Origin of the sequence: Halomicrobium sp. IBSBa (genome assembly GCF_017612575.1) — an archaeon.
In the GTDB taxonomy this organism is placed as follows: domain Archaea; phylum Halobacteriota; class Halobacteria; order Halobacteriales; family Haloarculaceae; genus Halomicrobium.
The window spans coordinates 887438-1002780 of record NZ_JADPQC010000001.1; the positions used below are offsets into that span (position 1 = coordinate 887438).

General features: G+C 65.7%; 100 protein-coding genes, 1 tRNA gene and 7 pseudogenes (2 of these 108 running past the window's edge). 53 read left to right on the forward strand and 55 right to left on the reverse strand.

From position 1 onward, the window contains the following. Positions 1 to 678, forward strand: partial view of an IS6 family transposase gene (locus IL252_RS04575; RefSeq protein WP_208627008.1) — the 3' portion only. 3 nt of this gene lie to the left of the window's left edge; the window shows 678 of its 681 coding nt (coding positions 4-681); its start codon lies off the left edge, out of view; the stop codon is at positions 676 to 678. 155 nt (positions 679 to 833) lie between these two features. Here the strand turns inward: IL252_RS04575 and IL252_RS04580 are convergent, their stop codons facing one another. Further along, complete coding sequence (locus tag IL252_RS04580) at positions 834 to 2663, reverse strand: hypothetical protein (protein ID WP_208627010.1); 1830 nt, start codon at positions 2661 to 2663, stop codon at positions 834 to 836. Positions 2664 to 2965: 302 nt separating this feature from the next. Between IL252_RS04580 and IL252_RS04585 the strand changes: the two are divergent. Then, positions 2966 to 3746 (forward strand): annotated as a pseudogene (locus IL252_RS04585) (IS5 family transposase). Positions 3747 to 3847: 101 nt separating this feature from the next. On the opposite strand, the gene IL252_RS04590 reads toward IL252_RS04585, so the two are convergent. The 6 genes from IL252_RS04590 to IL252_RS04615 all read right to left on the reverse strand — a co-directional run bounded on the left by IL252_RS04590 (position 3848) and on the right by IL252_RS04615 (position 11288). Beyond that, complete coding sequence (locus tag IL252_RS04590; RefSeq protein WP_208627012.1) at positions 3848 to 4975, reverse strand: glycosyltransferase; 1128 nt, start codon at positions 4973 to 4975, stop codon at positions 3848 to 3850. Positions 4976 to 5015: 40 nt separating this feature from the next. After that, the gene (locus IL252_RS04595; protein WP_208627014.1) at positions 5016 to 6044 is read right to left on the reverse strand and encodes a DUF1616 domain-containing protein; all 1029 of its coding nucleotides are present in this window, start codon (positions 6042 to 6044) and stop codon (positions 5016 to 5018) included. Positions 6045 to 6105: 61 nt separating this feature from the next. Beyond that, the gene (locus IL252_RS04600) at positions 6106 to 7116 is read right to left on the reverse strand and encodes an SIS domain-containing protein (RefSeq protein ID WP_208627016.1); all 1011 of its coding nucleotides are present in this window, start codon (positions 7114 to 7116) and stop codon (positions 6106 to 6108) included. Then, entirely contained in the window at positions 7109 to 7948 is an 840-nt protein-coding gene (gene kdsA / locus IL252_RS04605) for a 3-deoxy-8-phosphooctulonate synthase (RefSeq protein ID WP_208627018.1), read from the reverse strand. Before kdsA ends, IL252_RS04600 begins: the two co-directional genes overlap by 8 nt. Beyond that, complete coding sequence (kdsB, locus tag IL252_RS04610; protein ID WP_208627020.1) at positions 7945 to 9114, reverse strand: 3-deoxy-manno-octulosonate cytidylyltransferase; 1170 nt, start codon at positions 9112 to 9114, stop codon at positions 7945 to 7947. Before kdsB ends, kdsA begins: the two co-directional genes overlap by 4 nt. A gap of 926 nt (positions 9115 to 10040) precedes the next feature. After that, complete coding sequence (locus tag IL252_RS04615; RefSeq protein ID WP_208627022.1) at positions 10041 to 11288, reverse strand: hypothetical protein; 1248 nt, start codon at positions 11286 to 11288, stop codon at positions 10041 to 10043. A gap of 148 nt (positions 11289 to 11436) precedes the next feature. Here IL252_RS04615 and IL252_RS04620 point away from each other — a divergent pair. From IL252_RS04620 to IL252_RS04635, 4 genes and pseudogenes are all read left to right on the forward strand, one after another. After that, positions 11437 to 11949, forward strand: a pseudogene (locus IL252_RS04620) (IS6 family transposase); the annotation flags it as partial. Between the two features lie 51 nt (positions 11950 to 12000). Beyond that, positions 12001 to 13167 (forward strand): ISH3 family transposase, encoded by a 1167-nt coding sequence (locus IL252_RS04625; RefSeq protein WP_208627024.1) that lies wholly within the window; start codon positions 12001 to 12003, stop codon positions 13165 to 13167. 330 nt (positions 13168 to 13497) lie between these two features. Then, positions 13498 to 13665, forward strand: a pseudogene (locus IL252_RS04630) (integrase core domain-containing protein); the annotation flags it as partial. Positions 13666 to 13747: 82 nt separating this feature from the next. Continuing rightward, complete coding sequence (locus IL252_RS04635; RefSeq protein WP_208627025.1) at positions 13748 to 14833, forward strand: DegT/DnrJ/EryC1/StrS aminotransferase family protein; 1086 nt, start codon at positions 13748 to 13750, stop codon at positions 14831 to 14833. A gap of 1053 nt (positions 14834 to 15886) precedes the next feature. On the opposite strand, the pseudogene IL252_RS04640 reads toward IL252_RS04635, so the two are convergent. Beyond that, positions 15887 to 16108, reverse strand: a pseudogene (locus tag IL252_RS04640) (RNA-guided endonuclease TnpB family protein); the annotation flags it as partial. 44 nt (positions 16109 to 16152) lie between these two features. On the opposite strand from IL252_RS04640, the pseudogene tnpA reads away from it, so the two are divergent. Together tnpA and IL252_RS17815 are read left to right on the forward strand one after the other, a co-directional pair. Continuing rightward, positions 16153 to 16559, forward strand: a pseudogene (tnpA, locus tag IL252_RS04645) (IS200/IS605 family transposase). Between the two features lie 358 nt (positions 16560 to 16917). Further along, a pseudogene (locus tag IL252_RS17815) lies at positions 16918 to 17292 on the forward strand (HNH endonuclease); the annotation flags it as partial. 347 nt (positions 17293 to 17639) lie between these two features. Here IL252_RS17815 and IL252_RS04655 read toward each other — a convergent pair. From IL252_RS04655 to IL252_RS04670, 4 genes and pseudogenes are all read right to left on the reverse strand, one after another. Next, positions 17640 to 17828 (reverse strand): annotated as a pseudogene (locus tag IL252_RS04655) (IS5/IS1182 family transposase); the annotation flags it as partial. Positions 17829 to 18100: 272 nt separating this feature from the next. Next, positions 18101 to 18985 carry a hypothetical protein gene (locus tag IL252_RS04660; RefSeq protein WP_208627027.1) on the reverse strand — a complete coding sequence of 295 codons (885 nt, stop codon included), beginning with the start codon at positions 18983 to 18985 and terminating at the stop codon, positions 18101 to 18103. 181 nt (positions 18986 to 19166) lie between these two features. After that, positions 19167 to 21203 (reverse strand): hypothetical protein, encoded by a 2037-nt coding sequence (locus IL252_RS04665; protein ID WP_208627029.1) that lies wholly within the window; start codon positions 21201 to 21203, stop codon positions 19167 to 19169. Positions 21204 to 21320: 117 nt separating this feature from the next. Continuing rightward, a complete protein-coding gene (locus IL252_RS04670; RefSeq protein WP_170092431.1) occupies positions 21321 to 21458 on the reverse strand; it encodes a hypothetical protein in 138 nt (45 codons plus the stop codon). Positions 21459 to 21548: 90 nt separating this feature from the next. Here IL252_RS04670 and IL252_RS04675 point away from each other — a divergent pair, with 90 nt between their 5' ends. The 3 genes from IL252_RS04675 to IL252_RS04685 are packed head-to-tail and all read left to right on the forward strand — an operon-like array spanning position 21549 to position 24419. Beyond that, a complete protein-coding gene (locus IL252_RS04675) occupies positions 21549 to 23051 on the forward strand; it encodes a DUF58 domain-containing protein (protein ID WP_208627031.1) in 1503 nt (500 codons plus the stop codon). Beyond that, positions 23048 to 23545: a hypothetical protein gene (locus tag IL252_RS04680; protein WP_170092433.1), complete on the forward strand. Its 498-nt coding sequence runs from the start codon at positions 23048 to 23050 to the stop codon at positions 23543 to 23545. Before IL252_RS04675 ends, IL252_RS04680 begins: the two co-directional genes overlap by 4 nt. Next, the gene (locus IL252_RS04685; protein WP_208627033.1) at positions 23535 to 24419 is read left to right on the forward strand and encodes a hypothetical protein; all 885 of its coding nucleotides are present in this window, start codon (positions 23535 to 23537) and stop codon (positions 24417 to 24419) included. Before IL252_RS04680 ends, IL252_RS04685 begins: the two co-directional genes overlap by 11 nt. 8 nt (positions 24420 to 24427) lie before the next feature. Here IL252_RS04685 and IL252_RS04690 read toward each other — a convergent pair whose 3' ends face one another. Genes IL252_RS04690 through IL252_RS04700 form a run of 3 tightly spaced genes read right to left on the reverse strand, consistent with a single transcriptional unit; the run spans position 24428 to position 26826 of the window. Next, on the reverse strand, positions 24428 to 25450 hold the full coding sequence (locus IL252_RS04690; RefSeq protein ID WP_244256791.1) for a MoxR family ATPase: 1023 nt from the start codon (positions 25448 to 25450) through the stop codon (positions 24428 to 24430). Continuing rightward, positions 25443 to 26549: a DUF4350 domain-containing protein gene (locus tag IL252_RS04695; RefSeq protein ID WP_208627037.1), complete on the reverse strand. Its 1107-nt coding sequence runs from the start codon at positions 26547 to 26549 to the stop codon at positions 25443 to 25445. Before IL252_RS04695 ends, IL252_RS04690 begins: the two co-directional genes overlap by 8 nt. 1 nt (position 26550) lies before the next feature. Further along, complete coding sequence (locus IL252_RS04700) at positions 26551 to 26826, reverse strand: hypothetical protein (protein WP_170092437.1); 276 nt, start codon at positions 26824 to 26826, stop codon at positions 26551 to 26553. Positions 26827 to 26919: 93 nt separating this feature from the next. Here IL252_RS04700 and IL252_RS04705 point away from each other — a divergent pair, with 93 nt between their 5' ends. From IL252_RS04705 to IL252_RS04720, 4 genes are all read left to right on the forward strand, one after another. Then, positions 26920 to 27525, forward strand: a complete 606-nt coding sequence (locus tag IL252_RS04705) for a metal-dependent hydrolase (protein ID WP_208627039.1) — start codon at positions 26920 to 26922, stop codon at positions 27523 to 27525. 553 nt (positions 27526 to 28078) lie between these two features. Continuing rightward, entirely contained in the window at positions 28079 to 29299 is a 1221-nt protein-coding gene (locus tag IL252_RS04710) for an aminotransferase class V-fold PLP-dependent enzyme (protein ID WP_208627042.1), read from the forward strand. A 62-nt stretch (positions 29300 to 29361) separates the two neighbouring features. Then, a complete protein-coding gene (gene dgoD / locus IL252_RS04715) occupies positions 29362 to 30510 on the forward strand; it encodes a galactonate dehydratase (RefSeq protein WP_153554267.1) in 1149 nt (382 codons plus the stop codon). A 38-nt stretch (positions 30511 to 30548) separates the two neighbouring features. Beyond that, positions 30549 to 31298, forward strand: a complete 750-nt coding sequence (locus IL252_RS04720; RefSeq protein ID WP_208627044.1) for an IclR family transcriptional regulator — start codon at positions 30549 to 30551, stop codon at positions 31296 to 31298. A gap of 752 nt (positions 31299 to 32050) precedes the next feature. On the opposite strand, the gene IL252_RS04725 is transcribed toward IL252_RS04720, so the two are convergent. Continuing rightward, positions 32051 to 33115, reverse strand: a complete 1065-nt coding sequence (locus IL252_RS04725) for an aldose 1-epimerase (protein WP_208627046.1) — start codon at positions 33113 to 33115, stop codon at positions 32051 to 32053. Between the two features lie 661 nt (positions 33116 to 33776). Here IL252_RS04725 and IL252_RS04730 point away from each other — a divergent pair. Beyond that, complete coding sequence (locus IL252_RS04730; RefSeq protein ID WP_208627048.1) at positions 33777 to 36413, forward strand: methyl-accepting chemotaxis protein; 2637 nt, start codon at positions 33777 to 33779, stop codon at positions 36411 to 36413. A gap of 148 nt (positions 36414 to 36561) precedes the next feature. Here IL252_RS04730 and IL252_RS04735 read toward each other — a convergent pair whose 3' ends face one another. Genes IL252_RS04735 through IL252_RS04745 form a run of 3 tightly spaced genes read right to left on the reverse strand, consistent with a single transcriptional unit; the run spans position 36562 to position 39155 of the window. Further along, positions 36562 to 37284: a class I SAM-dependent methyltransferase gene (locus tag IL252_RS04735; RefSeq protein WP_208627050.1), complete on the reverse strand. Its 723-nt coding sequence runs from the start codon at positions 37282 to 37284 to the stop codon at positions 36562 to 36564. Next, a complete protein-coding gene (locus IL252_RS04740; protein WP_208627052.1) occupies positions 37285 to 38169 on the reverse strand; it encodes an aldo/keto reductase in 885 nt (294 codons plus the stop codon). Positions 38170 to 38210: 41 nt separating this feature from the next. After that, on the reverse strand, positions 38211 to 39155 hold the full coding sequence (locus IL252_RS04745) for an ABC transporter permease (protein ID WP_208627054.1): 945 nt from the start codon (positions 39153 to 39155) through the stop codon (positions 38211 to 38213). A 195-nt stretch (positions 39156 to 39350) separates the two neighbouring features. On the opposite strand from IL252_RS04745, the gene IL252_RS04750 reads away from it, so the two are divergent. From IL252_RS04750 to IL252_RS04760, 3 genes are read left to right on the forward strand one after another with little or no spacing between them, the layout of a single operon-like run. Further along, positions 39351 to 40535, forward strand: coding sequence for an ABC transporter permease (locus IL252_RS04750; RefSeq protein WP_208627056.1), 1185 nt, complete (start codon positions 39351 to 39353; stop codon positions 40533 to 40535). Position 40536: 1 nt separating this feature from the next. Then, positions 40537 to 41595, forward strand: coding sequence for an ABC transporter ATP-binding protein (locus IL252_RS04755; protein WP_208627058.1), 1059 nt, complete (start codon positions 40537 to 40539; stop codon positions 41593 to 41595). Continuing rightward, a complete protein-coding gene (locus IL252_RS04760; RefSeq protein WP_208627060.1) occupies positions 41588 to 42853 on the forward strand; it encodes an oligopeptide/dipeptide ABC transporter ATP-binding protein in 1266 nt (421 codons plus the stop codon). Before IL252_RS04755 ends, IL252_RS04760 begins: the two co-directional genes overlap by 8 nt. A gap of 9 nt (positions 42854 to 42862) precedes the next feature. Here the strand turns inward: IL252_RS04760 and IL252_RS04765 are convergent, their stop codons facing one another. Genes IL252_RS04765 through IL252_RS04780 form a run of 4 tightly spaced genes read right to left on the reverse strand, consistent with a single transcriptional unit; the run spans position 42863 to position 47034 of the window. Continuing rightward, positions 42863 to 43669 carry a hypothetical protein gene (locus tag IL252_RS04765; RefSeq protein WP_170092448.1) on the reverse strand — a complete coding sequence of 269 codons (807 nt, stop codon included), beginning with the start codon at positions 43667 to 43669 and terminating at the stop codon, positions 42863 to 42865. Between the two features lie 49 nt (positions 43670 to 43718). Then, positions 43719 to 44228: a hypothetical protein gene (locus IL252_RS04770; protein ID WP_208627062.1), complete on the reverse strand. Its 510-nt coding sequence runs from the start codon at positions 44226 to 44228 to the stop codon at positions 43719 to 43721. Further along, positions 44225 to 46150 (reverse strand): DUF58 domain-containing protein, encoded by a 1926-nt coding sequence (locus tag IL252_RS04775; RefSeq protein ID WP_208627064.1) that lies wholly within the window; start codon positions 46148 to 46150, stop codon positions 44225 to 44227. The genes IL252_RS04770 and IL252_RS04775 overlap by 4 nt, the downstream gene beginning before the upstream one ends. Next, positions 46147 to 47034 (reverse strand): DUF4129 domain-containing protein, encoded by an 888-nt coding sequence (locus IL252_RS04780; RefSeq protein ID WP_208627066.1) that lies wholly within the window; start codon positions 47032 to 47034, stop codon positions 46147 to 46149. Before IL252_RS04780 ends, IL252_RS04775 begins: the two co-directional genes overlap by 4 nt. A gap of 282 nt (positions 47035 to 47316) precedes the next feature. Between IL252_RS04780 and IL252_RS04785 the strand changes: the two genes are divergently transcribed. Then, on the forward strand, positions 47317 to 48735 hold the full coding sequence (locus IL252_RS04785) for a sodium-dependent transporter (protein WP_208627068.1): 1419 nt from the start codon (positions 47317 to 47319) through the stop codon (positions 48733 to 48735). A gap of 12 nt (positions 48736 to 48747) precedes the next feature. Here IL252_RS04785 and IL252_RS04790 read toward each other — a convergent pair whose 3' ends face one another. From IL252_RS04790 to IL252_RS04815, 6 genes are all read right to left on the reverse strand, one after another. Beyond that, the gene (locus tag IL252_RS04790; RefSeq protein WP_208627070.1) at positions 48748 to 49536 is read right to left on the reverse strand and encodes an inositol monophosphatase family protein; all 789 of its coding nucleotides are present in this window, start codon (positions 49534 to 49536) and stop codon (positions 48748 to 48750) included. Further along, positions 49533 to 51047, reverse strand: a complete 1515-nt coding sequence (locus tag IL252_RS04795; protein WP_208627071.1) for an ABC transporter ATP-binding protein — start codon at positions 51045 to 51047, stop codon at positions 49533 to 49535. Before IL252_RS04795 ends, IL252_RS04790 begins: the two co-directional genes overlap by 4 nt. Then, complete coding sequence (locus tag IL252_RS04800; RefSeq protein WP_208627073.1) at positions 51044 to 52030, reverse strand: ABC transporter ATP-binding protein; 987 nt, start codon at positions 52028 to 52030, stop codon at positions 51044 to 51046. Before IL252_RS04800 ends, IL252_RS04795 begins: the two co-directional genes overlap by 4 nt. Next, positions 52027 to 53511 carry an ABC transporter permease gene (locus tag IL252_RS04805; protein ID WP_208627075.1) on the reverse strand — a complete coding sequence of 495 codons (1485 nt, stop codon included), beginning with the start codon at positions 53509 to 53511 and terminating at the stop codon, positions 52027 to 52029. The genes IL252_RS04800 and IL252_RS04805 overlap by 4 nt, the downstream gene beginning before the upstream one ends. Before the next feature lies 1 nt (position 53512). Next, positions 53513 to 54532 (reverse strand): ABC transporter permease, encoded by a 1020-nt coding sequence (locus IL252_RS04810; RefSeq protein WP_012807646.1) that lies wholly within the window; start codon positions 54530 to 54532, stop codon positions 53513 to 53515. Between the two features lie 78 nt (positions 54533 to 54610). Further along, positions 54611 to 56533, reverse strand: a complete 1923-nt coding sequence (locus IL252_RS04815; protein ID WP_208627077.1) for an ABC transporter substrate-binding protein — start codon at positions 56531 to 56533, stop codon at positions 54611 to 54613. Between the two features lie 151 nt (positions 56534 to 56684). Here IL252_RS04815 and IL252_RS04820 point away from each other — a divergent pair, with 151 nt between their 5' ends. Both IL252_RS04820 and IL252_RS04825 read left to right on the forward strand, forming a co-directional pair. Then, positions 56685 to 57149: a hypothetical protein gene (locus IL252_RS04820; protein WP_208627079.1), complete on the forward strand. Its 465-nt coding sequence runs from the start codon at positions 56685 to 56687 to the stop codon at positions 57147 to 57149. Next, positions 57146 to 58084: a metallophosphoesterase gene (locus tag IL252_RS04825; protein WP_208627080.1), complete on the forward strand. Its 939-nt coding sequence runs from the start codon at positions 57146 to 57148 to the stop codon at positions 58082 to 58084. Before IL252_RS04820 ends, IL252_RS04825 begins: the two co-directional genes overlap by 4 nt. Positions 58085 to 58173: 89 nt before the next feature. Here IL252_RS04825 and rdfA read toward each other — a convergent pair whose 3' ends face one another. After that, positions 58174 to 58779 carry a rod-determining factor RdfA gene (gene rdfA / locus IL252_RS04830; RefSeq protein ID WP_208627081.1) on the reverse strand — a complete coding sequence of 202 codons (606 nt, stop codon included), beginning with the start codon at positions 58777 to 58779 and terminating at the stop codon, positions 58174 to 58176. A gap of 135 nt (positions 58780 to 58914) precedes the next feature. Between rdfA and dgoD (IL252_RS04835) the strand changes: the two genes are divergently transcribed. The 12 genes from dgoD (IL252_RS04835) to IL252_RS04890 all read left to right on the forward strand — a co-directional run bounded on the left by dgoD (IL252_RS04835) (position 58915) and on the right by IL252_RS04890 (position 73036). After that, complete coding sequence (gene dgoD / locus IL252_RS04835) at positions 58915 to 60048, forward strand: galactonate dehydratase (protein WP_208627082.1); 1134 nt, start codon at positions 58915 to 58917, stop codon at positions 60046 to 60048. A gap of 61 nt (positions 60049 to 60109) precedes the next feature. After that, complete coding sequence (locus IL252_RS04840) at positions 60110 to 60805, forward strand: IclR family transcriptional regulator (RefSeq protein WP_208627083.1); 696 nt, start codon at positions 60110 to 60112, stop codon at positions 60803 to 60805. A 706-nt stretch (positions 60806 to 61511) separates the two neighbouring features. Next, complete coding sequence (gene dgoD / locus IL252_RS04845; RefSeq protein WP_208627084.1) at positions 61512 to 62666, forward strand: galactonate dehydratase; 1155 nt, start codon at positions 61512 to 61514, stop codon at positions 62664 to 62666. A gap of 49 nt (positions 62667 to 62715) precedes the next feature. Beyond that, on the forward strand, positions 62716 to 63522 hold the full coding sequence (locus IL252_RS04850) for an SDR family NAD(P)-dependent oxidoreductase (RefSeq protein ID WP_208627085.1): 807 nt from the start codon (positions 62716 to 62718) through the stop codon (positions 63520 to 63522). A gap of 308 nt (positions 63523 to 63830) precedes the next feature. After that, entirely contained in the window at positions 63831 to 64799 is a 969-nt protein-coding gene (locus IL252_RS04855; protein ID WP_208627086.1) for a bifunctional oligoribonuclease/PAP phosphatase NrnA, read from the forward strand. Between the two features lie 159 nt (positions 64800 to 64958). After that, complete coding sequence (locus IL252_RS04860) at positions 64959 to 66614, forward strand: long-chain fatty acid--CoA ligase (protein ID WP_208627087.1); 1656 nt, start codon at positions 64959 to 64961, stop codon at positions 66612 to 66614. 84 nt (positions 66615 to 66698) lie between these two features. After that, positions 66699 to 68912, forward strand: coding sequence for a type II/IV secretion system ATPase subunit (locus IL252_RS04865; protein ID WP_208627088.1), 2214 nt, complete (start codon positions 66699 to 66701; stop codon positions 68910 to 68912). Further along, positions 68902 to 70794, forward strand: coding sequence for a type II secretion system F family protein (locus tag IL252_RS04870; protein WP_208627089.1), 1893 nt, complete (start codon positions 68902 to 68904; stop codon positions 70792 to 70794). The genes IL252_RS04865 and IL252_RS04870 overlap by 11 nt, the downstream gene beginning before the upstream one ends. Beyond that, positions 70791 to 71498: a type IV pilin gene (locus tag IL252_RS04875; protein ID WP_208627090.1), complete on the forward strand. Its 708-nt coding sequence runs from the start codon at positions 70791 to 70793 to the stop codon at positions 71496 to 71498. The genes IL252_RS04870 and IL252_RS04875 overlap by 4 nt, the downstream gene beginning before the upstream one ends. Next, the gene (locus IL252_RS04880) at positions 71495 to 71944 is read left to right on the forward strand and encodes a hypothetical protein (RefSeq protein ID WP_153554318.1); all 450 of its coding nucleotides are present in this window, start codon (positions 71495 to 71497) and stop codon (positions 71942 to 71944) included. The genes IL252_RS04875 and IL252_RS04880 overlap by 4 nt, the downstream gene beginning before the upstream one ends. Continuing rightward, positions 71941 to 72639 (forward strand): hypothetical protein, encoded by a 699-nt coding sequence (locus IL252_RS04885; RefSeq protein WP_208627091.1) that lies wholly within the window; start codon positions 71941 to 71943, stop codon positions 72637 to 72639. The genes IL252_RS04880 and IL252_RS04885 overlap by 4 nt, the downstream gene beginning before the upstream one ends. Beyond that, on the forward strand, positions 72632 to 73036 hold the full coding sequence (locus IL252_RS04890) for a hypothetical protein (protein ID WP_208627092.1): 405 nt from the start codon (positions 72632 to 72634) through the stop codon (positions 73034 to 73036). The genes IL252_RS04885 and IL252_RS04890 overlap by 8 nt, the downstream gene beginning before the upstream one ends. Positions 73037 to 73087: 51 nt before the next feature. On the opposite strand, the gene IL252_RS04895 is transcribed toward IL252_RS04890, so the two are convergent. Continuing rightward, positions 73088 to 73594, reverse strand: a complete 507-nt coding sequence (locus IL252_RS04895) for a DUF3592 domain-containing protein (RefSeq protein WP_208627093.1) — start codon at positions 73592 to 73594, stop codon at positions 73088 to 73090. A gap of 159 nt (positions 73595 to 73753) precedes the next feature. Between IL252_RS04895 and IL252_RS04900 the strand changes: the two genes are divergently transcribed. The 3 genes from IL252_RS04900 (at position 73754) to IL252_RS04910 (ending at position 75715) form a co-directional block, all read left to right on the forward strand. Continuing rightward, complete coding sequence (locus IL252_RS04900; protein WP_208627094.1) at positions 73754 to 74302, forward strand: hypothetical protein; 549 nt, start codon at positions 73754 to 73756, stop codon at positions 74300 to 74302. Between the two features lie 145 nt (positions 74303 to 74447). Then, positions 74448 to 75257: a winged helix-turn-helix domain-containing protein gene (locus IL252_RS04905; protein WP_208627095.1), complete on the forward strand. Its 810-nt coding sequence runs from the start codon at positions 74448 to 74450 to the stop codon at positions 75255 to 75257. A 224-nt stretch (positions 75258 to 75481) separates the two neighbouring features. Beyond that, entirely contained in the window at positions 75482 to 75715 is a 234-nt protein-coding gene (locus tag IL252_RS04910; RefSeq protein WP_012807666.1) for an HTH domain-containing protein, read from the forward strand. Here the strand turns inward: IL252_RS04910 and IL252_RS04915 are convergent. The 11 genes from IL252_RS04915 to IL252_RS04965 all read right to left on the reverse strand — a co-directional run bounded on the left by IL252_RS04915 (position 75712) and on the right by IL252_RS04965 (position 86377). Beyond that, the gene (locus IL252_RS04915) at positions 75712 to 76260 is read right to left on the reverse strand and encodes a hypothetical protein (protein ID WP_208627096.1); all 549 of its coding nucleotides are present in this window, start codon (positions 76258 to 76260) and stop codon (positions 75712 to 75714) included. The genes IL252_RS04910 and IL252_RS04915 overlap by 4 nt on opposite strands. Beyond that, a complete protein-coding gene (locus IL252_RS04920) occupies positions 76257 to 77024 on the reverse strand; it encodes a P-loop NTPase (protein WP_012807668.1) in 768 nt (255 codons plus the stop codon). Before IL252_RS04920 ends, IL252_RS04915 begins: the two co-directional genes overlap by 4 nt. A gap of 61 nt (positions 77025 to 77085) precedes the next feature. Further along, the gene (locus IL252_RS04925; protein ID WP_208627097.1) at positions 77086 to 79488 is read right to left on the reverse strand and encodes an integrin alpha; all 2403 of its coding nucleotides are present in this window, start codon (positions 79486 to 79488) and stop codon (positions 77086 to 77088) included. Between the two features lie 272 nt (positions 79489 to 79760). Further along, complete coding sequence (locus tag IL252_RS04930) at positions 79761 to 80414, reverse strand: cob(I)yrinic acid a,c-diamide adenosyltransferase (RefSeq protein ID WP_208627098.1); 654 nt, start codon at positions 80412 to 80414, stop codon at positions 79761 to 79763. Then, on the reverse strand, positions 80407 to 81132 hold the full coding sequence (locus tag IL252_RS04935; RefSeq protein WP_208627099.1) for an adenosylcobinamide amidohydrolase: 726 nt from the start codon (positions 81130 to 81132) through the stop codon (positions 80407 to 80409). The genes IL252_RS04930 and IL252_RS04935 overlap by 8 nt, the downstream gene beginning before the upstream one ends. Continuing rightward, entirely contained in the window at positions 81125 to 82174 is a 1050-nt protein-coding gene (locus IL252_RS04940; protein WP_208627100.1) for a threonine-phosphate decarboxylase, read from the reverse strand. Before IL252_RS04940 ends, IL252_RS04935 begins: the two co-directional genes overlap by 8 nt. A 47-nt stretch (positions 82175 to 82221) precedes the next feature. Beyond that, positions 82222 to 82767, reverse strand: coding sequence for an NTP transferase domain-containing protein (locus IL252_RS04945; protein WP_208627376.1), 546 nt, complete (start codon positions 82765 to 82767; stop codon positions 82222 to 82224). Further along, a complete protein-coding gene (cobS, locus tag IL252_RS04950; protein WP_208627101.1) occupies positions 82767 to 83522 on the reverse strand; it encodes an adenosylcobinamide-GDP ribazoletransferase in 756 nt (251 codons plus the stop codon). The genes IL252_RS04945 and cobS overlap by 1 nt, the downstream gene beginning before the upstream one ends. Continuing rightward, the gene (cbiB, locus tag IL252_RS04955) at positions 83519 to 84460 is read right to left on the reverse strand and encodes an adenosylcobinamide-phosphate synthase CbiB (protein WP_208627102.1); all 942 of its coding nucleotides are present in this window, start codon (positions 84458 to 84460) and stop codon (positions 83519 to 83521) included. The genes cobS and cbiB overlap by 4 nt, the downstream gene beginning before the upstream one ends. After that, entirely contained in the window at positions 84457 to 85101 is a 645-nt protein-coding gene (locus IL252_RS04960) for an HAD family hydrolase (protein ID WP_208627103.1), read from the reverse strand. The genes cbiB and IL252_RS04960 overlap by 4 nt, the downstream gene beginning before the upstream one ends. Before the next feature lie 292 nt (positions 85102 to 85393). After that, positions 85394 to 86377 carry an aldo/keto reductase gene (locus IL252_RS04965; RefSeq protein ID WP_208627104.1) on the reverse strand — a complete coding sequence of 328 codons (984 nt, stop codon included), beginning with the start codon at positions 86375 to 86377 and terminating at the stop codon, positions 85394 to 85396. Between the two features lie 851 nt (positions 86378 to 87228). Between IL252_RS04965 and IL252_RS04970 the strand changes: the two genes are divergently transcribed. Together IL252_RS04970 and IL252_RS04975 are read left to right on the forward strand one after the other, a co-directional pair. Continuing rightward, positions 87229 to 89082, forward strand: coding sequence for a prolyl oligopeptidase family serine peptidase (locus IL252_RS04970; RefSeq protein WP_208627105.1), 1854 nt, complete (start codon positions 87229 to 87231; stop codon positions 89080 to 89082). A gap of 71 nt (positions 89083 to 89153) precedes the next feature. After that, positions 89154 to 90197: a glycosyltransferase family 2 protein gene (locus IL252_RS04975; RefSeq protein ID WP_244256801.1), complete on the forward strand. Its 1044-nt coding sequence runs from the start codon at positions 89154 to 89156 to the stop codon at positions 90195 to 90197. A 104-nt stretch (positions 90198 to 90301) separates the two neighbouring features. Here the strand turns inward: IL252_RS04975 and IL252_RS04980 are convergent, their stop codons facing one another. The 3 genes from IL252_RS04980 to IL252_RS04990 form a co-directional block, all read right to left on the reverse strand. Next, positions 90302 to 91633: a hypothetical protein gene (locus IL252_RS04980; RefSeq protein ID WP_208627107.1), complete on the reverse strand. Its 1332-nt coding sequence runs from the start codon at positions 91631 to 91633 to the stop codon at positions 90302 to 90304. 186 nt (positions 91634 to 91819) lie between these two features. Continuing rightward, on the reverse strand, positions 91820 to 92665 hold the full coding sequence (locus IL252_RS04985) for a hypothetical protein (protein WP_208627108.1): 846 nt from the start codon (positions 92663 to 92665) through the stop codon (positions 91820 to 91822). 155 nt (positions 92666 to 92820) lie between these two features. Then, a tRNA-Tyr gene (locus tag IL252_RS04990) sits at positions 92821 to 92894 on the reverse strand. A gap of 211 nt (positions 92895 to 93105) precedes the next feature. Between IL252_RS04990 and IL252_RS04995 the strand changes: the two genes are divergently transcribed. The 6 genes from IL252_RS04995 (at position 93106) to IL252_RS05020 (ending at position 99207) form a co-directional block, all read left to right on the forward strand. Next, positions 93106 to 93693 carry a zinc ribbon domain-containing protein gene (locus IL252_RS04995; RefSeq protein ID WP_208627109.1) on the forward strand — a complete coding sequence of 196 codons (588 nt, stop codon included), beginning with the start codon at positions 93106 to 93108 and terminating at the stop codon, positions 93691 to 93693. Positions 93694 to 93920: 227 nt separating this feature from the next. Then, on the forward strand, positions 93921 to 94109 hold the full coding sequence (locus tag IL252_RS05000; protein ID WP_012807698.1) for a ribbon-helix-helix domain-containing protein: 189 nt from the start codon (positions 93921 to 93923) through the stop codon (positions 94107 to 94109). Positions 94110 to 94111: 2 nt separating this feature from the next. Beyond that, positions 94112 to 95305, forward strand: coding sequence for a cell division protein FtsZ (ftsZ, locus tag IL252_RS05005; protein ID WP_153554343.1), 1194 nt, complete (start codon positions 94112 to 94114; stop codon positions 95303 to 95305). A 221-nt stretch (positions 95306 to 95526) separates the two neighbouring features. Continuing rightward, entirely contained in the window at positions 95527 to 97614 is a 2088-nt protein-coding gene (locus tag IL252_RS05010; protein ID WP_244256803.1) for a hypothetical protein, read from the forward strand. A gap of 380 nt (positions 97615 to 97994) precedes the next feature. Beyond that, complete coding sequence (locus IL252_RS05015) at positions 97995 to 98585, forward strand: hypothetical protein (protein ID WP_208627111.1); 591 nt, start codon at positions 97995 to 97997, stop codon at positions 98583 to 98585. 43 nt (positions 98586 to 98628) lie between these two features. Further along, positions 98629 to 99207 (forward strand): HalX domain-containing protein, encoded by a 579-nt coding sequence (locus IL252_RS05020; protein ID WP_208627112.1) that lies wholly within the window; start codon positions 98629 to 98631, stop codon positions 99205 to 99207. Positions 99208 to 99289: 82 nt separating this feature from the next. Here IL252_RS05020 and IL252_RS05025 read toward each other — a convergent pair whose 3' ends face one another. The 5 genes from IL252_RS05025 to IL252_RS05045 all read right to left on the reverse strand — a co-directional run bounded on the left by IL252_RS05025 (position 99290) and on the right by IL252_RS05045 (position 105166). Further along, positions 99290 to 100558, reverse strand: coding sequence for a VCBS repeat-containing protein (locus IL252_RS05025; protein ID WP_208627113.1), 1269 nt, complete (start codon positions 100556 to 100558; stop codon positions 99290 to 99292). A gap of 60 nt (positions 100559 to 100618) precedes the next feature. Continuing rightward, entirely contained in the window at positions 100619 to 101617 is a 999-nt protein-coding gene (locus IL252_RS05030) for a TIGR00269 family protein (RefSeq protein WP_208627114.1), read from the reverse strand. Positions 101618 to 101658: 41 nt separating this feature from the next. Next, positions 101659 to 102360 (reverse strand): alpha/beta fold hydrolase, encoded by a 702-nt coding sequence (locus IL252_RS05035; RefSeq protein WP_208627115.1) that lies wholly within the window; start codon positions 102358 to 102360, stop codon positions 101659 to 101661. 66 nt (positions 102361 to 102426) lie between these two features. Beyond that, entirely contained in the window at positions 102427 to 103485 is a 1059-nt protein-coding gene (locus tag IL252_RS05040; protein WP_208627116.1) for a DUF2332 domain-containing protein, read from the reverse strand. A 61-nt stretch (positions 103486 to 103546) separates the two neighbouring features. Then, positions 103547 to 105166, reverse strand: coding sequence for a sensor histidine kinase (locus IL252_RS05045; RefSeq protein WP_208627117.1), 1620 nt, complete (start codon positions 105164 to 105166; stop codon positions 103547 to 103549). Between the two features lie 82 nt (positions 105167 to 105248). Here IL252_RS05045 and IL252_RS05050 point away from each other — a divergent pair, with 82 nt between their 5' ends. The 3 genes from IL252_RS05050 (at position 105249) to IL252_RS05060 (ending at position 106946) form a co-directional block, all read left to right on the forward strand. Further along, on the forward strand, positions 105249 to 105902 hold the full coding sequence (locus IL252_RS05050; protein ID WP_170092500.1) for a hypothetical protein: 654 nt from the start codon (positions 105249 to 105251) through the stop codon (positions 105900 to 105902). A 110-nt stretch (positions 105903 to 106012) separates the two neighbouring features. Further along, positions 106013 to 106429, forward strand: a complete 417-nt coding sequence (locus IL252_RS05055) for a CopD family protein (protein ID WP_208627118.1) — start codon at positions 106013 to 106015, stop codon at positions 106427 to 106429. Beyond that, complete coding sequence (locus IL252_RS05060; RefSeq protein WP_208627119.1) at positions 106422 to 106946, forward strand: hypothetical protein; 525 nt, start codon at positions 106422 to 106424, stop codon at positions 106944 to 106946. Before IL252_RS05055 ends, IL252_RS05060 begins: the two co-directional genes overlap by 8 nt. On the opposite strand, the gene IL252_RS05065 is transcribed toward IL252_RS05060, so the two are convergent. Together IL252_RS05065 and IL252_RS05070 are read right to left on the reverse strand one after the other, a co-directional pair. Then, the gene (locus tag IL252_RS05065) at positions 106921 to 107712 is read right to left on the reverse strand and encodes a class I SAM-dependent methyltransferase (protein ID WP_369334719.1); all 792 of its coding nucleotides are present in this window, start codon (positions 107710 to 107712) and stop codon (positions 106921 to 106923) included. The two genes, IL252_RS05060 and IL252_RS05065, sit on opposite strands and share 26 nt — an antisense overlap. A gap of 37 nt (positions 107713 to 107749) precedes the next feature. Then, positions 107750 to 108493 (reverse strand): TrmB family transcriptional regulator sugar-binding domain-containing protein, encoded by a 744-nt coding sequence (locus tag IL252_RS05070; protein WP_208627120.1) that lies wholly within the window; start codon positions 108491 to 108493, stop codon positions 107750 to 107752. 92 nt (positions 108494 to 108585) lie between these two features. Between IL252_RS05070 and IL252_RS05075 the strand changes: the two genes are divergently transcribed. Continuing rightward, the gene (locus IL252_RS05075) at positions 108586 to 110121 is read left to right on the forward strand and encodes an ATP-binding protein (RefSeq protein ID WP_208627121.1); all 1536 of its coding nucleotides are present in this window, start codon (positions 108586 to 108588) and stop codon (positions 110119 to 110121) included. Between the two features lie 39 nt (positions 110122 to 110160). Here the strand turns inward: IL252_RS05075 and IL252_RS05080 are convergent, their stop codons facing one another. Further along, positions 110161 to 110991 (reverse strand): deoxyribonuclease IV, encoded by an 831-nt coding sequence (locus tag IL252_RS05080; RefSeq protein WP_208627122.1) that lies wholly within the window; start codon positions 110989 to 110991, stop codon positions 110161 to 110163. An 80-nt stretch (positions 110992 to 111071) separates the two neighbouring features. Here IL252_RS05080 and IL252_RS05085 point away from each other — a divergent pair, with 80 nt between their 5' ends. Next, complete coding sequence (locus IL252_RS05085; protein WP_208627123.1) at positions 111072 to 111362, forward strand: hypothetical protein; 291 nt, start codon at positions 111072 to 111074, stop codon at positions 111360 to 111362. 12 nt (positions 111363 to 111374) lie between these two features. Here IL252_RS05085 and IL252_RS05090 read toward each other — a convergent pair whose 3' ends face one another. Continuing rightward, on the reverse strand, positions 111375 to 112205 hold the full coding sequence (locus IL252_RS05090) for a biotin/lipoate A/B protein ligase family protein (RefSeq protein ID WP_208627124.1): 831 nt from the start codon (positions 112203 to 112205) through the stop codon (positions 111375 to 111377). Between the two features lie 116 nt (positions 112206 to 112321). Here IL252_RS05090 and IL252_RS05095 point away from each other — a divergent pair, with 116 nt between their 5' ends. From IL252_RS05095 to IL252_RS05105, 3 genes are all read left to right on the forward strand, one after another. Then, positions 112322 to 113953, forward strand: a complete 1632-nt coding sequence (locus IL252_RS05095; RefSeq protein WP_208627125.1) for an NADH-quinone oxidoreductase subunit D — start codon at positions 112322 to 112324, stop codon at positions 113951 to 113953. Positions 113954 to 114075: 122 nt separating this feature from the next. Then, positions 114076 to 114606, forward strand: coding sequence for a peptide-methionine (S)-S-oxide reductase MsrA (gene msrA, locus IL252_RS05100; RefSeq protein WP_208627126.1), 531 nt, complete (start codon positions 114076 to 114078; stop codon positions 114604 to 114606). Beyond that, entirely contained in the window at positions 114603 to 115025 is a 423-nt protein-coding gene (locus tag IL252_RS05105; protein ID WP_012807721.1) for a thioesterase family protein, read from the forward strand. The genes msrA and IL252_RS05105 overlap by 4 nt, the downstream gene beginning before the upstream one ends. On the opposite strand, the gene IL252_RS05110 is transcribed toward IL252_RS05105, so the two are convergent. Continuing rightward, positions 115022 to 115343, reverse strand: the 3' portion of a protein-coding gene (locus IL252_RS05110) for a hypothetical protein (protein WP_208627127.1). Its footprint extends 32 nt past the window's final position; only the last 322 of its 354 coding nucleotides appear in the window; its start codon lies beyond the right edge, outside the window; the stop codon is at positions 115022 to 115024. The genes IL252_RS05105 and IL252_RS05110 overlap by 4 nt on opposite strands.

Genomic DNA, 115343 nt, shown 5'->3' on the forward strand with positions numbered 1-115343 from the left:
GAACTCGCAGACCTGCTCAGAGAAACGTTAGAAACGGACGATCAAGACGTTTGGGAGAACGAGCGCACCCCGACACCCGTCCGGCGGTTTGGGGTGCGTCTCCACGCTGCGGGGCTGTCGATCAGGGAGACGGTGGCGATCTTAGAGTTGTTGGGCGTCAATCGTTCTCATGGCACGGTCTGGAATTGGGTGCATACGCTGGCTGAAGCACAGAGCGACCCGCCGACGGCAGCGCCGTCGCGGGTGGCGGTCGACGAGAAACAGATCGAAGTCGATGGTGAGAAACAGTGGCTCTACGCCGCAATCGACACCGACTCAAAACTACTGCTCGAAATCGACGTATTCAGCCGCCGTGGAACTGATCCTGCGGCGGCGTTCCTGCATCGACTCACTGAGAAACACGATCTCGCCGAGACAGAGTTTCTCGTCGATGCTGGTGGTTATTTGACTGCCCTCGCGCGTCACGAATTGAGCGGTCGGCTCGACTATCGAACCCGGAACCACATCGAAAAATGGTTCCAGACCGTCACCATGCGAATCGACCGCTTTCACACGTACTGGCGGGGCAGTCAATCGAGCGCCAGACAGTGGTTACGACGCTTCAGACACCATTACAACCACGAACGACCCAACCAAGCGCTCAACGGCCGAACGCCAGCTGAGGAGATCCAGAACTAGACAGTGCCCTTGATGGGGAAATGCCTATCAAGTAGATGTAAGAATAGGCAGTGCTGCTAATAGTATATTACAGGTTGAACTTCCTCTCTTACCCGTATCGCTCGTGAGGTACAGATTTGAGAGAATACCTCGGTTATAACCAATTCAGGCCAAGTTTAGATGCGGTACACCGTCACGTCGCCGTTAGTGTAGACGACAGTAAATTCTTGATTGAGATAGGAAAAATCGTTTGCGGAGAGCCAGTAGCCATTACCACGTTTGACGAACGTTTCCCTGTCACCGTTCGTGACCGAGAGATAGATGGGTCTATCATAGTAACTTTGCAAGTCATGATCGTTGAAATGTTGTGGGACACCCGAAAAATCAGGCCGAGATTGAATAATGCCGTCACGCATTCGGTGGTCGATACCGAAGACTGCGTCTTCGTATCGGTGGACTGTAGCGCGCGTACCGGTGAGTTGTTGACCGTCGGTGTGGATGTATACTGTCTCATATCCCTGAAAGGAATCTTGTGTTGTGTGTCCCGAGTCAGAGAAGATGTACGGCGACGGATGAAATGTAAAAACTGCCAATGGAACGAGAATGGCGAACATAACGACGATAGCAATCCGGCGTCGGGACTTGCCTTGTTGAATGAATATATCGAGTACGAGAGCACCCAATATTGTCGTGGGAACCATGATGAAACCTTGGAACCGAGTCCACGCCTCACCAATCAAGAGAAAGACGGCGAAGTACCCGGAAACCGCGAAAAAGCCGATAATGAGAGAATTCGTATACTTATCAAAGAACTCGACCGAGGGGACAGATGTAATGAGCGGCTTGACCCACGGTACACGCGCCAACAGCCAAGCGAGAATTAGAAGGCCACCAAAAAACGCAAACACAAAGTCGTTACCAAATAGCTTTAGACCAAACTCAATCATATCAGCGAGTGACGGGTAGGCACCACTTTGGGTTTGGCTAGAAAGCTTCTCAGCGCCGATCGAGTGGCCCGAAAAAACGAGACTTTGAAGTCGATAGATGGTTCCCAAAAGTCGGCCCTGGAATGCCGTTTTGCCGAAAGTCCAGAGTTGGAAAACGAGTAAGAGAGTAATGGATACAATTAGAAGACGGCTCTCACGGTGTCTGAGAAAAGCGTAACTGGCAGTAACGCCCAAAAGAACCATCAAAGACGTGAATTGGCGAGGATGGAGAAAGATGGAAAAAACACCCACCGAGCAAAACAAGACGACATCTACTACATCAATTCGCCGAAAGGACCGGAATACGACGTAAATAACCAGTGGCGAGAACAGAATTAGCGAACTGGATGCGTGAGGGATGAGATGGACGCCTCTGTGGTTAAGTGGTAAAAACAATCCAGCAGACGATACTGCAATAGGGAGCGCAGAAGACGAGTGCAAGAACAGACGGAGCAGCACAACCATGGTGGAGAGATAGAGCGTCCCAAACACGACCATCGAAGCAAGCATTGCTCTTTCCAGCTGGAGTGAAGTGGCCTTCACTATAACAATAGCAAATGAATGGAGACCAGGGTATGTAAACCCTGGATTGAAAATATCGAGGTCGTTACGCATAAGCGATCGAGCATAGCCCAGATGCGAAAGTCCGTCACCGGCTCCCATATAAAAATACGAGCGAACAAGCGGCATACCGATGAGAAATATGATAAAGAGGGCGAACAGGTAGCAGGCAACATAACTGATGTTCCGCTCGCCGGAATAAAACATCAGCCACAGCAAGACGACGAGGAGTCCGACAACTGCACCCAGAACAGACGATGGAAGCGACCACAGGACAGCGATCTCGTAGCTCGTCACTGGATTCTGGTGTAGCACGCGAGCCAGTACAACGAGAAAGAGAAAGCCAGCAGTCAGAATGAGCTTCTGTGCCTCGGTATGATCAAAAGAGAAATCGAGTAAACGACTAAGGACAAGTTTCTGTGCACGAGACTGTGGCATGGCGTTGAGATGTACCGTCATCTTGAGAACGGAGGCGACTGAAAAAAGAATTTCGTTCCCCAGAGATCCCTTTTCGAAGTTCTGGCTTCAGTTAGTAGACACTATTCGGACTAACATTGGCTATGCCGACAGAATCACCGTATAGGGTGTCATAGAACGGTTGGCATGGTTTTCTGCTACCGGTCAAGAGGACTGCTGTTGCTTCTTCTGAATAGTGGCAATAATCACTATCTCTCAGACACCGATTTGCTGCTGTGTTGAATAGCGATTTAATCGCTGACATTACGGATTAGAAGGGCGAAGCCGAGGAAATCGAGCTTGGTATGGAGATCGATCTCCTCGACTTCATTGAGCAGTGTCGGCACCTGGCTAAACAAGCGTTGGGGAAGCACGCGGGCGAGCCCGCCAGCGGCGGGTTCGCCCGCTGGATCCACGTCGTCTTGCACTGTTATCGGCTCGAAGACGGCCACAGCTACCGTGAAACGCCGAACCGGTTGGAGTACATGGCGGAGATCCGTGATGCCCTCAACCTTGATCGGGACGATCTGCCAGATTACACGACGATCTACAAATCATTCGACCGGCTGGAAATGTGGGTCTGGCCACGCCGCACTCGACAGTACGTTCTTCGATCGCCGCGCTGCCTCATCGTACTACCGCCAGCGGTCGGGAAGTAACGTGCAAACGCTGAAAGTGACGACACTAACCGATAGAGAGTCGCTTGCCGTCCTTGACGTACATATTTCGGCCCGGTGGAAACACGATACGAAAACCGGGCCGCAGGTCGTCCGCCGGAACGCGGACAACCTGCTGTCCGTCGCAGCTGACAAGGCCTTCCACAACTGGATCACGAAATACGAGTTCTACACACTCGGTGTCGAACCACTCATCTTACAGCGTGGATCCAGACCACTGACGCAAGGACACAACGCACTCATCCGGTCAAAAGGCTACTCTCAGCGCTGGATGGCCGAGACTTCGTATTCGACAACAAAGCGCTCGCTCGGCGATGCCGTGCGAGCGCTCGGGTGGTATCGACAGTTCCGTGAGATTGTCCTGATGTTCGCTGTCTCCAACATAGAACCGCTCTGTGAACCACTCTAACCGTGACTCAGTATCTATTCAACACGGCACGATTTTCCGGAAGCTACTGAGGTGTGTGAATCGTTTTATGACACCCTGTCACCGTATGCTAAATATTGAAGCTAGAAATGTCGTGTGATGAGGTGCTCGTACTCGTCAAGGACGGATCCGAGCGTGAAGCGGTCGACGCAAGTCGATACGTTGTCGGGGCCGACCGGCGAGTTGCGTGTCTGCAGAATTGCGTGCGCCAACCCAGCTACATCGCCCGGATCAACGAGTCGACCGTACCGTCCACCGTTGAGGATTTCTGCTGGACCGTGGGGACAGTCGGTTGCGACGACGGGACACTCGCAAGCGAGTGCTTCGACGAGGACACTCGGAAGTCCTTCACTCACCGACGACAGAACGAACATTGAAGACTGTACCATGTACTTGTAGGGATTGGCTACAGTCCCAGGAATCCAGACATCGTCAGTCACACCGAGATTGGCGGCAGTTCTTTCGAGCGCATCACGTTCTGACCCCTCACCCAAGATGACGAGTCGGGTGTTCGGAGCGTCGGCATGGACTCGTGCAAACGCCTCAATGAGTGTCTGGTAGTCTTTCGCGGGTTCAAGCCGACCGACACTGAGGACGACATCTATCGAAGAATCTGTGAACCAGTTGTGGTCAACTGACTCTGTGGCCCTGTCGTTGATGTCGTCGGTGAGAATGGGGTTATAAATTTGGTTGAGGCGGTCTGCAGGAAGGCGGATCGTTTCAACCAGTTCGCGGGACACACCCTGTGAGACAGGTACAACACAGTCGGCACGACGGTAGAGGCCGGTCGCGAGAAGTTGGGTCGCCCGTTCCCGCCAGTAGCGTCCGGTTCCGAACGCACCACCTGGCGTGAGGCCGTTCTCCCTGACAACCGAGTTCGTCTGTGAGTTACTCTGGAGACACGCCAGGATGTTCACGAGATTTAGATGTGAGTTTTCAGAGAGACAGACAGCGGGCCTGCGCTGGTCGAAGTAGTCTGCCAGCGGACCGACCTTGGAGAATACGCCAGGGAGCCACGAGTCGTTGTCCGAGAGTTGAACGATCCCGACATCCTCAGCGACATCTTCCAGCAACGGCCCCTCGGTATCGAGGGCGACGATCTCGACCTCGTAGCCACGACTTGAGAGGCCTGCAGAGAGGTTGAGACACATCCGCTCGATACCGCCCATCTGGAACGAGCCGAGTAGAAAGGAAATCCGTCGACTGGCCATCTGGTCGATTCGAGAGGACTGGCAGATAAAAAGACAGCGACTATCGAACGCTTGCAGGCGACTCGCCCTGGACTGTGAACACGATTTTTACCGACCGGTACGCGTTCTCGACGGTGGGATCTGCCGGCGGGTCGCCCACGTAGAGGAGATAGACCAGACGATACTGACCCTCACCCGGCAACTGGGAGACAGTATGTGTCCGGGTCCATGTCTCGCCGGCACCGACCGTCGCACGGAACTCGTCGAGTGTCCGGTCGGAGAGGACAGTGGTCTCGTTGTCCCCAAGGTGTATCTCCTGGAAGCGGACTAGCACCGTGTACTGGCGGTGCTCACGCTCGTCGTTGCCGACTGCGAGGGTCAGTTCCTCTGTCGACCCATTCGAGAGGCCGTTCACTGTCTCTTCCGAGACAAAATCGCTGTTCGGGCCCCCAGCGAGCAAATAAAGTTCCGTCGACTGCTCGCCGTTGTTCGGGACCGCAAGTACGTATCCCACAGAGAGCGTCGCAGCCACTACCGAGACAGCCAGCACTACGTTCAACACAGTTTCACGCGAGACGGGGCGTTCTATGACCGAGTCGTGCCAGTCCTCGAACTGGCGGTGGAGGTCCGTCCCGAACCGTTCGGCGGGCGGCATCTGACGACGTCGATACACCGCAAGGACAGCTCCGAGAAGCGAGACGAGACTCAACACGGTCACGACCGGCGCGGGACTGAACCCGACTGTCGTGCTGAGAAACAGGCCGACAAGCGACGCGATAGTGACACTCATCCCGCCCGAGAGGACGAGCCGTTCGAGCGTGTCGATACCACGCGAGAACGGGAAGATTTCTGCTGCCGTCACGTCGTCCCCGCTGGGCGACGTGCCCGCCGCTGGAAACATGGCCGCGACAAAGGTGTAGCCCGGGACAAACAACACGAACAGGAGGCCGGCGAGAATCTGGGGTGTCGTGCCCGAAAGTACTGGAACGAGCACGGTGAGATTCGCCAGCACGACGAGGGCGAATGTGACTGCAATATCCGCTGGCACCGTCCGTATTGGTTCGGGAAGGAGCCGCCAGAACAGGGCCAAACGGTCGTCCATAGCAATCCTATCGGAAGCGAGAATAAAAAGAGCGCGAAACCAAGGCCGCTTACGACTCTTCGGAAGACGACAGTCCGGTCTGCATGATATCGTGAATATGAACAATCCCCTCGAAGTGCCCCTCGTCGTCAGTAGCCAACAACTGAGTGATGCTGTGTTCCTCGATTATTTCAAGGGCCTCGATTGCCGAGGTATTCGGCGAGACCGTTATCGGGTCTGTGACCATAACCTCCTCAGCCACGACATCGTGCATGTCGACACCATCTTCCAACAGACGGCGGATGTCGCCATCCGTGAGGACTCCTAACACGACCCCTTCGTCGTTTTGGACAACTGCAATACCCTTGCCACCGTCGCTGGTCTTGAGCGCCACCTCCGCGAGCGTATCCGACGGGTGCGTCGCCGGAATATCACTGTACAGCAAATCCTCGACATCAAGCAGGAGGCGCTTACCGATGGTACCGCCAGGGTGAAAGTGGCCGAACTTTTGTTTGTCGAAATTGCGGAGCGCCATCAGAGCGTTTGCGAGACAGTCGCCAACGACCATCGTGACTGTCGCACTCGCCATCGGGACCAGTTCGACGACGGCTCCCTCTTCGTCAATGTGGGTGTTGATGTGATACTCGGCGTTCTGGCCAAGTGTCGATTCGGGATCCGATGTGATGGCGACAGTGGTCATGTGGAGGGAGGTCAGATACTGCAATAGATCACACATCTCGTCGGTATTGCCGCTGTTAGAGATGAGAAATACGATATCATTATCAGAGATAGAACCCAAGTCACCATGGAGTGCCTCGACCGGATGGAGGAAATGCGAAGGGACACCGATGCTGTTGAACGTGGCGACGATCTTCTTAGCCACGTCACCCGATTTGCCGACGCCGGTGAACACCGCACGCCCGTCGAGTTCATCGACGATTCGTGCCACTCGCCGGATCTGGTCGGTGGTGTCGCTGTCTGCCAGCGACGCAAGCGCCTCGGACTGGACAGAGAGTGTCTGTGCAATCACCTCGTCAGGATCGGTCTGCTGATCGTCGCTTGAGTCAGTCTGTTCACTCATAGCTGAGTTCGGCGTCCTCATGTTTGAGGAGGCTATCGATGTTCGTCCACCGTTCGAGATGCGACTCGAACTCTTCAAGTGGCAACTGGGTCGCAGCATCGCATTTGGCTGCCTGCGGGTTATTGTGAACTTCCGCGAAGATACCTGCGACTCCGGCCGCGAGCGCGCTCCGGGCGAGGGTCGGCGCGAACCGCCTGTCACCACCACTCTCGTCGCCTTTCGATCCCGGCCGCTGGACCGAGTGTGTTGCGTCGAACACGACAGGCTTACCCAGTTTCTTCATGATGTCAAGGTTCCGCATGTCGACGACGAGGTTGTTGTAGCCGAAGAGTGCGCCCCGCTCACAGAGCAAGACTCGTTCGTTGCCGGCAGATTCGACCTTGCTGATGACATTTTCCATCCCTTCAGGCGAGACGAACTGCCCTTTCTTGACGTGGACCGGTAAACCCGTCTCGCCGGCGGCAACCAGCATATCAGTCTGACGGGAGAGAAATGCCGGCACCTGCAACATATCGACAACCTCGGCGACCCGTTCGGCTTGGTCTGGCGTGTGGAAATCGGTGATGACCGGCAGATTGTACTCGTCTTTAACTCGCTGGAGGATCTCTAGGCCACGTTCGAGTCCTGGGCCACGATAGGACTCGATTGAACTCCGATTTGCCTTGTCGAAGGAACTCTTGAACACTAGGTCAACGTTCTGGCGCTGGGCAATCTCTTTCAGTTCCGCCGCCATCGTGAGTACGTGGTCTTCCGACTCTATGACACACGGCCCCGCAATCAGGAAAAATTCCGAGTCGTTACCGACCTCATACTCACCAATTTCGAAGCTCATTGTTCTAGAATCCTCTCAACCCTCTCGATATCTGCCTCAACGTTTACCTCTTTTGGATCATAATCTACTTGAATTGTCTGGATATCATAACCGTGTTCAAGTAGACGAAGCTGCTCGAGGTCTTCTTGGGCTTCAAGCGTTGAATCCATGTCAACATACTCAAGTAACAGATCAGTCTTAAAAGCGTACAAGCCGATATGCTTGTGCGTCTTGCCGACATTACCCTTCGAGGGAATTAGTGACCGTGAGAAGTAAAGCGCCTTTCCATCGGTTTGACGGACGACTTTGACGGTGTTCTCATCGTTGAGCAGCGACTCATCCTTGATGGTTGAGATGGGCGTGGCGACACCAACGGTCGAATTCAGCAGAGCCTCAATAGTCGCGTCAATGATCGCCGGGTCAATAAGCGGCTCGTCACCCTGGATGTTCACCGTGACATCCAGTCCGTGTTCACCTGCGACTGCGGCGACCCTATCGGTCCCCGTCGAATGGTCTGAGTCAGTCATGACGGCGGTGCCACCGATATCCTCAACAGCCTCTAAGATGCGTTTGTCGTCAGTAGCGACCACTATGCCGTCTAGGAGCTCTGCTTGCGAAGCCCGTTCATAGACATGCTGGATCATCGGTTTCCCTGCGAGGTCTACTAGTGGTTTCCCGGGTAATCGTGTCGAACCATAGCGGGCCGGAATTACCCCGAGTACCGACTGCTTCCGATACCGTAAATAATCAAGAATATCTCGAACAGCCCTGTCGCCGCCATTTCGGCCACTAATGTAATCACAGACATCTCGCACCTCAGGAGCGGCGTCGGCTGGACAGCAACTTATTCCGACCGCTTTCAACAGTTCTAAGTCAGAAATATCGTCTCCGATATAAGCAATATTATCAAGAGAAACCTCCTTCTGGTTGGCAACATTTTCTACTTTTGATAGCTTGTCCGAGACGCTCTGGTAGACTTCCTCAATACCGAGTTCCGCTGCGCGGTACTCAACAATCTGTGACTCTCTTCCCGTAATAATGACGAAGTCACCTCCATCGTCAAGCCACGAGGTAATTCCCTGCCCATCCTTGACATCAAAGGTTTTGAACAGTTCGCCATCGGGCCCAATCTGGATGGAACCCTCTGTTAGGACGCCATCAACGTCGGAGATGACGAGTTCGACCATACGGTAAAGAGACATATCACACTATTAAAACCATCGTACCGTCTCCGCAATATCCCACTCACCAACCGTGACGACCCGCCGGGAGACGTACTGTGGAGGGGGGGGGGGACAAGATTCTCAAGGTACCCACTCTAACGACGCACTTGATTCGTCGCGTCTCTCATCCTGACAAGTATCCGGGTAGCATCCACAACCGAGCCCACAACTTCAGTATACGGGGATAGAGTGTCGCATAAATGGGATAATTCTGGCCCATTGAATTGGATGGCAGATGAGAAACGTTCTATGACGCCTTCCTCGTTTCGGACGGCGTCGATTCATCGAGACAGAGAATGAATTTCGTCTGTCTTGCCAGATAGAGCGGTTGAACGGAGAGAGTCACCTATCTATCGCAACGGGTAACTCCCTCATGCCGAACGGTCGTTTTCGGTTGGCGACAGGTCGCGAAATGAGATTTGGGTCAAGGTTAGGGCTATTCGTAGTATCGGGCGCTGCCTTCCTCATGATTTGATCGGTGCATAGGAGTGGACTTAGCATGTGGAGGTCTGAGAGGTGCGTTTGGATGCTTTTCAACATCGCAAGTGGGCCAACAGCCATGGGAATCGGTCATCCATTGATGATTCGCGAATCGTCGGATCGTCGAATTCGAGAACTTCGAGGACAGCTCAATCGACGCCAAGTTCATGGACCGTTGCGAGTGCCAAGTTTTTCCCCTCATCCAGTCGTCGATTCCACCCATATGGTTGACAGTAATAAAATTATCGAACAGTTCTTTCCATTATTATTAAACCACAGAGCGTGTCATAGACTTCTATGACACACTGAAACCACAGTCAAAAACAGACGAGGTCCACGAAGTGCTCAGAGGGTCGCTTGCACAACCGGCAAACGCGGACTGAATGAGCTAAACATCGGCGAGCGCACAGTTACGCCGCCTCTCTCCCCACGCGTTCCAGATAGCCAAGGACCTGTTTGAGTGTCATAGTATCGAAATCGTTGAACCCGCCGTCAACGAAGATGTTTTTACGGAAGACGGTGACGTATTCGTCGACTGCGTCGGGGTCGATATCCGCTGCGAGCGCATCCGTGAGTGCGGGCGTGACATCCGAGGTAGACGGAGCGTTGAAGACCGACGGATGGTTGTTGTACAGGGTATCACCGAGCGTGACGACTGGCTTCTCTGCCGCCATCGCCTGAAAGCCGACACTGCTGTTGAGGGTCGTGACGACAGCGGCGTTCTCGATCACCTCGTCAATGGGATAGTCCTTGAGCCAAGTTATCTCTGGATTGGCAACCCGGAGTGACTGATGGTCGGTCTTTCCGATGTCAGACGGGTGTTCCTTAACGACAATCGATAAATCTTCGTCGACCGTATCCCTGGCCTCGACAACGAGAGAGAGAAACTCAGCCATCGAATCGACGTACGGGGCGTTGTACATGACCTGTGTGTCATCTTCGACCTGAAAAGGAACGAATAGGTACCGCCCGTCTGGAAGTGTGTCGTCGCCGGGTTTGACTTGCTTGCGCTGGACGGCAGTGAGTACGTCTGCGACAGCATTTTTCGTGTGCTGGAGCGCCGTGTCGTCAACCGGAGAGTAGAGCATACATCGGAGTTGTTCGAGCGGTGACATCTTCTCCGTCGCGTCAACGACCGTTTCGATATCCGCCGTGTCTCCCCAGCGTGGGCCCATCGAGCAGATCTCGTCGAACGAGCAGTCAGCCAAACTGCTGTTGCAGTTAACGCCTTTGTTGTCAACCTGGAGGGTGTTGGGCAGATAGCCGTTCTCCATGAAGACCGCAGGGATGTCGCGTTCCTGAGCAGCGATGACGCCAACATCCACCTCGTTCCAGAACACTACCAGATCAATGTCGTAGGATTCTAGAGCAGTCAGAAAGTTGGCGTAGTCCTGTTCAAGTGCATGCTGCTCAACACCGACATGATTGAGTAGGAACTGCCGGACATAGCTGTCGTCAACCTCGGGAACTGGCTCTCGAACATCCGTCTTGAAGCGAACGACTGTCTCCTGGTCGCCGTGAATTTTCAGGTACTCAATGAGGTAACGGCGCGGGTCGAAGTAGTAGACATTGTGGCCGTTCCGTTCAAGGTTAGCCCCGACAGTGTACCAGAATGCGCTCAGTTCTGGCGTCCGGATATCCGTAATCGCGACGTTCATAATTGAGAGAGGATAGTGGTAGACGGATATAGTATTTGAAACTGTCAGCAACGCCAAGTACGGCTGACCAACGTCCTGAACCTCGAATACAAACGGCACTGTCTAGTTGAGGGATTGAGGAACGAGCAGGCCGTAGCGAGAACTGTCCATGGAACTCGCAGACCTGCTCAGAGAAACGTTAGAAACGGACGATCAAGACGTTTGGGAGAACGAGCGCACCCCGACACCCGTCCGGCGATTTGGGGTACGTCTCCATACGTCGGGGCTGTCGATCAGGGAGACGGTTGCTATCTTAGAATTGCTGGGTGTCGATCGTTCTCACGGAGCGGTCTAGAACTGGGTGCATACGCTGTCTGAAGCCCAGAGCGACCCGCCGACGGCGACGCCGTCGCGGGTCGCGGTCGACGAGAAACAGATCGAGGTTGACGGTGAGAAAAAGTGGCTCTACGCCGCGATCGACACCGACTCAAAATTATTGCTCGAAATCGACGTGTTCAGCCGCCGCGGGACCGACCCCGCGGCGGCATTTCTGCACCGACTCACCGAGAAACACGATCTCGCCGAGACAGAGTTTCTCGTCGATGCTGGTGGCTATTTGACTGCCCTCGCGCGTCACGAATTGAGCGGTCGGCTCGACTATCGAACCCGGAACCACATCGAAAACTCAGTACCTCACAAAGCTAGTTAGTTGAGAGGTCTGCTTGCTGAAGGTGTGTCTAATACCAAGCAAGCAGACAATGAAATCCATGAGGACCAGCTTCTTAACTTCCTCGTCAACACGCTTGACGAGGAAGTTTCACTCGGTCTCGACGCTAATGCTGCAATCGATGCTAAGGATATCTACGAGGTCCTCGTCGGCGCTACCGCCGACGGGACCTCAGTCTCCACGCTGTGCAACTCCAGCGAAGACTCGCCATCAGCAAACGCGATTCTCTACCATCTCCGGACGAAGTTCGAGCCGGAACGGCTCGAACGAGTCGCTAACATGCTTCTTCGACGAAATATCGTCGAATTGCTCCCCGAGCAGGTGGAGGTCTGCGCAGACCTCCACCTGCGGCCCTACTACGGTGACGAAGACGATACAGACGGGCTCTACCACTCAGAAGCGAAGCGTGGAACTACCGCGTTCCACGCCTATGCGACACTCTACGCGCGTGTGAAAAATAAGCGATACACGCTGGCGGTGCGCCGTCTCGTCGACGGCGACACCGCCAGCAGTGTACTTGCTGAGTTTCTTGGAGTCCTCGACGGCCTTGACACTGAGGTCAAGGCCGTCTACCTTGATCGCGGATTCTACGACAGCAAGTGTCTCACGCTGCTTCAGGCGCACAACTACGCCTACGTGGTCCCGATCATCCGGTGGGGTGAGGCGATTCAGCAGGTACTCTCGGAAGGGTGGAGTCGCATCATCCAACACGACCTGACAGGGAAACTCGACGGTCCAACTGTGACCGTCGAGTTTCCCGTCTACATCGACTGTACGTACCTGAACGGGAAGTACGACGAACACGGCGCGGCGCGTCACGGCTACGCCGCTGACGCGCCGTTCATCGAGACTCCACGCGACGCTCGATACCACTACTCGAAACGCTTCGGTATCGAGTCGAGCTATCGCTTGTCCGAGCAAGCGATGGCGACGACAACGACGCGAGACGCAACGGTGAGACTGCTGTACGTCGTGGTAAGTCTCCTCTTGCAGAATGCGTGGCGGTATCTGCACTACGAATACGTGGCGACGCCCCGCCGAGGCGGGCGTCGCCTCTGGTGGTGGCCGTACAAGGAGTTCGTGAATATGGTTCGGCGGGCCGCGTGGACGGCCCTCGCGGTACGTCGGGCCGTCCCCGCGAATCGGCCACCAGACGACCGGTTCCACCGGTAATCGCCGACCGAGGACGCCACCTCGTGAGTAGCAACGCTGCCGCGTCGGCGGCTGATCGCCGCCGACAGCGGCAGCTCCGGCTTCAATCAGCCTTCTTCGACCACTATCGACGACTCATCCAAACAGAACAAGTGACTCAGGTCCGGTTAACTGGCGAGAGCCTGTCATACAATAGTTTCCAACCAGAAGATTTCGAACAGCTCCGTCTGAAATAGATTGTGAAATGCAGTGTCTCGCTCACTTAAGCGTGAGATGAATGATTAGAATCACGACGTAGAGGGTGTGAGACGTATTCTATGACACGCTGGGCGATGCTTTGTGAGGTACTGAAAATGGTTCCAGACTGTCACCATGCGAATCGACCGCTTTCACACGTACTGGCGGGGCAGTCAATCGAGCGCCAGACAGTGGTTACGACGCTTCAGACACAATTACAACCACGAACGGCCCAACCAAGCACTCGACGGCCGAACGCCAGCTCAGGAGGTCCAGAACTAGACAGTGCCATACAAACATATATCATCACATCGACGGAATGACCTGACAGATGCAGTCGTCGACAGAATCTTTCCCGATTAGCGTGCGCGACATCCTCTCGCCAGCAGCGTCGCCCCCCTCTTACCAGGACCTGTTGCTCGACGGGACCGACTTCTCGTTTGTCCTCCCGGTCCAGAGTTGCCGAGCAGCACTTGTGTACGCGCTCGAGCACGCAGGTGTCGACGGTGATGAGGTGTTGCTCCCGGGCTATACGTGTTATGCCGTCCAGAGTGCCGTTGAGGCCGTCGGGACACCTGTTTACGTCGACGTGACCGAGGACTTCGCTATCGACATCGACAAAGCGAAGCAAAAGGTGACCAACGAGACGGCGGCAATCGTACCGGTTCATCCATATGGATTACCCTGTGATATGGAGAGCGTGGCCTCGTTGGCGGAGGAACACGACCTCACCGTCGTCGAGGATGCTGCACAGGCACTCGGGACCCACCTCACGACAAACGCGGTTGGGACCCACAGCGACTACTGCGTGTTCAGCCTCAGATTTTATAAGGATGTGACAGTATTTAAGGGCGGCCTGGTGCTGAGTGAGGACCTGCCGGCACCTAATAGTCTCAACCGACCGACTGCCCGGCGGACGAAACTGCTCGGCATCTGGATGGTTGACCGCGTGCTGAACGCACTGCCAGGCCGCGTCTACGAACCGGTCCGTCGGCACGTCCTCGATCCCGTCTCCAGAGACTCCTCCGCTGGTGTGCCGGACCCGGCGCCGACGACCCTCTCAAAGTGGGATAGAAGACTCCTCGGCCAGCAGTTGGCTGCACTCCCAGACCGGATCGAGACCCGAAGACAACACGCCCGTCGCTACGACAAACTGTTGCCAGACGACCTGAAACAACCGAACGCCACAGAGACACACAGCTACTTCCGATATCCGGTGTTGGTTGAGGAGACACGACGCGAAGACCTCTGTCGGGCGCTCAGAAAGCGAGGCGTCGGCTGTTCACCGATGTACGCCTACACCATTGCACCAGATGATACCTGTCCGAGAGCACACGAACTCTCACATCGGGTCCTGAACCTGCCGGTACATGCAGGAATCTCGGACACAAGAGTTCGGAGAATATCGAAACTCGTTAGAAACTACCACAAAGATGGCAATCTTCTCTAGTCAATACTTCGTGATACACATACATATAGGGTGTCATAGAACGGTTGGCATGGTTTTCTGCTACCGGTCAAGAGGACTGCTGTTGCTTCTTCTGAATAGCGGCAATAATCACTATCTCTCAGACACCGATTTTCCGGAAGCTACTGAGGTGTGTGAATCGTTTTATGACACCCTGTCCGCCAGCTATATCCAACAAATCACGATTGAAGCGGCACTAGGGTGTTCCTCTCTCATGGAGACCTACACTAAACCGCAAGACAGTAGTTGCACATACTACCTGAGACCGATTGGATATAATAACAATAATAGGAAAGCGAAAGCAGTGGGATAAGTCGATAGTCAAAATCATATACACTCAGATAGAAAGTCCGTTCCGGTTGAACCAATGGGGCCGTCCAGTGACAGGTGAGATCCGAACGGACTCCAACAGACGAGGGGCGCGCCGTGATCGGCGGCAGCCTCCCGATAGACCCACCGATATCAGAGTACTAATAGTTTGCCTGGGTCGGTAATGCTTCGATTGGAAGCCCCTCCTAAGCGACCCCGGCCCGGAGTGGATTTCATCCCCGGTAACGCCAAAAATCTCCAAAGGGTTCTCTCCAATAGGATACCGAGTCTGCTATTCGGTTCGTCTCGTTCGTGAATCCAACCAGCAGTGAACCGGTCGGTATGGGCGCATCTGATTCCTTCATTAGTTGGGCCCAGTCAAGATACGCACGCTTGGCTCCCCCACCAGAACCCATGTCGAGTGGACGCCGGCAGGTTTCTTCCCCAAAGATGGGATATCTTTTCGCCCGTGGTCGGCCGGACATCACTCCCCTTGATCGGCCCCTCTCATGACAGTTCTGGAGAGTGACTTCCCCTCCGTGGTGGTTCATCTGTGTTATCTTTCTCACATGATGGTTGCAGTTTCTTATTGTTATATCCAATCGGTACTGAGTAGTATGTCCCAGCCACGTGGGGGGATTTAGAGTGGAATAGTCTCTGCTCGAGACACACTAGGTGTGGCCTCAGCACGCACTACGTATGATAGTGTGTCTCGTGAGAATCTCACGTTTGGAGGGCTTTACCGACGATCGCGCACTTGTTGTTCCGCAAGAAGTCGTCGCGATCAACCTCCTTCTGGATCTCAGTGCGTGCGTATCTCTGTTGTTTGAGGCGGATGGTGTCGTTGAAAATCTCGCGTGATACGAGGCGGGCGTCGTAAAGCCACGACCGTTCACCAGACGCTACGTCAAGGCGCGTCTGAATCGTCTTCGTGGCTTCTTCACCCATACTTTGACAATCGTTTTAGACTGTCACAAATATAGAAATTAGGGATGAAAAAGTATCGCAGACAGACACATTCGGTAGTTCCTGCAAGTATCACTTCGTATGGTATCCGAAGTACCGCCACCCTGTTCTCGATATGGTGGAGAACGATGTGCGTGAGTTGTTTGATGAGACTGCTGACCACTTCGGGCACGAGATGCTGGGGGTGGAGATTGCAGACGACCACGTACACCCGTTCGTGCAAACAGATCCGAACTACAGTCCGGCGGACATCGCTCGACAGTTCAAGTCGTACTCTGGAAAGTACTTACTGGAGCGGTATCCTGAGATTCGGGAGTCGTATTTCTGGGGTGGTGGGTTCTGGAACGTCGAGTACTATGTGGGAACGCCGGGTTCGGTATCGGAAGTGGTGATTGAGCGGTATATCGAAGAGACGGAACACGCACCGGAGTGACGCGCTTCATCCCTGCCCACAGTGGGGCGGGAACTCGCGCTGCTTTTCGTATGAACCGGCGCTTGAGATCCGTTTGTATCCCTCGAGTGGAGTGGGAGGGACTCGGGAGAAGCGGCACGCTCCCAGAGCTCTCTCTCGTAGTGATGACTCCAAACATGACCCAAACCACGCACGTAGCCGATGGACTGACAGCCCCAAAGAAGGCGTCTCGCCCGTCGACTGCGTGGGTGCCACGAGTAGACGAACAGTGGCCAGCAATAACGCGACCAGTACAAACAGAACAGACCGCGGTAGACAGTCACCTGCCCAACAGACCGCAGCACAACCGACCAGCACCATCTCATGAGGTGACGATCAGATGACCGATGAGCTCCGACAGGCAGTGTACGATGAGTGGGGCGAGAACTGTGTGATCTGTGGCCGCTCGCCGGCGGGATGGCTCAACACGACCCAGGGGCGTCGCCGGCAAGATAAGCTGTCATTGCACCACGTCAACGGCGACGATACTGACGACCGTGTGGCGAACGTGATTCCTGTCTGCCAGAGCTGTCACGTCCACATCCACCGCGTCGACGAGCCTCCCTACCGGAAGTGGCACCGCCAGCTCCCACTCGAACACCGCCACGCCTGGAACGCTCACTACAAAGAGTACTACGAAGGCCCGCGGCTCACCCGTGCAGAAGCAGAACGGCAGTTCGGCGATGAAGACGGAATCCCAGAGAGCGTCAAGTATCTCCGGCACGAACCCGATCCGACAGCAGCCTCGGCCAAAGACGCCAGCAAGACGGAGAAAACCGGAACAGAACCTGAACCCGACGAGGCCAAAGAGGGAGAGCAAACCGAAACAGCACCCGAAGAATCAGAGCAAAGGAACCACCGCAAGCCCTTCGAGAAGGCGACGGTTGCGTATTCCCCCACCGGGTCACCTCGTCGTCGAATTCGATTCGCCCGCCGGCAAAACGGGTCTGACTGGTGGCGGATCGTCGACGAGTGGACTGGCTGTACCTGGCGGCCGATCGGCCGCGAACCGGTTTCGGATGTCGTTCTCTCGATCGATCGCGATGATGATCCACAACGGAAGTGAAGGAAGCTACACAGCATCTCTGGTGGTTCGTGCTCTCGTGTTCGCCCGGTCTCCACCGGGACGAACACGTCGAACTCGTCGAGAAACTCGAAGGTAAGATGCTCACACAACGCTACCGCCTCGGTCTCCGCGACATTGAAAAACGACTCTACAGAAGCCCCATCCTGCAGGGTCACTGAGTCCATACAACCTCAGCATTCACCCTGCTCTTTGGTGTGGTAACTGTTCTATGACACCCTCAAGGCTTGGGTTGCGACCGTGGAATATCCAGACGTGCAGTCATCGGTGGAGAGTGCCATCCAGACGGCGCGTATTCCCGCCCCAAAGCGCGAGGTTTTGCACCTGCTCATCCTATAACACGTTGGTTCGAGACCCTCCAAAGACAGTGTATGAAATGCGGTGACACCGCTGTAGCCCCTCCTTACTGCGCTCCTTGAAGAAGGAAGGGCTTCGCGCGTCATTGAGCGAACGAGTACTCCTCACCGGCGACCGTCAGCCCCCGGTAGTACGCGTCGAGCACCGAGGGGCCGTCGTAGGGGTCGCCACGGCCGACGCCGACCATGAGGACCTCCGCGTCGCCGTAGGCCGACAGCGGCGTCTCGCCGATGTCCACGAACAGCTGGGACGCGGCGGACAGTTCCTGCCAGGCCGGCTCGGCGTCCTCGTCGAGTTCGATGCCCACGTCGCGGGTGTGCCACTGGCCGGTCCCGCGGTCGGCTTCGACTTCGCGCATCAGCGCCGTCAGCCGACCAGCGACGGCGTCGTCGACGAGCCCCGTGTCGGCCGCAGTGGGTTCGCGCACGACGAGCCAGACTTCGTCGGGGCCGACACCGGCCCGTTCGGCTTCGGTCCCGACGGCGGAGACGTTCTCGTCGGTGACCAGCCACTCGTAGGCGAGGCCGGTGCCACCGCCGTACGTGGCGAGGTCCTCGACCGTGAGGTCTCGATCGGAGACGCCGACCATCGAGAAGCCGTAGTCGTAGGTCACGCCGTCGTCGCCGCTGTGCTCGCCGTCTGATTCGTCGTCGGACCCGCTCCCTCGCCCGCCGCCACGCTCCCGGCCCGTGTCGGGGAGCGAGGTGATGTGGAGCACGTCGTCCGAGGATTGCCCTTTCCCCTGTCCGGGTTCAGTAGGGTCTCGAGCACTGGTGACGCTGACCGTCTCGCTCAGGCCGAGGAGCTGCTGCTCCTCGGTGAACTCGGCCGCAAGGTGGACGCCGTTCGTACTGGCCTGTCTGTCCTGGAGTTCCTGTACCTCTGCCGCCGACAGCGACGTCAGCGCTGTGCCTCCGACGAGGGTCGCACCGACACCTCTGAGAAGCGATCGCCGATCGAATTGCATGGGAATTCGCGAGAACGTACGAGTCCACCGTTCATTGTTAGCCGCGCGGAAGCGACACCACAGATCGATAAGCACGACTTTGCGACGAGACAGCGTGGGTCCAGAGACAGAATCACGTGGGAGACAAAGCAGAGCTTACCAGGGCGCAGTTCGCTGTCGTCGACGCGATCACACAACAGCGCTAGTCGTCCGCTGGCTCGGCGGAGTCACGTTCGAACAGGGAGCGAGCGGCGTCGATCGTCGCCGCGGCGTCGTCACGGTCGATTCCCTCGGCCGAGAACGCGGCGCGTTCGTACGTCTCGACGATCCGTTCGAGTGCGGTCCGCTCGGCGTCGTCGAGCGCCTCGCTCCGTTGGAGGAGTTCCCAGTGCGTGTCCGTCGAGGACGCCTCCAGATAACCGTCTCGCACGCCAGCGTACGCGGCGCGGACGGCCGCACCTGCGGCACCGCCGTCGAGGAACCGGTCTGCCCGGTCGAGTGCCGCCGCGAGCGCGTCGTCGGCAGTGGGGGTCGCTGTCCGTGTGGGCGTCGAGCGGTCGACGGCCTCGTCCGGAGCCTCCTCGCGAGTCCGACGACGACGGACGAACAGTCCACCTCCAGCGAGGATCACGACACCGGCCGCGATCGTGAACCAGCGTCCGTCACCGAACAACCAGTTCACGACACCGCCGTCCGACGCGTTCACATCGGTCGAGATCGTCACCGTCGCACGGCTCGATTCGAGGTTGGTTCCGCCCCCGTCGAAGCGAGCGCCCACGTCGACGGTCGCGGCGGACCCGTCGGTGGGGAGCGTCGCGGCGAAGCGACCGTCCTCGTCGGTCCGGACCGTCGTCACGAGACTGCCGTCGCGAGTGACACTCACCGTCTGTGAACCGACCGGGTCGCCCGCTTCGGTCGTGAGCTGGCCAGTCAGCGAGACGTTCTCGTCGGCCCGCGTCGCGTCGACCGAGAGGGTCGTCGGCGTCGACACCACGTCGACGGTGGCGTTCGAGCCAGCGGTGGTGATCGCTCGCTTCGACAGCGCCGTCGACACCCGTAGCGATCGTTGGCCCGGAGACACGCGTGCGGACAGGTTCGATCGGAACCGGACGCGGCCGCGTTCGTCGGTCGTCGCCCGCCCGAGCGAGACGCCACCGAGCGTCGCGGTCAGTGGAACGCCCTCGACGGGCTCGCCCTCGACTTCGAGCACGGCAGTCCCGCCGGCCGGTCGTCCGTAGCTCGTCTCCTCGGTCGCGTTCCGGACCGTCAGCGTCGCGGGCTCCTGCTCGACCTCGACGGGGAGCGTCGCGCTAGATCCGAGGTAGATCGAGGCGTTGTCTGGCACGTACTGGACCGTGACTGCCGACGCATTGTGGGGAAGCGTCCGCGGACGGTAGGCGAGCTCGAAGCGACCGTCGCCGTCGGTCGTGATCTGGTGAGGGCGATCCGCAATCTCGATCACCAGGCGCTCGTTGGCGACGGCGGTTCCGTTGGCCGTCGCGAGACGACCGGTCAGCCGGAGCGGGTCGTCGTAGGCGATCGTGCGGGTCGCGTCGAGCACCGTCAGGTTCGTCTCGACGAACGTCTGGCGTTGTACCGTCGTCGCGGTCTCGGTGGTGTTGGTGGTGACGTTCCGGACGGCCGTCTGTTCGGTGGTCGTGTCGATCCCGCTCTGGTTCCCGAGTCGGGCGTAGCCCTGCGTGACGCTGGTGCCGGTGTCGTTGACCCGGTCGGCCAGCCGTGCCATCTCGCGGGCCGCCGCTCGTGCTTCGGACGTGTTGCCCTCCCGACGGGCCGACTGGTAGCGCTCCTGGGCGCGCTCGAAACGCTGGAGTTGCGTCGTGAGATTGCGCTGGTTCTGGCCGACCTCGCGGTACGTCTCGCCGGCGTCCCCGTCGCCGCCACCGCCGGTGTCACCGGCGACGTCGACGTACTGTTCGAGTCGAGAGTCGTAGTCGTCGCCGAGAACGGCCCGCGCACGTTCGTACTCGCCTTCGCTGAGGGCGACGGTACTCGACTCCAGCTGGTTACCGAGTCGGTTTCCGAGCCAGCGGCGAAGCTGTTGGACGTCACCAGAATCCGACACCGAGTCGGGGTCCTCGTGCTGGACGGTGGCGTTGGTCGTCTCGTCGGGCGTCGCCGTCGACTGGGCGACGGCGGCGTCGCTGGCGACGCCGGTGAGGGCGATGCCGGCCAGACAGAGACACACGACACAGGCGACGGTCCAGCGGTCCGACACTGTCTTGGCGAGAGTACCGACCGGGTGCGTAAAAACCGTGCGCCTTTCGGGGCGTCGGCGGCGCTGACATGACGACGGGACAGTCTCGGGCCGGATGGCGTCGCGACGACCGTCCACTCAGTCTTCGAACCGTTCCTCGTACGCACAGGACGGACAACTCACGATCGTCGGTGCGTCGGCACCGCCGGGCATCGCGGTCTTGTGGTCCAAGAGGGCGTCACACCGGGGACACGTGCTGGGGATCGTTTCGGACATTGAGCGACGATTCTCGGGCACACCCGATATAATTTCTGGACCTGAGTGGTTATAATCTGTATGTGTGTGTCCGTGATTGGAGTCCGGAGAATGCGAAACGAACGCCCGACGCCAGCGGTCTGGGTTCACGAAACCAGTAGCTTCAATGGGACGCGAGCGAAGCAACGAGCCATGCAGGTGACGCGTCGGTACTGGACGGTCGCCGCCCTCGGGACGGCGCTTGCCGTCTGGGGCGTCGTCGTCGCTGGCCCGCTCGCACTACTCGGGAGCGGTGCCGTCGGGGCCTGGCTGCTCGCCCGACAGTACCGGTTCGTCCGCTCGGCGACGCGGGTCCCGGCGGCGCTGAGCGTCGATCTCTCGACGCGGGATCGAGTGACGGCCGAAGAGACCGCCGAGCTGACCGTGGCCGTGAGGCTCGACACGGCGGTGTCGGTCCCGATCACCGTCACCGTCGACCCACCGGTCGGTGCGACCGGCGATCCGGCGACGGTCTCGCTCGCGCCCGGCGAACGCGAGGGGGTCGCGTCCACCGCCGTGACCTGGCCGGTGGCGGGCTCGTTCACCGTCGACGACGTGTCGCTGTCGATCACCGACACGGACGGCCTCTTCGCCCAGCTGGTCGAACTGGACGCCGGACAGGAAGTCGCAGTCAGCCCGCGGGCACCCGACGACCTCCACGTCGGCGAAGGCGGGAACCCGATCGCGACGGGCTTTGGCGAGCAGGCGTCGAGCCAGCTGGGCACCGGCATCGAGCCCGCAGAGATCCGGGAGTACGTGCCGGGCGACGCCGTCCGACAGATCGACTGGAAGGCGACGGCGCGGCTCGACCAGCCACACGTCATGGAGTTCGAGGGCGGCGCAGACCGGCAGACGATCCTGGTGTTCGACCACCGTGCCACGATGGCCGACGGACGAGCCGGGACGACGAAGCTCGACTACGCACGACAGCTCGCGGTCGCGATCGTCGACCGAGCACGCACGGACGACGACGGGATCGGCTACTACGCCGTCGGCGACGACGGCGTGACGACGGCGATCAGCCCGCTGGTCAGAACCGACGCCTGGGCCACGGTCCGATCGAAGCTGCTCGCGGCCGCGACGACCGAGGGTCGATCCGGCGGCGTCGGACCCAGAGGCTCACCGAACACACGGGTCGCCAGCCGGGTCGCGAGCGACGATTCGGCGTTCGGACGGACGCTCGCACCGTTTCTGTCGGAGGGTGAGGCGTACCAGCAGCGCTTCGACGCACAGCCGCTGGCGGGCGCGATCAGGACGGCCGAGTTCCCCAGTGACACCGTCGTTCGGACGGTCATCGTGACCGACGACAGCCGCCCGGACGAACTGCGAGCGGCGGTCCGGCGTGCCAGCCGGAACGGCAGCACCGTCGCGGTGTTCATGACGCCGACGGCGCTGTTCGAGTCGGGCGAACTCACCGATCTCGCCGGGGCCTACAGCGACTACGTCGCCTTCGAGGAGTTCCGGCGCGAACTCGCCGGCATGGAGGGCGTCGACGCCTACGAGGTCGGCCCCGGTGACCGACTCTCGGCGGTGCTGTCGGCGGGTCGAACGCAGCGACGGAGGGAGTCGGCGTGAGCGTCGAGGACGGTCCCGAGGGTCTGGGCGGTGCTCTCGCCGCGGATTCGCGAACGGCCCCGGCCGTCGTGGGGGCGGGCGCGTTGCTGAGCGTCCTCACGGGCTGGCTCGTCGCCGGACTCGGCGGCGCACTGGCTGGCGTGGTCGTCGTGGCCGCCTGGCTCGCCGTCTCTCCGATCGTCGTCCTCGCGGTGGGGCACGTGCTGCTGGCCGCGGTCCTGCCCGAGAACCCGCCGCTCGCGACGCTCGCGCTCGCCCAGGCCCCCATGGTCGTCGTGTTCGCCGGCAGCGTCCTCGACGCCGACAGGCCGAGACGAACGCTCTGGCAGGGCGTCGTCGCGCTGACGGCGCTGTCGCTGGTCGTCGCGGGTAGTATCGCAACGTTCGGGACGCGCTGGCAGGTGGCCGCGATCCTCGTCGCCGTGGTCGCCGTCGCCGGCTACGGACTGCACCGCTACACTGTCGCGACACTGGAGGTCACCGATGAGTACTGATCGACACGCGACCGAACACCAGCAGACGACGGAGGAATCGACACCCGACGACGAGCTGTCGCCGGAGTTGGCGGCACAACTGGAGACGCTGCGGGCGGAGAACGAACGGCTCCGGTCGTCGTACGCCCGTGCCCGTCAGAGCCAGTACCGACAGACCGCGATCGGCTTTGCCGCCGTCGGCCTCGTCGCGACGATCGGGGCCCTCGTCTTTCCCTCGACACGGACGATACTGCTCGCACTGGGCGGGACCGGCGTCTTCGCCGCCGTGTTGACGTGGTTCGTCACGCCCGAGCGGTTCGTCTCGGCCTCGGTCGGGGACGCCGTCTACGAGGCCCTGGCCCGCAACCACGAGCGCCTCTGTCGAGAACTCGGGCTCACGGACAGGCGGATCTACGTCCCGACCACCGATCCGGCGACCGGCGTCCGCCTGTTCGTCCCACAGCAGACGCCTTTCGAGATTCCAGATGCAGACGACCTGTCGGCGCTGTTCGTCACCACGGACGAAGCGACGACCCGTGGCGTGGCGCTCCGTCCGACCGGTGAGACGCTGTTCGGCGAGTTCGAGTCGGCGCTGAGCGGGTCGTTGGCGGACACGCCGGGCGAGGTCGCGACGCAGGTTCGCGAGGCGGTCGTCGAGCAGTTCGAGATCGCCGACGCCGTCGAGCTGGACCTCGACCGAGCGGACGGCCGGCTCACGGTGTCGACGACGGCCAGCGTCTACGGCGACCTCGGTCGGTTCGATCACCCGATCGTCTCGATCACGGCCGTCGCGCTCGCACGCGGACTCGACCGGCCGGTCCGAGCCGAGCTCGCCGGCGAGGAGAACGTGGCGACGCTGCGCTGGGAGCCCGCCGAGACGGAAAGCGACGAGTGACGCGCCGGCTACTCGACGCTCCCGCCGTCGGTGGCGCTCTCTTCGGCGTCGGCCATCTCCGTGGCGGCGGCCAGCTCTGCCTCCGAGTCGCCGCCGGGGGGCGTCACGTCGGCCAGTGTCCCCTCGATCACCGACGCCGGAGACACGTCACTCAGTTCCGCGTCGGCAGTCAGGACGAGTCGGTGGATCAGGACCGCACGGGCCAGGGTCTTCACGTCGTCAGGGACGACGTACTCGCGGCCGTGGATCGCCGCGCGGGCCTTCGCGACCTTCAGCAGTCCGAGCGACGCGCGCAGCGACCCGCCGTGTTCGACATCGGGGTGGTCCCGAGTCGCCGCGACCAGGTCCAGTACGTACTCGCGGACGCTGTCGGCGACGTGGACCTCACTGACCGCGTCGCGTGCGGCGGTCAGTGCCTCGGTGTCGACGACCTGTTCGACGCTCTCGGCGTCCAGTTGCGGCGCGTCGTTGAAGCGGTCGAGGACGCGTCGCTCCTCGTCGCGATCGGGGATGTCGACGGTGAGCTTCAACAGGAAGCGGTCGCGCTGTGCCTCGGGCAGCTCGAAGGTCCCTTCCATCTCGATGGGGTTCTGCGTGGCGATGACCACGAACGGATCCGGGAGCGCGAGCGTCTCGCCCTCGATCGTGACGTGGCCTTCCTCCATGGCCTCCAGCAACGCCGACTGGGTCTTGGGCGTCGCGCGGTTGATCTCGTCGGCGACGACGACGTTGGCGAAGATCGGCCCCTTCTGGAGCTGGAACTCGCCGGTCTGGCTGCGGTAGACGCTGGTCCCGGTGATGTCGGCCGGCAGCAGGTCCGGCGTCATCTGCACGCGCGTGTACGCGAGCCCGCTCGCGCGGGCGAACGACTGTGCGAGCGTCGTCTTCGCGACACCGGGGACGCCTTCGAGGAGGACGTGGCCCCGGCTCAGCAGCGCGACCGTGAGGTGTTCGACGAGTTCGTCGTGTCCCACGAGCACCGTCCCGACTTCGTCGCGGACGGTCTCGTACAGGGCGGCTGGCTCAGTCATTGCCATCACGTTCCGTCCGTCGCGTCATAATGGCTTGCGTTACGCGCTCGACTCGCTCGTCGTCCCACTCGGGGTGGCGAGCCGTCACGCCGCGAACGACCGCCTCGCGGTCGCGTGGTCGGTGGACCGTGTCGCTCGCTCCGAGACGGCGTCTCAGCGCCGCCACCCCGTCCAACAGGGCTGCGTGACCGGCCAGGACTCCGAGCAGCGCCGTTCCGACGACGGCCTGCAAGAGCGGCGACTCTCGAAGCGTGAGCAACAGCGCCTGCAGCGGCGGGAGACGCCCGGCGTGGGACACGTCGAGGACGACGGTGTCGTGGCCGGCGACGACGGTACGGGCGAACGCGCGATTGTCGCCGTGTTCGAGCATCGCGTTGATGAACACGCTCGGGTCACTGACGGCGATCACCCGCCCGTCGCCGACGCGTTCGGTCGTGGCGACCGGGTACCGAGCGACCGTCTCGTCGTCGTCGAGTGTCTCGTTGCCGTTCCGATCGAGGTAGGCGTACGGGGAGCTGGCCGCGAGGACCGTCGCGTTCGTCGCGCGAACGGCTCGCATCGTCCCGTTGGGGTCGTCGGCGCGAGTGGCTCCGGCCGCACGGATCGCGGTCCCGTGGTTCAGGACGACCGTCTCGACGCTGTCGTTGTCCAGCCCGACCGCCGTAGCGACCGGCAGCGCCGGCCCGTTCTCGTAGCGGCGTTCGTCGCGCAGGGGTGCGCCGTCGAACCGGGTCCGTGCGCCGACACCGCGGAGCAGCTGGTTCCCGTTCGGTCCCACGTCTTCGGCGATCAGCAGCGTCCCGCCCGCCTCGACGAACTGCCGAATCGATCGACGCTCGCGGTCGGTGTAGCGCTGTTCGGGCGAGAGGAGCACGGCCAGCGTCTCGTTGGCGTCGGCGGTGTCGTAGACGCTGGCGTTTCGGGCGATCGACAGCGTCTCGGCCTCGTCACCGGCAATCGACCGGAAGTCGCTGGTACCGTCCCAGGCCGGGTTGTACGAACCGAAGGCACCGCCCGAGGTGCTTCCGGCGACGAGCAGCCCCAGAGCGACGGCGACGGCGAAGCCAGCGAGTACCGCACGCGGGTAGTCTGGAGCCACGTCAGATCACCCCCGGCGGGAGGATAGCGAGGATGCGTCTGACGACGACGTAACCGAAGGCCAACAGGCCGAGCAGGACGAGCCACTTGAGCCGGGCCCGCCAGCGTGGCGTCACACTGAACGGAGCCGTCAGTTCGATCACGACCAGAAAGCCGATCAGCGAGACGACGAAGAACAGCTCCAGAGAGAGCGAGCCAAGCAGCGCCAGCGCGAGGACCGTCGCGCTCATCCACGCGACCTGTCCGACGACGAATCGCTGGCGTCGCGGCGTTGTCATTGGCCGAGTCGAACGGTCGGCGACGGTATAAGCTGTCGGGATACGGGCCGAAGGGACAGGGTATTGTCGCTGGCAGACGACCGTCGGAGTAGTATGTGGCCGTGGGGACACCTCGCCGTTGGCTATCTCTGTTACTCGCTGCTAGCCCGAGCGACCGATCGACGCGTGTCCGCGTTCGCGGTCGTCGCCGTCGCGGTCGGCACGCAGTTCCCGGACCTGATCGACAAGCCACTCGCCTGGACAGTCGCCGTGTTGCCCAACGGCCGCTCGCTGGCGCACTCGCTGCTCACAGCAGCAGTCGTCGGCGTCGTCCTCGTCGCCATCGCACGCGCTGTCGATGCACGCGACGAGTCCCGACAGCTCGGGGCCGACGGTGGCACCACCCCGATGCGTCCGACGGCGGTTCACCTCGCTGGCGCGTTCGTGCTGGGCTACGGCACGCATCTCTTGAGCGACGGACTGCGCCCGCTCCTCGACGGCGAGTTCGCCGCACTGGCCTACCTCGGGTGGCCGCTACTCCCGGCGATCCAGTACGGCGGTCCGAAGAGTTTCGTCGGCCACTTCGCGTCGATAGAGCTAACGCCGTTTCTCGCACTGCAGTTCCTGCTGGTCGGCGTGTTGCTCCTCGTCTGGAACGCCGACGGCAGACCGGGCCTCTCCGTGGCAAAGCGAACACTGTCCCGACAGCGAGATGGGTAGCGAACGCCCGTCTGGCCGTCATCGAACAGCGTCGTTCCCAATCACGACTGCTGTGCTCTCACCAGACGAATCCAAAACAGCAGCCAACCAGGCAGTGTGACCAGCGCCTCTTCCCAAACTGGGCCAACAAGACCAACTCCTACATACAAAATGGCGAAAACGTGACCACACTCTCCATAGTGGATGTGTTATTCGCCACATATCAGCAATATTTTTGTTACACAGATATATTCGGCCTGAAAGAGAATAAAAGAGCGATGTCTGCCCAAAGAGAGTGGTCGTTCAGAGATTGCAAACAGTACCGCAGGTCCATCGACCGTAGTCGCTGTGTGAGTATCCCAGCGGTGAGTCGAACGATGAACTCCCGAGAAGGGGACAGTATCACGAGACCAGTTCGTGTCTGTCCCCGATCCAGTTATCGCTTTGAAATTCGAAATCGAGATCTCTGGTAGGCGTCTCTCGCTGAATGTTTCTCATCCTGAAATGCCCGTCCCAGTTGGAAGACATCGGAAACCGTCACCTATTCAACGTCCCGTGTTGTTACCCGACTACTATGGGTCTGTCACCAGACGGGAGAGTCGAACAGACGGATATCTATCGCGAACTCGGGGTCCGGGAGGTCGTCAACGCCGCCGGGACGAAGACACGGATCGGGGGCAGCCTGATTCGGGAAGAAGCACTCGAAGCGATGAACAGCGCCGCCGAGGGGTTCGTCGAACTCGGCGACCTGCAGGCACGAGCCAGCGAACTGATCCGCGATGTCACCGGGGCCGAAGCGGGATACGTCACCTCGGGTGCCGACGCGGGCCTGCTGCTCGGCGCAGCGGCCGCCATCGCCGGCTCGGACGTACAGGCGATGGATCGCCTCCCAGACACCGACGGGCTGGCCGACGAGATCGTCATGCCCCGCACCCACCGGACGGGCTACGATCACGCGCTGCGGGCCGCGGGCGCGACGATCGTCGACGTGGGGACCAACGACTTCCACCTCGGGACTGGCGCGACCAACGTCGAGCCGTGGGAGATCGAGCGCGCCATCGGGGAGGACACCGCCGCCGTCGGCTACGTCCAGAAGAGCTACACTCAGCCCGACCTCGAGACGGTCGTCGAGATCGCCCACGACCACGACGTGCCGGTGATCGTCGACGCCGCCGCGGAGGTCCCGCCGATCGACAACCTCGAACGGTTCGTCGAGACCGGCGCGGACCTCGTCGTGTTCAGCGGCGGGAAGGCCATCCGCGGTCCGCAGACGACCGGGATCGTCGCGGGTCGCAAGGACCTCATCCAGTCGATCGCGCTCCAGCACCTCGACATGCACGTCGCTCGCGAGGCGTGGGAGCCGCCCCGCGAGCTGATCGATCCCGACAGCGTCGACGGCGTCCCGCGTCAGGGGATCGGTCGTCCGATGAAAGTCGGGAAAGAGGAGCTGGCCGGACTGATCCGCGCGCTGGAAGTGTTCGTCGACCTCGACTACCAGGCGCTCAGCGACGAGTGGCAGCGCCAGGCCGAACGCGCTGCCGACGGGCTCGCCGACGAAGAACACCTGACGGCGACCGTCACCGGCGGCGAAGGCGAGAACGTCTCGCCGGTCGTCGAGGTCACCCTCGACGAGACGCTGTCGGCGGTCGAACTCGTCCGGGCGCTCCGAGACGAGGACCCGCGCGTCTACGTCGGCGCGGACGGGATGGGCGACAACGAGATCGCGATCAACCCGATGTGTCTCGACGACGAGGAACTCGACTACGTCGTCGAACGGATCCGCGCCAACCTGTAGGCGGCCGTCCGCCACGCTCGCGATCACCCGCACTTATTGTCGAGCCACACGAGCGGTCCCACATGGAAATCACGGACTACGAGCTGTACGGGGTGCCGCCGCGGTGGCTGTTCCTGCGTCTGGAAACGGACGAGGGGGTCACCGGCTGGGGCGAGCCCGTCGTCGAGGGCCGAGCCGAGACCGTCAGGGCAGCCGTCGAGGAGATCATGGACTCGTACCTGCTGGGGAAAGACCCACGCCGCATCGAGGACCACTGGCAGGCGATGTATCGGGGGAGCTTCTACCGGGGCGGTCCGATCCTGATGAGCGCCATCGCCGGAATCGATCAGGCGCTGTGGGACATCAAGGGCAAGCAGTACGGGCTGCCGGTCCACGAACTGCTGGGCGGGCGCAGCCGAGACAAGATCAGAGTGTACCAGTGGGTCGGCGGCAACCGACCCGAGGAGCTGGCCGACGAGGCCGACCAGCTGGTCGACGCCGGCTACACGGCGCTGAAGATGGACGCGACCCACCAGATGCGCCACATCGAGTCACGGGAGACGATCGAGGAGATCGTCGATCGCGTCGAACACGTCCGCGAGGCAGTCGGCGATCACATCGACATCGGCGTCGACTTCCGCGGGCGCGTCTCGAAGTCGATGGCGAAGACGCTGACCCACCGTCTCAGCGATCTCGGCCTGATGTTCATCGAGGAGCCGGTGTTGCCCGAGAACGTCGAGCACCTGCCGGCGATCGCCGCACAGACCCGCGCCCCGATCGCCGCGGGCGAACGGCTCTACTCCCGGTGGGACTTCAAACGGCTGTTCGAGACGGGAGCCATCGACGTGATCCAGCCGGACGTGTCCCACGCAGGCGGGATCTCCGAGATGGTCAAGATCGCAAACACCGCCGAGACCCACGACGTGGCCGTCGCACCAAACTGCCCGCTGGGCCCGATCGCGCTGGCGGCCTCGCTGCAGGTCGACACCTACGTCCCGAACTTCTTCGTGCAGGACCACGGCTTCGACATCCACCTCCCCGCGTCCGATCGGACCCACCAGTACGTCACGGACGATCCGTTCGTGTTCGACGACGGCTACGTCGAGGTGTTGGACGATCCTGGACTGGGGGTCAACATCGATCGATCGCTCGTCGAGGAGCGTGCCGAGGCCAACGTCGACTGGCACAATCCAATATGGCGACACGAAGACGGGAGTATCGCCGACTGGTAACGTGAACACTTATCACGCTTAGGCATCAATGCCTCCGTATGGCTACGGGGGACACCGGAGGGACACTGACCGCGCTAGGCAAGACGTTCAGGATTGTCGAATACATGACCGAGACGGACGGGAGCGTCCGCATCACCGAGCTGGCGACGGAACTGGACATCTCGAAGAGTACGGTCTACAAACACTTGAACACGCTCAGGTCGGAAGGCTACGTCGACAAAGACGACGTGGCGTACCGACTGAGCCCGCGCTTTATCGACGTGGGTGAGCACGTCAAAGACTCGTTCGAGCCCTACGCCCAGGCGAAGCCGGCGATCGACAGTCTCGCCGAGACCACCGACGAGACGGCGGGACTGGTCCTCGAACACGACCGCCAGGCCGTCGATATCTACTCGACGGTCGGCTCTCACCCGGAGGCGTGTTCGATGACGACGACGCGTCATCTCCACTGCAGCGCCCCTGGGAAGGCGATCCTCTCGACGCTGTCGGACGAGAGCGTCGACGAGATCCTCGAAGAACCGCTCGTGTCGCTGACGCCCGACACGATCACCGACACCGACCGCCTCCGGAGCGAACTCCGACGGATCGGAGAGCGAGGGATCGCCTTCGCGCGGGGCGAACAGCGTGCCGACGTCAACAGCGTCGCGGTGCCCATCGAATTCGCGGACTACCAGGGTGCCGTCTACGTCGCCGGCACCGCGAGCCGACTGTCGAGCAAACGACTCGAAGAGGACGTACCGGGGATGGTACTGAGTACGGTGCGAGAGATCGAAGCCAAAATCGCCTGATACTGCCGGCTATCACTGTTTCAAGATATTCGCGACCACGGGGTCGCAACATTCTTTACAGACGGACAGCCGGAAGTACGAGCCGGAGCGTCGTCGTCACGCACCGTCGATGCGTCCCGACGCGCCCACCGAGACAGCACGACACGCTTGTTTCACAATGGGGAACAGGCAGCTATCTGCCGTGAGAGGGTCGATCGACAGCCTGTCCCAGCGAGTGCGAGGGCAACCGTCGGTAGCCGTTCCGGACGAGGACTCACACGAACGGCACTGGACCGTCCACGTGCGCGTCGTCGTGACCAGTTCGTCGTCCCCGCTCACGGGGCGACACTCAGGACAGGTGTCCCGGCAGTACGATCGGCCGACCTCTGCCGGTCTGTTTCACATTGTGGAACGTCGGCGACGGCTCTGCCGTGGACTAGCGGGGTGGGGGGAGGCGTCGACCGAAGCCAACACCGAGGGGCCACTCCGAGAGCAGGCGCTGACAGCCCGCTCGTACTGTCTGTCCGTCTGTATCGTGTCTCGTCGCCCTGGACGACGCGTCTCCGAAACGGCGACAGCCGGCAGTAGTGGCCGTCGGGCACGGCGAACAGGCAGTGTGTGGCGACCGATCGAGTTTGCAGTGTAGTAACGACAGTACTATCGTTACTACGAGAGCTGGCGGCTAGACTGTCATGCACTATAATGAAACACCTGGCGATACATAACCCTTACCGTGGGTATTGTTGACAGTGTCGAGCGACGGCGGCGTCGCGCTACTCGACGACGCCGTTCTCGACGCCCGTGACTCGTTCGCGGCCGCCGTACGTACTCGCCGTGAGTTCGACAGAGACGGTCTCGCCCGGTTCGAGCGTCTTCATCGTCCCGTTCTTGCGCTGTGCCTCCGGGTACGAGTGGCCGGGGTAGGCCGTCGTCGGTTCGAGCCCCGCGGTGTAGTTGCGGCCCCAGAACGGGGACTCGTCCATGCCGCCGAAGGCCTGCCAGTACCACAGCGACTCGAAGTGCTCGGCCGGGTACGACAGCGCGAAGCCAACGTCGAGTTCCCTGTTGGTGACGGCGTACCACCCCTCGTCGACGCCCAGCAGGTACGCCTGGTCGTGGATCTCGCTGTCGGTCGGCGGGAACGCGGTGAGGTCCACGTCCTCCCCGTCGACGGCCTCGGCGGTCGGCCACTCGAAGTGCTGGTCGCCCGCCAGGCGGTTGGTCTCGTGGCCCTCCGGGTAGTCGTCGATGTAGCTCTCGCCCGCGGGCACGTCGAGACGCGCGTCGGGGCCGATCAGCGGCCGACCGAGCGCGACGTGGTGCTGCCAGGCGTATTCGAGTTCGTACTCGCCTTCGTTGGTCACCGACTCGGCCACCTCCAAGCTCGACTCGTCGGCCGGCAGCGTCAGCTCTCGGGTCACCGCGAAGGGGTACCGCCGGAGACGCGTCGAGAGTTCGAGGGTGACGGCGTCGGCGTCGTCCCGCGTCACCGTCGCGTCCCACGGAATGAGCGCACTCTCGCCGTGGTGGTCGTAGTGGTTGCCCGGAATCGACATCGGACCACCAGCGACCGGCAGGTTCAGCTGCCAGCCGCCGGGGTAGTGCTCGTTCCACGTCATCTCCGTCGAGGGAATGACGCGGTCGCCGGGCGGGTCCCACTGGTAGTCGGCGTGGTACAGCACGTCCACGTCGGTACGCTTGTCGCGGAACTCCAGGATGTCGCCACCCTTGCCGGGGAGCACGAGCACGCGGAGGTGCTCGTTCTCCAGAATCGCGGCGTCCATTCCGCGATACGTGAAGTCCGTCGAGACGGACGGCCGGTCGTCGAAGTATCCCATACTCATCGCTGTCGCTCGGGGGGTATAAAAATATCCCCGCATCGGGGATCCGGTCCCCGGAACTATTATTAGCTGTATTGTCTTTCGACTATTCCATAAGAAAAATGATGTATCTATCTGTCGGTCGAGGCGGTCCGACGATGGCGAACGCTGGGCCGTCACCGCCGCCGTGCAGACACGACTCCGAGCGGCATATACGAGCCGTTTAGCCCTGTAGTGTCCCACCAGCAGCCTTCGCCGAGACGCGGAGCGTCTGCAGTGACGACGCCAGAACACACGCTAACCCCGACAAGACGAATTTATCGCCGTTTTTCACGCTGGACAGTCGCCAGACAGAGACGGAGTGCTACGTCGGGGATCGAATGGTCAGGATCTGTTCTGAGTGGCGTCTTGCCCCCAATAGTCTTCTTTCGAGGTAGTATACATTTTTGATATATCGAGATCGTGTGTCACGCAGCGAAGCCAGAGAGTGCGGGCCGTCCGGTCGTGGCATCGCTCGCAGCTCCAGAGAGTGAACTCGTGGGACGGCGACCGCCGGGAGCCGGCGCACTGACCACGTTATTTGTCCACACAAATTCCTGTATATAGCAGACAGTAGCGCAAATTTCTGTTGAGAACTGGCGGGTAATACTTACGCGTGGTTTGGTCGTCGCCCCAGACGATGACACCGCCACGTGGGCGCGACTGGAAGCGGCGATTCGTCCCCGCGCGATTGCGCGAGAGCTACATGGCCAAGTTCGGCGTCGCGCTGGTGATCCTCCTGCTCGTGACCGCTTCGGTCGGCATCTACACGCAGGAGGCCGTCGCCCGTGAACTGGAAGCCGACGTCGACAGCGAGCTACAGACAGTCGGCGAACTGACGGCCAACGACCTCGAAAACTGGGTCGAGCAGCGACGCCTCGTCGCCCGCGAGGTGTCGAAGAACCACTGGCTGGCCACCGGAGCGATCGCCTCGACGCTCAACTCCGAGTACAACGACCTCCCGGACGACGTGGTCGCGCTCCACTACGTCGACACGGCGAACCTGGACGTCGCGGCCACGACGATGAACACGCTCTCACAGCAGAATCTCCGGGAGCGTGGCGACCCCTGGGCACAGGACGACGTGACGTTCGACCAGATCGACACCGTCCTCGTCTCGGAGCCGTACACGCTCGACAGCGGTCGAACGGTGATGGCGTTCGTCAGCCCGGTGCCGTCTCAGCGCAACAAGGCGGTCGTCCTGGTCGCCGACGTGTCGCGGGTGGCCGGTGAGTTCCGGAGCCCGGTCGAAGGCAGCGTGACGCGCGTCGTCGACGGCGACGGACGCGTCGCGTTCGCGAACGATACCGGTGCGATCGGCAGCGAGTACGCCGGGGCCTCGTCAGTACAGTCGACGGCCATCGAACGCGGGCAGGCGGGCGAGAGCGGCGTGCTCGACGGCTCGACCGCCGGGACGGCCGTCGATGGCGACGCGCTCGTCGCCTACGCGCCGGTCGAGGGAACCGACTGGACGGTCGTCGTCCACGCCCCACGGGACAACGCGTACGCGCTCGTCGGAACGGTGACACGGCCGTTGCTGGTACTGATCGGAGCGGTCGTCCTCGGGCTCGGGGCCGTCGGCCTGACGCTCGGTCGCAACACCGTCCGGTCGCTGGACCAGCTTACCGACTACGCCGGTGCGGTGGCCGCGGGCGATCTCGACGCGACGGCCCCGGACAACGACCGGGACGACGAACTCGGCGAGGTCGTCGCCTCCGTCGGTGACATCCACGCGTACCTGTCGACGGTCGCCGGGCAGGCCGACGCGATCGCCGACCAGCGGTTCGACGCGCCGGTGCTCGACGACGAGGTGCCGGGCGAGCTGGGGATCGCACTCGACCAGATGGCGACCGATCTGGAGACGATGATCGAGGACCTCGACGCGGCCCGGAGAGACGCCGAGGCCGCGAGACACGAGGCCGAGCAGCTCAGCGACCACCTGGAGACTCAGGCCAGTGAGTTCGCGACGACGATGGGCCGGGTCAGGGACGGCGACCTGACCCAGCGACTCGACCCGGCCGGCCAGAGCGCTGCGATGACCGAAATCGCCGAGTCGTGCAACGCGATGCTCGCGGAGATGGAGACGACCATCGAAGAGATCCAGCGCTTCGCGGACAGCGTCGCCGATGCCGGCCACCAGGTCGCTGCCTGTGCCGACGACGTGGCAGAGGCCAACCGCGAGGTCGACGAGGCCATCGAGCGAATCGACGAAGGAGCCACGACCCAGTACGACCGACTACAGACAGTCAGCGACGAGATGAGTGACCTCTCGGGAGCGATCGAAGAAGTCGCCGCCTCGGCCGACGAGGCCGCGACCGTCACCAGCGAGGCCGCCACGGAGGGCGAGCGCGGCGCGGAACTCGCCGCCGCGTCGGTCGACACGCTCGATCAGATCGAGTCGACCACGACCGAGACGGCCGAGGCGATCGCGGCCCTCGAACAGGAGGTCGAGGCGATCGGCGAGGTGGTCACCCTGATCGACGGCATCGCCGAGCAGACGAACGTGCTGGCCCTGAACGCCTCGATCGAGGCCGCGCGGGCCGGCGAGTCCGGCGACGGCTTCGCGGTCGTCGCAGACGAGGTCAAGCAGCTCGCGACAGAGACCCGAGAAGCGACGCGCGAGATCGAAGACCGGATCGAGCGCGTCCGGACGACGGCAAACGACACCGTCACCGACGTGCGCGGAATGCAACACCGCGTCGCCGACGGGATCGAAACGATCGAGGAGAGCCTCGATTCCCTGGAGCGACTGGGAGAAGCAGTCCAGCGGGCCAACGAGAGCGTCCAGTCGATCGACGACACCACCGACAGCCAGGCGGCGGCCAGCCAGGAGGTCGTGGCGATGGTCGAAGCCGTCACGGAGATCAGCGAGCGCACTGACGGCGACACCGACCGCGCCGCGGAGTCGGCCGCCGCCCAGACCGACGCGGTCGCTGCCATCGCCGACAGCGCGGGGACGCTCACCGACGACGCGGCCGTCCTCACCGATCGACTCGCTCGGTTCGACACCGCCACCGAGGGCTCGGAGCCGTCCCGAAGGGAGGACGAACCCGACGGAGTGGAACAGACGGCGCTGGAGCGCGCCGACGAGACCGAACGAGCAGTCTCGGAGCGCCCCGACGACGCGCGGCCGGCCAGGCCTGAGACGACGCCCCCGCGAGACAGCGGCCTCGTCACGGTCGAGACGGACGTACTCACCGTCGACGGCGGAGAGCCGGCGGCGGACGACGACCAGTCGGCCGGGGAAGACGAACAGTCGGCGGCAGACGGCGACTAGTCGGTGGCGGACGACGATCGAGAGACGGCAGCGGCGGTCTCGGCGACTGCAGACTGCGAGCCTCGACAGACGGAGTAAAGAGCGGGCTCAGCGCGACGCTCTCGGTCTGCGCGGACGCGGGTATCGGCGCTGAGCTAGCGCGGACGAGTCACGCCGGCAGCCGAAATGCGAGGCTGTACATCCGACCGACAGATTCGGAGCCGATCTCCGTCGCGAGTCGGTCGGCACGCGCTGCCAGTCGGTCGCCGAGATCCCCCGGACAGGCCGCCGCGTGGTCGCGGGCCACGTCGGCGTGGGCCGACAGATGCGCCCCAGTCCAGGGCACCGGATCGAGCAGCGTCCGTTCGCGGTCGAACGACCAGCCCCCACCGACGAAGCAGCGTCTGAGCGCGTCGGGCGGGTAGAACGTCAGCGCCGGCCCACCAGTCGCAAGCTCCGAAGCGGCGTTCTCGACGGCGAACAGTTCGCGAACGGCAGCCGTCTCGGGCAGCGGAGCGTAGTCGTCGATCACGAGGTGACAGCCGGGCGCTGCGACGCGGCGGAAGGTCGCCGCGACCGCCGACAGCGCAGCGGGATCGAGGACGTTACAGAGCCCGTGGGCCGTGATCAGGTCGATCGAATCGTCGGACAGCGCGAGCGTGCGAAGATCCGCGTCGAGGACGGCCAGCCGGTCGGATCGCGTGTCGTCGGCCACTCGTTCGCGAGTCGTCCGGGCGTGTTCTCGGTCGTTCGTGACGGCGTAGACCCGCTCGGCCCCGGCATCGAGGAGTCCGGCGGTCGTGTTGCCGACGCCGGCACCGGCCTCCAGACAGCGTCGGCCCTCGACCGGGCGATCCGCGAGGGCGGCGGTGACCGTGCTGGGGACGGCCATTCAGTGGTGGAGTTGTTCGGGGACCGGGCTGTCGTCGTGGCGCACCTGCTCGATCAGCGAGCGCTGGGCGGCCTCGTCCATCGCCTCGTAGTCGGCGGCGGCTTCGAGGATCATCGTCACGAGCTTGGGGTCGCCCGCGCTGACGACGCTGGTGAGCCCCTGAGAGGCCGCGAAGTCGAATCGCCGCCGGATCTCGTCGGGGGCCGTGACCGGTCGGTACCAGTTCGCGAACGGGCGATCTGCTTCGGGGAGCTCGTCGGTGTCGGGCCAGGAGCCGGCGGCGAAGGCCTTGATGCCGAGCGTCCCGATGTCGGCCGCGTGGGCCCGATCGAGCACCGCCTCGTAGTCGTGGTCGCCGTCGTCCTTCGCGGCGACGACCGGGTTCAGCGGGAACATCAGCGAGTCGAGGTCGTCGATGCGATCGATCGCGTCGAGGACGAGCGCCGGTTCGCTGTGACTGGTCAGCCCGACGTGGTCGATCAGCCCTTCCGCTCGGGCCTCGCGGAAGGCCTGCAGTGCGCCGTCGTCGCCGGTGATCGCGTCGAGTTCCGTCTCGTACTCCAGCCCGTGGACCTGATAGAGGTCGATGGTGTCGACGCCGAGGCGGTCGAGCGACCGTTCGAGCATCTCCCAGGCCCCCTCGTAGTCGCGTTCCTGGGTCTTGCACCCGAGGAAGATCTCCTCGCGGTGCTGGCGGAGCTTCGGTCCGAGCTTCAGTTCCGCGTCGCCGTAGGTCGGTGCCACGTCGAAGTGGTTGACGCCGTAGTCCAGGACGTGTTCGACCAGCTGATCCGCGCCCTCCTGTTCGAGCCAGTTGAGCGCGATCGTACCGAAAGTCACGACAGTGCTGTCCTGACCGGTGTCGCCGAGCGGGCGTGTCTCCATACCCGAACGTGGGGCTGGGAGATGCATAAGCGTTGCAGCGCTCAGCGCCCCGAGTCGTCGATCCGGGGATCGAGCACGCCGTAGGAGAGGTCCTGCACGACGTTGCCGACGACGCCGACCGCGATGATGACCAGCGTTCCGCCCAGCAACACCGGGAGGTCGCGCTGGTCGACGGACCGGAAGAGCAGGGAGCCAAAGCCGTCGATCCCGAAGAGCACCTCGACGACGAACACCGCCAGCACGAGCAGCGCCAGCGCCTCGGTGAACACGAGCGAGAAGATCGGCACCGCCGCGTTCCGGAGGACGTGGGTCGCGACGCGGCGCGAGCCGGCCCCCTTGGCCCGCAGGAGGCGGACGAAGTCGGCCGAGGCGTGCTCGGCGGCGTGAGCGCGGGCGTAGCTGACGACCCCGCCGAGCAGCGTCGTCGCCGTGAGGACGATGGGCAACAGGTGCTCGAAGACCAGCGGGGGCCGCGAGATCACGCCGGCACGCGCGAGCGAGACCAGCAGTCCCCCGAGCCAGAAGTTCGGGACCGCGAAGGCGAGGTAGATCGTCCCGAGCCCGACGCTCCCGAGACGGCTCTCGGGCCGGAGCGCGAGGAAGAGCCCGAATGCGACGCCGACGGCAACCGCGAGTGCGAAAGCGGGGAGCACGTACATCGCCGTCCGTCCCGCCGCCGCGAGGACGGTCCCGAAGACGGGATCGCCCGTGACGAACGAGCGCCCCCAGTCGAGGGTCACCATGTTGCCCAGCCAGTCGAGATACTGGACGGCGAGCGGGCGATCCAGCCCGCGGGTCCCGAGGTACTGGTCGCGGACGGCCGCGATGGCGTCCTCCTCCTCGCCGGCCCACCTGAGCGCGCCGACCTGTCGCTGCAACACCCAGTCTTCGGTGAGCGTAAAGAGCCCGAACACCGCCGTCAGGACCGCCCAGGCGGCCACGCCACCGAGAGCGACGCGCCAGGCGACGACGCGGAGGAACTTCATGGCGAGTGCAGGTGTGTCCGCGAGTCGGTTCGGCGCTGGGAGCGAGATCGATGGGGCGTCCAGAAGACGTTCGTGGAGGGCATCGAGGCATCGTTTTGGCGTCGGGTGTGAAAAAACCTCCCACGGTGACCGATGTGCCTTCGAAGGAACGGATAGATTTATCAGAGTGGCTGGTACGTGTTGACACAACCCTCCATGGCAGCGCCCTCCGAGCGTCCCCGGTTCGAGCGCGTCGACTGGTCAGCGGTCGACGCCACGCGACGTACCGTCACCCCAGAGCGAACGATCCTCGCCGTCGGGCTCCTGATCGTCGCGGCCCTCTGGCTGTACGACCGATACGTGGCCCACGTCTATCTCGTCGCCGAGTGGGCCGTGACGCCGGTCGACTGGGCCGTGATGGCAGGCCTGGTCGTCCTGACCGCCTACGGCGTCGTCCCTGCGGTGCGGAACCGCGAGGCGACCCTGCGCGTCGCCAGCGCGATACGGGACCGGCCGGTACTGGTCGCGGCGCTTTGCTTTCTCGGCGGCCTCTTCGTCGTCGGCACCGTCCTGCCGCTCGTACTGGGCCGCCCCGAACTCAACTTCGGATACGTCTACCAGCCGCCGCTGGGCTTTGCAGCCGACGCCGGCTGGAGCCCGAGCTGTGCCGGCGAGATCCGACAGGGAACGGGGATCCAGCGGTACTGCGAGGGATCGCTCCAGGCACCGCTGGGGACGAACGGTCGCGGCCAGCTCGTCGAATCCCTGCTGGTGTCGGGCGCACGCGTCGCCATCTACGTCGTCGTGTTCACCCTGGCGTTCGTCGTCCCGCTGGCGACCGCGGTCGGGGTCACGGCGGGTTTCCGCGGCGGTCGCCTCGACGACGTGTTGCGGACCTACGTCGACGTACAGCTTTGCATCCCCGCGATCTTCCTCTACTTCGTCGGCTACATGTACGTCGGCGCGTCGCTGGCGCTGTTGCTGGCGACCTTCGGACTGCTGAGCTGGGGGCCGGTCGCGCGGCTGGTCCGCAGCGAAGTGCTCCAGCGCCGCGAGGACGGCTACGTCGTCGTCGCGCGCAGCCTCGGCGCGTCCGACTGGTACGTCGCCCGACGGCACGTCCTTCCGAACGTCACGAACACGCTCGTGCCCGCGGTCGTCCACCTCGTCGCGATACTGATCGTCGCAGAGGCCGGGGTCGCCTTCCTCGGCTTCTCGGACGTGGAGCTGTACTCCTGGGGCTCGACCATCGCCGAGGGGCTGAGTCCGGACCGCGGGACGGCCCACCAGGTGTGGTGGGTCTCGACGGCCCCCGCAGTCGCGCTGGCCGCGACCGTCGTCTCGCTGAAGCTCGTCGGCGACGGGCTCCGCGACGTGCTGGATCCGCGAGGTGAGCACTGAGATGTCGGGCGATCACTCCGATCCTCCGGCGGACCCGCTGCTGGCAGTCGAGGACCTCCGAACGCTCATCCGGGCAGACCGGGGGACCGTCCGAGCCGTCGACGGCGTGAGCTTCGCCGTCGATCGGGGCGAGGCGGTCTGTCTCGTCGGCGAGTCCGGCAGCGGCAAGAGCGTCACCTGCGAGTCCCTGACCGGCATCGTCCCACAGCCCCCCGCGGAGATCGTCGGCGGCTCGGTTACCTTCGACGGAATCGACCTCCGGGCGGCCGACACGGATCGCTCTGCGATTCGGGGCGCGCAGATCGGTCACGTCTTCCAGAACCCCCAGCACGCCCTCGATCCCGTCTACTCGGTCGGCGACCAGCTCGTCGAGGCGATCACGATCCACCGGGAGGTCGACGAGGCGACGGCCCGAGAGCGGGCGATCGACCTGCTGGGGCGTGTCGGCATCCCCCGAGCGGCCCAGCGCGTCGACGACTACCCCCACGAGTTCTCCGGCGGGATGGCCCAGCGGGTCGCCGTCGCGATCGCGCTGGCCGCGGAGCCGGACCTGCTGATCGCCGACGAGCCGACGACGGCGGTCGACGTGACCGTCCAGGCCCGCCTGATCGACCTGCTGCGGGGGCTGCTCGACGACGGGATGGCGCTGTTGTTGATCACCCACGACCTCCGGGTCGTCGCCGCGCTGGCGGACCGCGTGCTCGTGATGTTCGGCGGCACCATCGTCGAGCGCGGCCCCGTCGAGGCGGTGTTCGACCGGCCGGCCCATCCCTACACGCAGGCGCTGTTCGACAGCTACGACGGGACGACGCGACTCGCCGAACGGCCCTCCCGCGACGAGTTGCCCGCCGACGGCTGTCGCTTCCGCGCGGAGTGTCCCCACGCCGTCGAGTCGTGTGCCGGCGGGGAACAGCCCGGATTCCACACCGTGGACGACGGCGCGAGCATCGACGGCCACGCCGCCTCGTGTGTCTACTACGGCGACGGCTACGACGGCGAGGTGATCCAGTCTGCGGGCCGTGCCGTCCAGCAGAGCGCGACGGGGGACGACGATGACTGAGCGACCCGACGCCGAGGGCGAGCCGCTGCTCGCGGTCGAGGGCCTGGAACGCCACTACCCGATCACCGAGGGGTGGCTCCGCCGCGAGGTCGGACGCGTCAGGGCCGTCGACGGCGTGAGCTTCGAGATCCGCGAGGGCGAGGCGTTCGGCCTGGTCGGCGAGTCCGGCAGCGGGAAGACGACGCTCGCCCACACCCTGCTGGGGTTCGAAGAGCGGACCGGCGGCACCGTCCGCTTCGACGGCGACCCGGTGAGCGAACTCTCCGATGCGGAGCGGCGGTCGTTCCGCCGCCGCGTCCAGCTGGTCGTCCAGGACCCAAACGAGGCGTTCAACCCACGCATCCGGGTCGGGGAGGCGGTCGCGGAGCCGCTCGCGCTCAACGGGATGGACGACGCCGACCGGCGACGGGCGATCGTCGAGGACCTGCTGGAGCGGGTCGGCCTCGACGCCGCGGACACCGACCGCTACCCCCACGAGTTCTCCGACGGGGAGAAACAGCGCCTGGCGATCGCCCGCGCGCTGGTCGTGGACCCGGACCTGGTCGTGGCCGACGAGCCCACGAGCGCGCTGGACGCGCGAGTCAAGTCGGACATCCTCGCGCTGCTCGAAGAGGTCCGCCGCGAGTTCGACGTGTCGCTGCTGTTCGTCAGCCACGACATCGACGTCGTCCGGCGGTTCTGCGACCGCGTCGCGGTGATGTACCTCGGTGAGATCGTCGAGCGAGGCCCCACCCACCGAGTGCTCGACGCCCCCGCTCACCCCTACACGGAGGTCCTGCTGGACTCTGTTCCCAGCCTCGATCCGTCGGACCGCTCGCTCGTTCGCCCGCTCACGGACACGATCCCCGATCCCGCCGACCCGCCGAGTGGCTGTCGATTCCACACGCGCTGTCCCGCCATCGTCGGCCCGGAAGAACTCTCGGCGGCGACGTGGGAGCGGCTGGCGAGCTTCCGCTTTACCGTCCAGACGGGCGAGCTTCCGGCGTCGATCGACCTCGCCGACCCGCCCGACCCGGCGACGATTCGGTCGGTCTTCGACCTGCCGGGGGCGATCGACGACGAGGCGATCGCCGAGGGAGTCGACGACGCCGTAGCCGCGCTCGCGGACGGCGACCTCGACCGGGCGTCCGAGCGACTGGCGGCCGTCCTCCCGAGCGTCTGCGAGCAGCAGGTCCCAGCGACAGTCACCGTCGACGGGCGGCCGGTCAAGTGCCACCGTCACGACCCGGCGATCGACGCCGAGCCGCGCCCGGAGTAGACCGGCAACTCACTTTCGTCGCCCAATTGCGTCCCCGAGTGTCGCCAGGAGATCGTCGGGGTCGGCCAGGTCGTCGATCGCACAGCGGATCGGGAACGGCCACGGCAGCGAGCGCCGAATCGAGAGCGCGTCCGTACCGTGTTCGACTGACGACAACTGTCCGGCCGGGACGAACTGGTACACGACCGTGCCGCTGGCTCGGATCAGCAGGCCCTCGTCGAACAGCTGGTAGGTTCGGCTTCGGCCGTAGAAGATCGACTGGCCGATCAACATGCCGCCGATGCCAGGCCGAACACCTACGAACGGCGTATGAACGAACACCATCGAAGCGATGGCGATGATCCCCCCGACGAGGGTCGCGATCCTGACGCGCCGGCAGTACCGCTCGTCCGGCCGTGAACGCCACTCGGCGATCGGCGAGTCGGTCCCGGTCAGCAGAGCGGCGTACCGATTCGTTGTCGCCACGTAGATGACCGCACTCGCTACAAGCACTGCAATCAGACCCAGCAAGAGTCCGTCGTCTGGTGACCCGCCGAGATCGAGCGGTGGAAAGAAGAACGGCGCAAGCACGAGGACGGCAAGCGGCACGACGAGCACGCCGAGGTGGACACGAGCCCGGACGAGCGTAGCCGGGAGCGAAGGAACACGCAGCGCCAACACCGCGGCTGCGATGCCACAGAGGAGTGCAATCGAGAGCGGGATCAGAGCGACTACTGCGGTGCGGAAAAACGCGACAGCGGGCACACCGACGAGCACCGCCGTCGCAGTGCCGACGGCGACGGCGAACGATCGCCTGGAGGGGCGGAGAAACGACATACTTTCACACACGCCAGAGCGAGTCAAATCCCTTGTGGAACGAGAACACTCACCCGCCCCCTCGCGCCGCCAGCGCACCGGCCAGACACAGCGCCGCGACGAGCAGGAAGACGGGGGCCGTCAGGGGTTGGGTCCCGAGACCGAGCTGGTAGATCGACCAGCCGACGGCCGCGGCGAGACCACCGACGAGGGCCGTCCCGGCGGCGTGGACGAGTTCGAGCCGGACCGTCGTGGCCGACCGACCGAGCTGTGCCCCCAGGTCGATCGCCGTCCCGGCGCTGTCCCAGGCCACCACCGTCGCGACGGCACCGACGAGCAGCGCCGTCACCGGTGCGCCCTGGACGCCGGCTGCGAGGACGCCGACGAACAGCGCCGCGGCCCCGGTCGAGACGGCGGCGTGTCGTGCGAGGGCGACGCCCGCGAGGAAGAGCGCGACGCCGACGGTGCCGACGGCGAGCGCGATCCAGGAGGTGGCTCCAGCGGCCGCGAGCGCGACGAGGGCGGCAAGCACCGCGAGCGCGCTGCTGGTCCGGGTCGGCGAGCGATCGATCCCGGTCATTCCGACCACCCCGTCCGGGCCAGCGCCACCGGCAGCGACTGCTCCCACGGCCAGTCGACGACGGGGATCCCGGCGGCCCGGAGGTCGGCGATCCGGAAGCGCCGCGCCACCGTCGCGAGCTGGCCGGCCCCGGAGGCCGTCGTCGTCGGGTCCGGGCTGACGACGGTCACGAGGTGGCCCCCGGCGTCGAGCTGGCGGGCGACGGTGGCGACGGCGGGCGAGCACAGCGGCGAGAGGAGGACGACCTGTGCGTCGCCGGGCAGTTGGCTCCGCAGGGAGGCCAGCCAGCCGAACGGCAAGACGCTCTCGGGCGTCTCGCCGGGGGCGAGCGCGGGGTGGGTCGCGAGCAGCTCCCGGGCCCGGACGCGGTGGGCGTCGCCCGCACCCGGCCCGAGCCAGCAGTCGCGAGCCCCGAGCGCGGCGATGCCGACGCGGTTGCCGTCGTCGAGCAACGTCGTGAACAGCCGGCTCACGGCGTCGACGGATCGCTGGACGGCGGTCTGGCCCCGCTGTGAGGGACCGACCGCGGCGGCCTCGTCGCGGTCGATCACCAGCACCACCGTCGCGGCTCGCTCCTCGCGGAACTCCAGGGTCGCGAGGTCGCCGGTCCTGGCGTGGCGGTTCCAGTCGATCCGCGACAGCGGGTCCCCCGAGCGGTACGCGCGCGTGGCGAAGAACTCGACGCCCTCGCCGCCGGTGGCGGTCTCGACGCGCCCGGTGTGGCGAGTGGGCTGGCGGCGCAGCGGGACCGGTTCGTCGATCGGCCGGAGCGGCGGGACGCAGGTGATTTCGGTCGCCGTCTCGGACTCGACGGCCTGCTCGCGCTCGACGCTGCCCGGCAACGTTCGGACGAGGACCTGTGCGGGGCCGAATTCGTGGCGGCCCCGCTGTGTGGCCACCTCGTAGGTGATCGTCGCACTGGCCCCCGGCCACAGCGCCGTCCCGAGCCGCGGGGACCCCTCGACCACGGAGAGGGCGGGCGGAACGCCGTCGACGAGTCGCAGATCCCACACCGGCCCCTCGCCCTCGTTGGTGACGGTCAGCGTGACGGTGACGGCCTCGTCGGGCTCCGGGTCGGCGGGCTCGACGGTGCGCTCGATCGAGATCGTCGGCGCGGAGAGCGTCCGCTTGCGAGCGGCGGCCGCGTAGGCGATCCCGACGACGGCGACGAGGACGACGCCCGCTCGTTCGGCCAGTACGCCGACGCCGAGGGCTGCCAGCGCGGCCGCGCTGATCCCGCGCCAGTGTCCCGTCGAGCGTGTCGTCGGCGTCGGATCCGCGACGGCGCTGGCCCGGTCGAGGCCCGCGTCCCGGCCGTCCAGCGAGCCGACGATCCGGTCCAGTCCCGGGCGGGTGGAGCCGTCGCGGTCGTCGGTGTCGACGCCGGCCGTCTCGGCGATCGCACGGGCGGTGCGCTCGATCCCCTGCCAGTACGGTGACGTACCGCCCAGGCGCGTGCGGAGTCGGTCGGTGAGCGGAGGGCGCGAGCGTTCGTCTGCGAGGAACCCCGCGGCGACGGGATCGTCGGTCCAGGTGCCCCGCTCGATCGCCTCGCGGGCCGTCGCTTCGCTGTCGCCCCGGTAGCGCGTCAGTACCTCGGTGGCCACGCGCCGGAGTTGCTTCCGGCGGCGGTCGGCCGTCCCGTAGCGCGTGGGGTCGAACGCCGCCAGCACGGCGTCTAGCTCCTCGCCCGGCGAGGGAACTGCGGGCACTGCCTCCGGCATCGCGGTCTCGGCGCGCCGTCTGGGGGCGTGGCGTCGCCCCTGCACGACGCGAAGCGCCGCGGCGACCGCCAGCAGACCGATCACGACGACGGCGTAGCGCTGGATGCCGAGCCCGAACGCACCCGGCGCGACGAGCGCCCCGACGCCGACCGCGAAGGCCACGAGCCCGACGGCCGCGAGGAGACGACCGCGGCTCACGGCTCGCCCTCCGCGTACCGGGACTCGATCCGGCGCAGCAGTTCGATCGCCCGCCGCTCGTCGTCCCCGTCGATCTCGTAGTCGTCGTACCGCGCCCGCTCGAAGAGGTCGGTCAGGGCCGCCACGTCGTCGGCGCTCAGCCCCGACTCGACGGCGGTGCGCTCGAACTCGCGGGCCGTCGTCGTCTCCGGGTCGGCCACGTCGAGGCGGGCCGTCATCTCGCGGAAGGCCCGGTAGACCTCGTTGTCCACCGCGGCCGTCTCCTCGATGCGGTCCGCCGCTCGACCGGCGGCCCGCCCGACCGCGACGGCCGTGCTCGTCTCGTCGTCGTCCGGGTCGGTCCGGTCGTCGGTCGAACCGTCGGCCGGTCGTCGGTTCGCGGCGACGGCGATCCCGACCACCGCGACGGCGATCACCACCACGAGTGCGATCGACAGCACCGACGGCTCCGTCGCCGTGCCGCCACCGCCGCCCGCACCCACGCTGACGTTGTCGGTGCCGGGGACGCTGCCGCTGGACGGCTTCGGGATGGGGTCGAAGGGGACGCCCTGTAGCAGGGCAGCCAGTACCAGCGAGAGAACGAGGACCGGGACGGCGACCCGGAAGAGCGCGGGCCAGTGCCGATACAGCCCCCAGAGAGCGACCAGCGCGAACAGGACGGCGAGGAGCGCGACCAGTTCCGCGAGCAGGGGCACGTCGAGCAACTGTGGGAGGGGCCCGGTCGAGCGTGCGGGAATACCGCCACCCTCGCCGACCCCTGCCCCGCCCGCCCCGTCACCGCGGGGCGCTCGCTGGCGGGCCGTGGGGAGGGTCCGAGCGGTCAGTGCGACTGCGACGACCGCAAGCAGCCCCAGGGCGGCGTCTCGGAGTCGGTCGCGTAACACAGTGGGTGAAAGTACGCAGAGTGGTATAAAACATCACGGCGACCAGCGCACGGGCGGCCACGGCGTCGCCGTCGGGGATGTCGTACTGCCGGCTGTCACTTCGTGAAGAGCTTCGCCACCACGGGGTGGCGAAATCGGTCACAGATGTACAGCCGGCAGTATCAGGACCGAGCATCTGTTCGCTCGCTCTGGACATCCCAGGTACGTCGGCGACGGCCTCTCGGCCGGGCACGCGCCGAACCAACACCGCTTTACTTCCCCGATAGACAGATCTGTACACGAATGGCTACACGTGACTCGTGGGTATCGAACGTCGGATTCGTGCTCGCCTCCGTCGGCAGTGCGGCCGGGCTGGGGAACCTCTGGCGGTTCCCGTGGCTGACGGCCGGCAACGGCGGGAGCGCCTTTCTCCTCGTCTACCTGCTGATCGTCGTCGGCGTCGGCGTCCCGGGACTGCTCGCCGAGTTCGTCCTCGGTCGACTGGGCCGACAGACGCCCGTCGGGGCGCTGCGCTCGCTGACCGACTCGCGCTGGGGGTCCGTGCTCGGGGGGTTCAACGTCCTCACGACGCTCGTGATCCTCTCCTTTTACTCGGTCGTCGGCGGGTGGATCCTCCGCTATCTGCTGGTGTCGCCGACGGGAGCGTACTTCGACCAGCCCCAGCAGTACTTCGGCGCGGTCAACTACGGCCTCGAAGCGGTCGCGTTTCACCTGCTGTTCCTGGGGATCGTCGCCGGCATCGTCTTCTTCGGCGTGAGCCGGGGCATCGAACGCGTCTCGAAGGTGATGCTCCCCGGCGTCGTCCTGTTGCTCGTCGGCCTCGCCGCGTGGACGGCGACACAGCCCGGCACCGCCGACGGCTACGCCTTCTACCTCGGGTTCGACGCCGACTACCTGGCGGCGAACTTCCTGCGCGTGCTCGGGCCGGCGGCGGGACAGGCGCTGTTTACCCTCTCGCTCGGTGCCGGGGTGATGCTGACCTACGCCTCGTATCTGGACGAGGACGCGTCGCTGCCGCGTGACACGCTCGTCATCGCGATCTCGAACACGCTCATCGGCGTCCTCGCGGGCCTGGTCGTCATCCCGCTACTGTTCTCGCAGGGGATCGACCCCGGACAGGGAGGGCCGGGTGCGCTGTTCGTCGCGCTCGCGCGAGCGTTCGCGTCGCTGCCCGGTGGCGCACTCGTCGCGACTGCCTTCTTCGCGGCCGTGCTGATGGCCGCCGTGACGAGCGCGATCAGCCTCCTGGAGACGCCGGTGGCGACGCTCGTCGACACCGTCGGCGTCCCCCGACGCCGGGCAACGGCGCTGATCTCGGCGCTGCTCGCGGCCACCGGCAGCGGGCTGGCACTTGCCAGTTCGATCTTCGAGTTCGTCTCGGGAACGGTCGCGGACCTGCTGTTGACGGTCGGTCTGTTCGCCTTTCTGGCGATCGTCGCCTGGCTCCTGGGCGACGAGGCGCTGGCGGAGTTTCGCGCCGGAGCCGGTCGGTTCGACTCGCTGGCGGTGCCGTGGCTGCTGACGGTCAGCTGGGTGTTGCCGGTCGTCGTCCTCTTCTCGCTGACGAACACGCTCGCGACGCTCGCGGGCGTGTCGATCGGGTTCGGCGGCCGAGCGGTCGTCGCCGTCATCGGTACCGTCGGCTGTCGACTGGCGTTCGGACTGGGAAACACCGATAGAACGAGTACCGTCGAGGGGTAGGCCCCGAAGGCGCTACCTCGCGTCGATCGATCGGGCGGCGTCGAGGACCGCGTCGTGGAGCGGGCCGTTGGACGCGACGAGCCCGCGTGCGTCGTGCGTCCAGCGCTCGCCGTCGAGATCAGTGACCCGACCGCCGGCCTCGCGGACGAGGTGGACGCCGGCGATCGTGTCCCAGGGGTTGGTCTCGACGTTCGTGATCACGCCGTCGAGTTCGCCGGCCGCGAGCCGGCCGAGGGCGGCCTGTGCCGAGCCCGGCCGCTTCAGGTCACCGAACCGCTCGACGATGGCCCGCGTCGCGCGGGCGTACTCGTCGCGGCGATCCATCGGCCACCAGATCGTCGGACAGACGATGGCTCGCTCGGGGTCGGTCCGGTCGCTCGTCGTGACCCGTGTCCCGTTCAGTGCGACGCCGCCGTCGACGGTCCGGTAGGTGTCGTCCATCGCCGGGAGGACGTTGGCCGCGGCGACTGGTTCGCCGTCCGCGACGAGACAGACGCTCGTCGTGAAACAGCGCCCGCCGCGGACGTAGTTGTGGGTCCCGTCGATCGGATCGACGACCCACGCGCGGCCGGTCTCGGGGACGGACTTCGCTGCCGCCGCCTCTTCGCCGACGAGTGTCGCGTCGGGGTCCGCGTCGTCGACGACCGCCGCGACGGCCGCCTGTGCCTCGCGGTCGGCGCGGGTCACCACGTCGGTCTTGCCCGACTTCGTCTCGACGGCGAGGTCGCGGCGAAAGAGGTCGTGTGCGCGCTCGGCACCCGCCCGTGCGGCCCGGAGCGCGAGAGCGTCCGGATCGCTCACGACTCTTCCTCCTGGCGGGCACGGATCGTCTCGGCGACGCCGTCGTACTCAGCCTCCTGACGGAGACACTGGCTCGTCCGATCCTCGCCGCCGTCGTAGGGTTCGGGGTGTTCGCTGTCACACCGCGACCCGAAGGCTTCTCGGAGCCGTTCGGCCGCCGCGTCGTCGTCGCCGCCGGCAGCCAGCTCTACCGCCGCGTCGACGGTCGACTGGGCCGCCGGCGGGAGATCGTGGTCCGCCAGCAGGTCGGAGACGGTCTCCCGGAGGTCCTGACCGGCCACGTCGAGTCCGATCAGCCGCTTGATCGTCTCGGCCGCGGAAGCCTCGGCCCGGGCTCGCGTCCGGAAGACGACGCGGAGCTCGTCCAGCGCGCGCCAGGTCCGCTCGGGCAGGTCGTAGTCGTCGGGCCGGATCTTCGCCGGACACCGCGTCGCGAACGGACAGCCAGCGGGCGGGTCCCGCGGGTTCGGTGGCGAACCGCGCAGCGTGATTCGCTCGCCCGACCAGGGGGAGCCACTCCCCGGGATGGCAGACAGCAGCGAGACGGTGTAGGGATGGTGAGGATCGGAGTAGACCGACTCCGTGGGCCCCAGTTCGACGACGTTGCCGAGGTACATCACCGCGACGCGGTCGGCGATGTGGCGCACGACCGAGAGGTCGTGGGCGATAAAGAGGTAGGTCAGCCCCATCTCGTCTTGCAGGTCTTCGAGGAGGTTGATGATCCGGGCCTGGACGGACACGTCCAGTGCCGAGACCGGTTCGTCGAGGACGACGAACTCGGGTTCGAGCGCGAGCGCGCGAGCGATGCCGATGCGCTGGCGCTGGCCCCCGGAGAACTGGTGGGGGTACCGGTAGAAGTGCTGCTCCGAGAGCCCGACCCGGTCGAGGAGGTCGAAGGCCCGATCCCGCCTGATCTCCGCGCGGGACTTCTCGACGGTGACGTCGACCGTCGGTGCGTCGCCGCTCCGGTCGACAGCGGCGCTGACCGCGTCGGCCGACAGCGGCAGTTCGTCCCGAACCGTCACGTCGCCGTCGAGGCCGATCGTGAGATCGACCGTCTCGTCGGGCTCTGCCGGTCTGACGCCGCTGCCCCGAACCGTCGCGTCGCCGTCGACGGCGGCGGTCAGGACCGGCCAGTCGTGTGCCTTCAGGGGTTCCTGGACGATCTCGCCGATCGTCATTCGGTCGTTGAGGCTCTCCTCGGGGTCCTGAAACACCATGCCGACGCGGCGCTGCCAGTCGCGGGCCTGCGCTGCGTCGAACTCGGTCACGTCCAGTCCGTCGGCTTCGACGACGCCCTCGGTCGCGTCCGCGAGCCCGATGATCGTCCGTCCGAGCGTCGTCTTGCCGCTGCCGGACTCGCCGACGAGTCCGACCGTCTCGCCTTCGCGAATGTCGAGGTCGACGCCGTCGACGGCTCTGACGGGCGGTTTCGCGCCGACGATGCTGTCGTCGTGGTAGTAAGTCTTCAGCGACTGGACGGAGACGACGGGGTCTTCGCGGGCCGTCACTGTGGCTCACCCCCGTCGCTGCGGGCCGGCTCGTGGAGGAGACACGCTGCCGACCGTTCCCCGTCGAGCGAGACGTGCTCGGGGGCCACAGAGCGACAGTCCTCGAAGGCCTTGGGACACCGCGGCGCGAACCGGCAGTCGGTCGCCGGTCCCGTCGGCGTCGGGACCTCTCCCTCGATGGTGGGGAGGCGCTCGTCCGGGTCCGTCCGCCCCGGAATGCTCTCCAGGAGCGCCCGCGTGTAGGGGTGGGCGGGCTGGTCGAACAGCGCCTCGGTGGGCGCACGCTCGACGACCTCGCCCGCGTAGATGACGTTGACCCAGTCGGTCGCGTCCTCGATGACGCCCATGTCGTGGGTGATAAAGAGGATCGCGAGGTCCTGCTCTGCCTGCAGCTCCGCGAGCAGGTCCAGAATCTGAGCCTGGATCGTCACGTCCAGTGCCGTCGTCGGCTCGTCGCAGACGAGCAGGTCCGGATCACAGGCCAGCGCCATCGCGATGACGGCCCGCTGGGCCATCCCGCCAGAGAGCTGGTGGGGGTACTCGTCAACGCGTCGCGGTGCGTCCGGAATCCCCACGTCCTCCAGCAACTCGATCGCGCGCTCCGTAGCCGCCCGGCCGCGAAGGCCCTGGTGGATGCGCAGGGCCTCCTCGATCTGGTTGCCGATCGTGTAGACGGGGTTCAGCGAGTTGGTCGGGTCCTGGAACACGATCGCGATGTCGCCGCGGTGGTCCGCCCAGTTGTTCTCCGTGAGATCCTCGCCGCGGTACAGGATCTCGCCGCCCTCGATCCGGCCGGGTTCGTCGACGAGCCCGAGGATCGACCGGGCAGTGACGGACTTGCCCGACCCCGACTCGCCGACGAGGCCGACCGTCTGGCCCTCGTGGATGTCGAAGTTCACGCCGTCGACGGCGTGGATCTGCTCGCGCTCGGTGTGGAACACGACTTCGAGGTCCCGCACCGACAGCAGTGGCTCGTCGCTCACGCGCCACCACCTCTGCCGGCGGCGGCCCCGTCGTCGGCGTCCGATCCGGCAGCGTCCGAACGGGGGTCGATAGCGTCACGGATCCCGTCGCCCAGCGCGTTGAAGCCGGTGACCACCAGCGTGATGAGCAGGCCCGGAATCAGCGAGATGTGCCACGAGCCGGTATCGACGTACTCCTGGCCGAGGTTGACCGCGCGACCCCACTCTGGAGTCGGCGGAGAGACGCCCAGTCCGAGGAAGGAGAGCCCGGCAATGGCGATGATCGCCCCGCCCAGCGTCATCGACCCGTAGATCAGCAGGTAGCCAGTGATGTAGGGCAACATGTGCTGGCGCATGATCGTGCGGGGGCGCTGTCCGAAGCTCTTTGCCGCGTCGATCCACTGTCGTTCCGAGACCTGTAGTGCGGGTCCGCGCAGCGAGCGCCACATGTACGTCCAGCCCGTGAAAGCGAAGATCAGGGCCAGTAAGAAGGCACCGCTGTACAGCCCCGCGACCCAGGTGTCTTTGAGCACCGTCGTGAGCATGATCAACAACAGCAACTGTGGCATCGCCATCACCCCGTCGGAGACGAGCACCATTCCGAGGTCGACACGGCCCTTGTAGTACGCGCCGATCAGTGCCAGCGACGTGGCGACGCCGACGCTGAGCCCGACCGACAGCAGGCCGATCACCAGCGAGATGCGCGACCCGACGGCGATGAAGGTAAAGAGGTCCCGCCCGGTCGGGAGCGTCCCGAACGGGTGGAACCGTCCGAAGTCGTCGTACTCCATCGGTCCGACGCGTTCCTCGCCGTCGCCCCGAGACTGGGACGCGAGGTTGGCCTCGCCGACGAGGATCGTCTCGACGGAGTCGGTCTCGGCGTCCCAGTAGGTGAGTTCGTTGTCGTAGGAGTTGCGCATGTTCTTGTCGACGGTCGTCGGTCCGAGAGCGGGAGCGAACACCGCCATGACGACGAACATGAACACGACCGCCAGGCCGAACAGCCCCCAGCCGTGGTTGCGGAACCGATCGATCACGTCGTCTCGCGGCGTCCAGTCGGCCGCCCGGTACTCCCGGCGGTAGAGCCGATAGCCAAGCACCGCCCAGCCCGCGACCGCGAGCGCGTAGAGGTAGACCAGGGCGACGCGAATCCCCCAGGCGACCTCGGGCCGGAGTCCGAGGAACGTCCCGACCCACCGCTGGCCGTTCCAGTACCCCTCGTTGGGGACGGTCTCGCGGGACAGCAGCGTCGGGAACTGGCGAGCCGCAGCCTCGATCCCCTCGACGAAGCCGGTGCCGGGGAGGGACGCAGCCGCTAGCGCGTCACTCAGGATCGCCACGAGGAACGTCGCGAGCGCGCCGACTTCGAGCGCGAGCAGTCCAGCGCCAAGACCGACCCAGACGAGCGTCGGCGACTCGGTCGGCAGGATCGTCGAGGCCGTCTCAGGCGTGGCCTCTGCCGTGTCGTCGGCGTCCGAAGACGGCCCGTGTGCGCCGGCCATCTCAGGCACCCTCCAGTCCGACCCGCGGATCGATCACCGTGTACAGTACGTCCTGCAGGAGATTGACGCCGACGATCAACAGGATGAACACGTACATCAGCGTCCCGACCAGCGGGAGGTCACCCTGTGTCGCCGCGTTGAAGAAGAGGAGCCCGATCCCGTTGATGCTGAAGACGGTCTCGACGAGGACGCTGCCGCCGATCAGCAGGAACGCCTCGCTGGTGATGATCGGGACCAGCGGAATCAGCGCGTTCCGGAAGATGTGCTTCCAGACCAGCGCCCGTTCCGAGACGCCCTTTGCTCTCGCGAGATCGACGTAGTCCTCGTTTCGCACCTCGAGCACGGCCGTGCGGCCGATCCGCATCTCGTTGCCCATCGAGGCCGAGCCGAGGACGATCGCCGCCGGGAGCACCTTCTTCGTCGCCGCGAGGAAGCCCTCGACGGTGTGGAGCCGCGAGAGGTCGGGGCTGCCGGTCAGGGCGTCGAGTTCGATCCACAGCGACTGCCAGTCGAAGCCGAAGATCGCCTGTGAACTGCCGAGCACGGCCAGCAGCATGATCCCGAGCCAGAAGTTCGGCATGGCGCGCCAGACGATCCCGCCCATCGAGGCGACGTAGTCAGACGCCGTGTTCGATCGCATCCCCGCGTAGAAGCCCAGTGGAACGCCGATACACACCGCGATCAGGACCGACCAGAACCCCAGCCACAGCGTTCGGGGCAGGAAATCGAGAATCAGGGCGTTCACGTCCGAGCCCTGGTACAACAGCCACGTCTGCCCCAGATCGAACGTCAGCAGACTCCCCATCCAGTCGAAGTAGTGCTGGAGCGGGGGCTGGTCGAGCCCGAGCTGGGTCCGTGCGGCCTCGTAGGCCGCCGGGTTCTGTGTCTGGCCCTCACTGAGCAGTCGCGTCGCGGGATCGATCGGTCCCAGATAGATGATCGCCCACGTCATCGTCGTCCCGAGCCAGACGACCGGGACCGACAGTGCCACCCGTTTGGCGATGTATCGGAGTCGGCTCACCGTCGCTCACCCCGGCTGCGGTGCCCCACCGCCCGAACGAAACCATATCCTCGAAGATACATATGTGAGAGCAGTCGGTTACTCGCCTTTCGTGACCTGATCGAACGTCTGGTTGCCCATGACGCCGTGCATCTCGACGTCGACGTAGTCCTGCCAGAACCGCTGTGCGACGGGGTTGACCGTCGGGAGTTCCTGGACAGAGGCCCAGTTCATCTCCTCGACGATCTGGAAGGCCTCGTTGCGGGACTGCTGGGTCGAGTCGTCGGGCTGGTACTTGTTCTCCCAGGCGTCCATCGCGGTCTGGCGGTACTCCTCGGTGTAGAAGCCGCCCTCGGCACCCCAGCGGGTGAACTGCGAACCGGGGTTGTTCCCCCAGAGGAATCGCAGGAAGTTCTGTGGGCCGGGGTACTCCATCCCGTCGCCGAGGCCGAACACTTCCATGTCGCCGTTGATCGCGCGGCTGATGATCGTCCCGAACTGGGACTCCTCGATGCTCATGTCGATGTAGGCCGACCGGAGCTTCGACTGGAGACGGGTGAACACGGAGCCGTAGGCGCTGTCGCCCGCGATCGTCGTCGCGGTGATCTCGTAGCGGTCGTTCTCGCCGTAGCCCGCCTCCTCCATCACCGACCGGGCCTCGTCCAGTAGCGTCTCGCCGTAGCCGTACGGGTAGCCGTCGGCCCCGAACTCGGTGACCGACTGATAGCCGTTCTCGGCGTGGCGGTCGTACGTCTCGGCGCTGCCGACGCCGTCCTCGAACGTCGGATACGCCGCCGGTGGCGTCATGTGGTAGGCCGGCTGACCCGTGCCCTTGTAGACGTTCTTTGCGATCTCGTCTTGGTTCATCGCGTACGCGAACGCGCGTCGGACCGGGAGCGGGACCTCCAGACAGTTGAACACGATGTACTCGGTCCGGAGCGCCGGGATCTCGCCGTAGTTGACCGTCGTGCCGTCGTCGAAGGTGTAGGTCCCGACCGACTGGCTCCCGCTGGTCTCCTCGATGGAGACGCTGTTGGGGTTGAACGCGGCGGTCGAGATGTCCTCTTGCATGAGGTCGGCGTTGCCGTTCTGGAAGCGGCTAAAGCGCGTGTTGGCGCTCTCGACGACGGTGATCGTGACGCCGTCGAGTTCCGGACCCTCGCCGTAGTAGTCGTCGAAGGCCGTCAGCTGGAGCGCGTCGCCCTTGTTCCACTCGTCGACTTCGAACGGACCGAGGCCGGCGTAGGCGGGACCGTCCCCCGCCGTACTGAAGAACTCGTTGTACTCGTACTCGCCGTCGTACCCTTCGACGTCGCCGACCGAGCCGGCGGGGAGGATCGCGAACGTGCCTCCGGCGATCTGTGAGAGGGTGTACTGGAACGGCGAGGCGAGCGTGAACTCGAAGGTGTAGTCGTCGACGGCTTCGACCGCGAGCGAACCGGGGACGTAGTCGGTCAGGCTCTCCTCGTCCGCGGGCTCGGACCGGGACGCGTCCTTCTCGTGGTCGATCGTCATCGTCTCGCCGATGATGTCGTCGCGGTTCCGAGAGTTCTCGGAGCCGGCCAGGCGACGGAACGAGTAGACCACGTCTTCGGCGGTGAGTTCGGTCCCGTCGTGGAAGGAGACGCCCTGTTTGAGCTGGAAGGTGTAGGTCAGCCCGTCGTCGGACATCGAGTAGTCCTCGATGACCGCCCCTTCCGGCGGGTACTCTCCGTTCGGGAAGTCCATCAGGGAGCTGCCGTACTGGTTGAATCCGACGCCCGACCCCTTGGCGTTGATCGGGTCGAGTGTCTGGACTGGCCCCGGAGACATCATCTGGAGCGTGTTGCTCACCGACGACGTGCTGTCGTCGGAAGCGTCGGAGGACTCGGTGGACTCGTCGCCGCCGTCGTCCGTGCTGTCGGTCGGTTCGTCCGTCGCGGTGGACTCTTCGGACGGGCCACTGGAACAACCCGCGAGCGCTGTGGCTGCACCGGCACCAGCAACCGTCAGAAAGCCTCGCCGCGTCGTATCCTCAGGCATCACGTCCATCTGTTTAACCCGTAGGTAACTGTGTTGCTATTATCAACCTATATTTCCTTATAGATTTCCATTGATAGCCAGATTCTATATAGAGTTACCAAAGTAACCAGTAGTGGAAACGTACTTGTACAGTCACGGGAAACGAGAACCGATGTCGGAGAACGCCAACGAGTGGGGTCGAACCCTCGAGACCGCCACAGAGATGGCCGAGGAGCTCCGGTCCGAGGGGTGGTCCGTCGAGACCGTCCGCGCGGCCCACGTCGCACCGGAGCCGCCGTCACACGGTGAGACCGATCGGTTCGGGTTCGTCTACCTGGCACAGGGCGAGGTCGCCGACGACGTGCGCGCGGCCGTCGCCGAGGGCGAGTTCGACGGCTACGAACTGTTCACACACCGGGACGGCTCGGACCTGTACGCGGTCACGCGACTGACCGACCGGGACCGCGATCTGGCGGTGTTGCTGGTCGGCGCGATCGACCTCACGACGGCCGGTGAGCTGGCCACCGTGGCGCGGGACCACGGCGAGATGTACTCCCACGTCCAGCTGGTCGACGGCACCCACCTGGCGACGTTCCGCCACGACGACGCCGACCCCTTCTTCCCGGAGGACGTATGACCACGTTCGACGACGCCGGGCCGGTCGTGGCCCGACTGGACGAGCCACGCGGGGACCACACGCGCTTCGCTGTGCTGGCCGACCCGCACGTCTCGACGCGCGAGGAGGGTACGTCGAAGCTGTTCGAACACACGCTCGATCACCTGGAAGCGGCCGTCGCGGACATCGGCCGCCGCGACGTCGACGCCGTCCTCTCGCCGGGCGACCTGACGAAAGACGGCGAGCCCTGGAACTACGACGCCGTGGATCGGGCACTGTCCGAACTGGACGTGCCCTTCTATGCCGTCCCCGGCAACCACGACGTACCGAAGACCAGAGACGAACACGACCCCCTCTCCGTCGACGGATTCGCCGACCGCTACGGCCCCGGCGAACTCCCCTACCACGTCGAGGTGGGCAGCCTGGACGTGATCGGGCTCAACACTGCCGGCACGGCAGATCGCCTGTACGAGAGCCACGAGGGACGGGTCACCGAGGCGACGCTGGACTGGCTCGGCGAGACCCTGGCCGAGGCGGAGACGCCGGTGGTCCTCCTCCACCACAACCTCCCGTCGGTGAGCGACCAGATCGACGCCCACCGGGAGATCGAGTCCGAGATGGTCGAGATCCCGGCGATGGTCGACGCGGACCCGCTGGCCGAGACACTCGCCGACGGCGGCGCACAGCTCTTGCTCAGCGGCCACTACCACCTGCCCGCGACCGGCGAGTACCGCGGGCTCCGAGAGATCGCCGCGCCGACGACCTGCTCGTTCCCGCAGTCGTATCTCCTCTGTGAGACGACGCCGGCCGGGACGACGATCCGCCTCGTCCCGATCACCGACGTGGTCGGACTGGAAACCGCACACGCCCGCCGGACCGACGACTCCGCGACCGCGAAGGGCCTGACCGCGATTGCCGCCGCTCGGCTGGCCTCGTTCCCGCTGGTCACGGAGTGACTGTCGGCTCATACTGCCGACTGTAACTTCGTGAAGGTCTTCGCCACCCCGGGGTGGCGAAATCATTCACAGATTTACAGCCGGTCGTATCAGGTCTCCGGCTCGTCCTGGCAGTCACAGCCGCCGTTCGCGAGCAGTTCGTCGGCGCTGTACTGGGTCCCACAGTCCTGGCAGAACACCTGTACGTCGACGAAGACGCTGAAGTTCCCGATCGTGATGCGGTCGGTGTTGTGGAGGCTTTCGAGGTTGTTGCGGACGACGGCCTGAGTCCGGCTGACCAGTCGCCTGATCGACTCCGCGGTCTTCTCGATCTGTGAGCTGTCGGAGCGCTCCTCGCTGGGCTTGGAGACGCCCCGTTCGTCGGTGAGGTAGGTGTAGACGCTCTGGTGAGAGACGAACGACGTGCGGAGCGATTCGAGGTCGATACCCCGCTGTTCGAGGCGCGTCTCTACCTCCGCTCGCGTCCCGGTCCCAACGTCGTCGTCGGTGAGGAGTTCGTAGGTGTTCTCGATCTCGCCGTCGACGTAGGCTTCGTCGGCCCGGTCGTGGGCAGCCGCCAGCAGCCGCTGATTGAACCAGTCTGCCAGCTCCCGGAGGCTGTACTGTTCGTCACCGGTCCCCAGCCAGTACTCTTCGAGTTGCTGGCCGACGCCGTCGAGTTCCCACTCGTCGATCAGCCTGGCGACTTTGCTCACCGCGTCTCCCCCCGAACTGTGACAGCGTGCATACGCGCATCTACCGAGAGAGTGCCACATGAACGTTCGCTTCCGCGAGGTCGACGCGTCCCGCCCGTCGACAACCCTTAACACGGCCGGCCGTCGATGAGGGACATGACCCAGATCGTCGACTACGAACTGTTCGAGGTGCCGCCGCGCTGGCTGTTCCTGAAGCTCGAAACGGACGACGGGACGGCGGGCTGGGGCGAACCCATCCTCGAAGGACGCGCCGCGACCGTCCGGACGGCCGTCGAGGAGCTACTGGAGGGGTACCTGCTGGGCGAGGACCCGTCACGGATCGAAGACCACTGGCAGACGATGTATCGCGGCGGCTTCTATCGGGGCGGTCCCGTGCTCATGTCGGCGATCGCCGGGATCGACCAGGCGCTGTGGGACATCGAGGGCAAGCGAACGGATCAGTCGGTCGCCGACCTGCTGGGCGGTCCCACGCGCGAGCACGTCCCGGTCTACAAGAAGCTCGTCCCGGAGCGCGTCGACAGGATTCCAGAGCTGGCGACCGACGCCGTCGATGCGGGCTACGAGACGCTCAAGCTGCTGACGACCTACCAGACCGCACCGCTGGAGTCGGGTGCCGACATCGACGCGATCTGTGAGCACATGTCGCTCGCTCGCGACGCGGTCGGACGGGCGGTCGACATCGGGATCGACCTCCACGGCCACATCTCGGCGAGCATGGCCCCGCGGGTGTGTGCCCGGCTCGCGGCGGACGACCCCGCGTTCGTCGAGGAGCCCGTCCGACCCGAGCACCTGCGGACGCTGGATCAGTCGGCCACGCACGACATTCCGGTGGCGTTCGGCGAACGGCTCTACTCGCGCTGGGAGTTCCGCCCGCACCTCGAAGCGGGGCGGGTCGACATCGTCCAGCCCGACGTCAGTCACGCGGGCGGGATCACCGAGATCGCGAAGATCGCGTCGATGGCCGAGACCTACGGGGCGCAGGTGATGCCGAGTTGCTCGGTCGGGCCGATCGCCTCCGCGGCCAGCACGCAGCTCAGCCACCACCTCCCGAACGCCGTCACGCAGCCCGACCTGGGCGAGCACTACGTCGACGCCTACGTCGACAACGCCGACGAACTGCGCAGCGAGAACGGGCGAGTCACCCTCCCAGATCGGCCCGGCCTCGGCGTCGACGTGAACGAGGCGGGCGTCCGGGACCACGCCGGCACGGGAAGCGACTGGCGACCGCCAGTCCGGCGGTACGAGGACGGGAGTTTCGTCGAGTGGTGAGCGCTCGCCCGCGGCAGACACTGACAGTGGACTTATCCTCGCGCCAGCCCAGCGAGACCGTATGACAGATGGCGACCGCATCGCGGCGACGAAGACGGCCTTCGAACTGCTGGACGTGGTCTACGAGTCCGGCGGCGCTTCGGCCGCGGAGCTGATAGACGCGACCGGGCTCTCTCGGGGCGGCGTCTACAAACACCTGCGCACGCTCGTGGAGGTCGGCGCGCTGGCGAATCGCGACGGCGTCTACGAGCTGGGGCCGACGGTCGCCGAGTACGGAGTGGCGGCGAGCGCTTCCCACGCGGTCCTCGACCAGACCGACGCGGTCGATCGGCTGGCCCGCAGCATCGACGCCCCGGCGAACCTCTGGGTGAGCGACGGCGAGGAGTGTCACTGTCGATACACGGCGAACGCGGACCGCGCTGCGTCTCCCAGAGCCGTGGGCGACAGCGAAAGACTCGTCGAGAGCCCGCCCGGGAAAGTGATGCTCGCTCGACTCCCGACGCGGCGGCGCACGGAGCTGGTCGGCACCCACAACGAGACGCTACTCTCACAGCTGGAGACGGCCAGAGAGCGTCAGTTCCTGGAGGAACGACTCCTGTCGGCTCCCGACTGGGTCTCGATCGCGGCCCCGGTGCTCGCGCCGGGAGACGACGCTCCGGCGGCGATCGAGACCGTCTTCCCGTCCGAGCGGGCCGACCGGATCGACGTGACGACGCTCGGTGAGTCGCTCGTGGAGACGGCAACGGAGATGCAGTAGGTTGTCCCGACGGAGTCTCTCGGTATTCTCGCTATTCTGTCAGTAGCGTCGAACGCAACTATATATGAGATATCTCGGCCGCACGAGGCAGTGGCACGGAGTGTGTCGGCGGCTGTCGTCGACCCGCCCGGCATCGAGGCACCGATTCGCTCGATCTAACTCCAGTTTACTGCTACGGTTCCCCTGCATCGATCGAGTGAGGGAGCCGACGAACGATAGCAGCGGCGGCGTCGGCTCGACGACGGTCGTCCCCGATAAAACGGTCTGTAGCGGCGTCTCGTGGACAGTTGCACGGCTCTCGGTCGGTGACCTCGACAGAGACCAGACGCAACGTCGAAAGTCGATGCTCTGCCCTGAATTGACAGAAGTACTCTGAAGCGAACATAGAACGCTTACTGATCTGTATTTCTTCATAGTTTTTCGTTCTCGAATGGCAGTGTCACAGCGGTCGACGTTCGAACCGCCGACGACCGTCCATCTGCGGTCGAGACGGACGATCACGGCGGGCAGCGTCGTACACAGATGGTGTACTGTAGCCACGCGCTATTACAGCATTATGGCTGTAAAGCAGAGCAGAGAGTCCACAGTGAGTGTACGTCCGATGGCGACGCCGGTCCGAGAGTCGCCACCGCGAACACGCGCCTCCCGGATCGGCCAGCCCCCGAAACGACTAAACGAGCCGAAACCACACGTCAGAGCGAACACGATGAGCGAGATTACCGACTACGAGCTGTTCGAAGTGCCGCCGCGGTGGCTGTTCCTCCGAATCGAGACCAGCGACGGCCTCGTCGGCTGGGGCGAACCAGTCGTCGAGGGCCGGGCGAAGACCGTCCGCACCGCCGTCGAGGAACTGATGGACAACTATCTGCTGGGCGAGGACCCGTCACGGATCGAGGACCACTGGCAGACGATGTACCGCGGCGGCTTCTACCGCGGGGGCCCCGTGCTCATGTCGGCGATCGCCGGGGTCGACCAGGCGCTGTGGGACATCAAGGGCAAGCGCTTCGGCGCGCCAGTCCACGAACTCATGGGCGGGAAGGCCCGCGACCGCATCCGCGTCTACCAGTGGATCGGCGGGGACCGTCCCTCCGACGTGGCCGAGCAGGCCCGCGAGCAGGTCGAAGCGGGCTTCACGGCGCTGAAGATGAACGCCACCGAGGAGATCGAGCGCGTCGACGACCCCGCCACCATCCAGGCCGCCGTCGACCGACTCCGGCAGGTCAGAGAAGCCGTCGGCGACGAGGTCGACATCGGCGTCGACTTCCACGGCCGCGTCACGAAACCGATGGCCAAGCGCCTGGTCGAAGCGCTCGAACCCCACGAACCCATGTTCGTCGAGGAGCCCGTGCTGCCCGAACACAACGACGCCCTCCCCGAGATCGCTCAGCACACGACGACGCCCATCGCTACGGGCGAGCGGATGTTCTCCCGGTGGGACTTCAAGCAGGTCTTCGAGAACGGCACCGTCGACGTGATTCAGCCAGACCTCTCTCATGCCGGGGGGATCACCGAGGTCAAGAAGATCGCGGCGATGGCCGAGGCCTACGACGTGGCGATGGCTCCCCACTGCCCGCTCGGGCCGCTCGCGCTGGCCTCCTGTCTCCAGGTCGACGCCACCGCCGCCAACGCCTTCATCCAGGAGCAGAGCCTCGACATCCACTACAACGAGACCAGCGACGTGCTCGACTATCTCGCCGATCCCGCGGTCTTCGACTACGACGACGGTTACGTCGAGATCCCCGACGACCCCGGTCTGGGCGTCGAGATCGACGAGGAGTACGTCCGCGAGCAGGCCGAACTCGACCACGACTGGCACAACCCCGTCTGGCGGCACGACGACGGCAGCGTCGCCGAGTGGTAGCGCGACCGGAACGGAGAATACTTACCGAGTGGCCAAGCACGTCCACTCGATGCCAGCAGACCCGACAGCCAACGCCGTCCCGAACAGACACGCAGACAGCGTCGCCGTCGTCACCGGTTCGACCCGCGGTATCGGCGCTGGCGTCGCCCGCCGCTTCGCCGCCGAAGGGGCCTCCGTCGTCGTCACCGGTCGCTCCGTCGAGCCCGGCGAGCAGGTCGTCGCCGAGATCGAGGCCGACGGTGGCGAGGCGACCTTCCTGCAGGCGGACATGCGCGATCCCGCCGAGATTCAGGCGCTGATCGAACACACCGTCGAGGAGTACGGCCGCGTCGACACGCTGGTCAACAACGCGGGCGTCCAGACCGAGACCACCGCCAGCGAGGCAACGCTTGACGACTGGGCGTTCGTCGTCGAGACCGACTTCCGCTCGTTCTGGCTCTGTGCGAAGGCCGCCGTCGAGCACATGCCCGAGGGCGGCACCGTCCTCAATATGTCCTCGAACCACGCCCGACTGACGATGCCCGGCCTCTTCCCGTACAACGCCGTCAAGGCCGGCATCGACGGGATGACCCGCGCGATGGCGCTGGAACTCGGCCCCGAGGGGATCACGGTCAACACGATCAACCCCGGCTGGATCGAGATCGAACGGACCAGCGAGGAACTGGGCGACGATTACGAGTACACCGAGGAGATCCACCCCGTCGGCCGGCTCGGAACGCCCGCCGACGTGGCCGGCCTCGCCGCCTTCCTCGCCAGCGACGACGCGACGTTCGTCACCGGCGAGAGTATCCTCGTCGACGGCGGCCGCTCGCAGGTGATGCAAGACGACGTGTACCTCGACTACCGTCGAGAGTGATCGATCTGCCACAGTCGCCGATAGCAGCGAGTGTGTGCCGGCGTCGTATGGCTAGGTGTGCCCATGTCGACATATATGGACCGATTTAAGGCTTTTCTGCCAATACTAGGCCGATAACTGTCCACAAGATCCAGATATTCTGATCGTAATGTCTATTCTAACCCCAGGTGAAGAGTGGTAGTTCCCAAAAACCGCCACCTGTTGTCGAAAAGGACCGGCATGGAAGAAGGTCGCAGCAGACGGCAGCGCGTGCGGTCGATCGACACACCGCCCAAGCGCATTTGTGTCGCGATCGAGACAGCGACGGTATGGCAGATCACACAGCCGTCGCCGGCACACTCGAAGGGCAGGATTCGTGTCTGCTGGTGGTCCACGCCCAGGCCGACCTCGACACGGTCGGTGCCGCCGTCGGACTCGCACGCACGCTCGACAGCGAAACGCGGATCGTCGCGCCGGACGGCCTCAAGCAGCGAGCCCGGCAGCTGGTCGAGGCCCTCGACGAGACCGTTCACACTCCCGACGCGGTCGGCGACGCCGACTGTCTGGTCGTCCTCGACGCACCGTCGAGCGACCGCATCGAGCCGGTATGGGGAGCGGTGACGCCGGAACCCCTCGTCGTGATCGACCACCACGAACCCGACGACCTCGTCGAGGCGTCGACGGTCGCCGCCGTCGATACGACCGCCGGTGCGACGGCCGCGCTGGTCGCCGACGTGATCGACGCGCTGGATGCCACAGCGGGCTCGAAAGCACGGATCGCGCTGGCAGCGGGGCTGTTCGACGACACGGGCGGGCTCGCGGATGCCTCGCCCGAGGAGATCAGTCGCTTCGGCGACCTCCTGGCCGACAACGACCGCGTCGACGTGCTCTCGGCGCTGCTCGAACACGAGCGGTCGTTCGGCCAGCGAGTCGCCGCGAGCAAGGCGGTCGTTCGGGCGACGGGCTACCGTGCCGACCGGACGCTGGTCCTGACGACGACGATCAGCAGCCAGCAGAGTGTCGCCGCACAGGCGCTTCGGGCGACCGGAGCCGAGATCGCGCTCGTGTTCTCCGAGCGAGACGATCAGGTCTGGATCGTCGGCCGCGCCGAGTCCGGGAGCATCAACCTTCCCGAGGACCTGTTCGAGCCACTGGCCGCGGCGTTCGGCGGCGACGGCGGCGGCCACGCGGGTGCCGGCGTGGCGAAACTCGAAACGACGGCACTGGACACCGTCCGTGAGGAGACGGTCGCTCAGCTGGAAGCGACGCTCGGGACGGAGCTGTCGGCGCTCTCGTAGTGCATCTAACACACGACGGCAGGCCGTGGTCCGACGAGCGACGGGTGTCCTGCCTCACGCCGTCGGCTGTTGGAACACACGTTGTCTCTTCGGGGAGGCGACATCAGAGATCGGTCGAACGGGCGCACATTTATCATTATTTACCACGATGGTAGTCGTATGCCAGGCGGCAGCGATATGACCCTGCATCAGTTCCTGTGGCGCGCGGAAAACGTCTTCGGCGATCAGGAGATCGTCTCTCGGACCCACGAAGGAATCCACCGCTACACCTTCGCGGACTACGGCGACCGCGTGCGAAAGCTCGCGAGCGTCCTCGACCGGCGTGGCTACGGCGAGGGCGACCGGATCGCCACCTTCGCGTGGAACAACCACTGGCACCACGAGCTGTACTTCGGCGTGCCCTGTCAGGGCGCACAGTTGCACATGATCAACATCCTCCTGCCGGACGCACACGTCCAGCACCTCGTCGACGACGCCGAGGACGCGGTGCTGGTCGTCGACCCGACGATGCTCGACGCCCTCGAAGCGGCCTACGACGAGGAGGCCTTCGACAGCGTCGAGCTGTTCGTCGTCATGGGCGACACCGTCCCCGAGACCGACCTGGAGCCGGTCACCGACTACGAGTCGTTCATCGCCGACGGCGACCCCGACTACGAGTTCCCCGACGTGAGCGAGGATCAGCCGGCCGGGATGTGCTACACCTCCGGAACGACGGGGATGCCAAAGGGCGTCGAGTACACCCACAAGATGTACTGGGGGCACACGATGGGACTGCTCACCGGCGAGTTGGGCCTCACCGCTCGCGACACCGCGATGACCGTGGTGCCGATGTTCCACGTCTCGGGGTGGGGCCGTCCGTTCGCGACGCTCGCCGCCGGTGCCAAGCAGGTCCTCCCCGGCCCGAACCCGGAGCCCGAAGACCTCGCCCACCTCGTCGAGTCCGAGGGCGTGACCCAGAGCGCGGCAGTTCCGACCGTGTGGCGCGGGCTGCTCCAGCACGCCTCGGAGGCGGACCCGGACCTCGATTCCCTGGAGTACGTCCTCTCGGGTGGGTCGGCGACGCCCAAGGGCCTCATCGAACGCTACCGCGAGGATCTGGGCATCGAGCTGGTCTCGGGCTACGGGATGACCGAGACGACGCCGATCACGCACCTCGCCGAGACGATTCCCAGCAACGTCGACGCGGACGGCGACGAGCGGACGGCGACGCGTGCCCACGCGGGGCTACCGCTGCCCGGGGTCCAGCTGAAAGTCGTCGACGAGGACGGCGAGGAGGTGCCGTGGGACGGCGAATCGCTCGGTGAACTCCTGATGAAGGGGCCGTGGGTCACCACCGAGTACTTCAACGCCCCCGACAAGACCGAGCGGTCGATCACCGAGGACGGCTGGCTCAAGACCGGCGACATCGCACGGGTCACCGAGAACGGGTACACCGACGTGGTCGACCGCCTCGACGACCTCGTCAAGAGCGGCGGGGAGTGGATCTCCAGCGTCGAGCTGGAGAACCGCCTGATGGGTCACGAAGCGGTCGCGGAGGCGGCAGTGATCCCCGTCGAACATCCCACCTGGGACGAGCGCCCCGCCGCGTTCGTCGTCGTCGAGGACGACGCCACGGCCGACGACGACCTGCTCGAGGCGCTTCGCTCGTTCGTCGCCGAGGAGTACCCCTCGTGGTGGGTGCCAGACACCATCGAGTTCATTCCGGCGGTGCCGAAAGGAGCGACGGGGAAGTTCTCGAAGATCGACCTGGAAGATCAGTACGTCGACGACGAACTCCGGGCGCGAGTCCGCGAGCAGGCCCCCGGACAGCGGTAGCCACACCGCCGTCACGACTTGCCAGCAATATAATTCTGTGCCGTATCTACAAATTTAAGTACTATCTCGTCCCGAGCAACGTCCATGCTCACAGAGGGGGAGGGAGAGACGAGCGCCCCGGCGGTCCCGGCACCCGTCACGCCGGACGACCCAGACGCGTGGTACGCACCCGACGTTCGCGATCAGGACGAGATCCACCCCGGAGTCGTCGTCACCGTCACCGAGACGGCGGCCGGATTCGAGTACGACCTACGGGACCCGCTGCTGTCGGTCGAGGACGCCGACGCGCTCGCGACCGTCGAGGAGTACTTCGCCGACGCCCACGTAGACCGACCGCGCACGCGCGAGGGAGCGATCGAACGCGTCGAGTCGGGGCTCGACGAGAAACACCAGCGGGTGATCGGCCGACTGGTCGACTGCTCGCCGGCGGCCAGACGACGGCTGGACTACCACGCGCTGTGCTCACTGGCCTGCTTCGGCGAGCTGACGCCCTACGCGCTGGACGACCGGATCGACGTGGCCGACCTCGGCGAGGAGTGTGTCCGGGTCCACACCGACGACTTCGCCCCCGCAGAGACCGACCTCGATCCCGACACGGAGTTTCTGGATCGCTTTGCCAGCGAGCGGCTCGAACAACACACCGTCACCTTCCACGAGTTCGAGATCCCCGTGATCGTCTACCGGGAGAACGTCCTGGGCGACGATCCGTTCACCACGAAGTACGCGGTCCGCGAACCGGACCAGCTTCCGGGCGACGAAGAACTCATCGAGGCCTGCAAGACGCGCGTCTGGGAGGCCAGCATCGACGGGGTGCTCGAAGACGAGGTCGCGTTCGTCCGCGACCGGGCTCGGACGCTCCTCTCGCGACAGCTGACCATCCGCAACACGCGGGCCTGGTTCGACGCCGCCCGGTACCGGCTCCGGACGGCGCTGGCGGAGTACGACCTGACGGTGCCGCCGGTCGACCGTCGCTTCGCCGACGACCGGCTGGAGGATCTGCTGTACTACGTGCTGCGAGACCTCGTGGGATACGGCAAGCTGACGGTCCCGGTCCGAGACCCGACGCTGGAGGACATCGAGGCCAACAGGGTCGACGAGCGGATCAAAGTCGTCCCGCGGCTGGACGTGGGCCACAACGAACGCGTCCCCACGAACCTCTGTTTCGAGAGCGAACGGGCGTTCGTCAACGTCGTGACCAAGCTCGCGGCCGACGACGGCACCGAACTCAACGCCTCGACGCCGAGCGCGAAGGTGAACCTCAGCCCCGACGGCGTCGAGGAGACGATCCGGTGTGCCGTTGCACTCCCGACGATCAGCGAGGACGGGCCACACATCTCCATCCGGAAGCAGTCGCCGGACCCGATGACACCGGTCGACCTGATCGAACGGGACGCGCTCCCGACGGAACTGGTCGCACTGCTGTGGCTGCTGTACGAGCACCACGGCGTCGTGCTGTTCTGCGGGCCGACCGGCGTCGGCAAGACGACGCTGATGAACGCCCACATGCCCTTCATCCCCTATCGTGATCGCCCGATCTCGATCGACGAGGGGTCCCGGGAGGTGTTCATTCCACACGAGACCGGCGTCTCGCTGACGACCAGAGACCACGAGCGCGACCACCGCCGCGTGACGATGGCCGACCTGATGACCGAGTGCAACTATCTGAACCCCGACGTGGAGGTCATCGCCGAGGTGAACACGGCAGCGAGCTTCGAGACGTTCGCCGAGACGCTGAACACGGGCCACGGGCTGCTCGGGACGACCCACGCCGAGGACGTAGAGACGCTGGTCAACCGCGTCGTCGAGCAGGGCCTTCCCCCCTACCTCCTGCAGGAGATCGATCTCCTCGTGTTCCCCAAGCGGGTCGGCGAAGACCGCTTCGTGGGAGAAGTCGTCGAGATCGTCGACGAGACCACGTACCGAACGCTCGATCGGGACGCCGACAACTGCGGCGTCGTCCGGAAGGCCGACGCCACGGTGTACTGGAACACCGTCTGCACGCGCGATCGAAACGGCGAGTTCGAGCTCGCGGGGCTGGTCGGCGAAGGGAGCGAGCCGATCCACGCCTTCGAGCGGCTGGCCGACCAGACCGACCAGACGGTCGACGGCGTCGAAGCCATGTTCGAGCGCCGACACCGCTACGTCCAGTATCTCGTACAGGAAGGGATCACCGACGCCGACGAGCTGTTCGCGCTGCTGGCGGACCTCGAGACCGACGAGGCGGCGACGGTCGAGCGGCTACACCGCCAACAGGCGGACGAACGGGCGGCCCACGGGGAGGAGATCGATGGCGACTGAGACGCCACGGCAGCTGAACCCGATCGATCGGGGCCTGTACGCCCTGTTCGCACAGCACGCCGACAGCGGCCGCCACGACGGTGACAGAGTCCGGTACCGGGCCGCAGATCTGGACGCGAGCTTCGAGCTGTATCTGGCCCGAACGTACGGACTGGCCTGGGTGACCGGACTCGCCGGGTGTCTCTTCACGCTGGTCGTCACCGCGGTCGTCCCGCCGTCCGTCCTGGCCGAGGTCGTCGCGTTCTTCCAGAACGGCGTGCCCATCGTCAATCAGGTCCACTGGCCGGTCGTCCCGCGACCCGTCGTCGCCGTCGGAGCCGGTCTGGTCGGTGGTGGGGTACTGCGATTGCTCGTCGTCCGGGCCGGCAGTACGTACCTGCGGTGGGTGGGCGAGGCACGGCGCAGCGACATCGAGGCGACCCTCCCCGGTGCCGTTCGCTACCTCCGCGTGCTCGCGTCGGGGGAACACGATCAGCGGGCGATGCTCCGGCGCGTCGCCGACCAGGACGCGTACGGCGAGACCGCCGTCGCCTTCCAGCGGATCCTCAACCGGGCTGCGCTGACCGGCAGTCTCGACGAGGGGCTAGAACACGTCGCCAGCGAGACGCCCTCGCGGGACCTGCTGGCACCGTTCCTGCTGAAGTTCCGCGAGCACGCCAACCAGAGCGCCGACGCGCTGGAGGGGTACCTCCAGATGGAGGGTCGGCTCCTCTCACACGAACAGTCGCGCCGTCACGAGCGCGCGACCGGGTTTCTCGAACTCCTGGCCGAGCTGTTCGTCGTGTTGCTCGTCTTGCCGGCGCTGCTGGTGTTGATCGTGACGATTATGGGCGTACTCTCGCCGGGACTGTCAGCGCAGGTCGCCACGCCCGTGGGACCGATGACCGTCCGGAGCGTGCTCGTCTACGGCAGTGCCGGCTTCGTTCTCGCGGCGGGCGCGTCGGCGTCGCTGCTGGTCTCGGCGATTCGGCCACACAGCGCCAGCGCACCGTCCTACGCCGCTCCGGCGTCGCTCCGCTCGATCGTCGAGACGGCGAGTCGGAACCCGGCGAGCGCTGCGCGCGTGCTGGCCCCGACGGTGCCCGTCGTCGTCGCCGTCCTCGTGGGACTCGGCTACCGGCCGGTCAACGTCGCCCTGCTCGCCTACGTCGCGTACGGACTCCCGGTCGGGGCCGTCGCAGTTCGACGCGCCAAAGTCGACGACGCGAAAGACCGCGAGATTCAGGACTTCGTCCACGCCGTGTCGGGCCACGTCAGTCTGGGTCGGCCGTTCAGCGAGGCCGTCGAGCGGGTGGCCGAGGAGGTCGACCTGGGCGCGCTCCAGTCGGACGTGGACCAGCTCGCGTTCACGCTCGGCCTGACCGCCAGTCCGGACGACGACGCCACCGACGGCCGGGCCGCGGCACTCGATCGGTTCGTCGAGCGGGTCGGGACGCCGATGGCAGAGCAGACGATCGGCCTCGTCGTCGGCGCTCTCGACGCCGGCAGCGACGCCGAAGACGTGTTCGAGACCCTCCAGACGGAGATCGGGAAGCTCTACCACGAGCGCAAGGCGCTTCGCTCGTCGCTGCTCGTCTACGTCGCGGTGGGGTGGACGACGGCACTGCTCGTGGTCGGCATCGTCGTCGCGGTCAACGCCTACGTGCTGGACGGGTTCGCACAGCTCTCGACGGTGTCGAGTGGCCCCGGCATCACGATCGATCCGACCGCCGTCGATCCACCCCGCGACCGCTATCGGTTCTACGTCGTCACGCAGGCGACGATGCTTGGCTGTGGGTGGTTCGCCGGCACCGCGAGCCGCGGGCGCTACGAGGCGCTCCTCCACTCGGGCGCGCTCGTCGCCGTGGCCTACGTCGTCTTCACCGGGGCTGGGATGGTATGACCGACCGCGCACAGTCTCACGTCGTCGGCGTGGTCTTGCTGCTCGGACTGACGGCCATCGCGATGGGCGGGCTGACCGCGACGATCGGGACGATCGTCGACGACCAGACGGCGAGTGCGGACGCGACCCGCGTCGCGGACGACCTCGACACCGCGTTGCGGCCGGTCGAGACGACGGGCCACCGCTCGGCGACGGTCAGCTTCGCCGACGGGACCCTCGGCGTCGAAGACCGGGAGCTCCGCGTCCTCGACACCAGTGGCGTCGTGGCGACTGTCGAGACGGACGCCGTGGTCTTCGAGAGCGAGCAGCGCCGCGTCGGGGCCGTCGCCGGTGCGATCACCCGCGGCCGCGGCGACAACACGTGGCTCAGATCGACGCCACCGATCACGAGCGGGCCTGACGTGCTCGTCGTCGGCGCACAGCGGCTCAACGGTGCCGGCAGCGTCGGCGGGACGGGCGGCGTGACGACGACACTCCGGACCAACGTCACACACGACCGGCGGGCGCTCGGGAGCGGCGAGTACCGGGTCGCGATCGAGACGGCGACCCCCGGCGCGTTCGAGCGGTTCGCACGGGACCGCGGTCTGGACGCGACGGTCCGGGACCTCGACGGCGACGGTGTCCCCAGCGTCGTAATCGAGTACGAGGGGTCGCGGACGGCGTATCTGGTCGTCCACGACATGCGACTGGAGGTGGGAGCGTGAACGACCGCGCGGTCACGCCGGTCGTCGAGAAGACGATCACGATCGGACTGGTCGCGCTCTTTCTGGCCGGCATGACTACCGCGCTGTTCGGCGGGGCAGTCCCGGCAGCCCGCGACGCCGCCGGGGCGTCGATCGGCGATCGGACGCTGGCAACGGCGACCGAGCGCGTCGAGCAAGCGATCCCGCCGAACGTCGCGAACGTGACCGTCCGCGAGCGCGTCAGGTTGCCGGCGACGATCCGAGGCAGCGGCTACGCGATCGAGGCCGACGGTCGATCGCTCGTCCTCGATCACCCCGACCCCGCCGTCGGCGGCCGTAGTCGACTGGTCGTGCCACCGAGCGTGAGACGGGTGACCGGCTCCTGGGAGAGTGGCAGCGAGTCGACGGTCGTCGTCCGGACGGTCGAGGGCGATCTGGTGGTCACGCTCCGGGAGGGACGGCCGTGAACGGGCGCACACGTGAGGCGAGCGAACGCGCACAGACGGCGTTACCCGCCCTCGCGATTGCGCTGCTGGTCCTGACGATGGTGACGGGGATCGGCCTCGCACTGGCCGACGGCGCGATCGGAGCGGCCGACCGCGAGCCCGGTGAGCGACGCGTCGCCGTCTCGCTGGCGGCCGGCCTCGTCGCGCCCGAGTCGCCGCTGACGGAACGCGCGAACGTGCTCGACGAGGAGCGGCTGTCGAACGTAGACCAGCGCCAGCTGCGAACGGCGTTCCCGGTCACCGACGAGACGGCAGTCAGGGTCGAGCTTGACGGCGACTCGCTCGTGACGACTGGCACGCCGCGAACGGGAACGACGATCCGTCGCCTCGTGGTCGTCGAGGAGCGAACGACAGAACGGATCGAGCCGTCGCTGGGCTGGCAACGGCGCGTGACGCTGCCACAGCGGGGCGCTAGCGCACGCCTCACGCTCGTTCCGCCGGCCGGCACGAGCGTGACCACGGTCCGAGCGAACGATCGCGTCGTCCTCCACGACGAGGACGGACTCGCCGGCACCTACGAGATCGACCTCTCCAGATTCGAAACCACGACGTTGCAGTTCTCGGCGAGCGGACCGCTACCGGACGGCAGCGTCGAAGTGGAGTACGACGCGCTCCGGACACGCAAGGCGACGCTGGCGGTGACTGCCGATGGATAGGGCGCAGCTACCGGTCTCGCTGCTGGAGGCCGCACTCGGCGTCGTCGTGATCCTCGCGGTCGCGCTGGGGTTCGTCGTCGGCGTGCCCACGCCCGACACCCGAGAGCCACAGTTGACGGCCTACGCGAACGACGCGGCGACGATCCTGGTGAACGAACCGCCGGAACACCGAGATGCGACGCGGTTGGCCGAGATCCTCGCCGACGAGCGGTCCTTCCAGCGCGAGCGAGGCGAGCTACGGGATCGGACCGATGCGATCCTGCCCGACAACATCATGTTCAGGGTCGAGACACCACACGGAGCCGTCGGGTTTCCCGTCCCCGGGGGCGTCACCACCGGCGAGGCCACTGTGACGACTGTCGAGGGGCCACTGACGATTCGAGTGTGGTACTCGTAGTCGGCGCACAACGAGTCGGCCGGAACGACGCGGAGCGAGGGTGGTGAGCGGTCACTCCTGGGCGGCGTCACCGCCAGATCGAAGCGTGGAGGCGGCACCGACGAGCGCGGTCACGCCGCCGACGACGACGAACTGCACGGGTCCGTCGGACGGCTGGTTTTCGAGGAATGCCTGTCCCGGCGAAGCCGGGTTGACGTACGCCGTCACCGTCTCGCCGACCTCGTACTCCGCAAGAGCATCCTCGGCCGCCGAGCGGGTGTCGTAGTCCGTCGCGATGCTCGACGGGCGAATGTCGTTGCCGGTGTAGGTCGTGCCGTCGTACTGGTACTCGAAGGTGACCGTCGGCTCGTAGTCCGTGCGGCCGCGCCGCTGGGGTATCGTCTCGACGCCGGTGTCGGTGATCGTCGCCTCGATCGTCGTCGTGTCCGACAGCGTTTGAGCCTGTTGCTGGTAGTCGTACGCGCCGTAGCCGGCGATAGCGACACCGACCACGAGGATAAAGACGCTGCCCTGGAGGAGGTCGAGTTGTTTACCTGCGAGTGAGAGTTTCGGGGACACGCCGGCAGGTGAAAAGCCGGAGCGACTTAAACCCCAGAACCTCGCGACGGGACGGACGACGGCCTCGTACTGTCGAGAGGGCCTCGCGTAGAGTCACGGCAGGTCGCTCGCTCCGAGAGGCGATACTTTATATTCTATCGAGTGGGAGTGAATGATACTGTGTCTTCGAGATGCCCGGACGCCCGGCGTGGGCAACTCGTCCTCGTCGCGGCAGTCGTCGTCGCCGTCGCGCTGATCCCGATCGTGGTGGCGTATCTACAGCTGGGCTATCACGCCGACGTGCGCGCTGGCGGAGACTACGACGATCCGACGGCCGACGCGACTCGAACGCTGACGCGGGCGCTGGCGACGGCAAGCGCAGACGTGCCCGCAGCGCACGGGTGGACCGACCGCGACGACGCGGCGACGACCGTGCGTGATCGGCTCGAACCCCGCATCGAGCACGTCGAGCGGGCACGCCTCGACGCCGGCACGGCGCGATCGCTGAGCTACAACGCGACGGACGCCCAGCGGTGGGCGGCGTCGTCGTGTCCGAGTGGCGACGGACGGTCGTTTGGTCGCTGTGTCGCGATCGACGGCGTCGTCGTACAGGAGCGGGCCGATCGGACGCACGTCCTGGGCGTCGCCGTCGACCTCACCGTGACGAGCGAGCGTGGACGGACGATGGCGACGGTACGGGTGCCGACGGTGGCGGGCCGCGAGAGCTGATACTGCCGGCTGTAGCTGTTTCGACATATTCGCGACCACGGGGTCGCGAAATTCTTCACAGACGTACAGCCGGCAGGATGACGAAGACAGATCGCTGCGAGCGTCAGGTATTTGTTTTCGAGACGATAACTCCGGGAGAGTACCGATGACAGACCGAGAGGTGATGAGCGATCTCCAGTTCCTGACTGGATCGCGTCACCGGGCGACGATACTCGCCGCACTCAGCGAGGAGCCGCTGCGCCCGACGGAGCTCTGTGATCGCGTCGAGGCGACGAGGACCACGGTCCAGCGGATCCTCGCCGGTTTTCGAGAGCGGACGTGGGCCGAGAAAATCGACGGGCGGTATCGAGCGACGCTGACGGGGCGACGAGTACACGAGCGATATCGAACCCTTTGGGAGACCGTCGAGCGAGCCGACAGGCTCGCGCCGCTGGCGACGCATCTGGATCCGTTCGACGAGCCGCTCCCAGCCGAAGCGTTCGAGCGCGGAACGATCACGGAGGCGACCGAGCAAGAGCCCCTGGCGGCCGTCGACCGCATCGTCGAGTGGCTGAGAGACAGCCAGGGCGACCACATCGAGACGACGACGCCCATCGTCGCCAACACGTTCAACGAGACCGTCTCGGGACTGCTGGAGACGGAGCTCAGCGTCGAGATGGTGATCGACGAGAACGTGTTGGAACGATCGATGACCGACTTCGAGACCGCACTCGAACGGGGGCAGACACACGAGTGTGTCGACGTGTGGGTCGCGCCGGAACCGTTGACCGACGGACTGATGGTCCGCTCGGACCACGCTGCCGTCGTCGCCTACGACGAGACGAACAACGTCCGTGCGGTGCTCGAATCGGACGACGAGACTGTCGTCGAGTGGGGACGCCGGCAGTTCGAGACGACGAAAGGCCGGGCACGACCGCTGGCAGACGTACTCTCCGAGAGTAGCGTCGAGGAGTAGCGCGAATCGTCAGCGGGGTGGTGCTCGACGCCGCCGGGCGACAGACGACGGGTCGAACCACGGGCTCGGCTACGGGGCGGTCCGAGGTGGCGACGCCACCACGTATCGATAGCAGTTCTTGGAACACCTATAGTTACCTGCCGCCAAGTGTTACAGGGGCTGTAACAGCACTGTCGGAGCGATCCTGCACATCGTATATATACTCGCCGACCGAACTGATATACATGTCACCGCCCGGACGTGAAGTCGAGTACACAGAATCCGACGTGATCGAGGTGTTCAAAGACCGCGACGACTACGCCGAGCCGTTGACGGCCTCGGAGGTCGCGGAGTTGCTTGGCTGTTCCCGACGGACCGCCCTGAACAAACTGCACGACCTCCAGGAGAGTACAGATCTGACGAGCAAGAAGGTCGGCGGTCGGAGCCGCGTCTGGTGGATCCCGGTCCGGATGGACTAGTCGAAGCCCCACTCTTCGGCCCGTTGCTTGGCTTCCGCTCTGGCCTGTTGTTTGATGGCGTCGATCTTCGCTTCGTCGTCGAGAAACGCCTCGACTGCACCGGCCTCAGAGCGGTCGGGATCGTCGTCGGTTGGCGTTTCCGTCTCTCGGTCGGCCGGGGCAGCGCGCCTGGTACTGGCCGCGAGGGCGGGATCACCCGCGAGACGTTCGGCGGGCATCCCGGGTGGCACTGCGAGTTCAGCGTGGTCGCCGATCCGGGCCAGTGCCGCGTCGTCGAGCGCGACGAGTTCGACGTGGTAGGGTCCCGGCATCCCCAGATCGGCCAGCGCACTGGGGCCGCCACGATCCGTCCCGGTGTAGTAGGCCTGTTCGGGCACGCCGTCGCGAAACGTGATGATTCCGTGGCCGCCAGCGTCCAGCAACAGCGTCTCCTGGGGCTCGAAGACGGCGTAGCCCGTCAGAGACCGATCGAGCGCGGCCGCCAGCGGATCGCGCGGATCGGCGACGACCCGCGAGTGGACCAGCCTCCCCTCGGGGACGTTCATGGCGAGTCGGGGATCACGGCACTCCGGAACCGATCTGCGACCGCCTCGGAGCCGCGATCGCGAACGTCGATCCGCGTCGCCGCCCGCCTGAACGACGTTGCCGGCGGCGAAGACGGCGCGTGAGCAAGCAGTGGCCGACCGGCCCGCCGAGCCTCACGAGCCGCCTCGCTGGCCGGCACCGTCGCTAGCGTCGGCCCGTCGAAGTACTGCTCGGTCTTGGCCGCGATCTCGTCGATCGCGTCGTCGTCGTGGACCTTGTTGAAGAGGAGTCCGGCCACGTCGGTGCCGTAGGAGGTCGCGTACTCCTGTACTTTGAGCGCGTCGGACAGCGCCGGAATCGTCGGCTGCAAGACGACGATGACGCGATCGGCAAGTACGATCGGCAACACGGCCGAGCGACTGTCGAGGGCCGCGGCCGAGTCCAACAGCAGGATATCGGTTTCCGCGGCGAGGTCGGCCACGACGGCACGCAGACGGGTCGGGTCGGCGTCGCGAAAGTCGTCCAGGCTCGTTCCACAGGGGACGACCGTCATCCCGAATCGCTCGTAGGTCGCCGCTTCGACCGGCGCGTCGGCCGCGAGCACGTCGTGAAGCGTCGTCTCCACGTCCGCAAGCCCCGCGTGAAACAGCATGTTCGCCATCCCCGTGTCGGCGTCGACGACCGTCACGTCGTACTCCTCGGCCAGAGCCATCCCCAGCGCAAGCGTGCTGGTCGTCTTGCCGGTCCCACCTTTGCCGCTCGCCACCGCGAAGGCCTCGACCATCGTACGATCGGCTGTCTCGCCTTGTTTTAAACAGTTGTGGATGTGGATCGAACGCAGCCGGTCAGTCGCGCCGCCCGACAGCCGCCAGCGAGGTCGCTGCCAGTCCGGCGAGGAAGATCGGCGGCAGTGGCCCCGAACCACTGGGTCCCGACTGGGAACTTTGACCCGGCGGCGGTCCACAGGAGGTCGCCCTGCCAGCAGTGCCCCCGGCAAACTGACACTCGTCGGTCGCAGATTTGACGACGACCGTCGAGATCGACTGTCCGGCGCTCCACTCGACCGTCACGACTTCCGACTGTCCGGTCTCGCTTTTGTACTCGGTCGGAGTCACTGTCACGCCCATCGAATCGCCGCCCTCTGGCACGAACGTCCCGTCGCCCTGGTCCTCGAATTTGACCAGGAGGCGCTCGCCTTCGGGACACGGATCGTTGCCCGGTCCCTGTTCGCCCGGGACACAGAACGCCACGAAGCTGATCGCCGCGAGATTCTGTGGCGTGTCGGTCGGCGTGTCCGTCGGAGTGTCGGTCGGCGTGTCGGTTGGCGTATCGGTCGGAGTGTCCGTTGGCGTGTCCGTCGGGGTATCCGTCGGCGTGTCCGTTGGCGTGTCGGTCGGGGTATCAGTCGGTGTGTCGGTTGGCGTATCCGTCGGGGTGTCGGTCGGGGTATCCGTCGGGGTGTCAGTCGGGGTATCCGTCGGAGTGTCCGTCGGCGTATCGGTCGGGGTGTCCGTTGGTGTATCGGTCAGGGTGTCGGTTGGCGTGTCGGTTGGCGTATCCGTCGGGGTGTCAGTCGGGGTATCCGTCGGCGTATCGGTCGGCGTGTCGGTTGGCGTATCCGTCAGGGTGTCAGTCGGGGTATCCGTCGGCGTATCGGTCGGCGTGTCCGTCGGCGTCGCGGTCGGCGTTTCGAGCACTTCACAGTCGCTGTTCACCACGTACGCCGCTCCGGCGTCGGCTGCGGTACTGTCGTTCCGTGGCGCACCGACCGCGATGTCGTCGAAGCTGTCGTTGTCGAGATCGCCAGCGTCGGCGACCGCGCGGCCCGCACGATCGCCGGCCGCTTCGCCGCGGAAGATCGCGTCGGCGTCACTCAGCGAGACGTTGCCCGAGAACGACTCGCTGCCGGCGACGACGTAGGCCGCTCCGGAGGCGTTCCCGTTCGAGTCGTTCTGTGGCGCGCCGACGAGCACGTCGTCGACACCGTCACAGGTCACGTCACCGGAGCCAGCCGATGAGACCGCAACGCCCGCCCGGTCGCGAGCACCTTCACCGTTCAGACGCACGTCGGCGTCGGCCAGCGACACGTCGCCGGACAGGTCGCGCTCGCCGTAGACGACGTACGCCGACCCTGCCGCGACCGTTCCGTTGGGATCGGTAAACGGTGCGCCGACGATCACGTCGGCAGTGCTGTCGTTGTTCACGTCGCCCGCGTACGCGACCGACCAGCCCGCGCGGTCCGCCCCGTCGACGCCACGGAGTCGCAGGTCGGCGTCGCCGAGATCGCGCTCGCCGCCGACCGCGCCGTAGACGACGTAGGCCGCGCCGCTACCGGTCGATCCGTCGGCGGCCGTGTAGTTGTTCGCACCGACGATCACGTCGGCCGTGCCGTCGGCGTTCACGTCGCCAGCGTGCGAGATCGACCAGCCGGCCTGGTCGCCCGGCGACTCGCCCGTCAGCGTAGCGGTCGACTCCGCCCCGAAGTCGACGGTGCCAAACAGCTGCTCGCCCGAGACAAGGTAGGCCGCTCCGGTGCTGTCGTTGGCGAAAGGTGCGCCGACGGCGACCCCGTCAGGGCCGTCGAGTCCGCTGGCGTTCGAGACCGACCAGCCGGCCCGGTCGCCCGGCGACTCGCCCGTCAGCGTCACGTCTGCGTCGGCGAGGTCCATCCGGTCGGCCATCGTGTCGCCGCCGTAGACGACGTAGGCCGCCCCGGCGTTGCTGGCAGTGCTGTCGTTGCCCGGTGCGCCCACGATCACGTCTGCGTAGCCGTCGTCGTTCACGTCACCCGCGTACGACACGTCGTAGCCGGCGCGGTCGGAGGCCGCCGCGCCGGTGAGCGTCACGTCGGCGTCGGCCAGCGAGACCGTGCCTGGATCGGTCGGGCCGAAGACGATGTAGGCCGCTCCGGCGTTGGTCCCGCCGGTGTCGTTCTCCGGTGCGCCGACGACGAGATCGTCGATCCCGTCACCGTTCACGTCGCCCGCGTACGCGACCGACCAGCCCGCCGTGTCGTTTTCGGCCGTGCCGACGTACTTCGTGTCGGCGTCCGAGAGGTTCGTCTCGCCGGAGAAACCACTGGGCGCTGACTGCTGGGCGGCGATGTCGTCTGTTCGCTGTGAGACGCCCGCGTCGTCGCCGAGTGCTGTCACGCCCGCGACGATGGGGCTCGTCGCGACGACGGCGGCGATCAGGACGACGATCGTCGCCCGCCTGGTCCGCGATCGGATCTGAGAGCTATCACTCATTACGATAGATAGAGTCTGTGATACACTTCGTTATGGAGACAGAATTGGCGGAAATCCGAGCTAACTCCTCCGAAATCGGCGACTATCGTGGCAACTGACACGGACGGTGGTCGCGATGGCCCGGTGAGCGTCGGGACTGGTAGACGCTCACCGGTACGCAACGACAGCTTTCCGTACGAAACAGTCCACTCATCGACAGTCGACCACGATACCGAAGACGGGCGATAGGTCCAGATTACCGGAGGCGGCCGGCGACACTCGACCCCCCGAACTCAGAACTCGGTGCCCTTGCGCGCGCCCTGGCCGTCGTCCAGCGGGTGACGTTCCTTCGCGACGTTCGTGACGAGGTCGGCGTACTCGGTCAGGAACGCCGGGCGCTCGTGGCCGCCGGTCAACACCAGTTCGAGACCGTCGGGCGCTGCCTCGATCAACTCGATCACGTTCGCAGGCGCGATCAGGTCGCGGTTGGCGGCGTAGAGGATCTCGTCGAGGACGAGCATGTGGAGCCCGTCTTCGGGCGAGCCGTCGAGTGCGAGCGGTGCCGAGAGATCGGCGACGGTGGCGGCCTCGATCAATTCCTCGGCGCGAGCCAGCGCGCCCCGCGCGCGAGCACCGTGTTCGTCGTCGTCGCTGCCGTCGAGGAAGCCGTGCCAGCCGTAGTGGCCGGCGTTCTCGTAGGAAAAGCCCGGCAGCGCCGCGATCGCGTTGTACTCGCCCCGGACGTCCTCGACGCTGCTGGTCCCGCCTTTCATGAACTGCAACAGGTGGACGCGATAGCCGTGGCCGGCCGCTCGCATCGCCATCCCCAGCGCGGCCGTCGTCTTTCCCTTTCCGTCGCCCCACCAGGCCTGTACGAGGCCGAACTCGTCGGGTGCGCTGGCTGTGATCGGTTCGGCCCGCGGACCGCCGTCCGTGTCCTCAGTCATGCTCGCAGTTCCGAGGCGCGAACACATCGGCCTGACGATCGGTCGTGACACCGTACCGTGCCTCCGCGACCGAGGCCGGCGGCTCGTCGTCGGCGTACCGCGCCCGGAAGCTGGCCCGGACCGCGTCGCGTACGCAGGCCCGCGCGGCCGACCCGACCGTCGTCGCACTGCCGGCGAAGTCGGCCGGGTCGCCGTCGGTGGCGGTTCCGACGAGGACAGCGTCGCTCGTCGTCCCCGGAACACCGACCAGCTGGGACAGCGTCGCGGCCTTGGCTTCGACGCAGGTCGCCAGCAGTTCAGCCAGCGTGCCGTCGTCGAGGGCCCGGTCGGTCCCGACGACGAGGTTGACCGTGCCGGGACGCCACGCGTCGTCGGTGTCTTCTGCTCTGTTGCCCTCGTGAGAATCTGGGTCGAGCGGCAGCGCGGCCGGGTTCGAGAGCCCGACCGTCGCCAGGACCGCGACCGGTCCCACACTGGCACAGCGGGCGTGGGTCACGTCGACGCCCGTGAGCAGACCGGGCCCGTCGATCTCGAACCCCGCGCGTCGGCGGCGTTTTGCGACGTAGCTCGACAGGTCCGTGCGGTCGAACCCCTCCGGGACGGTGACGTTGTAGGCGGCGTCGGCGCGTCGATACCCCCCGGTCGGACCGGTCCCCAGCCAGCGGCTGCCGTCGCTGCGACACTGACAGACGCCGTCCCGGATCTGGGCCTCAAACATCGAGGACGCCCAGCAACTGCTGGTTCTCGTCGGGCATCCGCACGGCGATCCGGACGTGTGCGTCCAGCCCGCGGAACGTGCGGGCGTCCCTGATCGCCATGTCGTGTTCTCGGACCGTCGCGAGCAGCTCCTCGACCGTGTCGCGCCCGTCGAGTTCCAGCAAGAGGAAGGGCGCGTCGGATGGGGACACCCGGAACCGACCGGCAAGCTGTGTCCGCATTCGCTCGCGCTCGGCGCTGACTCGCTCTCGGGTCGCCGCGACGAACTCCGTGTCACGCAGGCAGTGGGTCCCGACGGCGGCCGCCGGCCCGCTCAGCGACCACGCGATCCGGGCGGTGTCCAGTCGGTCGCGGTGTCGCCCGGTGGCGACGGCGTAGCCGGCCCGCAGCCCCGGCAGCCCGTAGAGCTTCGTCAACGCGCGGGCGACGACGACGCCCGGCGTGCCGGCCAGCGAGGGCTCGTCGGTGAACCCCAGGAACGCCTCGTCGACCAGCAGGGTCGTGTCCGCGTCGCGACAGCGCTCGGCGAAGGCCCGCAGTCGCTCGGCGTCGTAACACTCGCCCGTCGGATTGTTCGGGTTGCAGACGATAGCGAGGTCGTGACCGGCCGGGTCGGCGTCGAGGATCGCGTCGTGATCGACGAAGGTGGGCGTGGCTCCCTGCAGGCGGACCTCGCGGGCGTACTCGCCGAAGCTCGGTGCCGGGACGAGGACGGAGCCGCCCGGTTCGACGCTCGTCTGGAGCGTGAGCCGGATCGCCGCCAGCCCGCCCGCGGTCGGAATGACTTCGCGGGCCTCGCAGTCGACGACCTCCGAGGCGGCGGCACGAAAGGCACAGTAGTCGTCGGGCGGATACCGTCGGGCCGACGCGAGCGACGACTCGTACACGCGGGCGGCCCCGTCGGGCGAGCGCGGATTGGTGTTCGCGCTGAAATCGAGCACCCAGGGGTCGTCGGCGCTCCCGTGTGGCACGCGGCCCTGCTCGTCGACGGCACCGTCCTCGCTACCGGACTCTCGTAGCTCGTCGACGGCGTCGGGAAGCATACAGACCATACCGGCCCTAGCGCGGATAATTCTTTCGCGCGTGCCGATCAGGAACGCAGCCACGCGCGGGCGACGGCCGCGTCGCACGGACGGTTGACGTTGACCGCCAGCCGGGGCTCGTCGACCACGAGCGTGCGGGACGGATCACCGCCGACGACGTTGACGCCGGTCGGTGCGACGGTCCGACCGTCGTGGTCGAACGTCGTGTCGACGCTGATCCCGAGCTCGTGTTTGCGGGCGGCCGGAACGGCGACGGTGAGCGACCCCGACTCGTGGGCGCGACGGAGCCGGTCCAGAACAGCGCCGGTCAACAGGGGGAGATCGGCCGCCACGGTGAGCGTCGGTCGAGCCAGCCGATCGTCGGCCAGCGCCGCGTCGAGGTCGGCGACGTACCCCTCGCCCGGCGTCTCGACGGTCGGAACGGAGACGTGGGCCGCCGTCTCGGGCGTCGACGGCGAGGTCGCGACGACGACCGAGGCGACGCCGCTCGCGTCGAGCGCGTCGAGCACGTAGTCGATCAGCGGACGGCCGGCGAGCGGGAACAGCGGTTTCTCGCCGTCGGTGTCGAGGCGAGTGCCGCGACCGCCGGCCATCACCAGAGCGTCCACGCGATCACCCCCAGGTGGAGCGCGGCCAGTCGCGCCAGGTCGTTGGTCGCGCCGAGCACGTCGCCGCCGACGCCGCCCAGCGTGACGGCGGCCCACCGCTCGACGGCGAGTGCGACGACGACGGCACCGACGAGCGCCGTGCCGGTCGCGAGCGGGCCGCCAGCGAGCCAGCCGAGCGCCACCGCAGGGAGCGCGACGACGACGGGGAGCCACAGGTCCCGTCCGTCGGCCTCGTTGAGAAACGAGGAGCCAAAGCCCTCGTGGCTCGGCGTCCCCCGACAGATCAGCGTCGCCATCGCGAGCTTCGCGCCGACCTCGCTGGCGAGGACCACGACGACGGCCCCGGCGATCGGCAGCGCGGCGAGGGCCAGACCGGCGAGTGCGATCCCCACGAGGTCGACGCCGAGGGCCAGCAGCGCCCCGACCCCGACGGTGGTATCGGTCATCACCGCCCGCCGTCGCTCGGCGTCGCCGTGGACGACCGCGGCGTCGCCGAGGTCGGCCAGCCCGTCGGCGTGATTGACGCCGGTGACCAGCACGACGGCGACGACGAGCGAGAAGGCGACCGTCGGCGCGGGCACGGGGAGCGCGACGACCGGTGCGAGCAGGAGGCCGACAACGTAGCCGGCGAGGGGAAAGGCTGCCGGCGTCGCCCGAAAGGCGTCGAAAGCCTCCGCACCGTGCCCGACCGGGAGTCGAGTGAGGAAGCCGAGTGCGCCACGGAACGCGGCACCGATCACGGCAGTCCCCCCACAGCGGCCGTCGTGGCGACCGCGAGTGCGTACGCGAGTCCGCCCGCAACGGCGACGGTTCGGACCGCTCGCAGTGAAAATTCCTTCGAAGGTAGCTGTTCGCCGCCGTCGAGTGCGTACACGCCGGGCTTTTCGAGACGAACGTCGTGGACAGCCGCGAGTACCCCCATCGGCCAGCCGGAGTTGGGCGAGGGGACCCCGTCCAGCCACGGTCGTGCCGACAGGAGCGCCGCCGGGTCGCGTGCCGCCGCGGCGAGCAGGAGCGCGCCGATCCGGGCCGGGAGCCACATCACCGCGTCGTCGAGCCGCGCGGGAGCCCACCCGACCGGCTTCGAGCGATAGCCCAGCATCGAGTCCAGCGTGTTGACGGCCTTGACCCACGCCGCCCCGCCAGCGCCGAGTGCGAGCGACGGGACCGGCGAGAGCGTCGCCGTCTGCCCCACGACGACGCCCGCGACGAACGCGGCGAGTGGCGCGACCAGCCCGTCGGCGAGGTTCTCGGCCGCGCTCTCGACGGCCGCGCTCCGGACCTGCCCGGCCGAGAGCGTCTCCGCGTCGCGACCCGCGAGCGCCCGCAGTGACCTGCGAGCGGCGTCGAGATCCGTCTGCGTGGCCGCAATCGTCGAGCGGGCTTCCGACAGGAGCATCCGGAGGCTCGTCGCGACGAACAGCGCGACACCGGCGACGGCGGCCGCGAGCCAGGCCGACACTCGTCCAGCCGCGACCACGAGGACGGCCACGGCGACCGCGGCAGTGAGCGGCACCGCCAGCGCCCCGACGGCACCGACGAGTCGAGGTCGTCCCCACTCGCGATCCAGCGGCGCGACGACACGGCCCAGCCAGGCGACCGGGTGAGCGCGGGCCGGGGGCTCGGCCACGAGCAGTTCGAGCGCCGCCGCGATCAGGACTGCGAGGGGCGCGATCACGGTGGCTCCTCCCCGGACGCTCCGTCGGCGACGGTGCCCGCGAGCCACTCGGGCACCGCCGAGAGCGCCACGTCGTCGAGCACGAGCGCAGTCGCGCCGACGCGGTCCGCACCGCCGTCGGTACGGGCGTCGTCGCCGACGTGGACGAGTTCGTCGAGCGGGACCGCGAGCGCCGCCGCCGTCCGCTCGAAGATCGTCGGGTGGGGCTTGCGCCAGCCACAGCCGACGCTGGTCACGACAGAATCGACGGCGAGGTCGGCGCGGTCGAGCGTCCGTTCGACGAGGCCGGGGACGCTGCAGTTCGAGCAGACCGCCACAGGACCGTACTCTCGCGCGCTCGCGAGCGCGTCCCGAGCGCCGTCCCGAACGGTCACCGGCGAGTCGAACGCCGCCAGCGTCGCGTCGTGTGCAGTCTCGGCCTCGACATCGACACTGCGGCTGGCGAGCGCGAGTCGGACGTGCTCGTCCAGCGGGGCCTCCGCACCCCGTTCGTACTCTCGATGGGAGCTGCGGTAGGCCGCTTCCCAGTCGGACGGGACCGTCACGTCGCGGGCGGCCAGCGCGTCGGCCACGGCCACCCACGGCTCGTCGGGTCGGTCGGCGTCTACGAGCGTGCCGAAACAGTCGAACGAGACGACCACGAGCGTGTAGTTACAGCAAGCACACTTGAACTGTACGGTGGCGGAGACGACAGAGCTGACGACGGGCGTGCGACTGGCAGACGGCCGTCAGACAGTACTCAAAATTCTGTTACTTACATGCCCGACACCTGCCAAATATCGTATAGTTCGGGTCGCGTTTACAGTCAGATTTGATAAATGAATCGCTATACTCGAAAGCTGCGGTTCGTTTTCGGATCGGCGACGTTTGGCTGCCAGATAGTCACGTAGTTCCCCGTAAACACGGTCAGTAAACCGACACGAGAGGGGAGAGCTACCAGCGGTGGTGAACGTCGTCGAAGACGTACTCCTCGTAGACGTCACGGATCGCGCCGTGGGTCTGATGGGAGAGCGGCGCGGCCTCGCTGGCGGCGGCGTTCTGTCGGATGTGCTCGGGCGAGGTCGAGCCGGGGATCACCGTCGACACCGCTTCGAAGTCGAGGATCCAGCGCAGCGCGGTCTGGGCCATGGTGAGCTCCTCGGGAACGTGCTCGCGGAGCGCGTCGACGGCGTCGAGTCCACGCTCGAACGGGAGCCCGGCGAAGGTCTCACCGCGGTCGAAGGCCTCGCCCTCGCGGTTGTAGTTGCGGTGGTCGTTCTCCGGGAACGTGTCGTCACGGGAGAGTCCACCGGTCAGCAGTCCCGACGCCAGCGGTACGCGGACGATGACGCCCACGTCGCGGCGCTTGGCCTCCTCGAAGAACAGATCGGCCGGACGCTGGCGGAAGGGGTTGAAGATGATCTGGACCGTCTCGACGCCGGGGTACTCGATGGCCTTCAGCGCCTCCTCGACCGTCTCGACGCTGACGCCGTAGTGATCGAGCGCGCCCTCGTCTTTGAGTCGATCCAGCGCCGCGAACGTCTCGGGCTGGTAGAAGGCGTCGGTCGGCGGACAGTGAAGCTGGAGGAGATCGAGCGTGTCCTGATCGAGGTACTCCCGAGAGCGGTCGACGAACGCCGAGAGGTGCTCGTAGTCGTAGTCTTCGGCCACGTGGGGGTCGAGCCGGCGACCGGCTTTCGTCGCGACCGTCACGTCCTCGTCGCGCTCGTCCAGGACGTGTGCGATGTGGCGCTCGCTGCGGCCGTCGCCGTACACGTCGGCCGTGTCCACGAAGTCGATCCCCGCGTCGAGTGCGGCACGGATCGCCTCCCGGCCGTCCTCGTCGGAAACGTCGCCCCAGTCGCCGCCGACGTTCCACGTCCCCAGTCCGACTTCCGTCACGTCGATGCCCGTCGTGCCGAGTGTGCGATGGCGCATACCCGACCCGACGGGCCTTGGCTACTTGTGCCTGTCACCTCCGACGGCCGGGAAGCCCGATGCGCTGTCGAGGCCGACCGTCTTCCGGCACCACGGCTGGGAAGTGTATCGAAAAATGTCGGACAGGGTGGTCGCCGACCGTGACAGGGCGGACCGTCCCACGGCGAGCGAGCGGGAAAACGGCGACAGGACTCCGTCTCATACGGACGTAGCGATGTACCGGTGAGCGTCTCCCCCGTCCCAGCGCGCACCGGTACGCAACGACAGCGTTCCGTGTCAGACCCACTCGGCGCGGCGGACGTCGTACCCACCGCAGGCCGGGCAGGAGTGATACTGGACCTGGAAGGCCGCCTCGCATCGCATACACAGGTACGGGCAGTCTCCGTCAGTGTCCCCGAGGTGGGAAACGTTTCGTGCCTTATCGAACACTCCCATTGACGACCACACCCCAGGGTTGACGCCACGTCGCTAAAAAGAGAGATGATCGTTCACGTCATTTTATCCGCCTCTCGTCTCGGGGTTGTTTCGATTCGTCGCCAGACGGTACACGACAGAGACACGGTCGGCGGCCGACTGTCTCCGCGTTGCTCGCGGGTCCGTCGGGAGAGGCGACGACAACCGTGGCCCGAGTAAGGGGTTTCTACGGATCGGACAATGGGACCGTAGAGACCGACTAACACGCCGGCTGTACACCTGTGCAAAATTCTTCGACCTTGTGTCGCGAATGTCTCGAACCAGTTGCAGCCGACAGTACAACGCCACGCCGACGATCCCGCATCGTCACAGCCACGACCGCGGAGATGCGTGCCACTGTCCACAGATTCATTGTTCGTCCGGGAACATGACGGCCCATGGACGAGGACCTCCTCGAAGCGCTGGCGAGCCTGCCGACCTTCCACCACGCGACCGTCTCCCCCGACGGGAGCGAGGTCGCCGTCTACTACGACGAGACGGGGCGCAACGAGTTACACGTCGTCGACGTAGAGACCGGCGAGCGAACGCGGTGGAGCGACGGCGAAGTGCCCCGGAACGCCCGCTGGCACGTCGAGTGGGGAGCCGACGGCGAGCGCGTCTTCTTCCACCTCGACGACGACGGCAACGAGCAAAACGACGTGTACGCGATCGATCGCGACGGCTCGGTCGAGCCAGTCGTCGAGTTAGACGGGCAGACGATTCTGCAGGACGTCGGCGAAGACGGCGAGACCCTGCTGGTCGGATCGACGGCGAGCGGCCAGATGCAACTGTACCGTCACGACTGCGCGACGGGAGCGACCACCCAGCTGACGGCGTACGACCGAGCCGTCGCTGCGGGCGTGCTGTCGCCCGACTGCGAGCGGATCGCCTACGCGACCAACGAGACGGACACCTTCGAGAACACGGACACCTACGTGGCCGACGCCGACGGATCGAACCCGCGGAACCTGGAGATCGGCGAGACGGGCGCGGAGGTCGCGCCGGTCGACTGGAGTCCCGACGGCGACCGGCTGCTGGTGACGGACAACACGGCGGATCTGGGCCGGTGTGGCGTCTACGATCTGTCGACCGACGAGGTGACCTGGTACGGGGGCGAGTTCGACGAGGACGCCGAGTCCTTCCTGCCCGGTGGCGATCGGTTCCTCGCGGTTCGGACACGCGAGTGTGCGAAAGAAGTCGTCGTCTACGACGCCCGGACCGGCGCGGCGACGACGCTCGACCTGCCCACGGGCGTCGCGTCGCTCGGACGTGCGGGCAGCGCCGTCGTCGACGAGGAACGGATCGTCTGCTCGCACACGACGCCGGATCGGCGACCCGAACTGCTGTGTTACGACCTCGCGACCGACGAGCCCGAGCAGCTGATCGCGGCCGACTACGGCGACCTCGACCCCGATCGCTTCGTGGATGCCGACTACTTCACCTTCGACTCCGCGGGCGTCGCCGAGTTCGACGACCGCGCCGGCCAGGGCGTCGAGAGCGACCCAGCGTCCCGCGAGATCGAGGCGCTGCTGTACGACAGCGGCGAGCGTCCGTCGCCAGCGATCGTGAACCCCCACGGCGGTCCGCGGGGACAGGACACTCGCGGCTTCGACCTCTACACGCAGTTCCTCTGTTCGCAGGGGTACAGCGTCCTCAAGGTGAACTACCGGGGCTCGACCGGCCGCGGCCGCGAGTTCGCACAGGCGATCTACGACGACTGGGGCGGCAACGAGCAGGCCGACATCGCGAAGGGGACGACGATCCTCGCCGAGAAGGAGTGGGTCGACGACGACCGGATCGCCGTCTTCGGTGGCTCTTACGGTGGCTACTCGGCGTACTGTCAGCTGACGATGTACCCCGAGCTGTACGACGCGGGAGTCGCCTGGATCGGCGTCACCGATCTGCGAGATCTCTACGAGAACACGATGCCCCACTACCGGACCGAACTGCTGGAGAAGAACGTGGGCTCGCCCGAGGAGAACCCGGAGCTGTACGACGAACGCAGTCCCATCACTCACGCCGAGAACCTCGCCGCTCCGCTGTTGGTGCTCCACGGCGTCAACGACCGGCGCGTCCCGATCTCGCAGGCCCGACTGTTCCGTGATCGCCTCGACGAACTCGGCTACGAGGCGGGCGAAGACGGCGACTACGAGTACGTCGAACTCGGCGAGGAGGGCCACGCATCGACCGACGTGGACCAGAAGATCCGCACGTTCCGCACGCTCGCGGACTTCCTCGAACGGCGACTCTGAGCGCACGAGGTCGTTTCTCACCGCGGCGTAGGAGTCACATAACGAAGGTGCGATCGGTCGTCGTCGCTCTCGTGTACGAGACACGAGCGACGGCCGACGGGGCCAGCCCAGAGACAGCCACTGTCGAGAGAGACGAGCCGGAGCTGTCGGTCGTCGTCGTCACCTACAACGAGGCAGCGCGCATCGCCGACTGTCTCGACGCCGTGTTCGAGGCGTGTCGTGGCGTCGCCAGCTTCGAGGTGCTGGTCGTCGACTCGAACTCGACGGACGGGACGGTCGCGATCGCAGACGACTACGACGCCACTGTCCTCCGGATCCCCGACGACGCGCTGACGACCCCCGGCGCGGGCCGCTACGTCGGCACGCAGTGGGCCCGCGGTGACGCCGTGCTGTTCGTCGACGGCGACGTGGTCCTGACCCAGGGCGACTGGCTCGCCGAGGCCCGAGAGACACTCGCGAGCGATCCCTCGGTCGCGGGCGTCGACGGACACCTGAACGAACGCCAGACGGAGGACCCGACCAGCGTCGATTACCTGCACGGCGTCGCGCTGTACGACCGCGAGGCGCTTGCCGAAGTCGGCGGCTTTCACCCGTTTCTGACCGCCTGGGAGGACGTAGATCTGGGGTTCCAGCTGACGCTCGCGGGGTACGATCTGTGCCGGCTGCCGACGGTCGTCGGCACCCATCCCGTCCCGGAGTCGTCGCTCGATCAGTTCCGTCGCTGGCGACAGGGGTACTACCGGGCCGGCGGCCAAGTCTGTCACAAAGCCCTGGGCCGACCCGCGCTGCGCTGGCGGTGGCTGTGGTACTTCCGAGACAAGATCGCTACCACGGCCTGGCTCGGCCTGGGCGCGCTGCTCGCGGTCGCACAGCCGCTGCTCGCGGGCGGGTGGCTGCTCGCGACGATCGCGGCCGCCGGGCTGGTCTGTCAGCGGCTCGGCGTCGACGGCGGCCTCCGGCGCGCGATCTCGGCGATACTGTTCCCGCTGGGCTTTGCCCTCGGGTTCGAGGCGGTTCCCGACCGGGACGCGTTCCCGCTCGACGCCGTCGAGACGATCCGACGCGGGTCGGTGTGTGACGCCGAGGCGTCGCCCCGTCCCTCGCCGACAGGCTGATACTGCCGGCTGTCACTTCGTGACGAGCTTCGCCACTCGGGGTGGCGAAATCGGTCACAGATGTCAGCCGGTCGTATGATACTGTTTGCCACCTCAGAGCGCGGTCAGTTGTACGGTTTCGGCCGTAGTCGGTCGTAGACCGGATAGAGGTACTCGTAGAGCTCGTACGGCGCGTTTCGCGCGCCCACGCGAAGCAGCTTCACCCAGGCGGGCTGGGTCGACCGCTCGACGTTGTCCGCGAAGTCGTTGTCCGCGAGCCACGCGAGGAACTCGTTGGCCCCGTCGTCGTCGGGCCACTCCTCGGCCGGGAGGTGGTCCTGGATGTCTTCCCAGTAGTACCGGACGTGCTCGTCCAGCGCCCAGTCGTTCGTCTCGAAGCGCTCGATTGCGTAGTGGTACCACTCCTCGTCGACCCGGTAGCCGAAATCGTTGGGATCGACGCCGGCCAGCAAGAGCCCGGTCGCCGTCCGGACGCACTTCTCACAGCGGTTGCAGTTCCCGCCCGCGTCGTCGTACGTACAGGTCCGGATCACGAACGGAGAACCCGTTTCGCGGGCGTAGTCGGCCAGCAGCTCCAGCTTGTCCTGGCGCGTGATCTCGAAAGCGTCGTGGTGGCCCCGCGTGCCCGCCCACCGGACGTTGTCGTCGATGTCCGGATGCGATCCCCACGGCGACCCGCGGCCCGGCCAGGTGACCGACTCCAGCTCGAACCCGTCCCAGTGCGTCGAGCCCATGTGGACGACGCCGTACCCCTGACTGTAGGCCAGCGGCGCACACACTCCGAGCAGCCCGATGCCGTGGCCGACGCCGCTGTACCACCCGCCGTCTGTGTGGTACTTGTAGTGGACGTTCAACATCGTGTGATCGAGGAAAGCAGAGATGTCCGCCGTGACGCCGTGGGTCGGACAGTCCTCTCGCTGCGCGAATCGGTCCACGTGCCCCATGGCCCGCTCCCAGCGATCGTCCTCGTCGACGCCGACGACCCAGCCCTGAATCGCGATCAGCGCCGGATCTGCCTCGCGATGTCGGACGTACGTCGCGAGCGAGTCGACACCGCCGCTGAAAAGCTGTGCCGTCCCGTCGAACGAACCCGGTTCGTGACGGTGCTCCGTGATCCGCTCGGCCCGGAGCGCCCCGCCGTCGATGAACGCGGGGTACATCCGCGACAGCGTGTCTCGGACCGCGTCGAGGCTGTCGACGAACTGCCGGTCGACGGCCTCCACGACGACGGTGCTGTCGGTCGCCCACGCGACCGGGCAGACCTGCGCGAGGACCGGAATCGTCGCGATACCGTACGGGACCTCGCTCACGTCTACGTCGTACGACACCGAAAACGTCGACGCGTCGAAGAAGCGCCGCAGGTCCCGCGAGTAGTCGACGGTGTACTCGATCGAGCGCTCCCCGATAGAGACGTCCGCGACGACGATCTCAGACATCCTCGCCCTCCCAGCCAGATCGACGCCGGCCGACGCCGTGCGTGGTCCGTGCAGTAATCATCCACTCCGATCCAGGGGTGGCGATCGGTTAGTTACGACGCGCCTGCGAGCACCGCTGCTGGTGGGTAAGCTGTGGCTGTCACGACCGTCGAACGCGCCAGAGAGGGCCGAGGAAGGCGCTCGGGCTTACCCCTCGGTGTGGTTGTCGTAGAACGCGACGGAGAACGCGGATCGGAACGGCGTCAGGACGACCGCAACGACGAACGAGTAGAGGATGATGCCGACTCGGGACGCCAGTGCCGTGCCGGTCAAACTGGTCGGTCCCATGGCCCCACCGGCCGCCGCTCCACTATCGAGTCCGCCACCCAGCAGTGGCAACAAGAACAGCGCGATCGTCGGCACGGACACCAGCAGACCGATCACGAGGTTGATGACGCTGAAGCCGAGCGACTGAACGAGGTTGTCGATGACGACGCTGATACTGTTGCGGAAGCCGTCGACGACGCCGACGTCGTCGACCACGACCGCAGTGGCGTAGAACTGGATGAAGAACATCACCAGCAGGAACACGAGCACGAGAACGGCCACCAGGAGGATCGAGACGATGCCGATCCCGCCCAGCATCGAGTCACTCGTCGCGCCAGCGCTGCCGTTCGTCATGGCCATCGCACCGAAGCCGATGACGAACAGCGCGACGATGCCAGCGATGAACCCGTAGGCGATCGTGAACACAGCCTGGATCAGGTTCCCGACCAATACGGGCACGTACCGGTCTTTCCCGACCGTCTTGAACGTCTCGAAGGACGTGTCTCTGACCCGCCCCTCGTAGGTCATCGCCAGCAGGCCAGCAATGACGAAGGGCGTGATGAAGAACGTCACCAACTGAAAGAGCGCCGGAACGAACGGGATTCCGAACGTCGAGAGAGCAGTCTGGGGGAGTACGATCACCGCGTACAGCGCCCCGATCGCAAACACGATCGGGTTCCGGCGCAGTACGCCGAACGATTCGACGAATGATTTGATCGTCGCCATATCAACCAAGCCGCAAGACACCTACAAATAAATTGATATCGGGGATGCACGCCGCCGAGCGCGGAGCCGTCGGCGGTGAGACGACCAGCGCCGAGTCGGGCAGGTACGAAGAAACCAAATCAGCTGTCACTGCTCACTGTCGTTCGCAGGAAAAATCCGCCCTCCCCGATTTGAACGGGGGGCAAGTCGATCTACAGTCGACTGCTCTACCAGTCTGAGCTAAGGGCGGTTGCACTCGAACGTAGCGCCGGTGGCAGACTTAACGGTTATCATTCTGTACGAGGGCGGGAGGGTCTCACAGCCACACCGGTCCGTCAGACACTGCCGGCGACGCCCGCGTGGTGGGGCGGACCGAAGGAAGACCCAAAACGGTGGCAGACGGGCGTCAGACGCCGCGGGAAGATTAAAATACCCCGGCGATAATGTGTATGACGAGTCGAATGAGTAAGATCACGTTTCGCGCCGACGACGACCTCATCGATCAGCTCGAGGAGTTCGACGCCTCCAAGAGCGAGGTCATGCGCGAAGCGCTCCGGGAGTATCTGGAAGCGCCAGACGAATCGCCGGGGGCCGTCGACGGGTCCGACGACGCCGACGACAGCATCGACGATCTGATCGTCGACCGCGTGGACGCGATCATCGAGAAGCGCCTGAGCGGCCGACTCCAGCCACAGCGTCCCCAGGACGTGAACGTAAACATCACGCTGGAGGGCGAAAACGCCAGCCGAGAGGCGGTGTCGGACGATCAGTCGGAGGTGTCACACGACGGTCGGCGCGAGTCGTCACACGCCAGCACCGATCGTAAGACACCCGGTCGTGAGGACGACGGCGCACCCGCGGGCGGACGTAAGACGTGTGGCCAGTGTGGCGAAAACGTCACGAGCGACCACGTTTACTGCCCGAACTGTGGTGAGAAGGCGGCCCACCGCGTGTTCTGTGACTGCGGTGACGAGCTCCGGTCGGACTGGGGTTTCTGCCCGAGTTGTGGGCGTCGAACCCCAGCAGCGGACGTGCTCGACAACAGCTAAAGTGTCGAAAACTGGTGGTACAGCCACCTTATTGTCGTAAACGCGTGGTTGTCATACACCCGCCACAACCTTTATTATACTACACTCTGTGGTATGTTCTGCGTAAGACGGTCGTCTTACACGGCGCGCCACACGGTGGATGTCCCGCCGTCGTCCGGCGATTGCGCGGTGTAAAACGTGCGGTCGGCGTGTAAACGCCTGCCGTCTTACCGGGGAACGAGATAACTATGGAGCGTGTGACACTACGGATTCCGAAGCAGCAGATCGAAGAGGTCGAACGAATGGTCGAAACCGGGGAGTACCCCAACCGCAGCGAGGCCATCAGGTCCGCTGTGCGCGAGATGCTCGCCGAGCAGGAGGGCGGGAAAGAGCGACCATCCGAGAAACGCGAGCGTCGCACCTACGTGAGGGCCTAACGATGCAGGACATCGTCAAGGAAGCCCTCGAGCGCGACGAAGCGGAACAGCAGCAACTGTCCGACGCGGACGTGGACGGTTTCGGTGACCCCCGGATCGTCATCGTCGGCTGTGGCGGAGCCGGTAACAACACGGTCAACCGTCTGTACAACATCGGCGTCGAGGGTGCTGACACGGTGGCGATCAACACCGACAAGCAGCACCTCAAGATGATCGAGGCCGACACGAAGATCCTCGTCGGCAAGTCGCTGACCAACGGACTCGGTGCGGGCGGCGATCCGTCGATGGGCGAACGCGCGACCGAGATGGCCCAGGGCACGATCAAGGAAGTGCTGGGAGATGCCGACCTGGTGTTCGTCACCGCCGGCATGGGTGGCGGGACGGGTACCGGTGCAGCACCGGTCGTCTCCAAGATCGCCAAAGAACAGGGCGCGATCGTCGTCGGCATGGTGTCGACGCCGTTCAACGTCGAGCGCGCCCGCACGGTCAAGGCCGAAGAAGGCCTCGAACGACTGCGCAACGAGGCCGACTCGATCATCGTGCTGGACAACAACCGCCTGCTCGATTACGTCCCGAACCTCCCAATCGGCAAGGCGTTCTCGGTGATGGACCAGATCATCGCCGAGACGGTCAAGGGGATCAGCGAGACCATCACGCAGCCGTCGCTGATCAACCTCGACTACGCCGACATGACCTCGATCATGAACCAGGGCGGCGTCGCGGTCATGCTGGTCGGCGAGACCCAGGACAAGAACAAGACCGAAGAGGTCGTCAAAGACGCGATGAACCACCCGCTGCTGGACGTCGACTACCGCGGCGCGAGCGGCGGACTGGTCCACATCACTGGCGGCCCCGACCTCACGCTGAAGGAGGCCGAAGGGATCGCACAGAACATCACCGAACGGCTCGAAGCCAGCGCCAACGTCATCTGGGGCGCGCGCATCCAGGAGGAGTACAAGGGCAAGGTTCGCGTGATGGCGATCATGACCGGCGTCCAGTCGGCGCAGGTGCTCGGCCCGTCCACCCAGAAGCAGGCCGACAAGTCCCGCGAAGCGATCCAGGAAGTCGGTGACGACACCAGCTTCGACGCCAGCCAGAACGTCGAGGAGTTCGACGATCAGGGCGGCCAGAGCTACGGACACACCGACGGCGGCCGAGACACCAAAGAGAAGAACAACGGAATCGACGTCATCTGACCCGGCGACGCGGTACCCGGCTCGGACTGTCGACTAACTTTTTTGACCGCGACACCGTCCAGAGACAGGTGATGACACACGAGTGCCGGCGACAGTCGAACGACAGATATCAGCGAGTAGTAAATAGTACTTTTGTCCTGCAGGCCGTTCGTGACGTGTAGAACACCGGTCGTCCGCCGACCACCGTCCCGAATCCTATGATTACCGATACGACGCCGTCGATGACAGCGGTCGAAGCACCCTACGGGTTGCGACTCGCCGATCCGATCGAGGGGGCGCAGTTTACGCTGCTCACGCAACGGCCAGTGACGCCGACCTCGATCGACCCGTCGACGTTCGCGCCGCCCGTCGATACGGCCGCCGTGATTACGGCCACAACGCTGGAGACGCCCTACCAGGTCGACGCGCTCGTTCGTGACGACGAGCTCTCGATCGTCGCCGAATGTACCAGCAGCGAGCGGACCGCCGTCGGACCCGGCGAGTACTACGTCGAACTCTCTTCGGCCAAGATGAAGCTGTACCTCTACGTCGAGGGAGAGGTCGTCTTCGAACCCGGAACCGATCAGGTGCGGCTCTCGTTTCCGGGTGCCAGCGAACTCCGGGTTGGCGTTCGGTCGCTCCACGAGCAGCCGGCGGCGACGATCACGACGACCGACGACCCCGAAGCGCTGGCGACCGCGCTGTCACAGCTGGGTTCGGCACTGAAGACGACGAGCTGTGAGCGGTCGTTCCCGACACTCCGCGGACACCCGCCGCTGATCGAACGCGGCTCGGAGCTGTCGGTCCCGACGGCGCTGTCCGCGCCGGAGACGGGAGTGACCATCGAGGTTCCGCCGCGACTGGATGCACTCTTGCCGGTCACGTCCCTGGCCTACTATCTCGGTGCGACCGTCGAGATCGGATCACGGCCGACGCTCCACGCCGCCGGCTGGTCTCGGCCTCTGGACGGCGGTGAGGGCTTCGAGACGACCGTCGCTCGCGTGCTCAAGCAGGTGTTCCTGCTCGACTGCGTCACCCGGACGGAGGGGATGTACGACGTGCCGCTGTACGAGCGGGATCGCGTCGAAGCGGCCGTCGACCTGGACTTCCCGGCGCTGTACGACCAGCCACTCGCCGAACAGGTCCGCCAGTACCTACAGGTGCCCTACGAGGCGATCGCGGAGGCCGTCCCGACGTGGAAGCTGACCGCCGACGTGGTTCCGGAGTCCTCGGCACTCCCGGTGTTGCCCTTCCTCGCCGACGAGCTCGCGATCGTTCGCTGTCCCGACGATCCTACGATCACAGACGGCACGGAGGCGGATCTCTCGCCGAAGGTGACCTCCTTCTTCGATACGTCGGACCGTGGCGGCGAAGCGTTCGTTAGATCGACGGCGACCCGAAGCGAGACGGCGACGCGCGGACTCGACCAGACGGTGTTCACGCCCGAGCCAGCGGACAGCATCGAACAGACCTACGTCGGCGACGGCATCCCGCTGGGCGCGAGCAAGATGAGCGTCGAGGAGTACGACCGACGACTGGAGTTCGACGCCAGCTCCGGCGAGCGGACTCGCATCCTCGTCGTCTGCAACGACCCCCAGATGAGCGACGAGAACGTCGTCGGCGACATCTACGGGACCCGCGAGTGGATCGAGTTCGACATCACCACGCGCGAGCAGGTCACGACCGACGAACTGGCGACGCTGCTGACGACGGACGCCGACTTCTTTCACTACATCGGTCACGTCGACCCCGACGGAATCCGGTGTACCGACGGCCACCTCGACGCCGAAACGCTGGAGTCGGTCGGCGTCAACGCGTTCCTGCTCAACGCCTGCCAGTCCTACAGCCAGGGCCGCGCGCTCATCGACGGCGGTGCGATCGGCGGCATCGTCACCCTGACCGACGTGCTGAACAAGACCGCGACGGAGATCGGCCGGACCGTCGCTCGATTGCTCAATCAGGGGTTCTCGCTGCTGTCGATGCTCGGCCTGCTCAAGAAGCGGAACCGACTGGCTCAGCGCTACATGGTCGTCGGCGACGGCAACGAGACGCTGGTCGAGAGTGAATCAGGAGCACCGTATTCAGTAGATATTGAACGTCTATGTTCAGGTAAGTTTGACGTTTCTGTTGATGTGTATCCAACAAAACATTATGCACTGGGGTCAATCTTCAGACCATACATCACGAGTTCGACTACACACTACCTCAATTCAGGAAGAATTGACTCTTTTGAGGTCAACGAGTCCGATCTGGGAGAGTTCCTCGAAATGCAACTGTTTCCGGTAGTTTCTGGAGACAGTCTCTACTGGAGTTCTGAATTTACACTGTAATGCGATTAAGGTCCAGCAAACGTAGCACCGCCAGCGCCAGCGGCAGCGCCGGCTTGCGTCAGCAGCAGTAGCACAGTAAACATCATGCCGATGAGTTTCGGGTGCGATGCGAGCGTGTCCTTGACAGACTGTGTTTGGCTCATAGCCACTTGTGGACAGGGACCATGGCGAAATATATTTATCTAAAGAATAGTAATAAATTATTCGTTTAATTATCTCTCGTAAATTCGGGAACCGGCGCGGTCTGTCGAATGAGGACCAGGGGAACGCGGGTCGTATTGGGGATCTAAGACGAGTGAAGATATTTGTCGGTGTAGAGCCATCAGTACGGTAGTGAACAACAGAACCCACACCGTGATCGTAGTGAGGAGGGCGGTGCTGTGACCGAGAGCTTCGATCTCGGACCGGCCGTCGCGGACGCGACGAACGTGTTGCTGGTCGCGCCGGGCGTCGGGGACACCGCAGACCGACTCTGCTGTGACGTCCTGACGGCCGACGAGCCACCGGAGCACGTCGTCGGGGTGACGATCAGTGAGGGGCCAGAGGAGAAGGCGTCGCGCTGGCGAGAGCTGCTCGGGCCGGCACCGTCGCTGTCGATGCTGGGGCTCGACGGCGTGACCCGCTCGGCCGCGGTCCAGCAGGTACCGACGGCCGACGACACGACCGTCGAGTATCTCGACAGCTCCGAGCCCATCCGGGAGCTCGGCGAGCGGATCGCGACGAAGATCCACCGAGAGACCGACACCGCGGTCTGTTTCGACTCGATCACCGACCTCCAGGAGTGTATGGGGCGCGAAACTGCCTTCGATTTCCTGCACGTGCTCGGCTCGCGCGTCAGAGCCGGCGGTGCGACCGGCTACTACTACATCGACCGGACGGTCCACGACGAAGAGACGATGACGCTGTACTCGACGCTGTTCGACGCCGCGATCGAGGTCGGCTCGGACGCGGGCACCACCGGAGGCAACTGATCGTGCAGCGCGTACGCCGTGCTCGAACGACGCGGGGGAGACGATGAGCAATGCGACGTTCGACATCTCGGTGACCGACAACGTCGTCCTGGTCTGTATCGACGACGACGACTGTCGCCAGCGGGTGACGGCGGTGCTGCGCGAGGAGTGGCCCGTCAGGACGGCGATCGACGCAGAGACCGCCGTAGACAGCCTCGACGAGGCGGTGTCGGTCGTCCTCGTCGACGCCAGAGACGGTATCGAACAGGCGATTCCACGCCCCCAGCGCGACGAGCGCCCGTTCGAGCTGGCGGCGCTCGTCGACGAGTCGGTCGACGGCACCGACAGAGCCGTCGAGTGTGTCACCAAACCGATCTCGCCGGAGACGCTTCGCGCGACGGTCGAGCGCCTCCAGCGCCGCGTCGAGTACGACCAGCTCCTCGGGCGCTACTACGCGGTCGCCAGCGAGTACGCCGCCACGGCCAGCGGACACGAACGAGAGCCGGAGACGGTGTCGGAGCTGAAAGAGCGGCTGTCGACGATGCGGACACGGCTGGACGAACTCGCCGACGGCCTCGACGACCACGACGCGTTCTCGGTCGCACTGGGCACGCCAGACGAGCCGGAATCGCCAGAGGAGTGATACTACCGGCTGTACATCTGTGACCGATTTCGCCACCCTGGGGTGGCGAAGATCGTCACGAAGTGACAGCCGGCAGTATGAGTCACGTGGCCCCAGTCTCGTCTGAGCCGTCGACATCGTTGCCGTTCTCGTCTGAGAGCACCTCGACCGAAGGAGTTCCCAGCGGGTCGTCGACGAATCTGAGCTTCCCGTTGGTCGTCCCGACGTAGACGATCTCCGTCGCGCCGTCGCCGTCGACATCTGCCGTCGTCAGTGGCGCTTTCGTCGCACTCACGCCAGTGAGGCGTTCGGTCCCGCCACCGCTCGCTTTGCGGTTGATCAGGATTTCGTTGCTCCCGTCGACCAGTACCACTGCTGGCGTGCCGTCGCCGTCGAGGTCGGCCAGTGAGCCGGCACCGATGCCGTTGTTCGATCCGGAGCCGGCGTCGTCTATTTTCGTGATACTCCCGTCTGATTCGAGGTATCGCAAGTGCTGACTGGCGTCTGCAAAGACCAGTTCGTCGCTGCCGTCGCCGTCGATGTCGCCGATCCCGGTGACGGCCTGCGCGCCGTTTGGCGGAGTGGCGACGATCTGCGGATTGCTACCGGGTGCAACCCGGTACAGTTCGTCGTGGTTCTGATCGACGAAGAAGACCGACCGCGGCTGTCCATCCCAGCGACCCGTGGCCAGCCGCGTCTTGCTGGTCTCGATGGAGCCGCCGATGTCGCTGCTGGAGGCGAGTTCCGTCACTTCACCCTCGGCGTCGACGACTCCCACCGTCTCGCTGCCGTCGACGTATGGGATGTCTTCGGTACCGTCACCGGACACGTCGGGCCCGATCGCGCCGATCGCTTCGACGGTGTCCGTGTTCGGAATCGTCCTCACACTGCCGCCGTCACCCTCGACGGCACGGACGCCGGCAGTACTGCCGGTAAAGACCGTGCCGTCGCCCAGCCCTTCGACGACGGCTCCAGGATCGAGGTCGAACTCGGCGAGGATGTACGACGAGGGGTCGTCCGAGCCGTCCTGCCAGACGAGACGGATCGTCTCTCGTCTGGGCAACAGCGGAACCTCGGTCCCAGCGACCAACTCCTCGCCGGCCAGTGTGTCGGGGTCGTCGACGCCACGGACGGTGACACGGGTGCCGTCGATCCGGTCGCCCGAGTGGTGAACGAGGGCGTACTGTTCGCTGTCCGCGATCGGTTCGAGCGAGAGTTTCGCCGTCGGCGCGGGAGTCTGTTGGTCGGCCAGACCGAACACGAACGTCCCCGCCGCCGCGACAAGCAGGACGACGATCGCGACCAGCAGGACGACACCGACGACCGGCGAGACGCTTCGATCACCGAGCCCAGAGAGTCGTGGACCGCCCATTTCGTACAGGGTAGAGACTCGAACGACAAAGAAGCCAGTGTCGGCTCTTCGAGAGAGCGATCAGACAGCTTCGAGTGCGTCGAGCAGATTGCACTTGCGACAGCGGTCTCGACCCGTCGGAGCCCCGCACCGCTCGCACTCGCCGAAGTCGGCGTCGCGGTCGTCCTCGCTGCGGTAGGCCTCGGCGGCCAGTGCGGCGAGCTTCTCGTAGCCGGCCATGATCGAGTGGCGCGTGCCGGGGTGGTTCTCTTCGAGGCCGAGCATGAGGTCCTGGATTTCGCCGCGATAGGCCTCCTCGGCGTGGGGGCACTCGGTGATGTGGGCCGGTAGCTCCTCGAAGCGAGCGTACAGAGCGACCTCCTTTTCGGGGATGTCACGGAGTGGCTTGGCCCGCGGGATGTGCTGGTCGGTCTCGGGACGCTCCCGGTCGGCGGGTCCGTCGCCGTCGGCGTCGAACGGCCCCAGCGACGAGTCGAAGTGCTGGGCGATCTGGGTCACGTCGCCTTCGAGGAAGTTCATCAGCGCAGTCTCGGCCTCGTCGTCGAGGTTGTGACCCGTCAGCAGCTTGTCGGCGTCGAGTTCGTCGGCGTACTTCGAGAGCAAGTCACGTCGAAAGACGCCACAGTAGGCACAGGCGGCCATCCCCTCGGGGTCGTCCTCGACAACCTCGTCCATGCGAACGTCGAACTCCTCGTCGTAGCTGACGACCTCGTGCCGGATCCCGAGCTCGTCGGTCAGCGCCACGGAGGCGTCGAGGCTCTCGTCGCGGTACCCCTCGATCCCCTCGTGGATCGACAGCGCGACGAGTTCGATCCGAGGGTCCTCGGCGAACACGTCCTGTACGATCTGGGTGAGGACGACGCTGTCTTTGCCTCCCGAGAGCCCGATCACCCACGTCTCCGGGTCCTCCGGCGTGGCATCGCGAGGCACCAGTCCGTCCTCGCGGATGCGGCGACGCACGCGCTTCTCGACGGTCCGGCAAAAGTGCTCTTCGCACATGTGCAGCCCCGAGTAGGCCGCGTGCATCACCGCCGGCGCGCCACACTTGTCACACTCCATCGCCTGCCCGTAGCGGACGTGGGAGGGTCAGGGTTTCGTTCTCAGACGACCGCGTCGGCACCCCGATCGAGCGCCGACAGCAGCGTCGGCACGTGCTCGTCGCGAGAGCGCGACGAGAACAGTTCGTGGCCGCCGTCGTACAGCACCGTCCGGGCCGCGGGCATCCGCTCACCGATCGCGCGTGTCGAGACCACGCGATCGGTCAGCGAGCAGAAGACCACCGCCTCGTCGTCGATCTCGGGGAGCGTTCCGTGGGCTCGCTTCGTCGCCCGGAGGAAGGCCGGCGAGACGCGATCCGGACCGTCGGCCAACTGCTCGTCGGTCGCGTGCTCGCCGATGAGCGATCGGTCGCTGACCCCGCTGGGGAGGAGCTTGGCGTTGCCGGGAATCGCGGCGAAGAGACCGACGATCGGTCCCTGTCGGGACGGCGGGTCGCCCCACCACGGACTGAGGTACGTCGTCGTCGCCGCGTTGAGGTCGGCGTGGGCGACGGTGAGGCCGCCGGCACTGTGGGCCAGTACGGCCGGCTCGTCGAGATCCGCGGCGTAGGACTCGACCGGTCGGACCCACTGCTCGGACACGTCGGTGACGTGTGGCGGCAGGGTCGCGGTGTGGACTCGCCAGCCGTCGGCGGCGATTCGATCGATCAGCCAGCGGACCGGTTCGTGTTCGGGGCGGTTCCCCCACCCGAGGACGAACAGACAGTCTGGGGCAGACGCCTCCCCGAAGGTGCGAAACTCCATAGCCCGACGAGGGCCGCCACGCTCAAAAACCCGGCTGGACCCCACGACGAGGGCGTTGTCCCCCGTTCACGGCTCGTCGGCGTACCACTCGATCCACGCCCCGTGAGGGTGAAACCGTGCCAGCCGGTCCGACCTGAACGTTCCCTCGACCGAGCGGTGCCAGTGGAGATCGAGCCCGTCACCGGGCTCGTCGAAGGCACCGCTGCCAGTGAGCCAGTGAATCGGGCGCTCCTGGGCGCGCGTGGCGATGAGGTCCCGGAGCGCCGCTCTGAGGTCGTCTGGCACCTGATACAGAACGAGCGTGCTGTAGACGACGACTGGCACGTCCGCCGGGATTCCATCGAGAATCCCGGGGAGTTCGTCGAGCACGTTCCCCTCGACCAGCCGTGGCGGATCCCGTCGAGCGACCGTGACGGCGTCGGCGAGGACCGCCCGGCGCTGGTCGTGTTCGGGCCAGGTCAGTGCCCCGAGCCACTCGACGTCTGCGTCGTCGGTCACGTCCAGCGGATTCAGGTCGATGCCAACGCGAGAGTGGACGGCGGGCGGTGTCGTAGGCAGTGGCGGCGACCCGTTGTCCACGGACGACCGAATCGTCACGGCCGCGTCAGAGGGGGCGACCCGGCGAACGTCGCCGTCGGACGCCGTCTCACGGAACTCGTAGCCGTACTGATCCCACGAGAGGTTCAGCCCCGCGCTCGGGCCGATCTCGACGAGCGCGATCGGATCGGCCGTCCGTGCTGTGACGTGTGCGAACGCGGGATAGAGGACTGCGGAGCGGCGCACCTCGTTCGTCTGCGTTCGACGGTCTGTGAGAAGTGGACGCAGGTCCGCCGCGTAGACCTCGCAGAAGTCGACCAGCGTCGATTCGAGGTCCGCGTCGGGCGGTCGCGGCTCGTCGGTCACGTTCGGGTAGTAGTCCGCGAGCGGATGATCGACACCGCGACGGACGACACAGTGGACAGCGGCGAGAAAGACGTTCGCGACGGCACGGTCTGCGGGGACGGCCTCGGCGACGGCGAGCAGTTCGGGAGAGTCGGCGACGATCCGACAGAGACGTTCGTACAGCGGAGAGGTGTCAGCGGCCCACTCGGCCAGGTCGAGAAACGACTCCCGAATGGCGGTCATACGGGCCGTTCCAGTGGGACCGACAAGACGCTTACCGTCGAATGAGGTGTGGCCACACGCGTCACTCCTCGTGGACCTGTGGGAGCGTGATCGTGACGGTCGTCCCGTCGTCGAGGGCGACGTCGATCGAGCCGTCGAGCCACTCGACGACCCACTTGACGACCCACAGCCCCAGACCGGAGCCGTGTTCCGTCGGCGTCTCGACGAACGACTCGGTGAGCAGTCGTCGCTCCACGTCGGGCAATCCGGGGCCGTCGTCGTCGACCGTGATCGAGACCGTCTCGGGCGTCGTGGTCACGTCGATCGACACCGTCGGCTCCGCGCAGCCGTGGATGATCGCGTTGCGGATCAGTTCGTCGACGACGACGCTGACGAGGTCGCCGTCGGGGACGAGGGCGCTCTCGGACGACCACTCCGTCGCGACGGTCGCGTCGGGGTACTCGGCCCGGAGGTCTGCGACCGTCTCCTCGACCAGCGGTCCGATCGGTCTGGGCGGGGACTCCGAGCGGTCCGTCCGGAGCGACGTCTCGACGATCCGTGCGTGATCTGCGAGCTTCAGCAGCGACTCGCCGCGGCGTTTGATGAGGCTCGCGTCCTCGATCAGGCGCTCCTCTTGTGCGGACTCTTCGATACGAGCGGCCGTCCCGGAGACGACCGTCATCGCGTTCCGGAGGTTGTGTCGGAGCACGCGGTTGAGGACGGTCACCTCGACGCGGCGGCGAGCCAGCGTCTCGCTGAGCTCGTTGAAGTGTTCGGCGACGTTGGTCCACTCGGTCGGCCCCGACAGGGAGACCGTCGTGCCGTACTCGCCGGCCACCAGCGCGTTCAGCCCGCCCTGGAGACGCTCGAAGTTGGCGACGTACTCGCGATAGAGCCACCACCCGAACACCGACAGCGACGCGAGGACGAGCCCAAGCGTCCCGAGGCCCAGCAGCGTGATCGACCGGAGTTCCGACCGAACGGCGCTCTCGGTCCGTGTCGTCGACACCGTCCAGCCGGTCCGGTCGACGGTCGCGTTGGCGACGGCGACCGCCCCATCGTCGCTTGGCTGGGGGCCCTGCTGGTACAGCGTCGTGCCGTTGGCCGCGACGAGGACACCGCCCGCGGTGCTTTGCTCCTGGCGGATCGGCGCGAGGAAGTCACCCCGACGAACGTGAAACGCCGCGTTGAACGTCCCGACGATCGACCCACCGGAGTGGATCGGGGCACTGATCGTGACGATCCGGTTGCCACTCGCCGCGGAGACCGGTTGGCTGACGTACGTCTCGCCGGCCATCGCCCGCTGGAAGTACTCCCGATCGCCGAACTGCTGGCCGACGAGCGCGCGCGACTGAGCCGGCGCGGTTCCCTCGGAGTACAGTGCCGTCATCGTCCCGTTGGCGGCGATGACGGACGCGCCGCTAAAGGAGGTCGACAGGACGAACGAACGGACCGACTCGGCCTGTCGCTGTGAGTGGTGGTCGGCCAGCGCCGGCGTCTCGGTCCACAGGCCGACCGTCTGGCCCTTCTCGGTGAGCAGTACGTCGAGCTGGGAGGCCATCGTCTCGCTGACTCCTTCGAGAGCGGCCTCCTCCTGTGCGATCGTCGCATCGCGATACAGCGTGAAGCCGGCCAGCGAGAGCACCGAGAGCACCACCGTCAACACCAGGAACGCGACGAGGAAGCGTCGCCGAAGTCGCATTGTCGGCAGTTTCGCCACGGAACACATAAAGAGTGGGGCCACGACGGCAGACATATTTTCCTGTGACCGGTAGGGTCGGGCGATGAGCGAACTCGCGCGCGAGGCGGCGATCGATCGAGCCGTCGAAATCGTCGACGCCGTCGCCGAGCAGACCATGCCGGTACCGGTACGGGAGGTCTGGGTGTACGGCGACGTGGCACTCGGACTCGATCCGATCGACCGACTCGACGTGTATCTGACGAAAGACATCCTGCTGCGCGACGACGCAGACCGAGAGCCGGAGTTTCGCGAGCGACTGGGCGTCGAGGGCGTCGGCAAGACCGTCCGGGCGGCGTGGGCCGACGAGTACCCCGAGTACGTCCGTGCGAACGCCTCGGGCCACGCCGCCCCCGAGCAGTGTCTGGCCGCGCACCTGTTAGAAGAGTCCGAACCGATCCACCTCGAAGTGTGCAACGCCTCCTTCGAGGACAACGTCACCCAGCGCCTGAAGGGAGCCCGCGCACGCGGAAACTACGAACAACTGCTGGATCCCCGCGGAGTCTGTCTGTGGGCCGAGGGCCAGCGCAGCGACTCGGCCGTCCGCAAGCTCCGGGAGAGCGAACTCGCGTTTCCCACGCTGTCTGGCGCACTCGAAACGCTGGGTATGGACGCGACGGAAGCCGGCGAGGCCGCCGACGCCGTCCGAGAGTACCGGGAGCGACAGAGCGGAACGACGGTCCGGGGCGACGTGGTCTGAGACCGGAACTGGAGCCACGGACGCGTGCTTGCGACCGTAGCCGGACGCGCGCTGGCTGCGAGTGACCTCGACGCCGTAGCTATTTTGCGCCGGGCCGTGAATCGCCGACGATGAGTCAGTCCCTCCACCTCGCGATCCGAACCGTCCACGTCCTCGCGATGGCGCTGCTGGTCGGCGGCGCGGCCGGGCTCTGGGCCGCGGCCCGGCGGCGCGTCGACGACCTCCACGTGCTGGCGAGACGCTACGAGTGGCTCTTCTGGGCCGCGCTGGGCGGACTGGTCCTCACGGGGATCGGCAACCTCGGCGCGCTCGGTGCGCCCGACCCCGGCACTCGCTGGGGGCAGACGCTGCTCGCGAAGCTCGTGATCGTCGCGCTGTTCGTCCTCGGCTCGGCCGTCAGAACGCTGGCCGTCACCCGGACCGACCGCTCGACGCCACTCGCCGCCTGGAGTCGGCGGGCGTACGGGCTGACGACGGCGACACTGCTCGGACTCGTCGTCCTGGCGGAGGTGCTGGCCCATGGCTGAGACCGCGGCCGCGTCCCGGACCACGCGCGAGACGGTCGGACGACCGACGACGACGCTCACCGCGTGGACGCTCGCGACCACGAACACGGTGGGGTTCGTCCTCGCCGTACTGGTCCCCGCCTACGCCAGCGGCGGGCTCTCGGACGTGTTGCCCTCGCTGAACACGGCGGTCGGCGTCGTGGCGTTTCTCGCCCTCTGGCTGGTCGTCGGCGTGACGACCCACTGGGTGCTGGCCCACGTCGACCCGTCCAGTGACTCGGCGGTTCGGCTGACGCTGTGGGCCGGGAGCTGCGGGGCTCTCGCTGGCGTCGTCTTCCTGGTCGGGATCGTCGTCGGGCTCGGCGTCCCGGCGGCAGTCGTCGGCTCGTTCGGGCTACAGACGGTCGTCCTGCTGGCGGCCGTCGGGACGCCGATCGCCGCCATCGTGGGAGCCGTCGTCGGCGTCGCGGCGGGACTGCTCGACGTGGTCTTGCTCCGGATCGCCGACCGCGTCACTCCCCGGTCCGACCGACGGTGACGAAGAAGGGGACCGTCTCGGTTCGCTCGTACTCGCCGGCACCCATCTGATCGATCACGTCCCGGCCCATCGACCGCCAGGCTTCCCGGAGCCGGTCGAACTCGTCGTCGGGGACCGACGCGGCCAGCACGTCGGCCCGGTCGGCCAGCCCCGCGCCGGTCGCCTTGCGCTGTGCCGCGGTGAGTGCGGCCTCCGAGTACGGCGGCGTGACGGTGAGTCGCTGATCGTACCGCCGCGTCGAGACCACGTCCAGCCCGGCGTCGGGAAAGAGATCCGCCGCGCGCGCTCCCAGCGCCACGTCGGTGTCGACGCCGTCGAGGTAGAGCCGGCGCGCCCGTCGGGCCAGCGTCGGTTCGGCGTCGACGGTCGACTCGACGCTGACGGCGCTGTTGTCCGGTTCGATGACGGCGACGCGGTCGCTGGCGACTCTGGCGAACTCCGCGAGTGCCGCCGCGGGCTCCGGGAGGTTGATCAGGAGCGCCTGACACACCACGAGGTCGACGGCGTCGTCCGCGAAGGGCAGTCGCGTGGCGTCGCCGCGAACGACCGGTCGGGGGACAGTCGACAGCAACGCCTCGTCGGCGTCAACGCCGATCACGTCGCCGGGCGACTCCTCGCGGAGCACCGCGGTGAGTTCGCCGCTGCCACAGCCGACGTCGAGCACTCGCTGGGCGGTGTCGAGTTCGAGATCGGCGAGCGCCTCGCGGGAGTCGCCCCACATCCCCCGGCGCGTGCGTTCGAGGTAGTCGGCGTCGAATCTGCGCACGACCGGGGTTGTCGTGCGACCGGCAAAAGGAGCCCGGTCACGCGCGTCGGAGCAGTAGCCGGTCGGCAGCCAGATCCTCCAAGACGGCGTGGGGGCCGCCGATCCAGTGACGACCGTCGTCTTCGACGAGGATCGAGTTCTCGATGGGCAGTGAGGAAGACGCAGGGTACACCATCCGCTGGTGGACGTTCAGGACGCGACCGTCGACGGTGCGTTCGGCCCCGGTCTCCGGATCGTGGCCGGTCGCGCGGCATCGGATCGGCACGTCGTCGCGGAGACACAGTGCGACGTTCGTCACCGCCTGTCGGATGCCGTCGTACGTCGCGGGCAGGTCGGGCACGTCCGCGGCGTGGACCTCCGACGCGAACATCCAGAAGTTCGTGACGAAGTCCCGGTAGAATCCGTGAGCGACCTCCTGGAAGTCGAAGGTGCCGACGACGTCGTCCGGGCTGTCGCCGGTGATCGACGATCCGTTGCCGATCAGGCCACGCTCGTTGTCGACACAGCAGAACACGGGCGCGATGTCCTCCGATCTGCGTGCGACCGTCGAACAGTTCGCCAGCGACGGCAGTTCGCGTTCCGAGCGCTCGTCGTGTGGCGGGTCCCAGACCAACACGAGGACGAGCAGCCCACGATCGACGGCCGCCGAGAGCGTCGCTTCGAGCTCCGGCAACGCCGTGTGTGGCACCGAGAGAGCGACTTCCGACGCCGCACCGTCGACCAGGGCTCGAATCCGGTCGAGGATGGCGTCGCGCTCGATCACCTCGGTGTCGACAGTCATCACCGACAACAGGTACCAGATGCCGATAAAACCACCTATCACCGAGGGTGATAGAGCACACGTTTTTATCGCTTGGATTCGGCAGTTCCCGCATGGACGAGGGGACGACGGTGCTGTACGTGGGGGGATACGGTAGCACCGAGCCACGAGACCACCTCGAAGCCGCGGGGTTCGAGGTCGAGAGCGTCGTCGGAGCAGCCGACGCGCGGGCTGCCCTCCGAGAGAACCGATCGATCGAGGTCTGTGTCACCAGATACGAGGTTCCGCGCGCCGACGGGATCGAGTTCCAGGGCGGGCTCGCGGTCGTCGACGTCGTCGAGGCCGAACGGCCATCGCTCCCGGTGATCCTCTTTACCCGGATGGCCAACCGAGACGTGGCACGCGAGGTTTCGGGGCGGGACCTGTTCGACTACATCCCGATCCAGTCGGGCGACGCGCCCTACGACCGACTGGTCCGGCGCACTCGAACGGCCGCGCGTCGGTACCGAACCGACCGGCGCGTCGAACAGCTGTCGCGGATCAACGAGATCGTCCGGGACGTGAACCGCGAACTCGTCCGTGCCGACGACCGCGAAGCCGTCGAGCGAGCGGTCTGTGAGGAACTCACACAGCGGGGTGCCTACGAGTTCGCCCGGTTCGAAGGTGGCGACGGGACCACGGCCCACGGCGACGAGGCCGACGGCGGGACGATCGACCCGGACGCCCTCGCGAGCCACCTCGGGGAGAGCGGGCCGGGCGTCGTCGATCTGGACGAACGCTGGCAGCCCTACACCGCGGGCATCGTCGTCCCGGTCGCCATAGACGGGGTCGAATACGGCCGAGTGTTGCTGTGTACGACCCGCCCGGACGCCCTCGACGAGACCGAGCAGGAGGTGCTCGGAGAGCTGGGCGAGACGATCGCCGACGCGCTCGACGCCATCGAGACCCAGCAACAGCTGGCCGTCCGCGAGCGAGAGCTGGCAGAGCAGAACCGCCGGCTCGAACGCTTCGCCTCGATCGCCAGCCACGACCTCCGGAACCCCCTCCAGGTCGCCGACGGCTACGTCCAGCAGCTCCGTGAGGAGTCCGACGACGAGCGCCTCGACGAGATCAGCCAGGCGCTGGGACGCATCGGCACCATCATCGACGACGTGCTCGCGCTGGCCCGGAGCGGCGACGGTGCGATGACGAAGACGGCCGTCGACCTGACGGCGGCCGTCGAGCGGGCCTGGGAGACGGTCGACACCGGCGACGCGACCCTGGAGTGTGCGGTGTCGGGGACGGTCCAGGCCGACGAAGACCGTCTCGCGCGGCTCTTCGAGAACCTGTTTCGCAACGCCATGGAACACGGGTTCACGGCGTCGGCGACCCGGGGTCGGCGAGCCGGCGGAACGGACACGGATCTGACCGTCCGCGTGGTCCCGGCCGAGAACGGCTTCGCGGTCGAGGACGACGGCGTCGGCATCCCGCGAGAGAAACGAGAGTCCGTCGTCGAGCTGGGCCACTCGGAGGGCGGCGGGACGGGTCTCGGACTGGCGATCGTGGCCCGAATCGCCGAGGCACACGACTGGACGGTCACCGTCGAGGAGAGCGATGCCGGCGGTGCCCGGTTCGTCTTCGCCGTCGGCGAGCCGGTGTCCGGCGCGTAGGTGTCGACCCGGCGCGCGCCGTCGCGGTTCGCTCCGCTGTCAGGCGTTGCCCAGTTCTCTGGCCCGTTCGATGTTCCACTCGAAACCCCGGCCGTCTTCGGTCGGGGTCTCCAGTACGAAAGGCACGTCTTCGAGGGCGTCGTGGGTCAACAGTGCGGCCATCCCCTCCTCGCCGATGTAGCCCTCGCCGAGGTGGGCGTGTTCGTCCTTGTTGGTGCCACACTCGTGTTTCGAGTCGTTGAGGTGGATGCAAGCGAGGTTGTCGAGTCCGACCACGTCGTCGAACTCGGCGACGGTCTCGGCGACGCCGTCGGCCGTCGAGATGTCGTAGCCCGCGGCGAAGGCGTGGGCCGTGTCGACACAGACTTCGAGGTCCTGCTCGGAGCGGGCGAGCACCTCGGCGAGGTGTTCGAACTCGCCGCCGAGTTTCGTCCCGCTGCCGGCGTCGGACTCGACGAGCACCGTGACGCCGTCGGGAATCGTCAGTTCGTCCAGGGCGCTGGCGGCGTTGTCGAGCCCGCCCTCGACGCCGGCCCCCGTGTGAGCACCGAGGTGGACGTTGACGTACTCGACGCCGAGTTTGTCGGCGGCGTCGACCTCCTTTTGCATCGAGTCGATCGACTTCGCCCGGAGGTCGTCTTTGGGGGTACAGAGGTTGACGAGGTACGACGAGTGGATGACCCACGGGCCGACGCCGTGTTCGTCGCTGCGTTCGCGGAACTGTTCGGCCTCCTCGTCCTCGATGTTCGGGTCCTGCCAGACCTGTGGCGAGTGGCTGAAGATCTGGCCGCAGTTCCCACCGTAGTCGACCTGTTCGTCGACGGCGTTGTACGCTCCACCGGCGATCGAGGTGTGTGCTCCGACGCGCATACCGGTGGATGCGGACGGTCTATCAAAGCACTTCCGAAGGCACCGCCGGGAGTTTTGGCCCCACGGGCCCAAGGTCGAGTGTGCCAGCAGACGCGCTCCCGCCGGACGTGTACGCCGTCCTCGACCAGTTGCTCACCGAGGCCGGTCGGGCGGTCGCCAGGGGCGACCACGAGACCGCTTCCAGCGCCGTCGACAGCGCGGCGACGGTGACCGAGAACAAGGTGCCGCCCGGGCCACAGCGGCGACTGCTCGAACACTGCTGTAAGACGGTGACCGACCTGCTCGAAGCCGAGGACACCGACGCGGCGCTGATCCGAGAGTACCTGCGAGCGACGAGCGAGCGACTCGTCGTCGAGGGTGGCAGCTCCTGATACTGCCGGCTGTCAGGCCGTCGGGTCCGTCCGCTCGCGGGTCCAGGCCTCCGTCCCGAACTTCTCGCTCACGCGCTCGCGCGCACGCGAAGTGATACCGTCTAGCCACGACGTTTCCGTGACGGTCCCACCGAGCGTCGTCTCGACCCACTCGCCGAGTGTGTCACGGAGCGTCGCGACGGCTTCCGAGCGAGAACAGTCGACGTACTCCTCGATGCCGCCGACCCGATCGGCGAACGCGTCCGGTTCCGGATCGCCGGTGAAACAGGCACAGTGGCGCGCCGGGGTCGTCTCGAAGGTGAGCGAGCCGTGTTGCACGACGGCGTCGCGCTGTCGGTACTGTGCGTTGCCGCTGATCTTGCGCCCGTCCGGACCGACCACGTCGTGTGCCGGGTGCAACGCCCGGAGGTAACACGCGGGCTGGTACACGGCCGGTCGCTCGTCGCTCGCGAAGGTCGCGTCGACCCCCATTCCCTCGAAGGCATCGAGGATCGGCTCACAGAGCAGTTCGTAAGACGCCAACAGGTCGCCCGGAACGGCGTCGCCCGGTACGACGATCGAGTACGAGATGTCGCCGTCGGTGTCGTGGTAGATCGCACCCCCGCCCGTGGGTCGGCGCGTGACGGTGATCCCCTCGCGCTCGCAGTAGTCCCAGTCGATCGTCGCCGGGTCCTGGTTGTAGCCAAGCGAGAGCGTGCTGGGCTCCCAGCGGTAGAGTCGAACCGTCGCCAGGCCGCCGTCGGCGACCGTCTCGGCGGTGACCTCGTCCAGCGCCATGTTCGTCGGCCCGTCGTGTGCGCGTTCGTCGACGAACCGCCACGACAGGTCCCCCAGATCGGTCATGGGACGACCTACGGCCGGAGCCCCGAAAGCGGTTGTGGGCAGCGTCGCCGGCCCACATAAATCGGCCTCGCAATCGAGGCACAACGCCGAGGCCCGTCCCCGGCGTACCGCTCGACATGCAACAGGCCACGAGAGCATCCACAGAGCCACTGTCACTGCTTCCCGAGACGGCCGTCGTCGGGACCGAGGACCACGAGAACGCACCCGCGATCGTCGTCCGTGCAGACGCCGTCGAGTCGGTCCTCTCGACGCTGAAATCGGAGGCTGGGTACGACCACTGCGCCTGCGTCACGGCACAGGAGTACGGCGATCGCTTCGAGACGATCTATCACCTCCGGAAGTACGACGACCCGACCGACGAACTCTCGGTGGTCGTCCCGACGTTGCACGACGACCCCCACTCCGAGAGCGGGGCGGGCGTCTACGAGACGGCAGTGTGGCACGAGCGCGAAGCGTACGATCTGCTCGGTATTACCTACGAAGGACATCCCGATCTGCGACGGATTTTGCTGCCCGAGACCTGGCAGGGCCATCCGCTCCGGGCGTCGTACAACCAGGACAAGCCACAGATCGTCCCGTTTCGCGAACACGAGCACATCCTGGAGGATCGCCGTTCCGGACCGGACACGATGCACCTCAACATGGGGCCACACCACCCCTCGACCCACGGCGTCTTGCACCTGCGCGTGACCCTCGACGGCGAGACCGTCGCAGACGTGACTCCCGAGATCGGTTTCATCCACCGCTGTGAGGAGCAGCTGTGTCAGCAGGGGACCTACCGCCACCAGATCATGCCCTACCCCGACCGGTGGGACTGGAGCGGTGGTGGACTGCTCAACGAATGGGCCTACGCGCGCGCCGCGGAGGACCTGATCGGCGTCGACGTACCCGAGTACGCGCAGGTGATCCGGACGATGAGCGCGGAGCTGTCGCGGATCCTCTCGCACTTCCTGGCGATCGCGGCCTACGGGCTGGACGTGATCTCGGAGTTTACCGCCGTGTTCCAGTACGGTATCCGCGACCGGGAGATCGTCCAGGACATCCTGGAAGACCTCACCGGCCAGCGGCTGATGTTCAACTACTTCCGGCTGGGCGGGGTCGCCTGGGACCTGCCCGAGCCCCGCGAGACGTTCTTCGAGAACGTCCGGTCGTTCCTCGATGACCTGCCCCAGAAGCTCGAAGAGTACCACGACCTGCTCACCGGCAACGAGATCCTCCAGTTGCGAACCGTCGACACCGGCGTGCTCCCCCCGTCGGTCGCCAAGGAGTACGGCTGTACGGGACCGGTCGCGCGTGGCTCCGGCGTCGACTACGATCTGCGACGGGACGATCCCTACGGCTACTACGACGAACTCGACTGGAACGTGGTCACCGAGGACGGCTGTGACAACTTCTCTCGCGTCCTCGTTCGCCTGCGCGAGATCGAGGAGTCGGCCAGGATCGTCGATCAGTGCGTCGATCTCCTCGAAGGCTGGCCCGAAGACGAGCGAACGATCCAGGGCAACGTTCCCAGAACCGTTCGCCCCGACCGCGACGCCGAGATCTACCGGGCAGTCGAGGCCGCGAAGGGTGAGCTGGGAATCTACATCCGCTCGGACGGCACCGACACGCCGGCGCGGTTCAAGATCCGGGGGCCGTCGTTCTCGAACCTCCAGTCGCTGCCGGCGATGGCCGAAGGCGAGACGATCCCCGACCTGGTCGCCGCGATCGGCAGCCTCGACACGATCATGGGCGAGGTCGACCGATAGGCCCAACCGTTGGCAGCCGACCCCACGCCACCGTGTTGGGTGTGGCTGAGCCGACAGTTCGGTGCTGGAACGGCGAACGGCCGGCGAGGCTGTTTTGTGTTCCTGGCACGTACCGTTGAGCGATGAGTGAACCACAGACCGCCACGGTCGCCGGTGGCTGTTTCTGGTGTACCGAAGCCGTGTTCAAACAGATCGAGGGCGTCGAGTCCGTCACCTCCGGCTACGCCGGTGGACACGTCGCGGACCCGAGCTACGACGCCGTCTGTTCCGGCGACACCGGCCACGCCGAGTGCGTCCAGGTCGAGTACGACCCGGACGTGATCGACTACGAGGACGTGCTGACCGTCTTCTTCGCGACACACAACCCGACCACGGAGAACCGACAGGGGCCGGACGTGGGTAGCCAGTACCGGTCGGCGGTCTTCTACCACGACGAGGCCCAGCGCGAGACCGCCGAAGCGACGATCGACGACCTCGGCGAACAGTACTCGGACCCGATCGTCACGGAGGTCGAGCCTCTGGAGACGTTCTACCCCGCAGCGGAGTACCACCAGGACTACTACGAGCGCAACCCCGATCAGGGGTACTGCGCGGTCAACATCGATCCGAAACTCAAAAAGCTCAACGAGCAGTTCCGGGAGCTGCTGGCATGAGCTTCGAGTTTACGACGACGGTCGACGTGCGGTACAACGACCTGGACACGTACGGCCACGTCAACAACGCGCTCTATGGAACCTACGTCGAGGAGGCCCGCGTCGACTACCTCGAAACCGTCGTCGGGGGCGCGGCGGCCGACATCACCGGCAGCGGCGAGGAGACCGGGATGGTCGTCGCGAACCTCCAGCTGGACTTCGAGCGCCCGATCCGACTGGCCGACGAGGTCACGGTCGGCGTCCGCGTCCCGCGCCTCGGCGAGAAGAGCTTTCCCTTCGAGTACGAGATCCGGACCGCCGACGGCGAGGTGGCCGCGACCGGGGAGACGACGATGGTCGCCTACGATCGCGGGCAGGGTTCGTCGGTCCCGATCCCCGACAGCTGGCGCGAATCGATCGGCGAGTTCGAAGGCCTCTAGGGTTCGAGGACGCGCTCGGTGCCGTCCGTCCCGTGGATGGTCACCGCGTGGTTCGTGTGTCTGACGTGGGTGTGGGCCCACCGCTTTGCCCCACTCTCTTCGATCCGTTCGACCGTCTCCGGACAGTGGCGACACTCGACGCGCCACGTGGCGACACCGTCGGGGAAGTGGCCGGTGTGACGCCGGTGGTCCAGCGCGAACTGCTCGAAGGCCTGGTTGCCGACGGCGTCCAGCTCCTCGCCGAGGTCCCACTCGCGGCCACACCGCCGACAGCTGATCGTCGGGTCGTTCGACGGCGGTTCGGTGTCGTCGGGTCCG

Bases quoted from the DNA above. Each gene is read 5' to 3' on its own strand.
- IL252_RS04730 (WP_208627048.1), top strand. From the start codon at position 33,777: ATGACACCGCCACGTGGGCGCGACTGGAAGCGGCGATTCGTCCCCGCG.
- IL252_RS04685 (WP_208627033.1), top strand. From the start codon at position 23,535: ATGAGTACTGATCGACACGCGACCGAACACCAGCAGACGACGGAGGAA.
- IL252_RS04925 (WP_208627097.1), bottom strand. From the start codon at position 79,488: ATGAGTGATAGCTCTCAGATCCGATCGCGGACCAGGCGGGCGACGATC.
- IL252_RS04940 (WP_208627100.1), bottom strand. From the start codon at position 82,174: ATGCTTCCCGACGCCGTCGACGAGCTACGAGAGTCCGGTAGCGAGGAC.
- IL252_RS04745 (WP_208627054.1), bottom strand. From the start codon at position 39,155: ATGAAGTTCCTCCGCGTCGTCGCCTGGCGCGTCGCTCTCGGTGGCGTG.
- IL252_RS04905 (WP_208627095.1), top strand. From the start codon at position 74,448: ATGACAGACCGAGAGGTGATGAGCGATCTCCAGTTCCTGACTGGATCG.
- IL252_RS04850 (WP_208627085.1), top strand. From the start codon at position 62,716: ATGCCAGCAGACCCGACAGCCAACGCCGTCCCGAACAGACACGCAGAC.
- IL252_RS04660 (WP_208627027.1), bottom strand. From the start codon at position 18,985: ATGCAATTCGATCGGCGATCGCTTCTCAGAGGTGTCGGTGCGACCCTC.
- IL252_RS05010 (WP_244256803.1), top strand. From the start codon at position 95,527: ATGACAGCGGTCGAAGCACCCTACGGGTTGCGACTCGCCGATCCGATC.
- IL252_RS04690 (WP_244256791.1), bottom strand. From the start codon at position 25,450: ATGACTGAGCCAGCCGCCCTGTACGAGACCGTCCGCGACGAAGTCGGG.
- IL252_RS05025 (WP_208627113.1), bottom strand. From the start codon at position 100,558: ATGGGCGGTCCACGACTCTCTGGGCTCGGTGATCGAAGCGTCTCGCCG.
- IL252_RS05060 (WP_208627119.1), top strand. From the start codon at position 106,422: ATGGCTGAGACCGCGGCCGCGTCCCGGACCACGCGCGAGACGGTCGGA.
- IL252_RS04985 (WP_208627108.1), bottom strand. From the start codon at position 92,665: ATGGCGACGATCAAATCATTCGTCGAATCGTTCGGCGTACTGCGCCGG.
- IL252_RS04670 (WP_170092431.1), bottom strand. From the start codon at position 21,458: ATGTCCGAAACGATCCCCAGCACGTGTCCCCGGTGTGACGCCCTCTTG.
- IL252_RS05000 (WP_012807698.1), top strand. From the start codon at position 93,921: ATGGAGCGTGTGACACTACGGATTCCGAAGCAGCAGATCGAAGAGGTC.
- IL252_RS04615 (WP_208627022.1), bottom strand. From the start codon at position 11,288: ATGAACGTCGCGATTACGGATATCCGGACGCCAGAACTGAGCGCATTC.
- IL252_RS05050 (WP_170092500.1), top strand. From the start codon at position 105,249: ATGAGCGAACTCGCGCGCGAGGCGGCGATCGATCGAGCCGTCGAAATC.
- IL252_RS04735 (WP_208627050.1), bottom strand. From the start codon at position 37,284: ATGGCCGTCCCCAGCACGGTCACCGCCGCCCTCGCGGATCGCCCGGTC.
- IL252_RS04770 (WP_208627062.1), bottom strand. From the start codon at position 44,228: ATGACCGGGATCGATCGCTCGCCGACCCGGACCAGCAGCGCGCTCGCG.
- kdsB (WP_208627020.1), bottom strand. From the start codon at position 9,114: ATGGTCGAACTCGTCATCTCCGACGTTGATGGCGTCCTAACAGAGGGT.
- IL252_RS04865 (WP_208627088.1), top strand. From the start codon at position 66,699: ATGCTCACAGAGGGGGAGGGAGAGACGAGCGCCCCGGCGGTCCCGGCA.
- IL252_RS05030 (WP_208627114.1), bottom strand. From the start codon at position 101,617: ATGGAGTGTGACAAGTGTGGCGCGCCGGCGGTGATGCACGCGGCCTAC.
- IL252_RS05075 (WP_208627121.1), top strand. From the start codon at position 108,586: ATGGACGAGGGGACGACGGTGCTGTACGTGGGGGGATACGGTAGCACC.
- IL252_RS04935 (WP_208627099.1), bottom strand. From the start codon at position 81,132: ATGTTTGAGGCCCAGATCCGGGACGGCGTCTGTCAGTGTCGCAGCGAC.
- IL252_RS04995 (WP_208627109.1), top strand. From the start codon at position 93,106: ATGAGTAAGATCACGTTTCGCGCCGACGACGACCTCATCGATCAGCTC.
- IL252_RS04860 (WP_208627087.1), top strand. From the start codon at position 64,959: ATGCCAGGCGGCAGCGATATGACCCTGCATCAGTTCCTGTGGCGCGCG.
- IL252_RS04755 (WP_208627058.1), top strand. From the start codon at position 40,537: ATGTCGGGCGATCACTCCGATCCTCCGGCGGACCCGCTGCTGGCAGTC.
- IL252_RS04970 (WP_208627105.1), top strand. From the start codon at position 87,229: ATGGACGAGGACCTCCTCGAAGCGCTGGCGAGCCTGCCGACCTTCCAC.
- IL252_RS04815 (WP_208627077.1), bottom strand. From the start codon at position 56,533: ATGCCTGAGGATACGACGCGGCGAGGCTTTCTGACGGTTGCTGGTGCC.
- msrA (WP_208627126.1), top strand. From the start codon at position 114,076: ATGAGTGAACCACAGACCGCCACGGTCGCCGGTGGCTGTTTCTGGTGT.
- IL252_RS04840 (WP_208627083.1), top strand. From the start codon at position 60,110: ATGACAGATGGCGACCGCATCGCGGCGACGAAGACGGCCTTCGAACTG.
- dgoD (WP_208627082.1), top strand. From the start codon at position 58,915: ATGACCCAGATCGTCGACTACGAACTGTTCGAGGTGCCGCCGCGCTGG.
- dgoD (WP_153554267.1), top strand. From the start codon at position 29,362: ATGGAAATCACGGACTACGAGCTGTACGGGGTGCCGCCGCGGTGGCTG.
- IL252_RS05080 (WP_208627122.1), bottom strand. From the start codon at position 110,991: ATGCGCGTCGGAGCACACACCTCGATCGCCGGTGGAGCGTACAACGCC.
- IL252_RS04870 (WP_208627089.1), top strand. From the start codon at position 68,902: ATGGCGACTGAGACGCCACGGCAGCTGAACCCGATCGATCGGGGCCTG.
- IL252_RS05040 (WP_208627116.1), bottom strand. From the start codon at position 103,485: ATGACCGCCATTCGGGAGTCGTTTCTCGACCTGGCCGAGTGGGCCGCT.
- IL252_RS04915 (WP_208627096.1), bottom strand. From the start codon at position 76,260: ATGAACGTCCCCGAGGGGAGGCTGGTCCACTCGCGGGTCGTCGCCGAT.
- ftsZ (WP_153554343.1), top strand. From the start codon at position 94,112: ATGCAGGACATCGTCAAGGAAGCCCTCGAGCGCGACGAAGCGGAACAG.
- IL252_RS05095 (WP_208627125.1), top strand. From the start codon at position 112,322: ATGCAACAGGCCACGAGAGCATCCACAGAGCCACTGTCACTGCTTCCC.
- IL252_RS04910 (WP_012807666.1), top strand. From the start codon at position 75,482: ATGTCACCGCCCGGACGTGAAGTCGAGTACACAGAATCCGACGTGATC.
- IL252_RS04920 (WP_012807668.1), bottom strand. From the start codon at position 77,024: ATGGTCGAGGCCTTCGCGGTGGCGAGCGGCAAAGGTGGGACCGGCAAG.
- IL252_RS04930 (WP_208627098.1), bottom strand. From the start codon at position 80,414: ATGACTGAGGACACGGACGGCGGTCCGCGGGCCGAACCGATCACAGCC.
- IL252_RS04720 (WP_208627044.1), top strand. From the start codon at position 30,549: ATGGCTACGGGGGACACCGGAGGGACACTGACCGCGCTAGGCAAGACG.
- IL252_RS04855 (WP_208627086.1), top strand. From the start codon at position 63,831: ATGGCAGATCACACAGCCGTCGCCGGCACACTCGAAGGGCAGGATTCG.
- IL252_RS04875 (WP_208627090.1), top strand. From the start codon at position 70,791: ATGACCGACCGCGCACAGTCTCACGTCGTCGGCGTGGTCTTGCTGCTC.
- IL252_RS04760 (WP_208627060.1), top strand. From the start codon at position 41,588: ATGACTGAGCGACCCGACGCCGAGGGCGAGCCGCTGCTCGCGGTCGAG.
- IL252_RS04600 (WP_208627016.1), bottom strand. From the start codon at position 7,116: ATGAGTGAACAGACTGACTCAAGCGACGATCAGCAGACCGATCCTGAC.
- kdsA (WP_208627018.1), bottom strand. From the start codon at position 7,948: ATGAGCTTCGAAATTGGTGAGTATGAGGTCGGTAACGACTCGGAATTT.
- IL252_RS04725 (WP_208627046.1), bottom strand. From the start codon at position 33,115: ATGGGATACTTCGACGACCGGCCGTCCGTCTCGACGGACTTCACGTAT.
- IL252_RS05105 (WP_012807721.1), top strand. From the start codon at position 114,603: ATGAGCTTCGAGTTTACGACGACGGTCGACGTGCGGTACAACGACCTG.
- IL252_RS05090 (WP_208627124.1), bottom strand. From the start codon at position 112,205: ATGACCGATCTGGGGGACCTGTCGTGGCGGTTCGTCGACGAACGCGCA.
- IL252_RS04965 (WP_208627104.1), bottom strand. From the start codon at position 86,377: ATGCGCCATCGCACACTCGGCACGACGGGCATCGACGTGACGGAAGTC.
- dgoD (WP_208627084.1), top strand. From the start codon at position 61,512: ATGAGCGAGATTACCGACTACGAGCTGTTCGAAGTGCCGCCGCGGTGG.
- IL252_RS05045 (WP_208627117.1), bottom strand. From the start codon at position 105,166: ATGCGACTTCGGCGACGCTTCCTCGTCGCGTTCCTGGTGTTGACGGTG.
- IL252_RS04785 (WP_208627068.1), top strand. From the start codon at position 47,317: ATGGCTACACGTGACTCGTGGGTATCGAACGTCGGATTCGTGCTCGCC.
- IL252_RS04705 (WP_208627039.1), top strand. From the start codon at position 26,920: ATGTGGCCGTGGGGACACCTCGCCGTTGGCTATCTCTGTTACTCGCTG.
- IL252_RS05070 (WP_208627120.1), bottom strand. From the start codon at position 108,493: ATGACTGTCGACACCGAGGTGATCGAGCGCGACGCCATCCTCGACCGG.
- IL252_RS04740 (WP_208627052.1), bottom strand. From the start codon at position 38,169: ATGGAGACACGCCCGCTCGGCGACACCGGTCAGGACAGCACTGTCGTG.
- IL252_RS04805 (WP_208627075.1), bottom strand. From the start codon at position 53,511: ATGGCCGGCGCACACGGGCCGTCTTCGGACGCCGACGACACGGCAGAG.
- IL252_RS04590 (WP_208627012.1), bottom strand. From the start codon at position 4,975: ATGGCCAGTCGACGGATTTCCTTTCTACTCGGCTCGTTCCAGATGGGC.
- IL252_RS05055 (WP_208627118.1), top strand. From the start codon at position 106,013: ATGAGTCAGTCCCTCCACCTCGCGATCCGAACCGTCCACGTCCTCGCG.
- IL252_RS04750 (WP_208627056.1), top strand. From the start codon at position 39,351: ATGGCAGCGCCCTCCGAGCGTCCCCGGTTCGAGCGCGTCGACTGGTCA.
- IL252_RS04945 (WP_208627376.1), bottom strand. From the start codon at position 82,767: ATGGCCGGCGGTCGCGGCACTCGCCTCGACACCGACGGCGAGAAACCG.
- IL252_RS04765 (WP_170092448.1), bottom strand. From the start codon at position 43,669: ATGTCGTTTCTCCGCCCCTCCAGGCGATCGTTCGCCGTCGCCGTCGGC.
- IL252_RS05035 (WP_208627115.1), bottom strand. From the start codon at position 102,360: ATGGAGTTTCGCACCTTCGGGGAGGCGTCTGCCCCAGACTGTCTGTTC.
- IL252_RS04825 (WP_208627080.1), top strand. From the start codon at position 57,146: ATGACCACGTTCGACGACGCCGGGCCGGTCGTGGCCCGACTGGACGAG.
- IL252_RS04980 (WP_208627107.1), bottom strand. From the start codon at position 91,633: ATGTCTGAGATCGTCGTCGCGGACGTCTCTATCGGGGAGCGCTCGATC.
- IL252_RS04890 (WP_208627092.1), top strand. From the start codon at position 72,632: ATGGATAGGGCGCAGCTACCGGTCTCGCTGCTGGAGGCCGCACTCGGC.
- IL252_RS04675 (WP_208627031.1), top strand. From the start codon at position 21,549: ATGCGAAACGAACGCCCGACGCCAGCGGTCTGGGTTCACGAAACCAGT.
- IL252_RS04820 (WP_208627079.1), top strand. From the start codon at position 56,685: ATGTCGGAGAACGCCAACGAGTGGGGTCGAACCCTCGAGACCGCCACA.
- IL252_RS04580 (WP_208627010.1), bottom strand. From the start codon at position 2,663: ATGACGGTACATCTCAACGCCATGCCACAGTCTCGTGCACAGAAACTT.
- IL252_RS04710 (WP_208627042.1), top strand. From the start codon at position 28,079: ATGGGTCTGTCACCAGACGGGAGAGTCGAACAGACGGATATCTATCGC.
- IL252_RS05020 (WP_208627112.1), top strand. From the start codon at position 98,629: ATGAGCAATGCGACGTTCGACATCTCGGTGACCGACAACGTCGTCCTG.
- IL252_RS04700 (WP_170092437.1), bottom strand. From the start codon at position 26,826: ATGACAACGCCGCGACGCCAGCGATTCGTCGTCGGACAGGTCGCGTGG.